Source organism: Robiginitalea sp. SC105 (assembly GCF_014243345.1).
Taxonomy (GTDB): Bacteria; Bacteroidota; Bacteroidia; order Flavobacteriales; family Flavobacteriaceae; genus Robiginitalea.
Genome location: NZ_JACLZF010000001.1, coordinates 1550268 through 1662582 on the forward strand (window position 1 = coordinate 1550268; position 112315 = coordinate 1662582).

At 55.7% G+C, this 112315-nt stretch carries 101 protein-coding genes, 5 tRNA genes and 1 pseudogene; 60 read left to right on the forward strand and 47 right to left on the reverse strand.

The window, feature by feature from the left end; translation table 11 throughout:
• Positions 1-2356, reverse strand: a pseudogene (locus H7F20_RS06860) (hypothetical protein); the annotation flags it as partial.
• A 295-nt stretch (positions 2357-2651) separates the two neighbouring features.
• On the opposite strand from H7F20_RS06860, the gene H7F20_RS06865 reads away from it, so the two are divergent.
• The 6 genes from H7F20_RS06865 (at position 2652) to H7F20_RS06890 (ending at position 8102) form a co-directional block, all read left to right on the forward strand.
• On the forward strand, positions 2652-3401 hold the full coding sequence (locus tag H7F20_RS06865; protein ID WP_185785367.1) for a carboxypeptidase-like regulatory domain-containing protein: 750 nt from the start codon (positions 2652-2654) through the stop codon (positions 3399-3401).
• A 40-nt stretch (positions 3402-3441) separates the two neighbouring features.
• On the forward strand, positions 3442-4188 hold the full coding sequence (locus H7F20_RS06870; protein WP_370588486.1) for a hypothetical protein: 747 nt from the start codon (positions 3442-3444) through the stop codon (positions 4186-4188).
• Positions 4189-4244: 56 nt separating this feature from the next.
• Positions 4245-4754 carry a DUF6702 family protein gene (locus H7F20_RS06875; protein WP_185785369.1) on the forward strand — a complete coding sequence of 170 codons (510 nt, stop codon included), beginning with the start codon at positions 4245-4247 and terminating at the stop codon, positions 4752-4754.
• Between the two features lie 62 nt (positions 4755-4816).
• The gene (locus tag H7F20_RS06880) at positions 4817-7126 is read left to right on the forward strand and encodes a M1 family metallopeptidase (RefSeq protein ID WP_185785370.1); all 2310 of its coding nucleotides are present in this window, start codon (positions 4817-4819) and stop codon (positions 7124-7126) included.
• A 125-nt stretch (positions 7127-7251) separates the two neighbouring features.
• A complete protein-coding gene (locus H7F20_RS06885) occupies positions 7252-7524 on the forward strand; it encodes a twin-arginine translocase TatA/TatE family subunit (protein ID WP_185785849.1) in 273 nt (90 codons plus the stop codon).
• Between the two features lie 5 nt (positions 7525-7529).
• A complete protein-coding gene (locus H7F20_RS06890) occupies positions 7530-8102 on the forward strand; it encodes a phosphatase PAP2 family protein (protein ID WP_185785371.1) in 573 nt (190 codons plus the stop codon).
• Here H7F20_RS06890 and H7F20_RS06895 read toward each other — a convergent pair.
• Positions 8065-8703, reverse strand: a complete 639-nt coding sequence (locus H7F20_RS06895) for an O-methyltransferase (RefSeq protein ID WP_185785372.1) — start codon at positions 8701-8703, stop codon at positions 8065-8067. The genes H7F20_RS06890 and H7F20_RS06895 overlap by 38 nt on opposite strands.
• A 222-nt stretch (positions 8704-8925) precedes the next feature.
• Between H7F20_RS06895 and H7F20_RS06900 the strand changes: the two genes are divergently transcribed.
• The 4 genes from H7F20_RS06900 (at position 8926) to H7F20_RS06915 (ending at position 12887) form a co-directional block, all read left to right on the forward strand.
• Entirely contained in the window at positions 8926-9663 is a 738-nt protein-coding gene (locus H7F20_RS06900; protein ID WP_185785373.1) for a hypothetical protein, read from the forward strand.
• A gap of 94 nt (positions 9664-9757) precedes the next feature.
• A complete protein-coding gene (locus H7F20_RS06905) occupies positions 9758-10228 on the forward strand; it encodes a GNAT family N-acetyltransferase (protein WP_185785374.1) in 471 nt (156 codons plus the stop codon).
• Positions 10229-10322: 94 nt separating this feature from the next.
• Positions 10323-11597: a kynureninase gene (kynU, locus tag H7F20_RS06910; RefSeq protein ID WP_185785375.1), complete on the forward strand. Its 1275-nt coding sequence runs from the start codon at positions 10323-10325 to the stop codon at positions 11595-11597.
• Positions 11598-11735: 138 nt separating this feature from the next.
• Complete coding sequence (locus H7F20_RS06915) at positions 11736-12887, forward strand: MFS transporter (protein ID WP_185785376.1); 1152 nt, start codon at positions 11736-11738, stop codon at positions 12885-12887.
• A 5-nt stretch (positions 12888-12892) separates the two neighbouring features.
• Here the strand turns inward: H7F20_RS06915 and H7F20_RS06920 are convergent, their stop codons facing one another.
• Entirely contained in the window at positions 12893-13573 is a 681-nt protein-coding gene (locus H7F20_RS06920; protein ID WP_185785377.1) for a hypothetical protein, read from the reverse strand.
• 114 nt (positions 13574-13687) lie between these two features.
• On the opposite strand from H7F20_RS06920, the gene H7F20_RS06925 reads away from it, so the two are divergent.
• Positions 13688-14236 (forward strand): ClpP family protease, encoded by a 549-nt coding sequence (locus tag H7F20_RS06925; RefSeq protein ID WP_185785378.1) that lies wholly within the window; start codon positions 13688-13690, stop codon positions 14234-14236.
• 180 nt (positions 14237-14416) lie between these two features.
• Here H7F20_RS06925 and H7F20_RS06930 read toward each other — a convergent pair whose 3' ends face one another.
• From H7F20_RS06930 to H7F20_RS06940, 3 genes are read right to left on the reverse strand one after another with little or no spacing between them, the layout of a single operon-like run.
• Positions 14417-15949 carry a cryptochrome/photolyase family protein gene (locus H7F20_RS06930; RefSeq protein ID WP_185785379.1) on the reverse strand — a complete coding sequence of 511 codons (1533 nt, stop codon included), beginning with the start codon at positions 15947-15949 and terminating at the stop codon, positions 14417-14419.
• Positions 15946-17262, reverse strand: coding sequence for a DASH family cryptochrome (locus H7F20_RS06935; protein WP_370588487.1), 1317 nt, complete (start codon positions 17260-17262; stop codon positions 15946-15948). The genes H7F20_RS06930 and H7F20_RS06935 overlap by 4 nt, the downstream gene beginning before the upstream one ends.
• Before the next feature lie 40 nt (positions 17263-17302).
• Positions 17303-17458 (reverse strand): DUF2256 domain-containing protein, encoded by a 156-nt coding sequence (locus H7F20_RS06940; protein ID WP_185785381.1) that lies wholly within the window; start codon positions 17456-17458, stop codon positions 17303-17305.
• 129 nt (positions 17459-17587) lie between these two features.
• On the opposite strand from H7F20_RS06940, the gene H7F20_RS06945 reads away from it, so the two are divergent.
• Complete coding sequence (locus H7F20_RS06945) at positions 17588-18955, forward strand: NAD(P)/FAD-dependent oxidoreductase (RefSeq protein WP_185785382.1); 1368 nt, start codon at positions 17588-17590, stop codon at positions 18953-18955.
• Positions 18956-19043: 88 nt separating this feature from the next.
• Here the strand turns inward: H7F20_RS06945 and H7F20_RS06950 are convergent, their stop codons facing one another.
• Positions 19044-19826, reverse strand: coding sequence for a zinc ribbon domain-containing protein (locus H7F20_RS06950; protein WP_185785383.1), 783 nt, complete (start codon positions 19824-19826; stop codon positions 19044-19046).
• Positions 19827-19831: 5 nt separating this feature from the next.
• Positions 19832-20926 (reverse strand): Nif3-like dinuclear metal center hexameric protein, encoded by a 1095-nt coding sequence (locus H7F20_RS06955; protein ID WP_185785384.1) that lies wholly within the window; start codon positions 20924-20926, stop codon positions 19832-19834.
• 53 nt (positions 20927-20979) lie between these two features.
• On the opposite strand from H7F20_RS06955, the gene lpxK reads away from it, so the two are divergent.
• Entirely contained in the window at positions 20980-21969 is a 990-nt protein-coding gene (gene lpxK / locus H7F20_RS06960) for a tetraacyldisaccharide 4'-kinase (RefSeq protein WP_185785385.1), read from the forward strand.
• Positions 21970-21994: 25 nt separating this feature from the next.
• Here the strand turns inward: lpxK and H7F20_RS06965 are convergent, their stop codons facing one another.
• The 9 genes from H7F20_RS06965 to H7F20_RS07005 all read right to left on the reverse strand — a co-directional run bounded on the left by H7F20_RS06965 (position 21995) and on the right by H7F20_RS07005 (position 31052).
• A complete protein-coding gene (locus H7F20_RS06965) occupies positions 21995-24211 on the reverse strand; it encodes a response regulator (protein ID WP_255443999.1) in 2217 nt (738 codons plus the stop codon).
• Complete coding sequence (locus H7F20_RS06970) at positions 24208-25218, reverse strand: type I glyceraldehyde-3-phosphate dehydrogenase (RefSeq protein WP_185785386.1); 1011 nt, start codon at positions 25216-25218, stop codon at positions 24208-24210. Before H7F20_RS06970 ends, H7F20_RS06965 begins: the two co-directional genes overlap by 4 nt.
• Before the next feature lie 29 nt (positions 25219-25247).
• Entirely contained in the window at positions 25248-26126 is an 879-nt protein-coding gene (gene lipA / locus H7F20_RS06975) for a lipoyl synthase (RefSeq protein ID WP_185785387.1), read from the reverse strand.
• A 99-nt stretch (positions 26127-26225) separates the two neighbouring features.
• Positions 26226-26801, reverse strand: a complete 576-nt coding sequence (locus H7F20_RS06980) for an RNA polymerase sigma factor (protein WP_185785388.1) — start codon at positions 26799-26801, stop codon at positions 26226-26228.
• Positions 26802-26848: 47 nt separating this feature from the next.
• The gene (locus tag H7F20_RS06985) at positions 26849-27049 is read right to left on the reverse strand and encodes a membrane or secreted protein (RefSeq protein WP_185785389.1); all 201 of its coding nucleotides are present in this window, start codon (positions 27047-27049) and stop codon (positions 26849-26851) included.
• A 74-nt stretch (positions 27050-27123) separates the two neighbouring features.
• Positions 27124-27882 carry an anti-sigma factor domain-containing protein gene (locus H7F20_RS06990; RefSeq protein WP_185785390.1) on the reverse strand — a complete coding sequence of 253 codons (759 nt, stop codon included), beginning with the start codon at positions 27880-27882 and terminating at the stop codon, positions 27124-27126.
• 6 nt (positions 27883-27888) lie between these two features.
• Positions 27889-28446 carry an RNA polymerase sigma factor gene (locus tag H7F20_RS06995; protein WP_185785391.1) on the reverse strand — a complete coding sequence of 186 codons (558 nt, stop codon included), beginning with the start codon at positions 28444-28446 and terminating at the stop codon, positions 27889-27891.
• Positions 28447-28849: 403 nt separating this feature from the next.
• Positions 28850-29863 carry a UDP-N-acetylmuramate dehydrogenase gene (gene murB, locus H7F20_RS07000; RefSeq protein ID WP_185785392.1) on the reverse strand — a complete coding sequence of 338 codons (1014 nt, stop codon included), beginning with the start codon at positions 29861-29863 and terminating at the stop codon, positions 28850-28852.
• Positions 29853-31052, reverse strand: coding sequence for a pyridoxal phosphate-dependent aminotransferase (locus H7F20_RS07005; RefSeq protein WP_185785393.1), 1200 nt, complete (start codon positions 31050-31052; stop codon positions 29853-29855). Before H7F20_RS07005 ends, murB begins: the two co-directional genes overlap by 11 nt.
• A 165-nt stretch (positions 31053-31217) precedes the next feature.
• On the opposite strand from H7F20_RS07005, the gene H7F20_RS07010 reads away from it, so the two are divergent.
• On the forward strand, positions 31218-32567 hold the full coding sequence (locus tag H7F20_RS07010; RefSeq protein ID WP_185785394.1) for an aspartyl protease family protein: 1350 nt from the start codon (positions 31218-31220) through the stop codon (positions 32565-32567).
• 159 nt (positions 32568-32726) lie between these two features.
• Here H7F20_RS07010 and H7F20_RS07015 read toward each other — a convergent pair whose 3' ends face one another.
• Positions 32727-33113 (reverse strand): DUF1573 domain-containing protein, encoded by a 387-nt coding sequence (locus H7F20_RS07015; protein ID WP_185785395.1) that lies wholly within the window; start codon positions 33111-33113, stop codon positions 32727-32729.
• Positions 33114-33310: 197 nt separating this feature from the next.
• On the opposite strand from H7F20_RS07015, the gene H7F20_RS07020 reads away from it, so the two are divergent.
• Positions 33311-35941 carry a valine--tRNA ligase gene (locus tag H7F20_RS07020; RefSeq protein ID WP_185785396.1) on the forward strand — a complete coding sequence of 877 codons (2631 nt, stop codon included), beginning with the start codon at positions 33311-33313 and terminating at the stop codon, positions 35939-35941.
• Between the two features lie 65 nt (positions 35942-36006).
• On the opposite strand, the gene H7F20_RS07025 is transcribed toward H7F20_RS07020, so the two are convergent.
• Complete coding sequence (locus tag H7F20_RS07025; protein WP_185785397.1) at positions 36007-37155, reverse strand: hypothetical protein; 1149 nt, start codon at positions 37153-37155, stop codon at positions 36007-36009.
• Between the two features lie 218 nt (positions 37156-37373).
• Here H7F20_RS07025 and H7F20_RS07030 point away from each other — a divergent pair, with 218 nt between their 5' ends.
• From H7F20_RS07030 to H7F20_RS07040, 3 genes are all read left to right on the forward strand, one after another.
• Positions 37374-38660 carry a sensor histidine kinase KdpD gene (locus tag H7F20_RS07030; RefSeq protein WP_185785398.1) on the forward strand — a complete coding sequence of 429 codons (1287 nt, stop codon included), beginning with the start codon at positions 37374-37376 and terminating at the stop codon, positions 38658-38660.
• Positions 38641-39348, forward strand: coding sequence for a response regulator transcription factor (locus H7F20_RS07035; protein WP_185785399.1), 708 nt, complete (start codon positions 38641-38643; stop codon positions 39346-39348). The genes H7F20_RS07030 and H7F20_RS07035 overlap by 20 nt, the downstream gene beginning before the upstream one ends.
• Before the next feature lie 70 nt (positions 39349-39418).
• Positions 39419-40054 carry a hypothetical protein gene (locus tag H7F20_RS07040; RefSeq protein WP_185785400.1) on the forward strand — a complete coding sequence of 212 codons (636 nt, stop codon included), beginning with the start codon at positions 39419-39421 and terminating at the stop codon, positions 40052-40054.
• A 70-nt stretch (positions 40055-40124) separates the two neighbouring features.
• On the opposite strand, the gene H7F20_RS07045 is transcribed toward H7F20_RS07040, so the two are convergent.
• The gene (locus H7F20_RS07045; RefSeq protein WP_185785401.1) at positions 40125-42242 is read right to left on the reverse strand and encodes a glycoside hydrolase family 97 protein; all 2118 of its coding nucleotides are present in this window, start codon (positions 42240-42242) and stop codon (positions 40125-40127) included.
• A gap of 149 nt (positions 42243-42391) precedes the next feature.
• On the opposite strand from H7F20_RS07045, the gene H7F20_RS07050 reads away from it, so the two are divergent.
• Positions 42392-43660: a sterol desaturase family protein gene (locus tag H7F20_RS07050; RefSeq protein ID WP_185785402.1), complete on the forward strand. Its 1269-nt coding sequence runs from the start codon at positions 42392-42394 to the stop codon at positions 43658-43660.
• Positions 43661-43687: 27 nt separating this feature from the next.
• The gene (locus H7F20_RS07055; protein ID WP_185785403.1) at positions 43688-44449 is read left to right on the forward strand and encodes a creatininase family protein; all 762 of its coding nucleotides are present in this window, start codon (positions 43688-43690) and stop codon (positions 44447-44449) included.
• A gap of 87 nt (positions 44450-44536) precedes the next feature.
• Here H7F20_RS07055 and H7F20_RS07060 read toward each other — a convergent pair whose 3' ends face one another.
• From H7F20_RS07060 to rsfS, 6 genes are read right to left on the reverse strand one after another with little or no spacing between them, the layout of a single operon-like run.
• Positions 44537-44800, reverse strand: a complete 264-nt coding sequence (locus H7F20_RS07060; protein ID WP_185785404.1) for an acyl-CoA-binding protein — start codon at positions 44798-44800, stop codon at positions 44537-44539.
• Complete coding sequence (locus H7F20_RS07065; protein ID WP_185785405.1) at positions 44790-45461, reverse strand: phosphatidylserine decarboxylase family protein; 672 nt, start codon at positions 45459-45461, stop codon at positions 44790-44792. The genes H7F20_RS07060 and H7F20_RS07065 overlap by 11 nt, the downstream gene beginning before the upstream one ends.
• Positions 45451-46254, reverse strand: coding sequence for a phosphatidate cytidylyltransferase (locus tag H7F20_RS07070; protein WP_185785406.1), 804 nt, complete (start codon positions 46252-46254; stop codon positions 45451-45453). Before H7F20_RS07070 ends, H7F20_RS07065 begins: the two co-directional genes overlap by 11 nt.
• 2 nt (positions 46255-46256) lie before the next feature.
• Positions 46257-46871, reverse strand: a complete 615-nt coding sequence (locus H7F20_RS07075) for an LUD domain-containing protein (protein ID WP_185785407.1) — start codon at positions 46869-46871, stop codon at positions 46257-46259.
• A 48-nt stretch (positions 46872-46919) separates the two neighbouring features.
• Positions 46920-48977 (reverse strand): ATP-dependent zinc metalloprotease FtsH, encoded by a 2058-nt coding sequence (gene ftsH / locus H7F20_RS07080; RefSeq protein ID WP_185785408.1) that lies wholly within the window; start codon positions 48975-48977, stop codon positions 46920-46922.
• 6 nt (positions 48978-48983) lie between these two features.
• Entirely contained in the window at positions 48984-49358 is a 375-nt protein-coding gene (gene rsfS, locus H7F20_RS07085) for a ribosome silencing factor (RefSeq protein WP_185785409.1), read from the reverse strand.
• A gap of 88 nt (positions 49359-49446) precedes the next feature.
• Between rsfS and H7F20_RS07090 the strand changes: the two genes are divergently transcribed.
• Positions 49447-50178 (forward strand): biotin--[acetyl-CoA-carboxylase] ligase, encoded by a 732-nt coding sequence (locus H7F20_RS07090; RefSeq protein ID WP_185785410.1) that lies wholly within the window; start codon positions 49447-49449, stop codon positions 50176-50178.
• Positions 50179-50230: 52 nt separating this feature from the next.
• Here H7F20_RS07090 and H7F20_RS07095 read toward each other — a convergent pair whose 3' ends face one another.
• Together H7F20_RS07095 and pyrE are read right to left on the reverse strand one after the other, a co-directional pair.
• A complete protein-coding gene (locus H7F20_RS07095) occupies positions 50231-50623 on the reverse strand; it encodes an SRPBCC family protein (protein ID WP_185785411.1) in 393 nt (130 codons plus the stop codon).
• Between the two features lies 1 nt (position 50624).
• Complete coding sequence (pyrE, locus tag H7F20_RS07100) at positions 50625-51266, reverse strand: orotate phosphoribosyltransferase (protein WP_185785412.1); 642 nt, start codon at positions 51264-51266, stop codon at positions 50625-50627.
• 7 nt (positions 51267-51273) lie between these two features.
• Between pyrE and H7F20_RS07105 the strand changes: the two genes are divergently transcribed.
• Positions 51274-51876, forward strand: a complete 603-nt coding sequence (locus H7F20_RS07105) for an NUDIX domain-containing protein (RefSeq protein WP_185785413.1) — start codon at positions 51274-51276, stop codon at positions 51874-51876.
• A gap of 4 nt (positions 51877-51880) precedes the next feature.
• Here the strand turns inward: H7F20_RS07105 and H7F20_RS07110 are convergent, their stop codons facing one another.
• From H7F20_RS07110 to H7F20_RS07130, 5 genes are all read right to left on the reverse strand, one after another.
• The gene (locus tag H7F20_RS07110; protein WP_255444000.1) at positions 51881-53599 is read right to left on the reverse strand and encodes a M14 family metallopeptidase; all 1719 of its coding nucleotides are present in this window, start codon (positions 53597-53599) and stop codon (positions 51881-51883) included.
• A gap of 77 nt (positions 53600-53676) precedes the next feature.
• A complete protein-coding gene (locus tag H7F20_RS07115; protein ID WP_185785415.1) occupies positions 53677-54081 on the reverse strand; it encodes a response regulator in 405 nt (134 codons plus the stop codon).
• Positions 54068-55915 carry a PAS domain-containing protein gene (locus tag H7F20_RS07120; RefSeq protein ID WP_221898700.1) on the reverse strand — a complete coding sequence of 616 codons (1848 nt, stop codon included), beginning with the start codon at positions 55913-55915 and terminating at the stop codon, positions 54068-54070. The genes H7F20_RS07115 and H7F20_RS07120 overlap by 14 nt, the downstream gene beginning before the upstream one ends.
• 186 nt (positions 55916-56101) lie before the next feature.
• On the reverse strand, positions 56102-56554 hold the full coding sequence (gene coaD / locus H7F20_RS07125; RefSeq protein WP_185785416.1) for a pantetheine-phosphate adenylyltransferase: 453 nt from the start codon (positions 56552-56554) through the stop codon (positions 56102-56104).
• Positions 56555-56578: 24 nt separating this feature from the next.
• Entirely contained in the window at positions 56579-57568 is a 990-nt protein-coding gene (locus H7F20_RS07130) for a D-alanine--D-alanine ligase (RefSeq protein WP_185785417.1), read from the reverse strand.
• A gap of 92 nt (positions 57569-57660) precedes the next feature.
• On the opposite strand from H7F20_RS07130, the gene H7F20_RS07135 reads away from it, so the two are divergent.
• The 3 genes from H7F20_RS07135 to yaaA all read left to right on the forward strand — a co-directional run bounded on the left by H7F20_RS07135 (position 57661) and on the right by yaaA (position 60152).
• Positions 57661-58248 carry a PASTA domain-containing protein gene (locus tag H7F20_RS07135; RefSeq protein WP_185785418.1) on the forward strand — a complete coding sequence of 196 codons (588 nt, stop codon included), beginning with the start codon at positions 57661-57663 and terminating at the stop codon, positions 58246-58248.
• 2 nt (positions 58249-58250) lie between these two features.
• Positions 58251-59285 carry an RluA family pseudouridine synthase gene (locus tag H7F20_RS07140; RefSeq protein WP_185785419.1) on the forward strand — a complete coding sequence of 345 codons (1035 nt, stop codon included), beginning with the start codon at positions 58251-58253 and terminating at the stop codon, positions 59283-59285.
• A gap of 105 nt (positions 59286-59390) precedes the next feature.
• Positions 59391-60152, forward strand: a complete 762-nt coding sequence (yaaA, locus tag H7F20_RS07145) for a peroxide stress protein YaaA (protein ID WP_185785420.1) — start codon at positions 59391-59393, stop codon at positions 60150-60152.
• Between the two features lie 57 nt (positions 60153-60209).
• Here yaaA and H7F20_RS07150 read toward each other — a convergent pair whose 3' ends face one another.
• Complete coding sequence (locus tag H7F20_RS07150) at positions 60210-60338, reverse strand: 30S ribosomal protein THX (RefSeq protein WP_185785421.1); 129 nt, start codon at positions 60336-60338, stop codon at positions 60210-60212.
• Positions 60339-60527: 189 nt separating this feature from the next.
• Here H7F20_RS07150 and H7F20_RS07155 point away from each other — a divergent pair, with 189 nt between their 5' ends.
• Entirely contained in the window at positions 60528-61196 is a 669-nt protein-coding gene (locus H7F20_RS07155) for a uracil-DNA glycosylase family protein (protein ID WP_185785422.1), read from the forward strand.
• A gap of 150 nt (positions 61197-61346) precedes the next feature.
• Positions 61347-63893, forward strand: a complete 2547-nt coding sequence (locus tag H7F20_RS07160; RefSeq protein ID WP_185785423.1) for a phosphoenolpyruvate carboxylase — start codon at positions 61347-61349, stop codon at positions 63891-63893.
• 85 nt (positions 63894-63978) lie between these two features.
• Here H7F20_RS07160 and H7F20_RS15960 read toward each other — a convergent pair whose 3' ends face one another.
• The 12 genes from H7F20_RS15960 to H7F20_RS07215 form a co-directional block, all read right to left on the reverse strand.
• The gene (locus H7F20_RS15960) at positions 63979-64113 is read right to left on the reverse strand and encodes a hypothetical protein (protein WP_255444002.1); all 135 of its coding nucleotides are present in this window, start codon (positions 64111-64113) and stop codon (positions 63979-63981) included.
• An 81-nt stretch (positions 64114-64194) separates the two neighbouring features.
• Complete coding sequence (locus H7F20_RS07165; RefSeq protein ID WP_185785424.1) at positions 64195-65697, reverse strand: M20/M25/M40 family metallo-hydrolase; 1503 nt, start codon at positions 65695-65697, stop codon at positions 64195-64197.
• A 147-nt stretch (positions 65698-65844) separates the two neighbouring features.
• Positions 65845-66651 (reverse strand): tryptophan synthase subunit alpha, encoded by an 807-nt coding sequence (gene trpA, locus H7F20_RS07170; RefSeq protein WP_185785425.1) that lies wholly within the window; start codon positions 66649-66651, stop codon positions 65845-65847.
• 9 nt (positions 66652-66660) lie between these two features.
• Positions 66661-67848: a tryptophan synthase subunit beta gene (gene trpB, locus H7F20_RS07175; protein WP_185785426.1), complete on the reverse strand. Its 1188-nt coding sequence runs from the start codon at positions 67846-67848 to the stop codon at positions 66661-66663.
• A gap of 20 nt (positions 67849-67868) precedes the next feature.
• Positions 67869-68528, reverse strand: coding sequence for a phosphoribosylanthranilate isomerase (locus H7F20_RS07180; RefSeq protein WP_185785427.1), 660 nt, complete (start codon positions 68526-68528; stop codon positions 67869-67871).
• Positions 68525-69310, reverse strand: coding sequence for an indole-3-glycerol phosphate synthase TrpC (gene trpC, locus H7F20_RS07185; protein WP_185785428.1), 786 nt, complete (start codon positions 69308-69310; stop codon positions 68525-68527). The genes H7F20_RS07180 and trpC overlap by 4 nt, the downstream gene beginning before the upstream one ends.
• Before the next feature lie 123 nt (positions 69311-69433).
• Positions 69434-70432, reverse strand: a complete 999-nt coding sequence (gene trpD, locus H7F20_RS07190) for an anthranilate phosphoribosyltransferase (RefSeq protein ID WP_185785429.1) — start codon at positions 70430-70432, stop codon at positions 69434-69436.
• Complete coding sequence (locus H7F20_RS07195) at positions 70429-70998, reverse strand: aminodeoxychorismate/anthranilate synthase component II (RefSeq protein ID WP_185785430.1); 570 nt, start codon at positions 70996-70998, stop codon at positions 70429-70431. Before H7F20_RS07195 ends, trpD begins: the two co-directional genes overlap by 4 nt.
• A 1-nt stretch (position 70999) precedes the next feature.
• On the reverse strand, positions 71000-72397 hold the full coding sequence (locus H7F20_RS07200) for an anthranilate synthase component I family protein (RefSeq protein ID WP_185785431.1): 1398 nt from the start codon (positions 72395-72397) through the stop codon (positions 71000-71002).
• Between the two features lie 240 nt (positions 72398-72637).
• The gene (locus tag H7F20_RS07205) at positions 72638-73228 is read right to left on the reverse strand and encodes a YceI family protein (RefSeq protein ID WP_185785432.1); all 591 of its coding nucleotides are present in this window, start codon (positions 73226-73228) and stop codon (positions 72638-72640) included.
• A 44-nt stretch (positions 73229-73272) separates the two neighbouring features.
• A complete protein-coding gene (locus H7F20_RS07210) occupies positions 73273-73929 on the reverse strand; it encodes an NAD(P)H-dependent oxidoreductase (RefSeq protein ID WP_221898701.1) in 657 nt (218 codons plus the stop codon).
• A 6-nt stretch (positions 73930-73935) separates the two neighbouring features.
• Positions 73936-74385 carry a MarR family winged helix-turn-helix transcriptional regulator gene (locus H7F20_RS07215; protein WP_185785433.1) on the reverse strand — a complete coding sequence of 150 codons (450 nt, stop codon included), beginning with the start codon at positions 74383-74385 and terminating at the stop codon, positions 73936-73938.
• A 136-nt stretch (positions 74386-74521) separates the two neighbouring features.
• Between H7F20_RS07215 and H7F20_RS07220 the strand changes: the two genes are divergently transcribed.
• The 28 genes from H7F20_RS07220 to H7F20_RS07355 all read left to right on the forward strand — a co-directional run bounded on the left by H7F20_RS07220 (position 74522) and on the right by H7F20_RS07355 (position 99143).
• Positions 74522-75064 (forward strand): TlpA family protein disulfide reductase, encoded by a 543-nt coding sequence (locus H7F20_RS07220; protein WP_185785434.1) that lies wholly within the window; start codon positions 74522-74524, stop codon positions 75062-75064.
• Positions 75065-75074: 10 nt separating this feature from the next.
• The gene (locus H7F20_RS07225) at positions 75075-75680 is read left to right on the forward strand and encodes a thioredoxin family protein (RefSeq protein WP_185785435.1); all 606 of its coding nucleotides are present in this window, start codon (positions 75075-75077) and stop codon (positions 75678-75680) included.
• Between the two features lie 61 nt (positions 75681-75741).
• A complete protein-coding gene (locus H7F20_RS07230) occupies positions 75742-76053 on the forward strand; it encodes a rhodanese-like domain-containing protein (RefSeq protein WP_185785436.1) in 312 nt (103 codons plus the stop codon).
• A gap of 97 nt (positions 76054-76150) precedes the next feature.
• On the forward strand, positions 76151-76378 hold the full coding sequence (locus H7F20_RS07235) for a PspC domain-containing protein (RefSeq protein ID WP_185785437.1): 228 nt from the start codon (positions 76151-76153) through the stop codon (positions 76376-76378).
• Between the two features lie 2 nt (positions 76379-76380).
• Complete coding sequence (locus tag H7F20_RS07240) at positions 76381-77388, forward strand: TrkA family potassium uptake protein (RefSeq protein WP_185785438.1); 1008 nt, start codon at positions 76381-76383, stop codon at positions 77386-77388.
• Between the two features lie 91 nt (positions 77389-77479).
• Positions 77480-79546 (forward strand): amino acid carrier protein, encoded by a 2067-nt coding sequence (locus H7F20_RS07245; RefSeq protein WP_185785439.1) that lies wholly within the window; start codon positions 77480-77482, stop codon positions 79544-79546.
• Positions 79547-79574: 28 nt separating this feature from the next.
• Complete coding sequence (locus tag H7F20_RS07250) at positions 79575-80447, forward strand: helix-hairpin-helix domain-containing protein (RefSeq protein ID WP_185785440.1); 873 nt, start codon at positions 79575-79577, stop codon at positions 80445-80447.
• 29 nt (positions 80448-80476) lie between these two features.
• On the forward strand, positions 80477-81616 hold the full coding sequence (locus H7F20_RS07255; RefSeq protein WP_185785853.1) for an acyl-CoA dehydrogenase family protein: 1140 nt from the start codon (positions 80477-80479) through the stop codon (positions 81614-81616).
• A 68-nt stretch (positions 81617-81684) separates the two neighbouring features.
• Positions 81685-81879 (forward strand): 30S ribosomal protein S21, encoded by a 195-nt coding sequence (gene rpsU / locus H7F20_RS07260; protein ID WP_185785441.1) that lies wholly within the window; start codon positions 81685-81687, stop codon positions 81877-81879.
• Positions 81880-81961: 82 nt separating this feature from the next.
• A complete protein-coding gene (locus H7F20_RS07265) occupies positions 81962-82855 on the forward strand; it encodes a tyrosine-type recombinase/integrase (protein ID WP_185785442.1) in 894 nt (297 codons plus the stop codon).
• Between the two features lie 21 nt (positions 82856-82876).
• Positions 82877-83194 carry a ribosome hibernation-promoting factor, HPF/YfiA family gene (gene hpf, locus H7F20_RS07270; protein WP_185785443.1) on the forward strand — a complete coding sequence of 106 codons (318 nt, stop codon included), beginning with the start codon at positions 82877-82879 and terminating at the stop codon, positions 83192-83194.
• A gap of 87 nt (positions 83195-83281) precedes the next feature.
• Positions 83282-83355 (forward strand) — tRNA-Thr (locus H7F20_RS07275).
• 25 nt (positions 83356-83380) lie between these two features.
• Positions 83381-83463: transfer RNA gene (locus H7F20_RS07280), tRNA-Tyr, on the forward strand.
• An 80-nt stretch (positions 83464-83543) separates the two neighbouring features.
• Positions 83544-83616, forward strand: a tRNA-Gly gene (locus H7F20_RS07285).
• Between the two features lie 88 nt (positions 83617-83704).
• Positions 83705-83776: transfer RNA gene (locus H7F20_RS07290), tRNA-Thr, on the forward strand.
• A 152-nt stretch (positions 83777-83928) separates the two neighbouring features.
• Positions 83929-85116 (forward strand): elongation factor Tu, encoded by a 1188-nt coding sequence (gene tuf / locus H7F20_RS07295; protein ID WP_185785444.1) that lies wholly within the window; start codon positions 83929-83931, stop codon positions 85114-85116.
• Between the two features lie 78 nt (positions 85117-85194).
• A tRNA-Trp gene (locus tag H7F20_RS07300) sits at positions 85195-85267 on the forward strand.
• Between the two features lie 57 nt (positions 85268-85324).
• A complete protein-coding gene (gene secE / locus H7F20_RS07305; RefSeq protein ID WP_185785445.1) occupies positions 85325-85513 on the forward strand; it encodes a preprotein translocase subunit SecE in 189 nt (62 codons plus the stop codon).
• A 10-nt stretch (positions 85514-85523) separates the two neighbouring features.
• Complete coding sequence (gene nusG / locus H7F20_RS07310) at positions 85524-86075, forward strand: transcription termination/antitermination protein NusG (RefSeq protein WP_185785446.1); 552 nt, start codon at positions 85524-85526, stop codon at positions 86073-86075.
• 129 nt (positions 86076-86204) lie between these two features.
• Complete coding sequence (gene rplK, locus H7F20_RS07315; protein WP_185785447.1) at positions 86205-86642, forward strand: 50S ribosomal protein L11; 438 nt, start codon at positions 86205-86207, stop codon at positions 86640-86642.
• 21 nt (positions 86643-86663) lie between these two features.
• Entirely contained in the window at positions 86664-87359 is a 696-nt protein-coding gene (rplA, locus tag H7F20_RS07320) for a 50S ribosomal protein L1 (protein WP_185785448.1), read from the forward strand.
• Between the two features lie 11 nt (positions 87360-87370).
• Positions 87371-87889 (forward strand): 50S ribosomal protein L10, encoded by a 519-nt coding sequence (gene rplJ / locus H7F20_RS07325; RefSeq protein WP_185785449.1) that lies wholly within the window; start codon positions 87371-87373, stop codon positions 87887-87889.
• 51 nt (positions 87890-87940) lie between these two features.
• The gene (rplL, locus tag H7F20_RS07330; RefSeq protein WP_185785450.1) at positions 87941-88324 is read left to right on the forward strand and encodes a 50S ribosomal protein L7/L12; all 384 of its coding nucleotides are present in this window, start codon (positions 87941-87943) and stop codon (positions 88322-88324) included.
• Between the two features lie 129 nt (positions 88325-88453).
• Positions 88454-92263, forward strand: coding sequence for a DNA-directed RNA polymerase subunit beta (gene rpoB, locus H7F20_RS07335; protein ID WP_185785451.1), 3810 nt, complete (start codon positions 88454-88456; stop codon positions 92261-92263).
• A gap of 41 nt (positions 92264-92304) precedes the next feature.
• Positions 92305-96603, forward strand: a complete 4299-nt coding sequence (rpoC, locus tag H7F20_RS07340; RefSeq protein WP_185785452.1) for a DNA-directed RNA polymerase subunit beta' — start codon at positions 92305-92307, stop codon at positions 96601-96603.
• A gap of 58 nt (positions 96604-96661) precedes the next feature.
• Entirely contained in the window at positions 96662-96979 is a 318-nt protein-coding gene (locus H7F20_RS07345) for a DUF3467 domain-containing protein (protein WP_185785453.1), read from the forward strand.
• A gap of 202 nt (positions 96980-97181) precedes the next feature.
• Positions 97182-98093 (forward strand): CPBP family intramembrane glutamic endopeptidase, encoded by a 912-nt coding sequence (locus H7F20_RS07350; RefSeq protein WP_185785454.1) that lies wholly within the window; start codon positions 97182-97184, stop codon positions 98091-98093.
• Positions 98094-98321: 228 nt separating this feature from the next.
• Positions 98322-99143 carry a hypothetical protein gene (locus H7F20_RS07355; protein WP_185785455.1) on the forward strand — a complete coding sequence of 274 codons (822 nt, stop codon included), beginning with the start codon at positions 98322-98324 and terminating at the stop codon, positions 99141-99143.
• 178 nt (positions 99144-99321) lie between these two features.
• Here H7F20_RS07355 and H7F20_RS07360 read toward each other — a convergent pair whose 3' ends face one another.
• Positions 99322-100923 (reverse strand): peptide chain release factor 3, encoded by a 1602-nt coding sequence (locus H7F20_RS07360; protein WP_185785456.1) that lies wholly within the window; start codon positions 100921-100923, stop codon positions 99322-99324.
• Between the two features lie 375 nt (positions 100924-101298).
• Between H7F20_RS07360 and H7F20_RS07365 the strand changes: the two genes are divergently transcribed.
• From H7F20_RS07365 to H7F20_RS07385, 5 genes are all read left to right on the forward strand, one after another.
• Complete coding sequence (locus H7F20_RS07365; protein WP_185785457.1) at positions 101299-104787, forward strand: gliding motility-associated C-terminal domain-containing protein; 3489 nt, start codon at positions 101299-101301, stop codon at positions 104785-104787.
• Between the two features lie 5 nt (positions 104788-104792).
• Entirely contained in the window at positions 104793-105743 is a 951-nt protein-coding gene (locus tag H7F20_RS07370) for a type IX secretion system membrane protein PorP/SprF (RefSeq protein WP_185785458.1), read from the forward strand.
• 13 nt (positions 105744-105756) lie between these two features.
• Positions 105757-107715 (forward strand): OmpA family protein, encoded by a 1959-nt coding sequence (locus H7F20_RS07375; RefSeq protein WP_185785459.1) that lies wholly within the window; start codon positions 105757-105759, stop codon positions 107713-107715.
• A 283-nt stretch (positions 107716-107998) separates the two neighbouring features.
• The gene (locus H7F20_RS07380; protein ID WP_185785460.1) at positions 107999-110497 is read left to right on the forward strand and encodes an Ig-like domain-containing protein; all 2499 of its coding nucleotides are present in this window, start codon (positions 107999-108001) and stop codon (positions 110495-110497) included.
• 564 nt (positions 110498-111061) lie between these two features.
• Positions 111062-112315, forward strand: a 1254-nt coding sequence (locus tag H7F20_RS07385) for a hypothetical protein (protein WP_185785461.1), incomplete at its 3' end; no start/stop codon positions are given.

Sequence of the window (112315 nt, forward strand, 5' to 3'; positions counted from 1 at the left end):
AATTTCCAGCCCCGTCCGTTTCAAGAAATTGACCAGCAACTCCACCAGTTGGAAGTTCAATTTCATTAGTGTCGTCTAAATCCAGATCGGCAGCTATGTGATTGTTGATCAGGGTGGTGTTGGTCGCAATGTCTGCAGACTCTTCGAAAGGGGACAAGTCAACTGTATATGGTACGGCACCATCATCTTCAAGCGAAAGATTTAGAAGATTAGACCCATCGATATTGAATAGGTCCACGGTCTGGTCATCGGTATTTGCCCCATCAGCCCATGAATAATTTCCAGCCCCGTCCGTTTCAAGAAATTGACCAGTAACTCCACCAGTTGGAAGTTCAATTTCATTAGTGTCGTCTAAATCCAGATCGGCAGCTATGTGATTGTTGATCAGGGTGGTGTTGGCCGCAATGTCTGCAGACTCTTCGAAAGGGGACAAGTCAACTGTATATGGCACGGCACCATCATCTTCAAGCGAAAGATTTAGAAGATTGGACCCATCGATATTGAATAAGTCCACGGTCTGGTCATCGGTATTTGCCCCATCAGCCCATGAATAATTTCCAGCCCCGTCCGTTTCAAGAAATTGACCAGCAACTCCACCAGTTGGAAGTTCAATTTCATTAGTGTCGTCTAAATCCAGATCGGCAGCTATGTGATTGTTGATCAGGGTGGTGTTGGCCGCAATGTCTGCAGACTCTTCGAAAGGGGACAAGTCAACTGTATATGGCACGGCACCATCATCTTGAAGGGAAAGGTTTAACTGATTGGAAACATCAATTTCAAATAAATCAACGGCCTGATCGTCTGTACCGCCTCCCGTAAAGGGTATCCATGCATAATTTCCGGCTCCGTCAGTTGATAAGATATCACCATTATTGCCACCTATGGGTAACTCGATCTCATTGGTGATGCTGAGATCTTCATCGGCCGCAATATGATTGCTTATAAGCGTAGTATTGGCAAGAATATCGGCACTTTCTTCATAAGGGGATAGGTTAACAGATACAGGTACTGTACCATCATCTTCTAAGGATAGTAACAATTGATCAGAACCATCGATGAAAAATTGGTCAACAGTTTGATTATCAGTGTCTACTCCGGCAGCATCTACCCAATTATAAATCCCAGTGCCATCTGTCGAAAGCACTTGGCCCGGATTACCTCCTCCCGGAATTTCGATCTCATTGGTAGCGCTTAAGTCTTCATCATTGGTTATGTGGTCGGTAATGAGGGTTGCATTTGCCGAAATATCTGCTGATTCTTCCAAAGTAGCAAGGCTAATGCTATTCCCATTCAGTATGTCCAGATTTACGCCATCAAAGGCAAGCGTTTGCTCATCCGTATTTACTCCACTGGTCAGGCCTGAAAGGTCCACCGTGTTACCGCCCGTAATTGTAAGATCGTTCCCGTCCAGGCCAAGTGTTTGATTATCCGTCCCGGGATTGTCGAGCGAACTGAGGTTCACGGTTTGAACGCCTCCGTCCTCGAGCGTAATAGTGAGGTTGTTGGCAGGATCCAGGTTCAGGCCCGTGAGTTGCTGGTCATCCGAACCCGGATCATTGAATACGCTCAGGTCCACGGAATTCCCATTGGCAATGCTTAGGGTGTTATCGGAAAGGGTCAGGTCCTGGAGCTCATTGGTGTCATCCGTATCCCCGTCTGCCGCAATGGCAGCCGCATTCGCCGCAACCCCGTCCGCATTGTCAAAGATCAGGACCTCCAGGGCTTCCGCATCAAAATACGCCCCGCCGTCGGATCCGGCGGTGAGGTCATTGCCCGGGTCCCCGCTGATGAGTTCCCCGGTGGTGAGATAGCCGGCGTCGTTGTTGAAATCCGACACGGTGACCTGGGAATAGTCGATTTCCGCGTCCGTGATGGTATTGTCCTGCAGCTCGTCCGTACCTACCGAGTTGGTCGCAAGCTTGTCCGAATTGATGGAATTGTTCTGGATGTCCTGGCTGCCGATGGTGAAATCCAGGATGTTTTCGCTGCGGATCTCGCTGACCTCGAAATTGACCACGTCCCCGTTCTGGGTGATCACGATGGTCGGGGCCGTGTTGACGATAGCCTCGGTGGCGAATTCGATGGGCAGGGATTCGCAGATATTGATCCACTCGGCCCCGTTGTAGTAGTAGAGGCAGCTGAAGTCCGTGTTGTAGACGATGGCCCCGGTACTGGCGTTCAGGGCGTTCATCTGGGCATCGCTGACCCGGGTGATCACCAGGGCCCTGTCGGTGCTCTCCAGCTCCAGGAGGGACCCGGGGTTGATGGTCTGGGGGTTGTCGCCAATCTTTACTTGGGCGCTGAGGCCCGCGCTGCTGAGCAGGAAGCTCAGCAACAGGTTGCGGTTCATTTTCATCGGTAGCGGTTTTTCGCGTCTGGGCAGGCGTTCTCGTTGGCGCAAACCCAAGCAAACAAAAATACTACTCTGCTGGTAATGCGCACAGATTTTAGCTGCAAGTGATGCTTTTTGCGTTGAAATGGGGGTGTTAAAATAATCAACAGGGAAATGTGGCATCCGGGTCTGCAATCAGAAAGCGGCAAACAGCCCGGACAGGCTCGCCTTACGGCGGATTAACATAAGTTTATGGCTTCCGGGTTTTTTTTTAACCCCTCATGCACTTTCTTTATCTTTATTAGACAGAAAGATTGCCATGAGAAGATCCTCCCTGCTTGTTTTATTAATGCTTTCACTGTTGCCCCTGGGGGTGGCCGCCCAGGACGACGACCGTCCCCTGCTCCGGGGTACGGTCCTCTACCGCAATACACCGGTACCCGGGGAAAATGTGCTCAATGCAGGTGCCGGTACCGCTACCACCACGGATGATGACGGTCGGTTTACAATCCCGGCCAAGCTGGGGGATACACTCTATTTTATAGCCCTGGCCTACGAATTCAAAAAAGTGGCCGTGGACGAGGAGGTGATCCGTCGTAACCGGATGGTCGTGGAGGTCAACGAGAAGGTGACCGAGTTGGAGGAGGTAACCGTGAGCCCGGAGGAGCAACAGGAATTCCTGCGTTTGCGCAACGAGGATTTCAAGGGGTACAACTACGATACGGACGAGACTACGGAAATTGAGAATATCGCCCTGGACCCGACCGTCCGCGGGATGAAGTACGGGCTTAATTTTGTGAACATCTTCAAATTGCTGACGGGCAGCGGCAACCGGGAAAGTGCCCAGAACCCTTCCTTGCAGGCCAGTTCGGTAATCCGGCAGATATACGACGACGCCTTTTTCGTGCGGGACCTGGGCATCCCCCAGGAGCAGATACCGGATTTCCTCGATTATGTGGATGCCGAATTGCCTTCCCGCACGCTGTTGCGCAAAGACCATGAATTTGAACTGATTGATTTCCTGGTTACCACGAGTGAGACCTTCCGCAAGACCATTATACAGGATTAGGGGATGGCTCCTGCTGCCAGTCCTTTGCCTGTGGCTGCACGTGGGGTCCATCACTGCCCAGGAAGCACCCGCCGGCCGCTCCGAGCTGGTAGGCGTGGTTTCGGAAGAGGGGGTGGGGATAGCCGATGTGCACGTACTGAACCTGACCGCGACATCGGCGGTCATCACTGACGAAAACGGCTATTTCCGCATCGATACCGCCCCCGGGGACACCCTGATGTTTTCGGCCGTCCGGTATAAGCGCAGGACGCTGGTGGTGCGCCCTGAAATGCTCCGGGCCCTTCGCCTGGAAGTACCCCTGGAGCCCTTTGTGAACGAACTGGATGAGGTGGTGGTGAGCCCCTACAACCTGAGCGGCGACCTGGATGCAGACCTGGGACGGCTTCCCGAGGACCGCACGGTGACCTCTTTTTCCCTGGGGTTGCCCAATGCAGCCCGGCGCCAGTGGACCAATACCGAAAAAAAATTCAACGAGGCCACCACCGGCGGGGGTATCGTCCCGCTAAACCCCATCCTGAATTACTTCTCCGGCCGTACCAGGAGGCTCAAAAAGCAAATGGCCTATGAAAGCAGGTACCGAAAATCTGTGGAAATGCGGGAGCAGTTCGCCGACAGTGTCCTGACCCGTGAGCTGGGCGTGCCCCGGGAGCGCCTCCCGGATTTCATGTACTTTTGCGAGGTGGACTCCCTTTTTGAGGCCGTGGCGGATTCCGGGGACCAGTTGCGCGTATGGGCTTTTTTGCGCAGAAAAAGCGAAGAGTACCGGAAAAACAATAATTTGGACTGATCCCTTGCCGGAGGACTGGCATGGGATTTGCACATGAAACGATCAATGACGTTCCAATGAAAAAAACAATCGCTTTTTTCCTGTTGATATCGGTTCCCCTGCTTTGTGCCTTTGACACCGCCCACAAATTCTATTTGAGCGTCACCAACGTGGAGTACTCCGAAAAGGATGAGGCCCTGCAAATCACCAGCCGGATCTTCATCGACGACCTGGAGGACCTGCTGGAGACCCGCTACGACCTGCAGGCAGGCCTGGGTACGGAAAACGAGGCCGAAACTGCCCGGCAGACCATCGAACGTTACTTCAACAGCAAGTTCCGGATCTTTGTCAATGGGGAGGAACGGGCGTACACTTTCCTCGGCAGCAAGTACGACAAGGATCTGATTATCTGCTTCCTGGAGGTCCGGGGAGTCCGGAAGGACACCCTGGAATCCGTGGGTCTGCAGAATGAAATCCTAACAGACCTGTTTATTGAGCAGAAGAACCTGGTCCACTTTAAAGTGCTCGGAAAAAAAAGGAGTGTGGTGCTGATCCGGGAGAATAATAAAGGAATGTTAAATTTATAGCCATAATTATCGTATCGCGTTAAAAAAGTTAATTTTCGCGAATCAAATAATCACAGCAATCCATGATGAAATACAAACGTATTCTAACTGCCGTTTGCTTCCTTTTCGGGGCCGTTTTATTTGCCCAACAGGAAGAGCAGGCAGCCGAAAGGGAACCCGGCCATACCAACCAGAGCAAATTCCGCCAGATGTACCAGGAGTTTGCCACCCCGAACACCTACCGCTCCGCTTCCGGGGCGCCCGGGCCAGATTACTACCAGCAACAGGCCGACTATAAAATGGACATCCGCCTGGACGATGAAAATGCCAGGATCTACGGGGAGGAAACCATTACCTACCACAACAATTCCCCGGATGAACTGGAGTACCTCTGGGTGCAACTGGACCAGAACGTACGCGCCAAGGATTCCAAGTCCCCACTGCGGGACGGGAACGGCGTGCCCCTAGCCTACCGGACTTCTTCCTTTACCGGCGAATACCTGGGCGAGCCTTTTGATGGCGGCTTCAACATAGAATACGTCCGCGATGCCTCCGGACAGCCCATACCGTACACCATCAACCAGACGATGATGCGGGTGAATATCCCGAAGCCGCTGGCGAGCGGGGAGCAAATTTCCTTCTCTGTCAAATGGTGGTACAACATCCCGGACCACACGGTGAACCGCGCACGCTCCGGCTATGAATACTTTCCCGCCGATGGCAACCGCGCTTATGTGATTGCGCAGTTCTTCCCGCGCATGGCTGTTTACAGCGATGTGGAAGGCTGGCAGAACCACCAGTTCTGGGGCAGCGGGGAGTTTGCCCTGCCCTTCGGGAATTACGAGGTGAATATTACCGTACCGGCCGACCACGTACTGGATGGCACCGGCGAATTGCAGAACCGCAAGGAGGTATTCTCCAAGGAAATGATGCGCCGTTACGAGCAGGCAAAAAAGTCCTATGACGAGCCCGTGATGATTGTCACCCAGGCGGAGGCCGAAGCTGCCGAGAAAGGCTTTGCCACCGATACCAAGACATGGCGCCTGAAGGCAGAGAACGTCCGCGACTTTGGCTTTGCCACCTCCCGGAAGTTTATCTGGGACATGATGGCGGTGAAGATCGGCAACAAAGACGTCATGGCCGTTTCCCTCTACCCCAAGGAAGGCAACCCGCTCTGGGAAGAACTTTCCACCAAGGTGGTGGCCAGCACCCTGAAGAGCTATTCGGCCCATACCTTTGACTACCCCTACCACAAGGCCATTTCCGTGCACGCCAAGAACCAGGGCATGGAGTATCCGATGATCTGCTGGAACTACGGCCGCCCCAACGAGGACGGTACCTATTCCGACCGCGTGAAATACGGGATGATCTCGGTGATTATCCACGAGGTGGGCCACAACTTCTTCCCGATGATCGTCAATTCGGACGAACGCCAGTGGGGTTGGATGGATGAAGGCCTGGACACGTTTATGCAGTACATGGCCGAACAGGAATTCGGGGAGGAGTTCCCCCAGGTGATCGCGCCGAACGAAAACTACCCGTCCCGCCGCGGGGCCCCTGCCGCCATTGTTCCTTACATGGCCGGGGACCAGAGCACGATCTCGCCGATCATGTCCAACCCGGAAAACGTCTACCAGCTAGGCCCGAACGCCTATGCCAAGCCGGCAACTGCCCTGAACATCCTGAGGGAAACCGTGATGGGCCGCGAGCTGTTTGACCATGCGTTCAAAACCTATGCGCAGCGCTGGAAATTCAAGCACCCCACCCCGGAGGATTTCTTCCGGACCATGGAGGATGCCTCGGCCGTTGACCTGGACTGGTACTGGAGGTCCTGGTTCTACACCACCGACTATGTGGATATCGGCGTGAAGGGGGTCAAGAAATACTATGTGTCCGACAAGCCCACCGCCCAGATGCGGGAATACATGGCCAACAACGGGGTGACCGAAGATGATCTTCCCCCGCTGGTGTACCTGGCCGAGGAGGACAGCGAAGACTTTGACCCGGACCTCAAGGGTCGCAAGCCTACTGAAATCTCCCAGCCGCTGTCGGAATTCCTGATGGACAACATGACGCCCGAGCAACGCGCCCAGGTAAAGGAACCCAAGTACTTCTACGAGGTGACTTTCAACAAGCCGGGGGGGATCCCCATGCCGCTTATCGTGGAGTATACCTATGCAGACGGTACTACCGAGCGGGTGACCTACCCGCCGGAGATCTGGCGAAAAAGCGATAATGAGGTGAGTCGGGTGATTTCTTCCGAGCACGAACTCGTGGGGATTGTAGTGGACCCGGACGCTGAAACTGCGGATATCGATACGGAGAACAACAGCTGGCCCAAGGACGAGTCGCCCTCTGAATTCGAGCAGTTCAAAGAAGAGATCAAAGGGTAAATCCCGGAGGGTCCAATCCCTGCTTTGGTTTGGAACCCCTGTAAAATAAGAAGAAAAGTCCCGGCGAGATGACCGGGACTTTTTTTATGCGGGGTGCGAAACTTGCGTATATTTGTGGTATGGCAATGCTATTTTTATTCATAAGCGGGGCGGAGATATTCTTCATCCTCTTTATTGTGGTGATGGTTTTTGGAGCGGATAAAATACCGGGAATTGCCAAAGGCCTTGGCAAAGGAATGCGGCAGCTCAAAGATGCTACCGAAGACATCAAACGCGAGATCCATAAAAGTGCCGAAAAGCAGGGCATCGATACCTCCTTTACCAAGGAGATCGAGAAAGACCTGAAAGACGTCAAGAAGAACATCGAAGACGTGGGCGGCACCATCCGCCGTAAATAACCCCCATGCTGGACCGCATCTTGCAATGGGACCGGGAAGCCTTTATCTACCTGAACGGACTTGGAATTGAACAATTCGACGCCTTTTGGGCTGCAGTGACGGATATCAGTACCTGGATTCCCCTTTTTCTGCTTTTTTTCCTGCTGATCCTCCGGTTGTTCCCGATACGGCAGGGGTTGGTCATGGGGGCCACCACCGTCCTGCTGGTGCTTTTCATCCTCTGGTTTACCGAATTTACCAAGGAATTTGTGGCCCGGCTCAGGCCCAACAACGATGCAGAGATCAACACGCTCATCCGGATACTCCGGAGCCCCACCAACTACAGCTTTTTTTCCGGCCATGCCTCCAGTTCCTTTTCGGTGACTACCCTGATGGTGTTGTTTCTAAGGAACAGGCTCCGGTGGGCCTACCTGTTTTACCTCTGGCCCCTGTTGTTCGCCTTGAGCCGTATCTATGTGGGCGTTCACTATCCGGTGGATATCCTGGTGGGGGCCATCGTGGGCCTGCTCACCGGATGGGGGTTCTACCGGCTTTACCTGCTTATCGCACCCTACACGCCGTCAGGCCGTCCCGTATAGGCAGCAGGACCACCTGGAATCGGGGGTCCTTCGGTAGGTCTGCATTCAGTTTTTTCAGGGATTCGGTCACCGGGTCGCTGGCCTCGGGGTCGAGGACCTTGCCGGACCAGAGCACATTGTCGAGGAGGATCAGAGTGCCGCTCCGGGTCAGGGGCAGCACGGCTTCCAGGTACTGGGCATACTCCTGCTTTTCCGCATCGATAAAAACCAGGTCAAAGGTCTCCCGCATTTGCGGAAGGAGATCCAGGGCCAGGCCGGTGTGTTGGATGATCTTTTTTCCATAGGGGCTCCGGTCGAAATACTTCCGTTGGATGGAAAGGAGTTCCTCGTTTTTGTCGATGGTGTGCAATTCCCCGTCCTTGGAGAGCCCCTCCGCAAGGCATAGGGCCGAATAGCCGGTATAGGTCCCGATTTCCAGGATCCGACCGGGGCGCAGCAGCTGGGAGATCAGGCTGAGTACCCGCCCCTGGTGGTGCCCGGTAAGCATCCGGGGCCTCAGGACCTTCAGGTGGGTTTCCCGGGTGAGCTCCGCCAAGAGTTCGGGTTCGGGTTCGCTGGAGGCTTCGATGTACTGTTCCAGTTCGTGCGAAAGGAAGTGCATAGGGCGTTTTTCACAAAAGTAGAAAAACCAACCACTCCGGTTGGTGTGTTTCCCAATCCAATTGATTCCCACCCGGCGGATACAGACTCGATTTTGCCGTCTCCGCCCCGGGTTATTCATCGACAGAAACCAATCGTCTGTCCTTTGAAGCGGGCCTTTGGTCTTTATTCGTGTCAGTGGATACAAAGCCGGACTACTTTTAGGGGAAACAATTGGTTTGCCATGAAAACAAAAAAAGTCGTTCTGTTTTTGGTAGGGATGGTCTCGGCAATAAGCATCCATTGTTCCCGGGAAGATGATGCAACCGACGAATTTTCTTTGCCACCTGCCCAACCTTCAGAGGAAAGCCCGGAGGCCCCACCGGAGTCTGTGCCCCCCGATTCAATCCCCGGACCCGACCCCGAAAGCTCAGTTGCCGAACCTGCTATCTACTATAATGGATACGCCAATTACACCAATGCCCGGCTGATTGTCAACAGCGAGACCGTGTCTGTGGCCCCCGAATTTCAGTATGTGGTTGGATGTATGAACGGTAGTGACAACGCCTGGGGCTACGGCACAAATATTTCTGGGCTTCTGCTGCAAAACGATGGCGCCGTTTATGTTGGGACACAACAGGTTGGTTCCTGCTCACTGATGTACGTTTCCGGCGGGTTTATAGAATTCGAGCAATGGATTTACCGTTGGAACTTGGAATACACCATTGTCATAAACGATGGCAAACCCGACGAAATCGCGATTACCGGTACGGGGAGGGGGTCGCATATCTGGGAAATTCCTTACGATGCGTGGGTACAATCGGATATCACTTTCGAGTACCATGGGGTACAAATCGAGGGGACCAGTAACTATGAAGGCAGTTTCAAATTGGAGGAGCGTTCTCCCAACCAAAAATACAACCTGTCCGTTTCCGGAACGGCCACTCTGGAACGGGAACTGGAAATTCCGCTACCCCGCTGATTTGTCCGAATGCCATTCCCGTGACACCAAATCTGCGAAGGGCCTCCCGGGAAATTTGCGCCCGGATTCCTACCTTGCCGGAAAATCATCCGCTATGGAGATACAAATCCGACCCGCAACCAGGGAAGACCTGCCCGCATTGCTGGAACTGGAGCAGGCGCTTATCCGCGACGAGCGGCCGTTTGACCCGACCATCCGACCGGACCCGGTCCATTATTACAACCTCCCCGCACTCCTGGGCGACCCGGACACCCGGGTGGTGGTGGCAACTGCCGGGGGGCAGGTGGTAGCGACCGGTTATGCGACCAAAAAGGAACCCCGCCATTACCTGGACCACCAGGCGTATGCCTATTTTGGTTTTATGTATACCCGCCCGGCCTTCCGGGGCCGGGGCATTAACGGCCGCATCATGGATGACCTCAGGCAATGGGCGGTTTCCAGGGGACTCACCGAAATCCGCCTCACCGTGTACAAGGGAAACGAACCCGCCATCCGGGCCTACGAGAAGGTGGGGTTCTCCGGGCATATCCTGGAAATGCGGCTCCGGGCGGAAAAGGACCGGTAACGGGCAAGCTTCTGCCCCCCGGCTCTGGGATATCGGTCGCTTCATCGTATTTTTACCTAAAATTTCCGACAGCCTGCAAAATACCCGAAAGCCCATGACATTTGAGAATACGGAAGCCTTTGCCCGGGAACTGGATGCCCGGGACCCCCTGGCGCCCTATAGAAAAGAGTTCCTGTTTCCCCAGCACAACGGGGAGGACGTTATCTACTTCACCGGGAACTCCCTGGGGTTGCAGCCCAAAAGGGCGGCGGCACGTGTTGAACAAATCATGAAGGACTGGAAAGAGCTCGCCGTGGAAGGGCATTTCCGGGCCGAAAACCCCTGGTGGGAATACCATGAACAACTGGCACCCTACCTGGAAAAGATCGTGGGGGCGCGGGCAGGGGAAGTAACGGTCATGAATACCCTGACCGTGAACCTGCACCTGCTCATGGTTTCCTTCTACCGGCCCAGCGGGAAGCGCTATAAAATCCTGTGCGAGGAAAAGGCCTTTCCCTCCGACCAGTACATGCTGCAAAGCCAGCTCCGGTTCCACGGGTACGACCCGGAGGACGCCCTCATCGAGGTGCCCAAGCGGCCGGACGAACACCATTGGCGGACAGAGGATATCCTCGGTGTTATCGGGGAACACGCGGATTCCATCGCCCTGGTCCTGATGGGAGGGGTAAATTACTACAACGGTCAGGTGCTGGACATGGCCGCCATTACCCGAGCTGGGCATGCAGCTGGCGCCCTGGTTGGCTGGGACCTCGCCCATGCCGCTGGCAATGTGCGCCTGGAGCTACACGACTGGGACGTGGATTTTGCGGCCTGGTGCAGCTATAAATACATGAACAGCGGCCCCGGGAACCTTTCCGGCGCCTTTATCCACGAGCGCCATATAGCGGACCAGACCCTGCAGCGGTTCGAGGGCTGGTGGGGCACCAAGAAGGAAACGCGTTTCCAGATGCGGCCGCAATTCGACCCCCTGCCTACCGCCGATGCCTGGCAACTCAGCAACCCCCCAGTCCTGGCCCTGGCGCCGTACCTGGCCTCCCTGGAGCTTTTTGACCAGGTGGGCATGGATGCCCTTATCGAGAAGCGGGAACGCCTTACGGCTTACCTGGAGTTCATCCTGGGGGAGGTGGACAAACAGGTCGAAAGCCGCTTCGAAATCATCACCCCGGCCGACCGGGGCTGCCAGTTATCGGTTTTCCTGCACGGGGAGGGCCGGCCGTTGTTCGATTACCTGATGGAGCACGGGGTGGTCCCCGACTGGCGGGAGCCCAATGTGATCCGCCTGGCGCCGGCACCATTCTACTGTTCTTACCTGGATATGTACCGCTTTGGCCGGATCCTCCGGGAGGGCATTGAATCGGGGAGGGCCTGAACCCTGCGGGCATCCGGACCCGGCCCTTGGTATGCACGTCGCCACGGGGACCCTGGCAGGACGCAGTGGCCTTGCAGCTGTGTAGCTCGTATTTCGGATTTTAGTACTATTTTGGCCCGTTGATTTAACCGACCAGGCATGAAATCCCTGCGACTGATCCTGACCCACCCCCGCTATTTTGCCCCTGCCTGGGTTTTCGCCAGCCTGAACATCTGGTTTGGTACCTGGGCCATCTATATCCCCACCGTACAGGCCCGCCTGGGGATCGACAAGGCCAAACTCGGGCTCGCCATCTTTTTCCTGAGCCTTGGGGTGTTCACCGTTTTCCCGGTAGCCTCCCGCATCATCAACCGGCTGGGGGTGGGCCGCGCCACCTGGCTGGGGGTCCTCGCCTGCAGCCTTTTTGCTTTTTTCCCCCTTATCGCCCCGAATTATTATGCGCTGGTGGCCTCCCTCTTCTTTTTCGGCCTGTCCAACGGCTTTACGGACATTGCGATGAACACGCTGGTTACCGAGATCGAAAAGGAGGACCGGCAGAATTTCATGTCCGCCGCCCACGGGTTTTTCAGCCTGGGCGGGGTGCTGGCGGGATTGGGGAGTTTCCTCATTCCGCTAATCGGGAGCCCTGCCATCCACATGACCGGGGTGATCCTGGGCGTGCTGGTGGTCAACGCCCTGTTGCGAAAACACTATTACCACCTGATTGCCGCCCCGGTCGAAAAGGAGGGGTTCAGCCTGAAGCTGTTCCGCCCGCTGCTGATCCTGGGCATCATCTCCTTTGTGGTCATGGGGGGCGAGGGCGCCGTGGTGGACTGGAGCGGGCTCTACCTGAAGGAGGTGGTCGGCAGTCCGGAATTCCTCTGGGGGTCCGGGTTCCTGGCTTTTTCGGTTACGATGACCCTGGGGCGGTTTCTGGGGGATGGCATCAGCGCTCGCATCGGGTCGGTCCGCATCGTGGCCGCCGGTAGTTTTATCGCCGTGCTGGGGTACCTGTCCGTACTTTGGGCACACCCGGTGGCGGCCATTGCCGGCTTTGCCCTGGTCGGGCTGGGCTTTTCGGTAATCATCCCGGAACTCTTCCGCATCGGGGGGAATGTAAGGGGTGTAGAGTCCTCCAAAGGGGTCGCCTTTATAGCCGGGACGGGCTATACCGGCTTCCTGGCCGCCCCGCCCGTGCTGGGCTACCTGGCCGAGGCCTTTGGCCTGCGCATCAGTTTCTGGGTATTGCTGGCCTGTGCTGCCCTCGTACTACTGGCCACCGGTGTCCTGAAAAAACGCGAATCCCGGTAATCCCATTATTCCACCTCGACGTTCGTAAAGTAGAGTTTAAACCCCTGGGGGTTCTGGTGCATGGTGGAAATCTTCAGGCCGTTTTTGGTCTGGTATCCTTCCCAGGTAGCGGCGAGGTTGGGCTCCGGCTGGTTGCCGCGGCGGAACACCCATTCGGCCACCAGGGAATCCTCCCCGATATAGAAGTCGTATGCGTCCCCGGGGGTATACCCGCCTTCATTCCCATAGACAATGGTGAGTTTCGGCATGATCTTGCCCGAGATGGGTGCCTGGGCCCCTTCTTCCATTTCCCACTCAAAACTGTTGCGGTCCCACATCCACTGATAGGGTGCCAGCAACCAGTATTTGTCATTGACAAAACCCGCATCCGCGTCCATGAGGGTGGAATCGACCGCTGAACGGAGGAAGGTGAGGGTATCGGTGGCGGTGATCCGGGTAACGCGGTTTTCGGCAGGGTTCCAGATCCAGGACCGCTCGTAGTGGGAGGTGTCCCGGTCCACATTGAAAGTGAACCTGATTTCGCTAACATCCTTCCAGTTGCCGTAGCCGTGGGCCGCTGCCAGCCGGTCCAGGTCATCCATGGGGGGCTGCTGGGCCGCCTCGGCCGGCATTTCATCCTGTTTGGGGGCTTCTTTGCAGGCTCCGGCGAGAACCAGGAGGCAAACAATAAAAATTCGGGTGTGCATAGTTTTTGGTTTGTTTCAAATATACAGTGTTTTCAATTGAGTTATGTGCCGGGAGATCCGCCTGCAGGTATTCTGATAATTTGATTATTTTTGCCCCTAAACCCACAACGGTCTATGAGCGCTAAAAAAGGAAAGATACAGGAACAAATCGATGCCAGGATGCTGGAGGAACGCAAGGTGTTCCTCTGGGGCCAGGTAGACGACGATTCGGCCAAACACGTAATTGACCGGTTATTATACCTGGACCTTCAGAACAACAAGGAAATCCAATTATATATCAACAGTCCCGGCGGATACGTCACCTCCGGTTTTTCCATTTACGACACCATGAAGTCGCTGAAGAGCCCAGTGTCCACCATCTGTTCCGGACTTGCGGCCTCCATGGGTTCCATCCTGCTGTCGGCCGGCAAAAAAGGCCGGCGTTTTGTCCAGCCCCATGCCCGGGTGATGATCCACCAGCCCAGCGGCGGGGCCAGAGGACAGGCTTCAAATATAGAGATACAGGCAAAGGAGATCCTCAAGACCCGGGAGATCGGGGCACGGATCCTTGCGGAGAATTGCGGGCAGCCCTTTGAGAAGATCATGAAGGATTTCAACCGGGACTACTGGATGGATGCCCAGGAATCTGTCAAATACGGCATCGTGGACGGCATTCTGGAATAGCGGCCTGCCGGAACAGGCATGGACTGAAATCGAAAAGACCTTCCGGGCTTGGGCCGGGAAGGTCTTTTCTTGCATATATAGCGTCGCCGTGGCGTTGTTTTCTATTGTATATACGACCCAGTAGCGGGTCCCGGTTCGCGGGGCTGTGTTAAGAATTTGTGAAAACCGCCCTTGCTGCGCTCAAAAGCGCTCCGGATGCGCGATAACCGATTGCGCCCGCTTTTTCAGGGCTTCCAGTTCCCCTGCATCCATCTTCTCCAACAGCCGGTACATCATCCCCATCCTCGGGTTGCTTTTGAGCAGTTCCTTTTTCGAATCCAGGAAGTTCCAGTAGAGGGCGTTGAAGGGGCAGGCTTTTTCACCGGTTTTCTCCGAAGCGCTGTAGTGGCACCCGCTGCAGTAGTTGCTCATTTTCCGGATGTAGTTGGCACTGCTCACATAGGGTTTGGTCGCTACCAGGCCCCCGTCTGCAAACTGGCTCATGCCCCGGGTGTTGGGGAGTTCCACCCACTGCACCGCGTCGATGTAGATGCCCAGGTACCAGGCGTCCACCTGTTCCGGGTCCGTCTGGGTGAGCAGCGCGTAATTGCCGGTGACCATCAGTCGCTGGATGTGGTGGGCATAGGCGGTTTCCAGGCTCTGGCCAATGGCGTGGCTCAGGCAGTTCATCCGGGTGTCCCCTGTCCAGAAAAACCCTGGTAGCGGGTTTGTGTTATCCAGTTTGTTCAGCGAAGCATAGCCGGGCATCTCCTTCCAGTACATACCCCGCATGTATTCCCTCCAGCCCAGTATCTGGCGGATAAACCCCTCGGTATCCGACAGGTCCAGTGTATCGGAATTTTCCCTGTAATGCGCCTCCACCCGGTCTACCACCTCCCTGGGGGAGAGCATCTTGGTGTTGAGCGCAAAGGACAGGCGCGAATGGAACAGGTAGGACTGCTGCGTATCCATGGCATCCTGGAAATCCCCGAAGTGTACCAGCAAGGAATCGCAGAAGTGCCTGAGCACAGCCAGGCTGTCTGCCCGGGAGGTAGGCCAGTTGAAGCTGGCGGCATCGGCGGTCCCCAGGGTTTTGATGCCCGCATCACGGATTTCTTTTTCAAGGTCGGTCAGGTCTTTCCGGAAACCGCGTTCATGGGGGATCTCAGGATCGCCCTTCCATTTTTTCCGGTTTTCCTTGTCGTAATTCCACTGCCCGCCCAGGGGTTGGTCCCCGTCCATCAGCACGCTGTGTTTCCGCCGCATCCTCCGGTAAAATGGCTCCATCACGCATTGCTTGCGGCCCTTGAAGAAGTTGGCCAGTTCTTCCCGGTGGGTATAAAAATGTTCCGTATCCACGGCGTCCGTCTCGCAATCCAGGGAGTTGCAGAGTTCCCGCAACTGCTGGTCCAGGCGGAATTCATCCGGCAGCTGGTATTCGAAGCGGCCGGCGGCTTCCTCCCCGAGGACCTTGCGGATCAGGGCGGGCAGTTCCTGGGGGTTCTCCGGGTCGGAGATTTTAAAATAGCGAACCCTGTAACCCCTTTCTTCCAGATAGGTTGCAAAATTGCGCATGGAGGCAAAAAAGCCCAGTACTTTCTGGATATGGTGCCTCACGTAATCCGTTTCCTGACGCATCTCGGCCATCAGGTAAACGACCTCCCGGTCCTTTTCGGAAAACCAGCTATGGGAGTGGTTCAGCTGGTCTCCCAGGAGTAGGCGAAGTGTTTTCATGGTTCGGGTCCGTCATTAAAGAGTGTGGGTTGCAGCCAGAGCCGCCGGAATTTCCCGCTGGCGTCATACCGGTTCGCCTGCAGGTCGGGGTTGAAGCTCCTGTTGCGGGGGTCATTTCCCACCGTACTGTTGTACATCCAGTTGCCCCAGTTGCTGTGTACGTCGTAATCCAGCAACAGGTACTGGAACCAGGCTGCGCCAACCCGCCAGTCCTGGCCGAGGTTCTGGGACCAGTAGCTTGCCACGTTCTGGCGGCCCCGGTTGCTCATCCACCCGGTTTGTGCCAGTTCGAGCATGTTGGCATTGATAAAGTCGTTTCCGGTTTCCCCCCGGGACCACTGGTCAAAGGCGGCCTGGGAAGACTCCCAGCGGACCTCTTTCTCCTGTAGGCCCCCGCTGTAAAAGATTTTAGGCCCGTGTTTCAGGGATACGTATTTGAAATAATCCCGCCAGATGAGCTCAAATACCAGCCAGTAGGTATCCTGGTTCCGCTCCACCTCCCGCTCATAGTTGCGGACCTGATGGTAAATTTCCCGGGCGGAAATCGATCCATTGGCCAGCCAGGGCGAAAACTTGCTGCTGTAGCGGGTACCCACCAGGCCGTTCCGGGTGTGTTTGTAGGTGCTCAGGTAGCGGTTTTCCCAGAAATAGTCGTTCAGTCGATCCCAGGCAGCCGACGCCCCACCCCGGAAGGGGAAGGCGGTCCGGGAATCCCGGACCGGTGCGGGGATGCCAAAGGCTTCCCATCCGGGTATGCCGGAATCCGTTTCCCCGCCAAAGCAATCGGCCCTTTTTTCGGGAGGCCCCAGCGGCTCCCGCACCCTGGACTGTTTTTCGCATTTTTTCCGGAACCCGGTAAAAACCTCCGGGACCTCTTCAAACGACTCGTAGGGGAGGTCTTCGGGCAGGAACAGGAATTGTCCGTAATGTTCCCGCAGGGGGACCCCCGCCGGCAACTGCGCCCGTACCGCATCCCGGACTGCACATTCATCCCGTGTCCATTCCCGCTGCAGGTGGACTTCATCCACGCCGTATTGCCGTACGAGCCCGGGGAGGCAGTCCTCCGGTCGTCCGAAAAACAGGTGCAGGGCAATGTTTTTACTGCCAAGGGCTTCCTGCAGGTCCCTGACTGATTCCCTGAGGAAGGCCGTCCGGTAGGGCCCCTGCCGGACGATCCCGAAATCTCCGGGCTCCAATTCCCGGGGGTCGAAGCAGTAGGCAGCCAGCACCTGCGGGGCCCTGCAGGCCTGCAGGAGGCCCGGGTTATCCGTTATCCGCAGGTCATTGCGGAACCAGTAGAGTGCTGTTTTCACGGGCGTATCATTTTCAATGGGGGGGCTGCTTTCATGGGTTTCATGGGTCTTTGGCATTGACGGGGGACCGGTTCCGCCGGCATTTTTCACTGCAATAGACTACCGAATCCCAGTTCAGCTTCCATTTCTTCCGCCAGGAAAAGGTGCGCTGGCATACCGGGCAGGTTTTTTGGGGCAGGTGGGGCTTGGCGTGCATATTGTTTATTAAAAGTAGTTATTATTTAAACAAAAAATTGTTAGCAAATCCCTAAAACACCTGGGACGGGCAACCCGGGACCCAATAAGCCATCTGGTTTTAGTAACTTTACCTATCTAACCGGCATTTATGTCCCAAAAAACGAAACAGGTTGCAGTGGTCGGATCCGGCCTGGTCGGTTCCCTGCTTGCGATCTTCCTCCGAAAGGCCGGCCACGCCGTGACGGTATTTGACCGCCGTCCGGATATCCGGACCGTGGAGTTTTCCGGCAGGTCCATCAACCTGGCCATGAGCAACCGGGGTTGGAATGCCCTCCGGCTGGCCGGGATTGAAGACGAGGTGCGGAAGCTGGCCATACCTTTGTACCAGCGCGCCATGCACGTGGTGGATTCCCCCGTTTACTACCAGAAATACGGCAAGGAAGGAGAGGCTATCTGGTCCATTTCGAGGGGGGTGCTGAACCGCCGGATGATCGACCTGGCCGAACAGGCCGGGGTCGAGTTCCGCTTTAACGAAAAAGTATGGGACGTGGACCTGCCGACAGCCCGGCTCTTTACGGGGGCTACAGAAAAAGGGGAGTGGGAGGAATACGCCTTTGACCACATTTTCGGATGCGACGGGGCTTTCTCCCGGATCCGGCACAAGATGCAGCGCCGCAGCCGTTTTGACTATTCCCAGGAATTTATCGATGTGGGCTACAAGGAGTTGACGATCCCGCCAAACCCGGACGGGACCCACAAACTCGATAAACATTCCTTCCATATCTGGCCAAGGGGCCGGTTTATGTTTATCGCCATGCCCAACCTGGACGGGAGCTTTACCTGTACCCTTTTCCTGCCTTTCGAAGGCGATATCTCCTTTGAAAACATCCGGACCCAGGAACAGGCGAGGAAATTTTTCCGGGAACACTTCCCCACGGTCACCCCGGACATCGAAAATCTGACCGGGGACTTTTTCCGCAACCCCACCTCGGCACTGGTAACCATCAAATGCTATCCCTGGACCTATTGGGACAAGGTGGCGCTGGTTGGTGATTCCGCCCATGCGATCGTCCCGTTTTACGGGCAGGGGATGAACGCAGGCTTTGAAGACATCACGGTCCTGACGGAACTTATGCAACGCCACGGGGATGACTGGGAGCAGGTCTTTGCGGCCTACCAGGAGCGGCGCAAGCCGAACGCCGATGCCATTGCCGAGCTCAGCTACCGGAATTACCTGGAAATGAGTTCCCGTACGGCCGACCCGGATTTCCTGCTGCAGAAAAAAATAGAACGGCATTTTGCGGAGGCCCACCCCGACAAATGGGTACCGGCCTATTCCCGGGTCACTTTTTCGGATCGGCCCTATACGGAAGCCCTGCGCCTGGGCGACCGGCAGGAGTCCATCATGCGGGAGGTGATGCAGCTGCCCGATCTGGAAAAGCGATGGGACAGCCCGGAGGTGACCCGCAGGATCCTCGAATTGCTGGAACAGCAACCCGTGACCTTGGCCCAATAAAAAACCACCCGGGTGGGGTGGTTGATTCATTTAGGGAAGTGCCGCTGCTACTCAAGGCTGTCCGGCCCTGTAATCTGGGCGGGAATCCCTACTTGATCTTGTCGAACAGCTTGTGCATCTTTTCCTGCTCCTCCTCCGCCAGTGCGGGGTCTACCAGGATGCGGCCACTGTGTTCATCCGTGATGATCTTTTTTCGGGAGGCGATTTCGACCTGTACCTGGGGGGGGATCGTAAAGAAGGATCCGCCCGAGGCGCCCCGCTCAATCGGAACCACGGCCAGGCCGTTCTTCACGCTGGTGCGGATGCGCTTGTAAGCATTCACCAGGCGCTCCTCGATTTGCTTCTCGAATTCCTGGGATTTGGCAAGCAGGGCCTGCTCCTCCTTCTCGGTTTCCGCCAGGATGGCGTCGAGTTCACTTTTCTTGTGCTTCAGGTGGGTTTCGCGCTCGGTGAGCTTTTCCTTGGTTTCCGTGATTACTTCTTTCTTTTGCTCGATCTGGGCCTTAAACTCCCGGATGTGTTTCTCGGCCAGCTGGATTTCCAGTTCCTGGTATTCCACCTCCTTGGAAAGGGAATTGAACTCCCTGTTGTTCCGAACATTCTTCTGTTGCTCGGCGTATTTCTTGATGAGGGTTTTGGACTCCTCGATCATGTTCTTTTTGGCAGTGATCTCGTAGTTGACAGTTTCGACGTCCGTTTTGAGTTTGTCCACGCGGGTCTTCAGCCCGAGCACCTCGTCTTCCAGGTCTTCAACCTCGAGCGGCAACTCCCCGCGGACATTGCGGATTTCGTCTATCCGGGAGTCGATGAGCTGGAGGTCGTAAAGAGCTCTCAGTTTGTCTTCTACCGTCACTTCTGTCTTTGTAGCCATATCTTCTAATAATAATTGATGGGATTCGTTCGGGTCCCCGATAAAGAGATCGCAAAATTAGGGATTTTTTCTGTAAGATAATCGTACAGCAGGTTTTTTGTAAACTGCTCAGTTTCATAGTGCCCGACATCTGCAAGCAACAGCTCCCCGGCTGCCTGGTAGAACTCGTGGTATTTGATGTCCGAGGTTACAAAGGCATCGGCCCCCGCGGCTTTGGCTGCGCCGATTGCAAAGGCCCCGCTGCCCCCCAGTACGGCTACCCGCCGAATCGTATTTCCCATAAGCTCACTGTGGCGGATACAGGGCGTCCCGAATCGTACTTTGAGCAATTCCAGGAAGTCTTTTTCGCCCAGGGCCTCCTGCAGAGTGCCGACCATCCCCATCCCCACCTGCTGGTAGCTGTTTTCAAGGGAGGTTACCTCATAGGCGACTTCTTCATAGGGGTGGTTCTCCCACAGGGCGCGGAGGATGCGCTTCTCCCGGTCGGCGGTAAAGGTCAGGTGCAGCTGGGATTCGGGCTCCCGTTGCAGCTGCCCCCTTGCACCCAGGGTGGGGTTGGCTTCCTCTCCGGGCAGGAAGGTCCCTTCCCCGGTGTTGCTGAAGCTGCAGCTCGAGTAGTTGCCCACTTCCCCGGCCCCGGCGGCAAAGAGCGCCTCCAGCAAGGCCTGCCGCCCCGATTCGGGTACGTAGGTGGTCAGTTTCCGGAGGAGCCCTTTCCGGGGGATCAGGATGCGCCTGTCCGAAAGGCCGATTTCATCGCATATCCGGCCATTGACCCCTCGCATGACATTGTCCAGGGCGGTGTGGATGCTGTAGATGGCCACCCGGTTTTCGATGGCCCGGGCCACCACGCGCTCCACATAGGTGCCCCCGGTAATCTTTTTCAGGCCCTTGAATACGATGGGGTGGAAGCTGACGATCAGGTTGCAGCCCTTTTCAATGGCCTCCTCCACGACTGCTTCCAGGGTATCCAGGGTGATAAGGATACCGTTTACCTCCATGCCGGGGTCCCCCACGAGCAGGCCAACATTGTCGAAATCCTCGGCAAAGTCAAGGGGTGCCAGTTCCTCGAGCCTGGCGGCTATATCATTTACGGTCATCCCAGGGCGGTTTTTTGGATTCCTTCAAAGATAAATAAACTATTTTCGCTCCTATGGAGGTCCTGAGAAAACTGCTTTGGCCCGTGTCGCTGGTTTATGCTGCCGTAGTATGGCTGCGGAACCTGGGCTATGACCGGGGCTGGTTCCCTTCTAAGCATTTCAGTACCCCGGTGCTCTGCATTGGCAACCTGAGTGTTGGGGGGACCGGCAAAACGCCCATGGTGGAGTGGATTCTTTCCCGCATGCCCGGTCAGGGGGTGGCCGTGCTCAGCCGGGGCTACCGCCGAAAGAGCAGGGGGTTTGTCCTGGCAGGCCCGGACCCTTCGGCCGATATCCTCGGGGATGAACCGGCCCAGATTTCCCGGAAATTCCCAGGCGTGGCCGTGGCGGTAGATGCCAACCGGCAGCGGGGCATCCGCAGGCTCCAGCAATTGGTGAACCCTGCGCTGATCCTGCTGGATGACGGCTTCCAGCATCGGAGGGTCCGCCCGGACGGGTCCATCCTGCTCACCGCCTGGGATGCGCTGTACACCGATCAGGGATACCTGCCCAGCGGCGACCTGCGCGACCACAAATCCCAGGCCCGGCGTGCCGATATCATTGCAGTGACCAAATGCCCCGAATTACCCGGGACGGAGGCCCGCAAACGCATCCGCCGCAAGTTGCGCCCGGACCCGGGTCAGCAGGTAGTCTTTGCCAGCCTAGCCTATTCCCACATCCGGGATCAATCCGGTCAGGTCGTTCAGAAAGAAGCCCTGGTCCGGGGGCCGGTAACACTGGTGACGGGGATCGCCCGTCCCGGGCCCCTGTTGCGGCACCTGGAAAAACTCGGAATCCGTTTTGAACACCTGGATTACCCGGACCACCACCGCTTCACCGAAAAGGAAATCGAATGGCTGAGGGGCCGGCCGCAAATCCTGACCACGGAAAAGGATGCGGCGAGGCTGCAGGGGCGGCTTTCCGATTACTGGGTAATCGGGGTTTCCCATCGCTTCGGGCGGGAAGACGAGCAGTTGCTCATGGATTTCATTACCTCCCTTTGAGAGGCAGGATCGCCAATGTCCTGTTTCAGGAAAGTGTTTTGCGAAGTTTCGGCTCCAGGAAATTCTCGCCGATCTTCTGGTAGAAAACCTCGGGTTTGAAGGGTTTGGTCACCACGTCATTGCAACCGGCCGCATAGAAAGCCTCCAGGCTGTCGTCCAGGGAAATGGCCGTCAGCGCGATAATCGGGGTTTCCGGGTCAAACTTCCGGATCTCCCGGGTGGCTTCAACCCCGCTGATACCCGGCATATGGATGTCCATCAGGACACCGTCATAGTTGTTGGAACTCGCCATTTCAATGGCCTCGGTCCCATTGCTGGCTATATCGGAGGTGATTTCCTTCTTGGCCAGCATTTTCCGGGTAATCACCTGGTTGATCTTGTTGTCTTCCACAATTAGGACATGGAGGCCCTTGAAATCGTACTCCTTTTGGGTGACCTCAAACGGTACGTCATCAATCAGGTCGTCCTTGCATTTGAAATCCATCTCAAAAAAGAAGGAGCTTCCCTGCCCCAGGGTACTCTCCAGTTTGATTTCGCTGCCAAAGAGCCCCAGCAGGCTCTTGACGATGGTCAGCCCGAGCCCGGTACCACCGTATTCCCGGTTGATCTGTATGGAGCCCTGTTCAAAACTGTCGAAGATGGTGCGTTGCTGCTCCTCGCTGATGCCGATCCCGGTATCCCGGACTTCAAAATATACCCGGGCCCGGTCGTCTTCCTTGCCTACCAGGCGCGCCAGGACGAATACCTCACCGTTTTTGGTGAATTTCAGCGCATTCCCCATCAGGTTCATAAATATCTGGGAGAGTTTCACGGGGTCGCTCATCAGGTGGGAGGGGATGTCCGGGTCGAAGTCCAGGATCATCTCCGTTTTGCTTTCCTTGGCGGTTTGCTGGAGGGAATTCATCACCTCCGCAATGATTTTCTGTAAATTGAATTCCACCTCCAGCATGTCCAGTTTTTCCGCGTCGATCTTGTTGATCTGCAAAATATCGTTGATAAAATTCAGGAGGTAGTCCCCCGAAAACTTCAGGGCCTTGAGGTGTTCTTTTTGTTCCTGGCTCGGGTTTTCTTCCAGCAGCAGGTGGGTCAGGCCCGTAACGGCATACAGGGGGGTCCGGAGTTCGTGGCTTACGGTCGACAGGAAGTTGGTCTTGGCCTCCATGGCCTGAACGGCCGCATCCCGTGCCGCGTGCAATTCCCGGTTCTTGGTCTGTAGCAGGTCGTTGGTCTTGAGCTTGATCTGGTTGTTCCTGTACAGGGACACCGCCAGCAGCGAGATGATGATCAGGAAGGCGGAAGAAAGGATGGCCGTGAGCTCCGAGCGGTTGGCGGATTCACTCAGGTCCCTGATCTGCTCGTCCTGCCGATCGATTTCTTTTTGCATATACTCCGTCTGTATACGGTCTGCGGTTTCCAGTTCCGCCTTTTCCCTGGCGATGTTCCGTACGGAATCCTTGTAATGCATCAGGCCCCGGTTATACATAAGCGCCTCTTCGAAGCGGTTGGCAGCTGTGAACATTTCGGTGAGCAATGCGTGAGACTCGATGTACTCCGTGGTAAACCCGTTGGCCCGGGACACCTCCAGGGCGTTCCGTGCATTTTCGATGGCCTCCGGAAACAGGTCCTGTTCCCTGTCCAGCAGCGCCAGGCCCAGGTAGGCGCGCGCCCGCAGGAAGTCCCGTTCAAAAGGGTCGTTGTTTACAAGCAGGGAATTGTAATTGGTCTCCGCCTGGGCGTATTTTGCAATACTGCGGTAGCTGTCGCCCTCAAAAAGCGTGATGCGGTTCAGCAGGTTCCTGTCGTTGGTGCGGGACTTTGCCTCGCCCAGCATGTAGATGGCCTGGAAATAATTCCCTTCCGAGAAGAGGATCTTGGCATTGATGTAATAGTGGACTGCCGTGCCGTACGGATATTCGTTGGTTTCCAGGAAAACGGCAGCCCGGCCGTTATGGAACTGGGCGGATTCCTCTTTCCCCATATCCAGGTTTATCAGTGCAAAGTAGTGGTAGCAATCAATCAGGCCTTTGTCGTCCTGCTGCTGCTCTGCCCAGGTAGCCGCTTTATCGAGTTCCTCCAGGGCCAGGTCAAAGGTGTCCTTGTTCCAGTAGGAGCGTGCCTGGTTGATATACGCCTCGAATTGCAGCTGGTTTTGCGTTGGTTGCTGGGCATACAGGGGGTGCCCCGACCAGAGACCGGAAAACAGGATAAGCAGGCAAACCGTATGTCGTAACAGGCGTCTCAAATAAAGTTTCGCTCTATCAGTAATTCGATCGTATCCCTGACCCGGCTGCTGTAGCCGGTTTCATTGTCGTACCAACCAATGACCTTCACCAGGTTCCCCACCACGGAAGTCATCTGAGAATCAAACGTACAGGAGTAGCAACTATTGTTTATATCAATCGAAACTATCGGATCTTTCGTACAAAAAAGAACGTTTTTCAGTTCTTTTTGGGAAACCTCCATAAATGTAGCATTAATTTCGGCAATGCTGGCCGGCCTGCGGACGTGAGCGGTAATGTCGGTCAGGGAGCCGTTTGGCACGGGCACACGGATGCCGCAACCCCCGATTACCTCCGATAAATGCGGAAATATGCGGGTAAGCGCCTTGGCAGCCCCGGTCGTGGTGGGGACGATGGAAAGCGCAGCGGCACGGGCACGGCGCAGGTCCCGGTGGGGCCGGTCGTGGAGGCTCTGGTCGGAGGTATAGGAATGCACGGTGGTGATGTAGGCCTGTTCAATCCCGCAGAGATCATCCAGGACCCGGATCATGGGCGCCGCATTGTGGGTGGTGCAGGAGGCGCAGCTGATGATATCCATGTCCGCATCGAGGAGTTCGTCGTTGATGCCATACACCACCATGGGGATGTCCTGGGAGTCGGATGGCGATGATAAAAGCACCTTCCGGGCCCCCTGCCGGAGGTGGCCCTCCAGGTCCGGGCGGGATTTGAAGCGCCCGGTGGCTTCCACCACCAGGTCCACGCCGTGTTCCCCCCATGGGATGAGCCCCGGTTCCTGGAAATTGGTCAGGCGGCTCCGGGCCGATCCCATCCGGAATCCGTCGTCCAGGGCTTCAACCCCTGCAGCCGGGATACCGTGGATGCTGTCGTATTGCAAGAGGTGGGCCAGGGTGCGGCTGTCGGCCAGGTCGTTGACCAGGACCACCTCCATGTATGGGACGGGTTCCAGCAACCGGTACAACGTACGCCCGATCCGGCCAAAACCGTTGATTCCGATGGTGATCTTTTTCAAATCGTATTGAAATAGGCCCAATGGGCCGCTTAGTGAATGTGTTTATGCGCTTTGTAGGAAGAGCGGACCAGGGCGCCGCTTTCCACATGCCGGAATCCCATGGCGAGCCCCGCTTCCCGATAGCGGTCAAATTGCTCGGGCGTAACGAATTCCTTCACCGGCAGGTGGCGCTTGGAGGGCTGCAGATACTGTCCGATGGTCACCACATCCACCCCTGCGCCCCGGAGGTCCTCCAGGGTCTGGAGTACTTCGGGTTCCGTCTCCCCCAGGCCCAGCATGATGCCCGACTTGGTCCGGTTCGCCCCGTTTTCCCTGAGATACTGCAGTACGCCCAGGCTCCTGTCGTATTTGGCCTGTATGCGCACTTCCCGGGTGAGCCTGCGCACGGTTTCCATATTGTGTGAGATGACTTCGGGGGCTACCTGCAGGATCCGGTCAAGGTGCTGTTCCACCCCCTGGAAATCGGGGATAAGCGTTTCCAGGGTGGTTTCCGGGTTCATCCTGCGGATGGCCTTGACCGTCTCCGCCCAGAGGATGGATCCCATGTCCTTCAGGTCGTCCCGGTCCACGGAGGTAACCACTGCGTGCCGGATGCCCATGATTTTGATGGAGCGCGCCACTTTTTCGGGTTCTGCCCAGTCCACGGAAGTCGGCCGGCCGGTTTTTACCCCGCAGAAACCGCAGGAACGGGTGCAGACATTGCCGAGGATCATAAAGGTGGCCGTGCCTTCCCCCCAGCATTCACCCATGTTGGGGCAACTGCCGGAAGTACAGATGGTATGCAGGTCGTAGGTGTCGACCAGCTTTCGCAATTGGGTGTATTTCTTCCCTGTGGGCAGCTTGACCCGGAGCCATTTGGGCTTGCCTTTGGCAGGCTCGGCGGTTGCTGGTACTGCGGTAGTGCTCATAGCGAAATTTTAGGCAAATATACGAACTAATTCGGGGGTTGGCGCATGTTGCGGCCGGGGGTTCAGGTACCGCGCCGGCCGCCCGGCCGCGTGGCGGTCTCAGTTGGCATCCTTGTCCCTGGCAATCAGGCTGGCCAGCAGCTTTTTGGCCCGGAGCAGCCGGACCTTGACGTTCCCGATGGGTTCCCCGATTTCCGCAGCGATTTCCGCATAGCTCATCTCCCTGAAAAACCTTAGGTCGATAACGCTCCGGTACCCCGGCTTGAGTTTTTTGATATGCTGCAGGAGGGTTTTCAGGTCCTGTTCAATGATCAGCTGGTCTTCGGCAGAGGGCGCGTCATCCAGTACTTTTTTCACCGCCTCCCCGTGGCTTTTGTCGCTGCCCTCCAACACATTGCGCTTGCGCTTTCGCAAAAGGTCCGTATGCAGGTTCTTGGAGATGGTGATCAGCCAGGTATTGAATCCGAACGCGGGATCGTAGGTATGTATTTTATCGAAAGCCCTGGCAAAGGTCTGTATGGCGATGTCCTCGGCATCATTTTCGTTCTGGGTGCGGCCCAACTGGAAATGGTAAACCTCCGGCCAGAAGGCGTCCAGAAGTTGGCTGAAGGCTACCTGGCTTCCGGCCCGGGCCTTTTCGATGGTTTCCAGCAATATGTCCTTGTCTGATGGCAATTGGGGGTGGGGGATATGGGGCTTTCCGCGGCCATGCGGCCTCCGGTTCAGGCCTGCATTTCCTGGCGGCACTCCTGCTCTGCGGGCATCTTGCCGCACATGCCACAGGCTTGTCCGTCTTTGTTGAGGTGGGGGTTCTGACTGGCACAGGTACCGGCAAAGGCACCGTCTTTCCTAGCCCATATCTTGATGGCGATCCCCGCAAAGGCCAGTGCCAGCAATCCGATAGTGAGAAGGATGAGTTTCATGTAAAGCGATTTGGGGCAAAGATACAAAAAAAGCCCCTCTTCCAAGGGGCTGTTCGTATTCGGTACGCAGCGGGTCAGTAGGAGAAGTCCGCTACAATGTTCTGGACGGTTGGCGTGGTATTCCCGCCTTTGGGTTCGATGGTGATATAGCTCAGGCTTTTCTCTCCATAGGGGAGGGCCATGAGTTTTTCCTTGTCCTCGAAGTTCCGGATAACCCCCAGGTTCACCATTTCTCCGTTTACCTCTGCCCACATCTGATAGTCCTTGTCCTCCGGGAGGTTCGGCAGGTTCCTCACATTGATGTAGGATAGCTTTTTGACCGGGTTCACGTAGGCAATGGCCTTGAGTTCCCGTGCTTTCTGGTTCCCGTTGACCATGAACTTCCGGGTGCCGGGGTTGTTCAGTACGATAAACTGGTTGCGCACATCTTCCAGCTGCTCTTTCATGTCGGCTTCCAGCACCCTGATTTTGTTGTTGACCAGGTCGTTTTCCTGCCGCAGGTTCATGTTCTGGTTGTAGAACCAGAAAGAGGCACCGACGGCAAAAATCGCGGCGATGCTGGCGGCAACGGCGTATTGCAGGAACCGCCTGCGGCCTGCCCGTTCCTTTCTGACGCGGTGCAGGATGCGTTCCCTGAGGCCATCAGGGGCCTTTACGGCATGCAATTTGGCATAGGCTTCCAGGTTTTCCTGCAATTCGAGGTAGGTATCCCGTACTTCCGGATACATGGCGATGTATTGCTCGACGCGGGCGCTATCCTCCGCAGAGGTGGCATCCAGCAGATACTGCTCCAACAGGTCGGACTCCAGGAACTGTCGTATCTTATCTTTCATGGCATATCATAATAAGCTTAATACTATAATTACGGCCGGAGCGTAGATCTTCTTGAGTTCCCTCAGGCCGATCTTGAGCCGGGATTTGATGGTCCCCAGAGGGATGTCCAGCTCCTCGCTGGCTTCCTGTTGGGTCATTCCCTGGAAAAACAGGGCTTCAAGTACCACCTGATACTTCGGCTCTATTGTCCCGAGGTGCTTCTGCATGTCCATCAATTCGGGGCTTACGCCCTCCACACCTATCGTATATACGTCCGAAACATCGATTTGGATTTCCTTGTCGGATTTTGTGCTCAGACTGCGCAGCTTGTCGATGGCCGCATTGCGGGTAATCCGGAAGAGCCACGTAAACAATTTGGCCTTTGAGGCATCGTAGGTATGCGATTTTTTCCAGATTTTGACAAAACTCTCCTGTACGACGTCCTGGGCGAGTTCCTCGTTCTTCACCACCTTGAGGGCCACCCCGTAGAGGGTGTTCCCATAGTGTTCATACAACAGGCTGATGGCTTTTTCATCCCCCTCCCGGAGCAATTCAACAATATGTTTTTCGAGTAGTGTGCTCATGATTCGGGGCGATGGCCGGAAAAAGTATTCCACCCGGCATCCAAACCCTATGGTCTTGACGTATATAGGGAAACGCTAAGTTAAGAATTTTTGTTCTGCAGCGTTTTATACTTTGAATTAGTTCGACGCACAGCGTCTTCTGTTTGTGCGTTTAGTTTGGTTAGTTTGGTTTGGTATAACCCCCGCAGGAATAATCCCTGCGGGGGTTAATTTTTACCGCCCTTCCCGGTTGCCTTTTGTTCCCCCGACGGTTTGCTGCTTCCTCCCGTATGACACTGGTTTTCAACCGGATGACCTCTGCTACCACCCACCAGGTCCTGTCATCCGGCAGGGCTGGGGGCTGCCCGCTGCCCGGGCTGCGCCTTTGGGTAAAATACCGGCCCCGGGGCCGGGGATTCACGACTTAGAGGATGTTCACCTCCGGTTCAATCCGGATATCAAAAGCCTCCAGTACCCGTTGTTGAATTTCCCGGGCCAGCTGCAGGATTTCCTCCCCGGTTGCAGCCCCGTGGTTGACCAGGACCAGGGCCTGCTTTTCGTGTACCCCGGCATCCCCGCGCCGCATTCCCTTCAGACCGAGGGAGTCGATCAGCCAACCCGCAGGCACTTTTATCCCGTCGCCTTCCTGTGGGTAGCCCGGCATGCCGGGGTGTGTGCGGAGCAATTCCTCGTACTGCGTTTTCGGGACCACCGGGTTTTTGAAAAAACTACCGCTATTGCCCAATACCGCGGGGTCCGGCAGCTTGCTCTTACGGATGGCGATTACGGCCCGGGCTACATCGGCCGGTTCCGGATGGCGGATGCCTTCCCGTTCCAGCCAGCCCGCAATATCCCCATAACCCGTCCGGATTTCATGGCCTTTCCTGGTAAGCCCGAGGGTTACCGACCAGATGACATACCGGCCCCTGGCACCCCGTTTAAAAACCGAATCCCGGTAGCCGAATCCGCATGCTTCCCTGCTGAAACTCACCAGTTCGCCTGTCTGCATATCCACTGCCTCCAGGCTTTGGAGTACGTCCTTGATCTCCACGCCGTAGGCGCCGATATTCTGAATGGGGGCGGTCCCGGTCTTTCCCGGGATCAGTGCCAGGTTCTCCAATCCCCCAAAGCCCTGGTCCAGTGTCCACATGACCAGTTCGTGCCAGTTTTCACCGGCCATCACCCGCAGGTTGATCCGGCCCGCATCCTCCGCCACCACTTCCCGGCCACGCGTATCCATGTAGAGCACCCGGGCTTCCAGGGGTCCCGTCAGCAGCAGGTTGCTCCCCCCGCTGAGGATAAAGGGGGGCGGCAGGCCCGGTTCGGCCAGCGCTTCCCGCAGGGTTTCCAGGCTGTCTATCCGTATAAAATGACTCGCCGGGACATCAATGCCGAAGGTGTTGTATTTTTTGAGGGAAACCCTGTGCTCAATATCCATCTTCCCTGTATTTCTCAAGGGCGGCCCTGAGGATATTCACGGCTTTGCGCAGTAATTTTTCCTCAAGGACATAGGCAATCCGAACCTGGTTTTCCCCCAGGCCCGGCGTGGCGTAAAAACCAGCGGCCGGCGCCAGCATCACGGTGGCCCCGTCGAGGCGGAAGTCCTCCAGCAACCACTGGGCGAAATGGTCGGCATCCCGGATGGGCAGCTCCACCATGCAGTAAAATGCGCCTCGGGGCCGTGCCACGATGATCCCCGGTATTTTCCGGAGTTCCTCCACCAGGAGGTCCCGCCTCCGGGTATATTCGGCAATGACCCCCTCAAAGTAGGAGGGGGGGGTATCCAGGGCGGCTTCACTGGCCACCTGCGCAAAAGTCGGGGGGGAGAGCCGTGCCTGTGCAAATTTGAGGGCGGTCTGCATCAGGGCGGCGTTCCGCGTGATGATGCAACCGATACGTGCGCCGCACATGCTGTAGCGCTTGGAGACCGAATCGACCACCACGGCATGCTCCCTGAGCCCTTCTTCCTGTAAGATCGAATAGTGCTCCGCTCCGTCGTATGCGAATTCCCGATAGACCTCGTCTGCGATGAGGAACAGGTCATGCCTGCGCACGAGTTCCGCCAGGGACCTTATTTCTTCCCGGGAATAGAGGTAGCCGGTTGGGTTACCGGGATTGCAGAGGAGGATGGCTCGGGTCCGCGGTCCGATATAGGATTCAAAATCGGCAATGGGTGGGAGTGCAAAATTGTTTTCAATGCCGGATGCTATGGGAACCACTGTGACCCCTGTGGCCGTGGCAAAACCATTGTAATTGGCGTAAAAAGGTTCCGGGATGATAATTTCGTCCCCCAGGTCGGCCACACAATTCATCACGAAGGAGAGGGCTTCCGAACCCCCGGTGGTCACCAGGATTTCTTCTTTCCCTACATCTATGCCCACTTTGCGATAGTATTCCGCCAATTTGGCCCGGTAGGACTCGTTGCCTTCGGAACGGCTGTATTCCAGCACGTCGATGTGGAAATTCCGGACTGCTTCCAGTGCCTGGGGCGGTGTTTTGATATCTGGCTGCCCGATATTCAGGTGGATCACCTCCACCCCGCTTTTCTTTGCCGCTTCGGCATAGGGCACTAATTTTCGTATCGGGGAGGCGGGCATGGCCTGGCCTTTTTTGGAGAGGGTGGGCATAGGAATGGTTTCTACCGCAAAAATGAGAAAAGGAATCGGTCCCCGCAACCGAAATCCCGGCTCCGATTCATTTTGCACGGGGTCTTCCGGGCCTGACCCAAGGGGATGTTAAAAATGCGCTTTGTATCGCAAAAAACAGTAACTTTAGTAGATACGACCTTGGTAATGAACGGCATACACTTCTTAAAAACTGTATTCCTCTTGCTGCTGCTCCTGATTTGCCCACGGGGGGAAGCGCAGCATTACCAACTGCTGGACGGGGCGGAAAAGAGCCCCAAGATCCGTTTTGAGCTTGTCAACAACCTGATGATTATCCCGGTGGAGGTAAACGGGACCCCCTTGCGGTTTATCCTGGATACAGGCGTCAGCAAACCGATCCTATTCAACCTGTCCGATACGGATTCGGTCGAATTGCGGAATGTTGCAAAGATCCAGATCCAGGGGCTGGGCACTGGCGACCCAATAGACGCCCTAAGCTCTGCCGGAAATATCTTCAAGGTCCGCGGGATGGTAAACCCGGGACAACTGGTTTATGTGGTCCTCGACAGGGACATGAATTTTTCCCCTTCCCTTGGCGTGACCATTCACGGGATCATCGGGTACGACCTTTTCAGGGACCATGTGGTGGAAATCAATTACGGCCGGCGTTATTTGCGATTCCACAACCCGGCCACCTACAGGCAGCGTAAACGGTCCCGGGAGGTGACCATCCCGATCACCGTGGACCGGAACAAGGCGTATGTGGAAGGCGGGGTAACCCTCGAAGGCGGGGAGGAACTCGCAGTCAAACTCCTCATGGACACCGGCAGCAGCGATGCCCTCTGGTTGTTCCGGGATGAACAGGAAGGCCTGCAAATACCGGAGAAAAACTACGAAGACTACCTGGGGAAGGGCCTCAGCGGTACCATATATGGCAAAAGGACCAAGGTAAAACAGATACGCATCGGGGACTTTGTGTTGCGGGATGCCAAGGCGGCCTTCCCCTACCTGGAATCCTTTAAAGCCCTGCCGAACCTGGGCGACCGGGATGGCAGCGTTGGGGGGGAATTGCTGAAGCGCTTCAACATGGTCATCAACTATCCCAGTGGGGAACTTACCCTGCGGACCAACAATCTTTTCGGGGAACCCTTCCATTTCAACCTGGCGGGGATCGAACTGGAACATGCCGGGATGCGGTATATCGCCGAACGCATTACGGATACGCGCGGGGTGGTGCAGCGGGATGAAGAAGACACTTTTGGGACCGTCCAGATCCTTACCGCCCAGCGGACGCGCCTGAGCCTGGTACCCGAAATCATCGTATCTGCCATACGCGCCGGCAGCCCGGCAGAAGAGGTAGGCCTGCAGGAGGGGGATGTTATCCTGGCTGTCAATGGCAAATCGGTCCACCGGTATAAATTGCAGGAGGTGATGAAGATGATCAACGACAAGAAAGGCAAGCGCATCCGCCTGCTGATTGAACGCTATAACAAAGACCTGCTGTTCTCCTTCGTACTCCGGGAATTGTTCGAATAGGCACCCCGGCGAGCCCGCTGCCAGGGATGCGGCCCCCACCAGCATACAAATTCAACTTCCCCGGATCCGGCAAGGGCTGCCCCGGATGGAGTCAGGGGTCCTAAAAAACAAAAACCCCCGGGAATGCCGGGGGTTTGATGTTTCTTGAAGGTTCTTTCCTTATTTCCCTTCCACACCCTTCACGGTACCTTTGATCTTGAGGATCTTGGTAGGGGTGTCCGCATTGGAGATGACCGTAATTGCCTTGCGGATCGGTCCCACGCGGTTTGTATCGTATTTTACCTGGATTTCTCCGGTTTTGCCCGGCATGATGGGGGCCTCGGGTTTTTTCGGGATGGTACACCCGCAACTGGAACTCACCTTGCTGATGACCAGGGGCGCATCGCCGGTATTCGTGAATTCAAAGACACGAACCCCGTCGCTTCCCTTATCAATTTCACCGTAATCGACCGTTTCTGATTTGAATTCGATCTTGGCTGTTTTTTCCTGGGCGGAAACACTCCATGTCAGTAGGCCGACAAACAACAGAATTGCTACTTTTTTCATTTTAGATCATTTTGGGTGAACTTCAAATGTAGCCATTGAGGCAGGAACATCCAAAATTCTTTTGTTATGTTCTAACGTTAGTTATTTTTGTTTCGTATTAATTTTGCAGACAAATTGCGGGCGGGCAGCCCTGAATCAGGCACAAGCCCCGTTCCCGTAACCGTCAGCCCCTCTACTTCAAAAACCATACCAAGATAATGGAAATCCCTTCCAAATACGACCCCCAAAGGGTTGAAAAGCAGTGGTATACCTATTGGATGCAGCACGGCTATTTCCGTTCCGTCCCCGATAACCGGGAACCCTATACCATCGTGATCCCCCCTCCGAATGTCACGGGGGTGCTACACATGGGGCATATGCTGAACAATACCATACAGGATGTGCTTATCCGTAGGGCCCGCATGCTGGGTAAAAATGCCTGCTGGGTACCGGGTACCGACCACGCTTCCATTGCCACGGAGGCAAAGGTGGTGGCAAAACTGAAGGCAGCGGGCATTTCCAAATCCTCGATCAGCCGGGAGGAATTCCTGGAACACGCATGGGACTGGACCCACAACTACGGCGGGGTGATCCTCGAACAGCTCAAGAAGCTGGGGTGTTCCTGCGACTGGGACCGCACCAAATTCACCATGGACCCGGATATGGAGGCCTCCGTCCTTAAAGTATTCGTGGACCTGTACAACAAGGGGCTCATCTACCGCGGTTACCGTATGGTGAACTGGGACCCGGAAGCGAAAACGACCCTGTCCGACGAAGAAGTCAATTACGAGGAGCGTCAGAGTTTCCTCTACCATATTGCCTACCCCGTGGTGGGGACCGACCAAAAGGTGGTGATTGCCACTACCCGTCCGGAAACCCTCCTGGGTGATACGGCCGTGTGCATCCATCCGGAGGACGAGCGGTACCTGGACCTGCACGGGAAGACGGTGCGCGTGCCTATATGCGACCGGGAAGTGCCGGTAATCCCCGACGAATATGTGACCATGGAATTCGGGACGGGTTGCCTGAAGGTTACCCCGGCCCACGATGAAAACGACTACGTCCTGGGCGAGAAGCACGGGTTGGAACTGGTGGATATCTTTAACCCGGATGCCACGCTGAACGCCTATGGGCTGCACTACCAGGGGATGGACCGGTTTGAGGCCCGCAAGGCGATCGTCGCCGAGCTGGAGGAGAAGGGCTACCTGGTCCGGAAGGAGCCCTATACCAACAAGGTGGGGACCTCGGAACGCACCCGGGCCGTGATCGAACCCCGCCTGTCGGACCAGTGGTTCCTGAAGATGGAGGACCTGGCCAAACCCGCCCTGGAAGCCGTATTGGAATCCCGGGAGGTCCGCCTGGTACCGGCCAAGTTCGAAAATACCTACCGCCACTGGATGGAACATATCCGGGACTGGAATATCTCGCGGCAGCTCTGGTGGGGACAGCGCATCCCGGCCTGGTATTACGGGCCCGGCAAATCGGAATTCGTTGTCGCCGAATCGGCCGAATCCGCCCTGGATCTGGCACGTGAGAAGTCCGGGAATACCTCCCTTGAGGCCGGGGACCTGCGGCAGGACGAAGATGTGCTGGATACCTGGTTCTCTTCCTGGCTCTGGCCGATCAGCGTCTTCGGGGGCATCCTGGACCCGGACAACGAGGAAGTCAATTATTACTATCCCACCACCGACCTGGTGACCGGGCCGGACATCCTCTTTTTCTGGGTGGCCCGGATGATTATTGCCGGGTATGAATTGCGCGGGGAGCGCCCTTTTGAAACCGTGTACCTCACCGGCCTGGTCCGGGACAAACAGCGGAGGAAGATGTCCAAATCCCTTGGGAATTCCCCGGACGCCCTGGAACTGATTGAACAGTATGGTGCCGATGGCGTCCGGGTGGGCCTGCTGCTCAGTGCAGCCGCGGGGAATGACCTCCTGTTCGATGAAAGCCTGTGCCAGCAGGGCAAGAACTTTGCCAACAAAATCTGGAATGCCTTCCGGTTGGTACAGGGTTGGGAGGTGGCCGATGGCGATCAGCCCGAAGCAGCATCCCTGGGGATTGCCTGGTACCGGGCCAAATTCGAGGCGGTGCGGGCCGAGATCGAGGACCACTTCTCCAAATACCGGATCTCGGATGCCCTGATGGCTACCTATAAGCTCCTGTGGGAGGATTTTTGTTCCTGGCTGCTGGAGATCGTCAAGCCGGCCTATGGGGAACCCATGGATCAAAAGACATTCCGGGAAGTAACCGGCCTTTTCGAAGACAACCTGCGGTTGCTGCACCCCTTTATGCCCTTCCTTTCCGAGGAGGTCTGGCAACATATGGCCACCCGGTCCCCGGAGGAGGCCCTGGTGGTGGCTGCCTGGCCTTCACCAGCTACCGCGGATGCGGACCTCCTTGGGGAATTTACAATGGCCAGCGAAGTCATTTCAGGCATCCGGACCATCCGCAAGGACAAAAACATCCCTTTTAAGGAGACCCTTGAGCTACTGGTCCTTGATGAGGAACACCTTCCCAGGAAGTGGGATGTGCTGGTAGGTAAGCTGGCCAACGTAGCGCCTCCGGTATACACCAAAGAAGCCCCCGAGGGCGCCCTGTCGTTCCGGGTACGCAGCAACGAATACTTTATTCCGATGGAAGGGGCCGTGGATATCGGGGAGGAAATCCGGAAGATCCGGGAAGAACTCGAGTATACCCGGGGCTTCCTGGCGTCAGTACGGAAAAAGCTCTCCAATGAACGGTTTGTCGGGAACGCACCGGAATCGGTGGTCGCCCTGGAGCGGAAGAAGGCATCAGACGCCGAATCCAAGATCGAGACCCTGGAAAAAAGCCTGGCCAACCTCCAGTAGGCAGGCAGGCAAGCAAGCAAGGGGGGCGGTCCTGGTAGCCCCCCCGATTGCTTATTGTGCCCGTGTTACCGGTTAAATGGGTCCTGTTTCTCCGGGTCCAGGGCTACACTGTTTCCGCCAAGCCGATAAATGACACCCACGTTGATCACGTAATCGGCAAAGGCAGCATCCCCGTTGCGGGGGTTCCCGGTTGCCTGCTCCGTTTCCAGGTCGGTAAGGCTCTGGGGCCGTTCGCGCCGAACGGCAAAGGGCACGCTGAGGTTCAGGGCAAGGGGACCCTTGGTGTAGCTGATCCCCGGGTCTATGGCCAGTACGTTCCCCGGCCTGCGGAAGCCCCCGCTGCCCCCGATCACATCCTCCACGGGCACCCCGTCGAAGCGGGCCCCGATCGATCCTGTGAATTCAGGGGAAAACGGGTGGCTCAATCCCAGCCGGAGGGAAAACTGGTCCGGTACGGACATGATCGCCTCGTTCTGCAGGATCGGGCTGAGGGTCTCCCGGAAGGTGCGCACCCCATTGGTCTCCCTGGGGTTGAACAGGTAGAAACCCCCTCCGTATAAGAAATACGACGGGCTGAGTTCCCGGTAAAACTGGAATTCCGCAGTAATGCCGAACCCGCCGTCCCCGGGCTGGATGGACTGGTCCACCGGCCGCACTTCCGGGCTTCCGTCCACCCCGACGTTATAAAAGATATCCGTTGCCTGGTAGTTGCCGGTAGGCAGTTTCATCCCCAGGGCGACGGCGATGTTGCCCTTGGGTAGGGCCGCGGGATCCAGCAGCCAGTATCCCACATTCCAGCGGATATCGGCCAGCCCCCTGGAAAAGGTGGTGTTCCGCTCTTCCCGGCCGTGTTCGTAAAGGGAGGACCGGGTATTGATTACCGTAGGCACTACCACACTGGCATACCACCGGTCCGTGATCCCATAGGTAAGGAAAAAGTCCCAGGCATGGGAATGGTTGATCACCTCCGTCTGGTTGGCAACCCGGTCCGGCTCCTCCTCCGTACCCCGGAAATGTCGGAAGGATTTGAAGTAGCGGTAGTTGGTGCCCAGCAAAACCGACCCGGCCGCCAGTACATTGCTTTCGGGATGGGCCCCGGAACAGCTCGAAAAATGCCGTATGGCCACGCACCCCTGGCTGGTACCCAGGGCAGGGAGCGTCAGGGAAATAAAAAACAGAACAGGAAAAAGGTATTTTGAATGGTCTTTACGCATGCTGGTTTGTTTTAAGTTGGAATTCGAAGGATGTGGTTGGTACATCCAATGGGTTGAACGTGGATAAAGTGCTAACTTTAACCGGGTCAAATCTAGGTGATGCAGGAGCTGCCGGCGGCTAGTAGCCGGTTAATGCGGTTAACGAAAGGTTAATGAAGTTAAACCCGGGTTAACGGTTTTTCCCGTAAAGATTAATTCATCTTTTTTGTAACGTCATTTTGAACAGGAAGGTTCTCTTTATTGCGCTTTTTGTGATATCCATTGGCGGACTTGCCTTTGTCCAGTACCGCTACCTCAGGATAGGCCTGAGCCTGGCCCGCCTGCAATTTGGACAGCACATCGCGGATGCCGGGGGGGATATCCGCAGCGGCCTGTACGGGAACAACCAGCTGACGTATTTGCTGGGGAGCGTCCTGGAGCGCGACAGCACCCGTTTTAACACGGGCCTCGACCATATGACGGACGCCTCGCGGCATTTCCTGGAGGACTACCTCCGGGAGAAACTGATCGACAATGAAATTGATGCGGACTTCACTTTTGAACTGATGACACGGGATAGCAGCTATTACCTGACTTCTGCTGTCAATTCCAGTCGTCCCACGGACCGCCGGTTCGCCTATCCCATTGAACTGGAGGGATACCTTCCCATGCGGATAGGCCAGCGCCTGATCCTGCAGTTGCAGTTTGCGGACCTGACGACCTACTTCCTGTTGCAGCTCAACGGGCTTACCTTTCCCAGTCTGTTATTCCTGGCGGGTATCCTGGTGGCGGTCCTTTGGGTCCTGCGGACCTATTACTGGCAGCAGCGCACCATCTCCACCACCCATGAGTTCATCAACAACCTCACTCACGAATTGCGCACCCCGGTATTCTCCATCAGCCTGGCCGCCAAAATCCTGAAGGAAAAGGTGCCGGAAGAGCAAAAGGCCCTCACCGAGACCATCCTCCAGCAGACCGCACGCGTTTCCGGGCATATCGATCAGGTACTTGAACTCGGCAGCCTGGAACGCGCCTCGGCATCCATCCCCCTGGAACCTATCGACTTTGCACCTGCCCTGGGGGTGCTTTGCGAGCAATTCCGGTCCCTTTGCGAGCTGGAAGGAATCCCTTTTGAATTTGAGTTGCCCGATGGCCCGATTTTGCTGGACGGGTCGGTATTCCATCTGGAAAATACCGTGAACAACCTGCTGGATAATGCCCGCAAATATGGGAAGGGGAGCCCGGTGCACCTGTCGGCCCGGCGGCAATCCGGCCGCCTCCTGATTTCGGTGAGCGACCAGGGTCCGGGCATGGCGGCGGAGGAAAAATCGAGGATTTTCAAAAAATACTACCGGATCACGGAAGGCGACCGGCAGGACGTCCGGGGGTATGGCCTGGGCCTGAGCTATGTCAAAACCGTAATCGACCGGCACCGGGGCACTATCCGGGTAAAAAGCCAGCCGGGCAGGGGAACGGAAATAACAGTTGAATTACCACTACGCAATCATGGAGAACAATCAATATAAACTGCTGTTGGTGGAGGACGACACCTCCCTGGGCTACCTGCTGACGGAATACCTCGGGATGAAAGGTTTCGAGCTTCGCTGGATACAGGCCCCGGAGGAGGTAATGCCCTTGCTGGAACAACGTGCCTTTGACCTGCTGATCCTGGATGTAATGATGCCGGGGAAGGACGGTTTTACGCTGGGGAGGGAGATCCATGAGCGCTTTCCGGGCCTGCCGTTCATTTTCCTGACGGCCCGCTCCATGAAAATCGATGTGCTCAAGGGCTTTTCCGTGGGAGCGGTGGACTACCTGAAAAAACCCATTGACGAGGAAGAACTCGTGGTGCGGATCGAGGCACTCCTGTCCCGCCTGGAAACCACCTCCGGCCAGGAACCCCATACCGTGCAGCAGCTCGGACGGTATACCTTCGACAGCCTGAACCAGAAGCTGGAGTTTGAGGGGGAAGAGCTTTCCCTGACCAACCGGGAAAGCGAATTGCTGGCCTACCTGGCGCGGAACAGCAACCGTCTGTGCACCCACGGGGAAATCCTCAAGCGCATCTGGGGCCGCAACGATTATTTCAACCGGAAAAGCCTCAACGTATTCATCACCCGGCTGCGGAAATTGCTGGAACGGGACGCCTCACTGAAAATAGAGAATATCCACGGACAGGGATTTATCTTCCGGATGCCTGCCAACGGCGATTAATGTCGTATGCGCCCCTCCAATTCATCCCGGAGCCTGTCGGGATTCCGTATTTTTGAAAAAAAAAAATACGATGAAAAAGACATGGATATTCCTCCTGGCTGCGCTGGCGCTCGGCTGCAGCACGGACGAAAAGGAAACAGCAACGGAATCTGCGCCCGAGGCGCGCACCCAAATCCCGGATGCGAATTTTGAATCTGCGCTGGTGGACCTGGACCTGGACGACCAGGTGGATGGGAGCGTCGCTACGGCATCCATTGAATTTATCACCTTCCTGAACGTGGATAACCGCGGCATATCGGACCTGAGTGGAATATCCGGATTCCGGGACCTGGTGAACCTTTCGGTCCGGGGGAATTCCCTTACGGGCCTCGATGTCTCATCCAATACCTCCCTACTCTTTATCTGGGCAGAGGACAACGCGCTTACTTCCCTGACTATCGGGGTTAACCCGGAAATTGAAAAGGTCGGGCTCTCGGGGAACGACCTGGCGTCCCTGAACCTCGAAGCCTATACCCAGCTGCAATTGCTGACCCTCGCCGATAACCGGCTTGGGACCCTTGATGTATCCATGTGCCCGGATCTCATTACACTGTCCGCCGAGGGTAACCCCCTGGAATGTATCAGGGTCAGCCCCTCCCAGCTGGCCAGCATCCCGGCCGGCTGGACGAGCGACCCGGAGGATACCTACAGCGAAAACTGTCCGTAGGCGGGAGTAACTTTGCCCCTCCCGGGCCCCATTCGCCCCAGTCCCGGAGCTACGTGGTCTTGTCCGCGATTTAATCTGTCATCAGGCTGATCGCAAAACCGCCCCCCGGTGCCAGGTGGAATGTCCTGGTGGTTTCTGCGGTGATTTCCGCTTCCTCGATGGCGAGGGCTGTCGGGTTATCCCGGTAGTGGGCATCTGCCGCGTCCCGGTAGATCCGGGCCCTGTAGGTTTTACCCGGTTCCAGGAAACCGAAGTCCACCGTTAATTCCCGCTCGTTCTCATCCGTGATGCCGCCCACAAACCAGTTGCCGGTGCCGCGCTCCTCCCGGGCGATGGCCACAAAGTCCCCAACTTCCCCGTCGAGGACCCGGCTCTGTTCCCAATCCACACCCACATCGCGGATAAATTGCAGGGCCGGCTGGCCCGCGTAGTTTTCGGGCAGGTCACAGGCCATCTGTACCGGACTGTAGATCACTACGTACAGGGCGAGCTGCTGGGCCAGGGTCGTGTTGACCTGGTTGTTTGCACGGGTGGGCAGGGCAATATCAAAAACCCCCGGGGTAAAGTCGATGGGACCGGCGAGCATCCTCGTGAAAGCGACGATGGGCAGGTGCTCCGGGGGGTTGCCCCCGTCGGTCGCCCAGGCGTTGAATTCCTGGCCCCGCAGCCCTTCCCGGGCTATGGCATTCGGGTAGGTACGCCTCAGCCCGGTGGCCTTGATGGGCTCGTGGGCATTGATGGCTACCTGGTAACCGGCGGCGGTTTCCAGTACCTTGCGGTAGTGGTTCACCATCCACTGCCCGTGGTGGTATTCCCCTTTGGGGATGATTTTCCCCACATAGCCCGTTTTAACCGTATGCATACCGTACTCCTGCATCAGCTCGTAGGCTGCTTCCATCTGCTGCTCGTACGTCCTGGGGGCCGCGCTCGTCTCGTGGTGCATGATCATCTCCACCCCTTTTTCCCTGGCATACCGGTTTACTTCGGCGATATCAAAATCCGCATACGGGGTCACGAAATCGAAAACCCCTTCGCGGTCCTCAAACCCGATCCAGTGGTCCCAGCCGGTATTCCAGCCCTCGACCAGGACCCCCCCGAATCCGTTTTCGGCAGCAAAATCAATATACTTTTTCGTGTTTTCGGTAGTGGCCCCGTGCTTGGAGCTGGTCTGCTCGTTCCCCAGGGTGGAGAAAGTGTTCATGTCCTGGGTGGCCTCCATGTCCCAGGTAGACAGTCCCAGGTGCATTTCCCACCAGATCCCAACATATTTCATGGGTGTAAACCAGGGGATGTCACCGAGTTTGTTGGGTTCATTCAGGTTTTCGATCAGTCGGGATTCAATCAGGTCACCGGCCCGGTCACCGATCTGTACCGTCCGCCAGGGGGTGTGGAATGGCAGTTTCCTGCTAACCTTGTACCCGTGCCGGTCGGATCCCACCAGTCCGCTGGTCAGGGTCAGGGATTCCGGGTCCACTTTCAGGGTCATCCCTGCATAGTCCGTCAGGTCGGCTTCGTGGAAGGCCAGGTGCAGCCCCTCGTCCGTCCTGAGCGTCACTGGTGTATTGACCGCATTCACGGGGATATAGGTGGCAGCCAGGTCCTCGTTGTCCCTTTTTGAAATCGCGTCAATTCCGGAGACACGGGTGGTATTGTACCGGTGTTCGTAAATATCCCAGTCGCCCGGGATCCACCAGGCCGTGTGGTCTCCGGTAAGCCGGAACTCTGTCTGTTCGTCCTGTATTTTCAGGCTGTCTGTCCCTTCCCAGGCCGGGAACTCATACCGGAAGCCTATGCCGTCTTCGAAGGCGCGGAACCGGATTTTCAATTCCCGGCCGGGAGCCTTGGTTTCCTTCAAAGTAAACAGCATTTCGTTATAACGGTTTCGGACCTCGCGTTGTTCGCCCCAGGGCATCTCCCAGGTTTCGTCCTCTGAGCCGGTCTGCCAACCCGTGATTTCAAAACCGGAACGCAGGGGCGGCTGACCCACGAGTTCAAAGCCCAGGGCGGAGGTATCCAGGACCACTTCTCCGTTGTGCAGGACCCGGTAATAAGGCACACCCGCCTCCGTCAGCCCAAATTCGACCTGGTTGGTGAGCTCGGGGGAGCGGACAATGGCTTCCTGGTCCTTCTGGGAGCAGGATCCGAAAATCAGGGGCAGCGTTAGGAAAAGAAGGGAATATTTTTTCATGGATACAGGATTAAGACTTTGATGATGCATTTATGGGTAACCCACCCGCATAAGTTATAGAATTTAGTGGAGAATTGCAGCCAGCCATACCGGACAGGTATCGTCCGAGTCGGACGGATTTCCTATTTTTATGGCAAACCAGCAGACTGATGGAAGCATACGCCTCGGCCCTGTTATATGCCATCCCTTTTTTCCTGTTGCTCATGGCTGTGGAAATCGCCTACGGCGCCTGGACCCGGAAACAACACTACCGGGTGATGGATACGGTCAGCAGTATTTCCTCCGGCCTCACCAATGTGGTCAAGGATTCCCTGGGCCTGGTATTTGTCCTGATTTCCTACCCCTACCTGCTCGAACACCTTGCCCTGTTCCAGGTGGAAGCCGGGTGGGCCGTCTGGCTGATCGCCTTCCTGGCCATCGATTTTGCGGGCTACTGGAACCACCGGCTGAGCCATCGCGTAAACCTGTTCTGGAACCAGCATGTCATCCATCACAGCAGCGAGGAATTCAACCTTGCATGCGCCCTGCGGCAACCCATATCCAACCTGGTGGGGTACTTTTCCCTGTTGCTGCTGCCCGCCGCCCTGCTCGGGGTGCCCGAACAGGTAATTGCCATCCTGGCACCCCTCCACCTGTTCGCCCAGTTTTGGTACCACACCCAACATATCGGCAAAATGGGATGGCTGGAATACGTAATCGTCACCCCGTCCCAGCACCGGGTGCACCATGCGATCAACCCGGAATACATCGATAAAAACCTGGGGCAGATCCTCTGTGTCTGGGACCGGATGTTCGGCACCTTCCAGGAGGAACTGCCGGAGGTGCCCCCCCAGTACGGCGTACTGAAGCCGGCGGCCACCTGGAACCCCATCCTCATCAATTTCCAGCATTTATGGCGGCTTGTGCAGGATGCCTGGAGGACCCGCAGCCTTAGGGACAAACTGCGTATTTGGTTTATGCCAACCGGCTGGCGACCGGCGGATGTCGCAAGCCTGTATCCCCGGGAGGTGATTACCGACGTTTACCATTTCAGGCGCTATGATACGCCGGCCGGTCCGCTTTTCAGGGGGTATGTTATTTTTCAACTGGCCGTCACCCTGTTATTGCTCGTCTTTATGTTCTACAATTTCGGGCAGATCGGGACCGAGGGCCTGCTATATTGCGGTGCGATGCTCTTTGCCGGGATATACGGGTATACCTCCCTGATGGACGGAAAGCCCTTTGCCGCCTGGGTTGAGGTCGGGCGCGCCCTGGTGGGGGGGTGGCTCATCTTCCAAACCGGCGATTGGTTTGGCCTTGACGCCTTTTGGGAATACGGGAGCCTGGCCGTGGCGGCCTATTTTGGCATTACCCTGACAGGCGGGATCTATTTCGGAGGCCTGGCCGGCCATCGGAGGGACTCTCCCCTGGCGTACTGAAAAACTTAATCCTTTATACGAAACTTTATGCGACCTTATATCCTTGCGGAAACCAACTGGAAAGCCCTGCAGGAACACCGATTCGACGTGGCTGTGCTCCCATGGGGGGCCACGGAAGCCCACAATTACCACCTTCCCTATGGCACGGACAACTACGAGGCGGATGCCCTGGCTGCAGCTGCTGCGGAATATGCCTGGAATAAGGGGGGCAAGGTGGTGGTCCTGCCCACCATCCCTTTCGGGGTGAATACCGGACAGGCGGATATCTACCTGGATATGAACCTGAACCCGACCACCCAGCTGGCCATCCTCGACGATGTCGCTGCCACCCTCTGCCGCCACCAGGTGCGCAAACTGGTCGTTTTCAACAGCCATGGAGGCAATAATTTCAAGGCCCTCCTGCGGGAACTCGGGCTTCGGTACCCCCAACTGTTCGTCTGTATGACGAACTGGTTCCAGGCCATGGACCGGGAGGCGTATTTTGAAGCGGCTGGCGACCATGCCGATGAGGCGGAAACCAGCCTGATGCTGCACCTGCGGCCCGACCTGGTGCTTCCGGCGGATGCGTGGGGCAGCGGGGCTTCCCGCAGGTTTCGTATCGGGGGGTTGAACCAGGGATGGGCCTGGGCCGAGCGCAAGTGGTCGCAGGTAAGCGAAGACACGGGGGTAGGGGACCCGGCGGCTGCCACGGCGGAAAAGGGGGCGCGGTTTTTCAGGGATGTGTCGGAAAAGATCGGGGAGTTCCTGCTGGAATTATCCATGGCTGACCCGGCGGACCTGTATGAGTAATTCCGTGGTCCGGGGTATCCACCCCGGCTACAGGTAACTTTGTTGCGGGTAACATTCATGCGGCCCGGAGCGGTGTGCCGCCGCCGGTCATTCCAGGGGCAATTCCTTGTCGACCAGGTCGATGTACGCCTGCATGGCCTCTTCCGGTGTGACGTTCCTGGCCTGGATCAGTGCATTCGACTTAAAGGCATTTATAAGCGGCTTTTTACTTCCCGGATGGCTGAAATCCTTGTTGGCAATCCGGTAATAGGCGTAGAGCTTCAACAGGAAGTCCGCGGGCAGAGGGCGGGTATAGCTGTTGACCCTGGCAACGGCTTCCCGGAAGCGGGTATGGAGCGGATCACTGGTCATCGGTTGGTTTTGGAACGGTTGCAATACAAGTATGGGCTCCGCGGACCTTCTGGTTCAGCTGGGCGGTTACGACACTGCGCAGCGGCAGGATGACATCGACCCGCGACCCGAATTTGATAAAACCGGAATCCTCCCCCTGCTGGACGCTTTCATCCTCTTCCGCATAATTCACAATGCGGCGGGCCATGGCCCCGGCAATTTGCCGGTACATGATCTCCCCGAATTTCGGGGTCCGGATCACCACCGTGGTGCGTTCGTTTTCCTCGCTCGATTTCGGGTGCCAGGCCACCAGGTACTTGCCGGGGTGGTATTTGGAATAGGTGATTACCCCGCTGGCGGGATACCGGGTTACGTGGACATTCACCGGGGACATGAAGATAGAGATTTGTATCCGCCGGTCCCGGAAATACTCTTTTTCCTCGATCTCCTCGATAACGACCACCTTCCCGTCTACCGGTGCCAGGATCTCATCGAAATTTTTTGGGGCGACCCGTTTGGGGTTGCGGAAAAACTGGAGGATCAGCACCAGGCAGATGATGGCCGCCAGCTGCAACCCGATCCGCAGGGCCTCGCCGGGCACATAGTATTCTGCGGCAAAGACCAGCCCGGCACAGAGTGCGAAGGTGATCAGGATGATCCGTTGTCCTTCCTTATGAAACATAGCTCAGTATTATTAATGTCAAATATGCGAAAGGTGCGGCAAATACCAAACTGTCCAACCGGTCCAGCATGCCGCCGTGTCCCGGGAGGATGGCGCCGCTGTCCTTGATGCCGGCCACCCGCTTGAGCCGGGATTCGATCAGGTCCCCATAGGTCCCCATCCCTACCAGGACCATGCCGAGCAGCACCCATTCCCGGGTATGGAGGACCGGTGTCAGCCAACCCAGCAGGGCCGCGGCACCCAGCCCGAAGACCATCCCGCCGAGGGAGCCTTCGATGGTTTTTTTTGGGGAAACCGACGGAAACAGCTTGTTCCGCCCCAGGGTTTTCCCCACCAGGTAGGCAAAGGAATCATTGACCCAGATAATGATAAAGATCCCCATGATGAGGTATTTGGCAAACACGTCGTCCTTGTAGGGGATCATCGTCAGGAAGATACAACCTCCCCCGATATAAAACAGGCCTACCAGGAATTTCTGGAGGCTGGTGAAGGGTTTTTTCCGGTTGCTGTAAAGCCAGGCGATAAGCGTCATATTGACTGCCAGTGTCAGCAGGAGCAGCATCTGGATGAGCATGGGGTCGCGGGTGAGGTAGATAAAGACCCACCAGAGCCCCAGGTAGGCGATAAAGATGTAATAGCCGTGAAGCAATACCAGCCGCTTGTATTCATAGAGGCAGGCCAGCCCGAAAACCATGAACAGGAAATCGAAGGCATCCGAGCTGAGGAAAATGGCCGAGAGCAGGAGCAACACGTAAAGGGCGCCTGTTATCAGGCGTCTGAATACTTCCCTCATGGCTACAGGTCCTCCAGTAATAGCAGGTACAGGTGTTTGGAACTGCTGCCGTATGTCAGGAAGTCCTTGGAGTTCTCAGTGGTCGGCTGAAAGTGTTTCAGGGTGGTGATGTTCGCCGGGATCCGGTCCTTGTACTTCTTCTTTATGATTTTAAGCCCTTCCCCGATAGATTCCACCAGCTGGCTGGTAGTCGCAAATACGATGATGTTTTCCGGGAGTTCGTTGAGCTTTTTCTCCATCAACTGGTTGGAGCATACCAGAATGGACCCGTTCTGGGCGACCAGGTGTTCGCAGGTGGTAAAAAAGACGCTGCTTTGCGAACTTTTCTGCGAGAAGCGCAGGTTTTCGCGATTGAACCGCTCTTCGAGGGCGGGGTTCATCACAAAAAAGGATTCCTGCTGCCACTGGTTTTCTGCGACGATGTTTTTCAGGGCTTCCCGGACCTCTTCGAAATTGTCGCAGTAGATGAACTTGCCACCGTTCTTTTTGAACTGGATGGTAAACTTTTCGTCTACGGGGATTTTCAGGTCGGGCATGTGCACACCACGGGTCTGAACCGTTTCCTTGGAACGCTTCTTTTTCTTTCCTCCGCCGAAAAGCTTGTCAAAAAGCCCCATATATTCTTATTGGTTACCAGGCATCGCGCCATTCACCAGGCACAACCGTCAATTTTCTTTCTCAACGGTCTTTTCTTCTTCCTCCGGTGAATCGGGCTTTTCCTCCCCTTTTACCGGATCCTGTGCCTTGGAGGTGTCCCCGTCTTTCGAGGGGGTTTCATCCAGGGTTTTTTCCTGGCCGAGTTTATCGAACTTTTCGAACGGGCGCTTGCCGAAGATTTTTTCCAAATCCTCCTTAAAGATAACTTCTTTGTCCAATAATCTTTCCGCCAGCTCAATTAATTTGTCCTTGTTTTCCCGGAGAACGATAATTGCCCGCTTGTATTGATCTTCTATGATCTTGGAAATCTCCTGGTCGATTTTCCGGGCGGTTTCCTCGCTGTAGGGCTTGGTGAAACCGTATTCGTTCTGTCCGGAGGAATCGTAGTACGTGAGGTTCCCAATGGCGTCGTTGAGCCCGTAGATGGTGACCATGGCCCGGGCCTGTTTGGTGACCTTTTCCAGGTCGCTCAGGGCACCGGTGGAGATCTTGTCAAAGATCACCTTTTCGGCGGCCCTGCCGCCCAGGGTGGCGCACATTTCGTCCAGCATCTGTTCCGGGCGGACCAGCAGGCGCTCCTCCGGCAGGTACCAGGCCGCTCCGAGCGACTGGCCCCTGGGGACAATGGTTACCTTGACAAGGGGGGCGGCGTGTTCGAGCATCCAGCTCACCGTGGCATGCCCGGCCTCGTGGTAGGCAATCGTCTTTTTCTCCTCGGGGGTAATGATCTTGTTTTTCTTCTCCAGGCCGCCTACAATCCGGTCAACCGCATCCAGGAAATCCTGTTTGGTAACCGCCTTGCGTTCCTTGCGCGCGGCAATCAGGGCTGCCTCGTTGCAGACATTCGCGATGTCCGCCCCTGAAAACCCGGGGGTCTGCCGGGCCAGGAAATCCAGGTCCAGGGTTTCCGCCGTTTTGATCGGGCGCAGGTGCACCTCGAAGATTTCCTTGCGTTCCCGGATGTCCGGGAGGTCCACGTAGATCTGCCGGTCAAACCGTCCGGCCCGCATCAGGGCCTTGTCCAGGACATCTGCCCGGTTGGTGGCAGCCAGCACGATGACGTTTGTATTAGTGCCAAAGCCGTCCATTTCCGTAAGGAGCTGGTTGAGGGTGTTTTCCCGCTCGTCGTTGGATCCCGTAAAATTGTTCTTCCCACGGGCACGGCCGATGGCATCGATCTCGTCGATGAAAATAATGGCCGGGGACTTGTCTTTTGCCTGCTTGAACAGGTCGCGTACCCGGGAGGCACCGACCCCGACAAACATCTCCACAAAATCCGATCCGGACAATGAGAAAAAGGGCACTTTTGCCTCTCCGGCAACGGCCTTCGCCAAAAGGGTTTTCCCGGTTCCGGGGGGGCCGACGAGCAGGGCGCCCTTCGGGATCTTACCACCCAGGGAGGTGTATTTATCCGGGTTCTTGAGGAACTCCACGATTTCCTCCACTTCCTCTTTGGCACCTTCCAGGCCGGCCACATCCTTGAAGGAGGTCCGGGTGTCCGTCTTTTCGTCGAAGAGCTTTGCCTTGGATTTGCCGATATTGAAGATCTGGCCGCCTGCCCCGCCGCCTGCCCCGCCGGACATGCGCCGCATCAGGTAGATCCAGATGCCGATAATCAGCACAAAGGGGAGGATGGTCAGCAGGAGTTCCATGAACACGTTGGACTCCGTGTCGTAGTCCACCACAGTATCCAGGTTGTTCTCCTGTTTGATCTTTTTGATGTCGTTCTCAAAATTCTGCAGGTCTCCGTAATCCAGCACATACTGGGGCACACTGCCCGAACTCAGGGAAAAGGGCTGGTCCGAAACGTCGCGGTGCACGTCCTTGGTCATGGCTTCCTCGGTAAGGAATACCTTGGCCTGTCGCGTGTTGGTGATGATCAGGATCTTATTTATATCCCCATTGCGGAGGAATTCCTGCAGTTCTGAAGTGGTGGTCTTGCTGGTAGGGGACAGGCTGTCGCTTCCGAAAAATTGGAAACCAATCAGGAATACGATAATCAGTCCGTATATCCACCAGGAGCTAAAACGCGGCTTCTTCTGGGGGGTTTTATTGTCTTTTGCCATTTTCTTTTAATTATAGCTGCTTTCGACGAGCGTCACTTCGGCATCTCCCCAAAGTCCCTCAATATCGTAATATTCCCGTACGTGTTTCTGAAATACGTGCACGACAACATTCACATAGTCGATCAGCACCCATTCGGCGTTCTCCGACCCCTCTACGTGCCAGGGCTTGTCATTAATAGCTTTGCTAACAGTTTTCTGGACGGAATTTACGATTGCATTGACATGGGTGTTGGAGGTCCCGTTGCAAATCACGAAGTAATCGCAAACGGTGTTGTCAATGGCCCGTAAATCAAGTAGGTTAATGTCTAATCCTTTTACTTCTTCTATTCCATGTAAAATTAAGGCAATCAATTCATCTGCACTTGCTTTCCTTTTCTGCATCCAAAAGTTTTAGGTTTCTACAAAGTTATTATTTTTTTGTTTTTTAGGGCACTGTTTTTAACATAAGCTTCACGGCCCAAACTGCCTCATGTACCGGATCAAACTTAGTGCCACAGATTCCACCAACGCCCATCTGAAACGATTGATGCAGGAAAGGGATTTGCCGGACGGCACCCTGGTTGCCGCTGCCGTCCAGACCCGGGGCCGGGGCCAGCCGGGGGCGGGATGGATATCGGAGCGGGATAAAAACTTAACCTTCAGCTTGTTAAAGCTATTCCAGGCCCTGCCTGCCCGGGAACACTTCCGGTTGAATATGTGCGTGTCCCTGGCCATTGCCCAGGTACTCGATGCCCTGGAAATCCCGGAAATTACTGTAAAATGGCCAAACGACATTCTGTCAGGCCGGTTCAAGGTCTGCGGTATCCTGATCGAGAATTCCCTGCAGGGGGATCGGATCGCCCACAGTATTATCGGGATCGGCCTGAATGTGAACCAGACGACCTTCCCGGGTTTGCCCTCGGCTTCGTCCCTATGTCTGAGGGCCGGGAAGCCCTTTGATACCGGGGACGTCCTGGATGCGCTGGAGGGGAAATTGCTGGAATCCCTGCGGGACCCGGCTTCCAGGCCACTTGAATCCATCCGCAGGCAGTATGAGTCACGGCTTTTCCTCAAGGACCAGCCCGGGATTTTCAGTTCAGGGGCGGAAAGGGAATTTGAAGGGATCATTCGCGGTGTCGGGCCACAAGGAAGGCTGCGCGTCGAACGCCGGGGCCTGGGGATCCGAACCTATGATTTCCGCGAAATCCGGATGCATTACTAGGAGCCCGCCGGGGGCTGGGCGGTACGGTGAACACAAAGAGGCAAAGAGGGACTCAGCTTTTCGAAAGGTTGGAACTGAGGGTGCCCAGGAAATTGGTGATGGGGCCTTTGACCATCATGGCCATCATCGCGTTGAACTGCCCCTGGAATGTCAGCTGCACCTCGCTTTTCCCGGATCCCAAATCGCGGATATCCGCTGTGAGCGTAAAGGGGAGCTTGTCGCTGGCAGCCCCCAGCACAATGCGCTCCGGGGGGGTTTCCTCCTTGCGTTTCAGCACGATTTCGGGCATCCCTTTCAGGGCAAACCGGAAGGTATCCGGATCCAGCAATTCAAAAGTCTGAATAGTATCCGGCATGAGCCGTTCGAAATTGGAAAGGTCGCTGAGGTAGGCAAAGGCTTCCTCCTGGCTTTTGCCGAGTGGTACGGCTGGTGATTCTAAGTGCATGTCAATGGTTCCATTCCTGCGGGTTTCCCCGCCATTTTTCAAGGGTTTCCAACTGGTCGGGCTGAATGTACCCCGATTGGGATGCCAGTTCGATCAGGTGTTCGTAATTGCTCAGGGTGTGGACCTCGATGCCCTGTGCCCTGAAATTTTCGGCAGCGATGTCAAAACCGTAGCTGAAGATCCCCAGCATCCCCAGCACTTCCAGCCCGGCCTGCTGCAGGGCGGAAATGGCGTTCAGGCTGCTTTTCCCGGTACTGATGAGGTCTTCGATGACCACGACCCGCTGTCCGGAGGCAGCCTGCCCCTCGATCTGGTTCTGACGCCCGTGGGACTTGGGTTCCGGCCTCACATAGGCAAAGGGGAGCCCGAGTTTTTCGGCAACCAGCATCCCGATGCCGATGGCACCGGTTGCCACGCCGATAACCAGGTCCGGCCTGCCGTAGCGATCGGTGAGCTGGCGGGCCAGCTGGTCGCGGATGTACCCCCGGATTTCCGGATGGGACAGCACAATCCTGTTATCGCAATAAATGGGGGATTTCCAACCTGAGGCCCAGGTAAAGGGATTTTCAGGTTTTAATTTAATTGCATTAATTTGCAGTAGCAGCTCCGCGGTTTTCCGAGCCGTTTCATTTTCTAAAACCATGCTGTAAATGTATAAAGTTTTTGTGAATGAAAGACCCCTGATTTTGACTGACAAAATCGTGGAGTCGGAGGAGGGCGAATACTTTATGATGAACGACGATGCCGTGCAGACAGCCGTGGAATCCCTTTCCAAGAAAAAACTGAGCAAGGCATTTATCTACCACCCCAACCTGGAGGAAATCCTGAATAAATTTGCTGCCAAGATCCCGCTCACCGTCGCCGCGGGGGGCGTGGTGACCAACCCGCAGGGAAAGGTGCTGTTTATCTACCGCAATAAAAAGTGGGACCTGCCCAAGGGAAAGATCAAGAAAAAAGAGTCCCTGGAAGAATGCGCACTGAGGGAAGTGAAGGAGGAGACGGGCGTGAAGGGGCTGAAGATCGAGAATTTCCTGCGCACCACCTACCATGTCTTCAAGCGAAAGGGGAAATACCACCTCAAGGAGGTACACTGGTATGCGATGAAGACGGACTATGACGGGAAGCTCAAGGGGCAGAAGAGCGAGGGGATTGTCAAGGTCAAGTGGAAAGGGCCGCAGAAAATCCAGAAAGCCCTCAAGAAATCCTACATCAACATCCGGATCCTGTTCGAACCGCCGCAACCCCAGGTTTAAGATACTATTCCATACGATACACCGGGTACTGCCGGTGGGCCGGTTCATAATTCGGGCTGTGCATATATAACCAGTCGAGTTGACGATAGCCCGAATCCGCGAAGCCGGGGACGGAATCCCTCATGCGCTGAAAGGCATGCCGCAGGGTGCTGTCCGATTCCAGCAACCGGGCTGCCGTCTCTTCAAACACATAAGGTGAAAACCCTTCCTTCTGTTGTAGGACCGTATCGAAAAAGTTCCAGTTGAAAAAGGAATCGGGGGCCGCGGGCTCGAGCGTTTCCAGGATGTACCGTATCCCCGGCTGGTCCGTGGGGACCAGCAGGTCACCTGCGGCAAAAGTCCTCAGGACGGTGTCCGCGCTGACCCGGGTGGCATAGTGGGGGTAATGTCCTTCATAGGCCCGGTCATAGGTGCTGTAGTCCTCTATCCGGTAGCCGGTCACCTGCAGGGCGGTATCCTTTTCCAGTTCCCGGTACCGGATGCCGTTCCAGTCCAGGCGCTCGGAAACGGACTGCCATTGCCGGGGCACGATATAGGCTTTCGGGATCCGGATGGAATCGGCGGGCCGGAATTCGTTGTAATAGGGCACCTCAAAAGCTACAGGTCGCTCCCTGTCGTATTTCAGGCGTGGCTGCCCCGTAACCTCGCTGGGGACCATTTCGGCCGTGTACCCTTTGAAATCCAGGGTTTGGTAGCGGGTGCTGTCTACGGACCAGCCAAGGGGATACTGCCTGCCGGCCAGCAGGGAGGAATCGGCCAGGCGGCGCTTTTCCCGCAACGCTTCCCGCTGGCGGGATACCAGACCGATCAGGCTTTCCATCACGGCATAGGTGCCTGAGACACGCTGGTCATAGGGTTTGAGCATATGCGTTTCCAGCATCATTCCCGGGGTATTCCAAAGTGCCGCATACCCCGTGGAGTAACGGGGGTAATCCATGAACTGGCTGAATCCGGTTTCCGGGGGGCGGTTGAAGACATTGACATAGGGGGTGATGTCCCACTGCCTTTCCGCCAGGGAAGCCTCCAGGCCCAGGCGGAGGCTGTCTTCCAGGAATTCCCCCAGGGGGCTTCCCAGCTTGTTGTGCTGGGTGAACAGGTGGGTAAGGGTGTAGCTGTAATCCGCGCCATTGCTCACATGGTTGTCCAGGAAAAAATCGGGCCGCACCAGGTGGAAGATCTGCGCAAAGGTCCGGGCGTTCCGCGTATCCATTTTAAGGAAATCCCGGTTCAGGTCATAATTCCGTGCATTGCCCCTGAACCCATAGGATTCCGGGCCGTTCTGGTTGGCACGGGTGGTGCTGTTCCGCTGCAGGGCGCCCCCGACGTTATAAACCGGAATGGTGGCGATCACAACGTTCTCAGGAGCCCTGAGGGCCCCGGTGGCAAGGTCCCGCAACAGGAGCATGCTCGCATCGATGCCGTCGCTTTCCCCGGGATGGATGCCGTTGAGGACCAGCAGTATGGCATGCTCCCTTCGAAGCCGCTCAAAGTTGAAATCCCCTTCCGGGCTGTAAGTTACCAGGTGGAGGGGCTTCCCGCTGTCGGTCATCCCCAGCGTCTGTATGTTTATTTCGGGGTATTCCCGCGCCAGGCGGATATAGAAATCAATGGTTTCGCCATAGGTCGCCGTGGTGTTTCCGTCGCCCTCCTCGAAAGGAGTGGGGTATTCGGCCTGCTGGTCGGCCACCTTTTTCTCGCAGCCGGTCAGATACAGGATACACATTGCCCAGAAACAAAAACGAACCAAACCCATTGCCGCCGAATTAGAAGAATTTCGGCAAAGGTATCAAAATTTATGGCCTAAGCGGCACGGGTCATCTCCTGCAGGTCGCTCATTTTGATGGGTTTGTTGCGGTATTCCAACAGGTGCCTGGTGCGCGATTTAAAGCCTTCAAAGCGCTGCAGGTCGTACGGGTCGATGGATGAGGTCACGATGTTGATCCGGATGGGCCGGGGGCAGAGCAGTTTGGTAAACGCCTCCAGAAATTGCCAGCCATCCATGATGGGCATGTTGATATCCAGGAAAATGACCTCCGGCAGGTGGCCGCCCGTTTCGATGAGCTGCTGGATCTTCTGGAAGGCCAGCTGGCCATTGGCAAAGGATTCGGTGTGTTCCGCAGCCTCCATGGCCATCAGCATTTTGCGGATGCCGAATACAGTGATCGGGTCGTCGTCAATGATGAATACGGTGTCAACTTTGTTCATCCAGGTATATTTTAAAGGTGGTTCCTTTCCCGACCTCACTGCAGGTCAGGATCCGGCCGTTCATGGCCTCGATCTGGTTTTTGGTGATATACAGGCCAATACCCCGGGCATCCGGGTGGTTGTGGAAGGTCTTATACATCCCGAACAGCTTATCCCCGTATTTTTTCAGGTCGATGCCAATCCCGTTATCCGAGATCACCAGCACGGCCTGGGAGCCGGTATGCTCATAACAGATCCGTACCTCGGGTCTGCGGTCCGGGTGCCGGTATTTGATCCCGTTGGTGATGAAATTGATCAGAATGCTGTCCAGATAGGCGGGCACGGCTTGCAGGGTGGCGTCGTGGGGGATTTCGTTGTGAATCACGCCCTCGTGGGTTTGCAGGAACCCGGACAGGTTCTGCTGAACGGCGTGTACCGCCCGGTGGATGCGTATTTGTTTTTTCTCCAGCCGGACATTCGTGTTGATGGCCACTACCTCGTTGAGGTTTTCCAGGGTTTCCAGCAGGTTTTCCGAAGCGTCGTTCAGCATACCCAGAATCCGGTCCCTTTCTTCCACGTCCTGCTCGTTAGCCAGGAAATCCAGCAACATCGAAAAGTTGGCGCTGTGCGAGCGCAGGTTGTGCGAGACGATATGCGCAAAGTTCACCAGTTTCTTGTTTTGCTGGGAGGATACATTGATCAACTCCCGCAATTCCCCTTCTTTTTGTTTCAGGTCGGAAATATCCATGCTCAGGCCGAGCAGCCCGTAGACTTCCTGCTCTTCGTCGAACAATGGTATCTTGGAGGTCAGGAAGTGGGTGACCTTCCCGTTCTTCTGTACGGAAATGGTCTCCTTTCCCAGTATGGGGGTGCCGTTGTTGAGTACAAACAGGTCCTCGTCCCTGGATTCCTGTGCTACCTTTTGGTCGTACAGGTCAAAATCGGATTTCCCGATCAGTTCAGAGGCATCCTGTACCCCGAGATAGGCACACTCTGATTTGTTTACCAGTATTTTCTTCGATTCCAGGTCTTTTATATAAACATTCAGGGGCAGGTTGTCCACCACCGTGTGCAGCAGGTTCTCGCTCTCAGTGGAGCGCTGGTTGGATACATTGACTTCGGTAACGTCCTGAATGGTGCCGATCAGCCCCACATAGATGCCGTCTTTGTAGAGGGGCTTGCCGGAGGCCACCACCCAGAGTTCCTTGCCGGAGGCGGTGATGATCTTCAGCTTTTCCTTCCAGTGCGTGCCGGACTCCATGGCCTTGTAGACCGCCATGGAAATGGTGTTGCGGGAATAGCCCTCCATGTAGAATTCGATGGCCGATTCGATGTTGGGCTCAAAATCTTCCGGGACTTCGTGGATCTTCCGGGTCATGTCGCACCAGGTGAGCTTCCCGGTAATGGCATTGTATTCCCAGCTGCCGATCCGCGCATTGACGGCCTTGGCCTCCAGGAGGATCTGGGCTTTTTCGTAATCGAGCTCCAATTTGATCCGGTCGGTGATATTGACGATCTGGAGGATGACGCCGATAATATTTTCCCCTTTGTCGTACCACGGGGTGTTGCTGTATTCATACCAGTACTCGGAATTGTCGGAGGAGATGAACCGGTCGATGCCTTTGTCTGTTTCCGCTCCCTCCAGGCAACGCCGCAGTACGCCGATCAGGTGTTCAGGGGCCTGTGGGAGGACTTCGTAAATTCGGCGGCCGAAAAGGTTTTTCCGATCAAAATGGAATGCCCGGATCAGGGAATCGGAGGCGTGTACCACTTCCAGCTCCGCGTTGAGGAATACGGTTGGATTGGGTAGTTGCGCAATCAGAAAACTCCGGGGTTGTACTTTTGCCTCCTTCAAAATACATAAGTAATTTCCTACGAATATATTTTGTTTAACCTTACATATGCAAGTATTGTTGTGAACTGCCCCTGTTCCGTGGTGAGCCTGCCGATTTTAGCGGTAGGAGGGGTGTCCCGGGTGATCTTTCACCGTTCCGGGACTTGCAGACCCCCGTTATCTGAGGGCTTCCGCAGCAGGCTAAGGTCAGAACCGGACCGTATCCGGGACCAGTACGGTGTAATCCCCCCCGTTGCGGATCACATCCCGGACGATGGAGGAACTGATATAGGATTTCCCGGATGAAGTAAGCAGGAAGACGGTTTCGATTTCGGAAAGTTTCCGGTTGGTATGGGCAATGGCCTTCTCGAACTCAAAATCGGCCGGGTTGCGCAACCCCCGGAGGATAAAGGATGCCCCGACTTCCCGGCAGAAATCCACGGTAAGCCCGCTGTAGGCGCTCACGCTGATCCGGGGTTCGTCCCGGAAGGCCTTGCGGATAAACTCCATGCGTTGCTCCATGCTGAACATATAGGACTTCTCGGAATTCTCCCCTATGGCGATCACCAATTCGTCAAAAAGGGAAATCCCCCGCTGGATGATGTCGTAATGCCCCAGGGTGATCGGGTCAAAGGATCCCGGAAAAACGGCGCGTTTCATGCCTGTCAGTTTGGTTTTTTAAAGCTAACCATTTTTAGCCAAAGCGTCCTCAATGGCACCGCCGAAGAGTTCCGCCAGCGATATGCCCGCTGCGGCTGCCTGCTGGGGGAGGATGCTTGCCTCGGTGAGCCCCGGGGTGGTATTGACCTCCAGCAGGTGCGGCTGATCGCCTACCAGGATGAATTCGGAGCGGCTGTAACCGGTCATCCGAAGGCGGTCGTAGATGGCTGCGGCGAGTTCCCGAACTTTGGCGGCAACGGGTTCCGGGATCTGTGCGGGAGTGACCTCCCGGGATTTACCCTCGTATTTGGCCTGGTAGTCGAAGAATTCGTTTTCCGAGATGATCTCGGTGATTGGGAGCACCAGCGTTTGCCCCTGGTGCCGGATGACCCCAACGGATACCTCCCTGCCTATCAAAGCCGCCTCAATCAGCACCTCGTCATCCTCCCGGAAAGCAGCTTCCACTGCCCCATGTAGCCCGGCGGCCTCCTTGACCAGGCTTACCCCGTAACTGCTGCCCGCCCGGTTGGCCTTGACAAAGCAGGGAAGCCCAACCGCCTGTATGATGGCCTTCTCATCCAGCTCCTGCCCCTTGTTCAGATGGTAGGAACGGGCGGCGGGGACCCCGGAGGCCTTCAGGATACTCAGCAGGTCGCGCTTGTTGAAGGTTATCGCTGCCTGGTAAAACCCGCAGGAAGTCTGGGGCATGCCGATCAGTTCGAAATAGGCCTGGAGCAGGCCATTTTCCCCAGGGGTGCCGTGGATGGCATTGAAGACGCAGTCGAATTTCAGGATTTCGCCCCCAAGGTCCACGCTGAAATCGTGGCGGTTTACCGGCAGTTCCCGGCCGTCCCCGGTGAGCAGGACCCAGCGGTCGCGGCGGATCAGGATGCGGTAAGGGTCGTACTGCCGCCGGTCCAGCCACTTGCAGACCACCTCCCCGCTCTTCAGGGAAATTTCGTATTCACTGGAATAGCCACCCATGATGATGGCGATTTTTTTGGTGGAGCCCATGCCTTGCTTTGCGTTAAATTGGTCGTAAGACCGGCTCAATTTAAATAAAAAACATGCGGGTTCCCTATATTTGTCTGGTTAATAAAAACGGTATGCGAAACTTCCTGAATTTTCTCCGTTCCCGGATATTCCTGATCAATCTGGCCCTGGCCCTGGTGGCCATTGTGGTGATCTCCTTCCTGACCCTGCAGTGGCTCGAAAGCTCAACCCGGCACGGTGAATTCGTACAGGTCCCCGACCTGGGGCGGATGTCGGTGCCCGAGATGCGGGAGGCCGTGGAGGAGGCCGGGCTGCGGTTTGAGGTGGTGGACTCCGCCAATTTTGACCCGGATTACCCGCGATTTTCCATTATTGAACAGAATCCGCCAGCGGGAAACCGCGTAAAGGAAAACCGGAAGATCTATGTGACCGTGAACCCATCGGGGTATAAGAAGGTAACCGTCCCGGATATCATTCAGGTCACCCAGCGAAATGCCGCCTCCATGCTCAGGGCTGTCGGCCTCGAGGTAGAGCGGGTCACCTATATCGATGAACTCGGCAAGGATATGGTGTACCGTATCCGCCATCAGGGCGAATACATCAACCCGGGCGACAAGCTCCCGAAAACGTCCAGCATCGAGTTGATATGCGGTAACGGGACCATCCCGGACGAGGCGCGGATTCAGTCCGAATCCCAGTAGCAATGGCAGTATTTCCCGACCAGGAGGATTCCGAGGAAGACGAATTATTCGAGCACTACAGCTTTACGGCGGATGCCGGCCAGAAGCCGCTCCGGGTGGACAAGTTCCTGATGACCCGCATCCGGAACGCCACGCGGAATAAAATTCAGCAGGCTGCCCGGGACGGGAATATCCGGGCCAACGAGCAGGTGGTCAAGCAGAACTACCGGGTGAAGCCGGGAGACACCGTCCGCGTCCTGTTCGAGCATCCCCCATATGAAAACCTCCTGCTACCCGAAGCGATCCCGCTGGATATCGTTTATGAGGACGACACCCTGCTGGTGGTGAACAAGCCCGCAAGGATGGTGGTACATCCCGGGCACGGCAACTATTCGGGTACCCTGGTCAATGCCCTGGTGCACCATTTTGACCAGCTTCCGGTAAACGCGGACAACCGTCCCGGCCTGGTCCACCGGATCGACAAGGATACCTCCGGGCTGCTGGTCATCGCCAAAACGGAGGTTGCCATGGCCCACCTGGCCAAACAGTTTTTCGACAAGACCACCCGCCGGGAATACCTTGCCCTGGTCTGGGGCAATGTGGAGGCAGACTCCGGCACGGTCGAAGGGGCCATAGGCAGGAACCCCAAGAACCGCTTGCAGATGCAGGTATTTCCCGACGAATCCCAGGGCAAAGCGGCCATTACCCATTACCGGGTAGTGGAACGCCTCGGGTATGTTACCCTGGTTTCCTGCCAGCTGGAAACCGGCCGGACCCACCAGATCCGCGTGCATATGAAGCATATCGGGCATACCCTGTTCAATGATGAGCGCTATGGGGGCGACCGCATCCTTAAAGGGACCTCCTTTACCAAATACAAGCAATTTGTGGAGAATGCCTTCAAACTGCTGCCGCGTCAGGCACTCCATGCGCGTACCCTGGGCTTTGTACACCCAGTAAGCGGGGAATCCATGGATTTTGAGGCCCCGGTGCCCGAAGACATGGCCTCCTGCATCGACAAATGGAGGGATTACGCCAAACACCGTGCCGATGAATAACGGTTCCGATAAATAGAAGCCGGCGATAGTGCCATAGGGAACAGCATTCGGAGGCTTCGCGACAATTGGCGGCAGCTTCGTATTTTTAGACCAAAGAATTGTACCATGAAAATTGTTATTTCCCCGGCTAAATCCCTGGACTATGAACGCGAGTTGCCCACGCAGCGCCACTCTCAGCCCCAGTTCCAGAAGGAGGCGGGGCAACTGAACAAGATCCTTGCCAAAAAGAAGCCGCGTTCCCTGGAAAAGCTGATGGACATCTCAACGGAGCTGGCGGAGCTGAACTGGACCCGGAACCAGGAATTTTCACTGCCCTTTACCCCGGAGAATGCACGCCCTGCGATTTTTGCCTTTAACGGGGATGTGTACCAGGGCCTGGATGCCTACAGCCTGGAACCCGGGCAGCTGGATGCCCTGCAGGAAAAGGTCCGGATTCTCTCGGGACTCTACGGCATGCTGCGGCCCCTTGACCTCATGCAGCCCTACCGGCTGGAGATGGGGACCCAACTGCGGGTGGGTCGGAAGAAGAACCTTTACGAATTCTGGAAGAAGACGCTTACGGCAAGGCTGAACGAGGAGCTGGCGGAAGGTGAAGCACTGGTCAACCTGGCCAGCAAAGAATACTTCAGCGCCCTGAATGCGAAAGAACTCAAGGCTCCTGTCATTACCCCGGTATTCAAGGACTGGAGCAAGGACAAGCTCCGGATCATCAGTTTCTTTGCCAAAAAGGCAAGGGGCTCCATGGTGCGGTATATCCTCGATAAGGGAATTGACCGGCCGGACGGCCTGCTCGGCTTTGATTACGATGATTACCAGTACAGCCGGGAACATACCCTGAGGGAAGACCAGCCCGTTTTTGTCAGGTAGCCGGAAACCCATGGGGCGACCCGTCGGAGAGCCGACGGGGCATTCCCGGGCCAACTATCAGGTTTTACCCTTGATGTTTATCTTTTCCTCTACCGGTGTTTTTTTTCGGATTTTCCGGGGGCGGCGTGCCCCGTAGGATTTGTTGGCTATTTTTCCCCGTTTCGTCTTTTTATCTCCTTTTCCCATGGCCTTGTTGCTTTAACCTTCTAATTTAGGCATTTCGGGAGGAACCATCAAGGCCGGGACCCATGAAAGCCCGGCGAACCCGAATGGGGACGTCGCCGTGTTTTGCGGTAGGCGCAGACCTATTCCAGTGGGTAAGATAGGTGCGAGCCTGCGGGTAGGAAAACCCTAAGAAAAAAGTGGAAAGCAACCATGTTCGAGCACTATCATCCATATGACCCTTTTTTATTTGATTCGGCGACCAAATGGATCGTAGGCACCCTGCCGCCCCCCCGATTTACTACCGGGGATTTGCTGCCGGGGGATGTGGATTTCTGCTACGGGAGCCGCGACGGCCAGCTCTGGACCATCCTGGACCGGATCTTCGGCCTGGACCTCGCCTTTGAAAACACGCATGCGGCCATTGCTGCGCGCAGGCACTTTTTAAAATCCCGGAAAATTGGGATATGCGATATCGTGCAACGGGCGTGGCGCGAAAAACCGGACGCTTCGGATACCGGCATGCGGGATATCGAGCTGCGCGACCTCCTGGGCCTGCTCCGTGAGTACCCCCGGGTTGAAAAGCTTTTGTTTACGGGGGGCAACAGCAAGAATGGCCCGGAATACCTGTTCAGGCAGCTCCTGGCTTCGGCAGGATTGAAGCTGGAGGTCGTTTCCGACAGCCTCCCCCGGGTCCACCGTTTTTACCTGCCCCTGGCCGGTGGAGCGCACCGGTACATCACCACGGTTTCCCTTACGGCACCCTCGGGTTCTGCAAACCGGGCGGTGGGCAGTCTTCCCGAATACAAGAAGCGAAAAGAAAAGGACCCCGGCTATACGGTGATGGATTTCCGGGTAGCGCAATACAGACCGTATTTCTGAGGGTTTTTGTTGGTTTTGTGTACGGCTTGCCATATTTTGTTAAGAGTGCCGGCAATGCCTTGAATATACCGGCTAATTCAGGAACTTTATGCCAACGACCCGGGGCGGGCAAACCCAGCCGCCCCCGGTAAAACAATTACATCAAAAACTATGAGTCAGGTCGAACGACTAAAGGAATTCAAGAAAACCGTACGGAACAAATTCAATATCTACAACAGCCTGTTCCTGAACCTGCCCTATACAGAAGGGGAAAACGTGGGCATTTACATCCCCCTGCTATTCCAGCAGTGCGACAGCGGGCTGAAGTCGGGCAAGAACCCCACGGAAATCCTCGACGGGTTCTTTGACAATTTCACCAGGGCCTCCAACGAAAAGGAACGCATCGACCTGATGTTCCGGATCATCCAGTATGTGGAACGGCAGGTGGTGCTCTACGACAGCGTGGAGGATGCGGCCTTCCCCAGGCTGCACGTACACACGGATTCCCTGTCCGTCCGGGATTACTTCCAACTCGCCAAAAAGAACAAGCGCTGGGACAAGGTTTCCAAGAAACTGGAATCCTTCAGTGCCCGGATCGTACTGACCGCCCACCCGACCCAGTTTTATACCCCCGCCGTGCTGGATATCATCGCCGAGCTCCGCACGCTCATCCTGGAGAACAAGATCGACGAAATCGATGTCACCCTGCAACAGCTCGGGCTGACGTCCCTGATCAACAGCAAGAAGCCCACCCCCCTGGATGAAGCCAAGAATATCATCTATACGTTGCGCCACGTCTACTACCAGGCGGTCGGGGACCTCTATCAGTATATCAAGGGCAGTATAGAAAACGACCAGTACAACAACCCGGATATCATCAAGCTCGGATTCTGGCCGGGGGGCGACCGGGACGGCAACCCTTTTGTGACCGCCGATATCACCATGGATGTGGCCGACGAACTTCGGACCACCCTGATGAAGTGCTATTACAACGACCTGAAGACCCTGCAAAAGCGGATCTCTTTCCGGGGGGTACAGGAAAGGATGCAGGCGCTCAGGAACAAGGCATATGTAGCCATGTTCGATACGAGCAAAACCCTCGGCTACGAAGAGATGATGGCCACCCTCGGGGAAGTGCGGGACATCCTGGTGGCCGATTATTACGGGCTTTACCTGAAGGAACTGGACCAGTTTATGGACAAGGTCCGGTTGTTCAAGACGCATTTTGCGACCCTGGATATCCGCCAGGACCACCGGATGCACTATCGCGTGGTGGAGACGGTATTGCAACGCCACGGCTATATCCGGGAGTCCCTGGAGGAGCTCTCCGGCGACCGCCTGGTGGAGATCCTGGTGCGGGAGGAACTGGAACTGGACCCTGGCGCCTATGAGGACGACATTGTCCGGGATACACTGGTCAATATGGCCCAGCTCGAAGAGATACAGCGCAAAAACGGCCAGGATGGCTGCAACCGGTATATCATCAGCAACTCCGAGGATATCTTCTCGGTCCTTTTCGTCTTTGGCCTGCTTCGCTGGTCCGGCTGGAAGGGTGCCGATATCACCTTCGACATCATCCCGCTTTTCGAGACCATGAAGGGCATGGAAGCAGCCGAAGAGGTAATGCAAACCCTGTTTGACCTGCCGGAATACCGGGCCCACGTGGCCCAGCGCCGGGACCTGCAGACCATCATGCTGGGCTTCTCCGACGGTACCAAGGACGGGGGCTACCTCAAGGCCAACTGGTCCATATTTAAAACCAAGGAAACGCTTTCCCGGGTGTGCCGCCGCAACAAGATCAAGGCGATTTTCTTCGATGGCCGTGGCGGGCCGCCCGCCCGGGGGGGAGGGAAGACGCACCGCTTTTACGCTGCACAGACCAAGGCGATTGCCAACCACGAAATTCAGCTGACCGTCCAGGGGCAAACCATTACCAGTACCTTCGGCACCAAGGAGCTGTTCATGCACAACAGCGAGCAGCTGCTTACCGCAGGCCTTTCCAATACGATCTTCGGCAAGGAAAACGTGATCGACAAACCACAGCGGGATTTACTCGAGGCCTTGTCGGAGTTGAGTTTTAAAAAGTACGATTCCCTGAAGCAGCACGAGTTGTTCCTGCCCTATCTGGAAAACCGCAGCACGCTGAAATACTACTCCAATGCCAATATCGGCAGCCGGCCCGGAAAACGCGGCAACAAGGCCAAACTGGAGTTTTCCGATCTGCGCGCCATCTCCTTTGTCGGCTCCTGGAGCCAGCTCAAGCAGAACGTGCCCGGGTATTACGGGATCGGGACCGCCCTGAAGCAGCTCAAGGAGCAGGGCCGCATGCCGGAACTGAAGAAAATGTACAAGGATGTAGCCTTTTTCCGCGCGCTGATGCTCAACAGCATGATGTCCCTGACCAAGTGTTATTTTGAGCTTACCAGCTATATGAAGGAGGACAAGAAGTACCGGGCTTTCTGGGAAATGCTCTACCGGGAATACAAACTTTCCAAACAGATGCTGTTGCAATTGTCGGGCTACAAGGTGCTGATGGAAAACGAATCCGTATCCCGCGAATCGATCAAGATCCGGGAAAACATCGTGCTGCCCCTGCTGGTGATCCAGCAATATGCCCTGCAGAAAATCGGAGAGGGGACTGACCGGAAAGAGCTGTATGAAAAAATCGTGACGCGGTCCCTGTACGGGAATATAAACGCCAGCCGTAACTCCGCCTGACGGGTGCCCCGAAGGGACCTGCTGCATAAAAAAACACCCGGGATTTCCCGGGTGTTTTTTTTATTGGTCTTAAGCGGTTCGCCGCTTAACTTTTGTTCTGCTGGTCCTTGATCGTCGGTTCGTCAATGTCGAAGGTGTTCGTGTCCACATTGGTGTTTGCCGTCGGATTCGTCGGATTGTGCTGTTCTTTCTTTCTCTTGAATTTTCTTGGGTTACTCATATCTTGTTCTTAACTGTTATCGAATTAACTATCTGAAATATAGGTAATTACATTCGTAATAACCGTTAAAAAATGCTAAAATCAGTTCCCTGCCGGGGTACTGAGTATTGCCTCCAGGGTGCGCAGGCCATAGGCAATCTGCCCGATCTTCAGGTTTTCATTGGGGCTGTGCTGGTTGTTGTCGGGATTCACCAGTGGCAGCAGGAAAGCCGGTATGTCCAGCGCATTGACAAAGGGGGCAATGGGCACGGTCCCCCCTGCGATCCGGATCTGTACCACCGGCTCCCCGAAGGTCGTGCCCAGGAGGGAAACCAGGTGCTGTCCGAAAGGGTTGTCCAGCGGGGTCCGGAACGCATCGGTCACCTCGCTTTCCGCAACGCGTACCCACCGGGGTTCGGCCCGCCTCATGGCGGCATCCGGTTCCTTGTCGGTCAGGCGGTATCCGAGCCCCCGGATATGATCTTTAACGAGCTCCTTCATGCGCTGCCCGTCGGTTTCCGGGACCAGGCGGATATCGATTTCTGCTGTGGCGCTTGCCGGTACGATGGTCCGCGCCTCCGGTCCAATCCACCCGGAGCCCATGCCGCGCACATTCAGAGACGGGTATTGTAGGGCCTCCTGGTAGAATGCCCCCACCCGGTCCGGTTCGGCGATTTGCAGGTCCCCGTCGATGCGGGATGCCTCGTCCGGGACAGAACGCAGCACCTCCATTTCATCCGCTGTAAGTTCAATGCCGTCGTAGTAACCCGGGATCAGTACGCGTCCCTGCCGATCCTTCATACTGGCCAGGATTTCGGCCAGCTGGAAATTCGGGTTGGGGGCATAGTTTCCGTAATGGCCGCTGTGCTGAGGTAGCACCGGCCCATAGGTGGTAAGGGAGAGGGTGGTGATGCCTCGGCACCCGTAGACCACGGTGGGCAGGCCCGAATAGTGCACCGGTCCGTCGGCAATCAGGAGGTAATCCGCTTCCAGCAATTCCCGGTACGTCTGCACTGCGCCGGGCAGGGGTTTGCTGCTGCGCTCTTCCTGCCCGTCCAGGATCACCTTCAGGTTGAAGGGGATTTCGACCCCTTTCTTCTTTAACAGGTCAAGGGTATTGAGAAACATGATGATCGGCCCCTTGTCGTCCGAAACGGAACGCCCGAAAAGACGCCAGTCATAGGGGATATCCTCACTGAGTTCACTCAGCGGCCGACTCGTCCAGCCCCCTTCTTCCGCAGGGGATTTCAGCACCACTTGGTAGGGGTTGGGCTGGTCCCATTTGGCGGGGTCCACGGACTGGCCGTCGAAGTGCATGTACCAGAGCAGGGTAGGCTTGCCCTCCTCCATGGGCAGCGCGGCAAAAAACAGGGACTCCTCCTCGGTCGGGAGGAGGCTCGTGTTGAAACCCCGCTCGGAAAAGGCCCGTGTCAGCCAGGTGAGGTTCCGGTTGATGTCCGCGTGTTGCAGGGCGTCGTTCGGAATGGCGACAAACTGGATCAGTTCGTCAATGGTATGGCGGACCTGTGCCTTCATTAGCGGGTCCTCCTGGGGGAACACTTGCAGTTGGAGTAAACTCAGCAAAAACAGCAGCCGGTATTTCATGGGTATGGTTTTAGTTGGAATCAGGCCGGGCGTTGGTACGAACCCGGGTGTTGGAATTTAAAGGGCCAATTTACCACTTGTCGGACAATTATCCTCAAATTACCACTGGTTACCGGAATCTTCCTGCCTGGTCGGGGAAATTCCCGGTTATGAACTGCGCAATCCTTCTACAAACCCCCGGATGCCGGCGACACCCTTTTCGGTAAGCAGCCGGATAAAGGCAGATCCGATGATGGCGCCTTTGGCGTTCCGGGTGGCCGCCCGGAAACTCTGCGCATCGCTGATGCCGAAACCCACGAGTTGCGGGTGTTCCAGGTCCATGGCCGCGATCCGGTCAAAATAGGCCTGCTGTCCCTGCCCGAAACCCTCCTGTACCCCGGTGGTACTGGCGGAGCTCACCATGTAGATAAAACTGTCGGAGGCCGCATCTATCCGGCGGATCCGGGTTTCGGAAGTCTGCGGGCTGATCAGGAAGATCATGCTCAGCCCCTGCGCCTTGAAATGATGCTGGTAGTCCCGCTCATAGATTTCCAGGGGGAGGTCCGGCAGGATCAAACCGTCGATCCCCACTTCCCGGCACTTGCGGCAGAAAGCTTCTACCCCGTATTGCAGGATGGGGTTGAAATAGCCCATCAGGATGAGGGGGATATCGATTTGGCTGCGGATGCCCCGGAGTTGTTCGAATAAGCGGGAGGTGGTCATGCCATTTTTCAGGGCAGCGGTGGAACTCTCCTGTATGGTCGGGCCGTCTGCCAGCGGGTCGCTGAAGGGCAGGCCGATTTCCACCATATCCGCCCCGGCCGCCTGCAGCTCCCGGATTATGGGAACGGTATCCCCTAGGCCGGGGTATCCGGCTGTAAAATAGATGGATACCAGTTTACCTGGTTTGCGCAGCGCAATGGCGAGCCGGTCCGATAGTTTATTTTCCGAAAGCTGTTTTTTTACTGATGCCATGGGTGTCTTTTATGCAAGCTTGAAATAGTCGATATACGTTTGCAGGTCCTTGTCGCCCCGCCCCGATACGTTGATCACCGTCAGGGATCCTTCGGGCACCGCACCTTTGGCGAGCACGGCCAGGGCATGGGAGGTTTCAATGGCCGGGATAATGCCTTCGAGGCGGGCCAGCTCCCTTCCGGCCTCCATGGCCTCCTCGTCCGTAACCGGGATAAAGCGGGCCCGGCCCGTGGCAAAGAGGTGGGCATGCAGGGGGCCTACCCCGGGGTAGTCCAACCCGGCCGAAATGGAATAGGGTTCAGTGATCTGCCCGTCATCGGTCTGCATGAGCAGCGTCTTGCTGGCATGGATGATGCCGACGCGCCCAAGGGCCGAGGTCGCCGCGCTCTCCCCTGTATCAACGCCTTTTCCGGCTGCCTCAGCCGCTATGATCTGTACGTGTTCCCTGTCCAGGTAGTGGTAATAGGTGCCCGCCGCGTTGCTGCCGCCCCCCACGCAGGCGATGAGGACGTCCGGGTCCGGCCGGCCCTCTTTTTCCTGGAGCTGGGCCTGGATTTCTTCCGAGATAACAGCCTGGAGGCGGGTGACCATATCGGGGTAGGGGTGGGGTCCTACCACGGACCCGATGATGTAATGGGTGTCGACCGGATTGTTGATCCAGTCCCGTATGGCTTCGTTGGTGGCATCTTTCAGGGTGCGGCTCCCGGACCGTGCAGGCCGTACCTCGGCGCCCAGGAGCTTCATCCGCGCGACATTCGGCGCCTGGCGCGCAATATCGACTTCCCCCATATAGACCACGCAGGGCAGGCCCATCAGGGCGCATACCGTGGCGGTTGCCACCCCGTGCTGGCCGGCTCCCGTTTCAGCGATGATCCGCTTTTTGCCCAGTTTTTTGGCCAGCAGGATCTGGCCGATGGTATTGTTTACCTTATGCGCACCGGTATGGCACAGATCTTCCCGTTTCAGGTAGATCCGGCAGTTGTACGCATCGGAGAGCCGATCCGCATAATACAGGGGGGTGGGCCGGCCTACATAGTCCCGCAGCAAGGCGCGGAACTCCTGCTGGAACTCCTCCGAGGCCAGGATCTCCCGGTAGTTTTCGCGAAGTTCCTCCACATTGGGGTAAAGCATTTCCGGGATGAAGGCGCCGCCGAATTCCCCGTAAAATCCATATTCATCTACACTGTACTGACTCATAGCTGTCTTTATAATTCCGCTTAATTCCGCGGTCCCGGTTGAAACCAGGGTGCCGCATCCATAAATTCCTTGAGCGTCCCGGCATCTTTTTGTCCGGGAGCGGTTTCGAACCGGCTGTTCACATCAATCGCATAACAAAAACGGCCTGCCGGTGAGGCCGAAAAGTCCTTTATCTCGTCCAGGGACCCGGGTCCAATCCCCCCGCTCAGGAAAAAAGGGGTCTCGTAGGGATAGTTTTCGAGTACCTTCCAGTCAAACCCGGTACCGTTTCCCCCGGGAAGCGGTCCCCTGCTGTCAAAGAGGAAAAAGTCGCAGGCTTCCCGGTATTCAGAAAGGGTCCCGAAATCGAATGAGCTGCCCACCGAAAAGGCTTTGATCAGCCTGGGTGGGGGTGCCAGGGTTTCCTCCAGCCGCCGTTTCAGACCGCGGCAGTAGGCAGCGGATTCCTGTCCGTGCAACTGGACCAGAGACAGGTCAAAGGCCCGGCATTTCTCCAGGATGTCTCCGGGGGCCGCATCCACAAAAACCCCTACGCGCAGGGGATATTCCGGGAATCCCTGCGGAAGTTCCCCTTCGAAATTCCGGGAGGAACCCTCCCAGAAAATAAAGCCAAGGTAATCCGGGCCGAGACGGGCGATCTCCACCGGATTGTGCTTCATGCCGCAGACTTTCAGCCTCATGTCCCCAGATCTTTTAGAAACGTCCTCAGTGCCTTCCCGGGGTCCTGCTGTTTCATGAAGGTTTCCCCCATCAGAAAACCCCGGTACCCCGACTCCCGGAGCGCCCGGAGTTCGCCGGGATTCCCCAGGCCGCTTTCGGTAATCCGCAGGGCGGTTTCAGGGATGTGCGGTGCCAGGTTATGGCTGGTGGCCAGGTCCACGTCGAAGGTTTTGAGGTTGCGGTTGTTGACGCCGATCATATCTGCGGCATCCGCGGGAGCAGCCCGGAGTTCATCCAGGTCGTGGACCTCCAGCAGAACCTCCAGCCCAAGGCGCCTGGCCGAATCCGAGAGCTGCCGGATTTCCGCAGGTTCCAGCAGGGCAGCGATGAGCAGGATGGCATCCGCCCCGTGGGCCCGGGCCTCCAGTACCTGGTAGGGATCCAGGATGAATTCCTTCCGCAATAGTGGCAGAGTGGTCGCAGCCCGAGCCAGTTGCAGGTCTTCCAGGGAACCCCCAAAATAGGTGGCATCCGTAAGCACGGATACCGCACCCGCGCCACCGGCTTCATAGCCCCGGACCACCTCCCCCACCGAGAGGCTCTGGTTGATCACCGATCGGGAAGGGGAACGGCGTTTGTGCTCCGCGATGATCCCGAAAGGCCGGCTCAAAAGCGAGGCCTTCATGGAAACCGGGACGCGGTCCATCAGCGCGCTCGCCCCCAGCTGGGACTCGGGTACGACCTTACGCTTCAGCGCAATTTCCTGCCTTTTGGTAGCCGCGATTCGCTCCAGGATGTTCATAGGTTTCGTTTTTCGCAATCTTTTATTGGGGGTCCCCCCGCCCCGGTCAGCAAGTTACTGCCGGTTGCTGAAGTTTCCTCGCATTCTTTTCTTTTGTGGCAACTTTCGAACCACCGGCCTCCTTTACGCCTGCCGGCTCAATTCCTGCAATTCCCTCAAAGCCTGAAGCGCCCTGCCGCTTTCAAGGGATTCCCGGGCCTTGCCAAAGGCTGCCTCCAGAGTACTGCCCTCTACCGTCGAAATGGCCACCGCGGCATTGGCGCAGACCACTCCCTGCTGTTCCGGGGTACCGCGTCCCTGCAGGACCTTCAGGAAAATACCCGCCGCTTCCTCGATACTCTCGCCCCCGTGGATTCTCTCCGCCTGCAGCGATTGCAGCCCGAAATCCTCCGGATTCAGGACAGATTCACTCTTGTTGCGGATCACCTTGGCAGGCCCGGTCAGGGAAATTTCATCATATCCGTCCAGGCCGTGCAGGATGCTGTATATCTTGTCCGTATTCTGGTACAGGTAACCATACATGCGTGCGAGTTCCAGGTTGAATACCCCGACCATCTGGTACTTCGGGAATGCAGGGTTAACCATGGGCCCGAGCATGTTAAAAAACGTTTTTACACCCAGTTCCCGGCGGATGGGGGCCACGTTCTTCATGGCCGGGTGGAACAGGGGGGCATGGAGGATGCAGATGCCGGCCCGCTCCATGCAGCGCCTGAGGTAGTCCTGGTCATTGCTGAACCGCACCCCCAGGAATTCGAGTACGTTGCTGCTGCCGCACTGGGAGGATACCCCGTAGTTGCCGTGCTTGGCTACCGGGATCCCCGCCCCGGCTGTGACGAAAGAGGCCAGGGTGGAGATATTGAAGGTGTTTTTCCCGTCCCCCCCGGTACCGCAAAGGTCAATGGGTTCATACCCGCCAAGGTCCACGGACTGGCAGAGTTCCAGCAGGGCATCCCGGAACCCCTCCAGTTCCTCGGTACGGATGCTCCGCATCATGAAAACGGTCAGGAAAGCGGCAATCTGGCTGGTGTTATAGCTTCCACGGGCTATTTCCACCAGTACCTGCCGGGCTTCCTCCCGTTCCAGCAGCTGGTGTTCGATCAGTTTGTTCAGTGTCTTTTTCATGCTTCTTCGTTTAGCCAGTTGGCGAGAATTTCTTTTCCCCTCGGGGTCAGCACGGATTCCGGGTGGTATTGCACCGCCCGCACATCGTATTGTTTGTGCCGGATGGACATCAGCTGCCCGTTCGCATCCCGGGCCGTTACCTCCAGGCAATCGGGTAATTCAGGGTCCACCACCCAGGAATGGTACCGGCCCACCTCGATCCGATCGGGCATCCCGCGATAAATCGTGTCTTCAGCGACAATATCGATAGTCGTGGCGACCCCGTGGTAGACCCGGTCCAGGTTGATGAGGCAGCCGCCGAATACCTCGGCAATGGCCTGTTGGCCCAGGCACACCCCGAATATCCTCTTGGTGGGGGCATACCGTTTGATCAGCGGTTTGAGCAGCCCTGCCTCATCGGGGATCCCGGGCCCGGGTGACAGCACGATGCGCTCATATGCGGCCACTTCGTCCAGGCTCAGCTTATCGTTCCTCCTGACATGTACCTCACAATCCAGGTCCTCGAAGTAATGGACCAGGTTGTAGGTGAAGCTGTCGTAGTTGTCTATGACCAGAACCTTTTTCATATCAGAGTGTTTCGGCTATTTCCAGTGCCTGGTTCAGGGCGCCGAGTTTGTTATAGGTTTCCTGTAATTCTGCCCGGGGGTCGGATGCCGCTACCAAACCGGCCCCGGCCTGGTAGTAAAGGATGTGGTTGTGGCTGAGGAAGGTGCGGATCATGATGGCGTGGTTGAAATCTCCGTCAAAAGCCATAAACCCGATGGCGCCCCCGTAATAGGTCCGGCTGGTTTTTTCGTACTGTTCGATCAGCTGCATGGCCCGGTGCTTGGGTGCCCCGCTGAGCGTCCCGGCCGGGAAGGTGTCCGCGACCACCTTCATGGTGGGGATATCCGGCTTTTTCATGCCGGTGACCTTGGATACCAGGTGGATCACATGCGAAAAATACTGGACCTCCCGGTAGGTCTCCACCTGCACGGTGTTGCCATTGCGGCTCAGGTCGTTCCGGGCGAGGTCCACCAGCATGACGTGTTCACTGTTCTCCTTGTCGTCGGCCGCGAGTTCCCGGGCCAGTTGGGCATCTTCTTCGTCATTGCCGGTCCGCTTGAAGGTGCCGGCGATCGGGTGTATTTCCGCCTTGCCGTCCCCGACCACGAGCTGGGCCTCCGGGGAGCTGCCGAAAATCTTGAAGTTCCCGTAGTCAAAATAGAAGAGGTAGGGGGAGGGGTTGATGGAACGGAGCGCCCTGTAAACGTTAAATTCGTCCCCCTTGAATCCCTGGGCGAACCTGCGGGACAACACCAGCTGGAACACATCGCCCCTGCCGCAGTGCTTGCGCGCCAGCTCCACGTGTTCCAGGTACTCGGAATCCTCCAGGTTGGACTGCCGCTGTCCGTCCCTCCGGAAGGAATACGAGGCGAAGGTCTGTACCGAGAGCAGTTGTTCGAGCTCGGGGATGTTGTTGACCCCGTCATAGGAATGCGCAAAAAGGTAGGCCTCGTTCTTGAAGTGGTCAAAAGCGATGATGTTCCGGTATACCGCGTAATAGATATCCGGGATATCCGGCGAATCCGGCTTCCGGGAAATCTGTATATCCTCGAAGTACCGCACGGCGTCGTAGGCCATGTAACCGAACAAGCCGTTGTTGATGAACTTGAACCCCCCGGAACGGGCCTGGAACCGGCCGGCAAAGGCATGGATTTCCATCGGAATATCGGTATCCGGCCCAATGGCCTGTTCTTCCCGTTTTCCGTCCGGGTATTCGGTGAAGATCCTTTCGCCCTGGACCCGGATAGAGGCAATGGGGTTGCAGCAGATGTAGGAAAAGGAATTGTCGTTGGCGTGGTAATCGCTGCTTTCCAGCAACAGGCTGCCCGGGAAGCAATCCCTTACTTTCAGGTAGACACTTACCGGGGTGAGGGTATCCGCAAGGATCTTTTTGTGGTGCGTTTGAAGCTTATATGCCATGAGAAACGGGTATTGTCAAAAATTAAAAAAGGCCTGTCGTGACAGACAAGCCTTTTAATATGGTGTACAAACACAGGGGGCTCAGGTCACGAGATTTCGCGATTTGCAGCCCACCACCAGTTTGTTGTATGTATTGTTTTCATCGGATCCAAATATAGAAAGGAAATTGGTTTCCGCCAACCAACTCCAAAAAAAAACGCCGGCATAACCGGCGTTCTAAGAATTAGCTGGAAATATTTTCTAGCTGGCTGATGCGAATTCCAGGTCAACCACGAGGTCAAACTCGTCGTAGATGGTCTTGTCCCCGAGGTTATCGAAGAAACTACCGGAACCATAGCGGATATCATAGGCGGTACGGTCAACTTTTACAGAAGCCGTGGCCTTGCTGCCATATACAGACAAATCAAACGTTACGGGTTTGGTGATCCCCTTGATGGTCAGGTTACCGGTTACTTCGTATGAATTTTTCCCGGTAGCCTTTACATTGGTAAAGACCAGTTTGGAAGTAGTGTGGGTAGCTACGGAGAAGAAATCCTCGGACTTCAGGTGGCCGACGAGCTTATCGCGGGATTCACCTTCCACATCTGTGGCCGTGAGGGTGGTCATATCCACCTGGAATTCCCCACCGGTCAGGTTGTCACCGTCAAAAATCAGGTTACCCGATTGCAGTGCCACGGTCCCGGTGTGGGAGCCGGTTACTTTATAGGCTTTCCAGGTAACTGTGCTGGCCTGGGCATTCACGGTTTTGGTTTCTTCTGCCACCGGCTCGGTTGCGTAGGTAGCGGACCCGGCAACTACAGCCAGGATAAGGGTAAATACATTCTTTTTCATGGTTTTGCTTTTGATTTTAGTTAAGAGATATTTGATTTTAAAAATTAAATGTGGGTAAAAATTTCTTCGTGGGGGCGGCGCACTTTTTCATTGTGCTGGGTGGCATCCTCCTGGGAGCGATGGCCCACAGCCACCAGAACGGCGGCACTCAGCCCTTTGGATGTAAGGCCCAGAATTTCGTTTACTTTCTCGGCCTCAAAGCCTTCCATCGGGCAGGCATCAATCCGTGCAGCAGCTGCCGCGGACAACAGGTTGCCAACGGCCAGATAAGCCTGGCGGGCAGTCCAGTTTGCTTTGGCAGACGCGGGCAGTTCCACCAGTTTTGATTTCATGAAGTCGGCATAACCGGACAATTTTTCCTTGGCCACGCCCCGTGTTTCGGAGACCGTGTCGATATAGCTGTCTACCAGTTCGGGCCCGAAATCCGTCTGGTGGGTAAAAACCAACAGGTGGGAGGCATCGGTGATCTGCGATTGGTCCCAGCAGGCGGGTCGCAGCGTTTTGCGCACTTCCGGATCGCTGATGACCAGGACCCTGTAGGGCTGCAGCCCATAAGAGGATGCGCTCAGGCGAATGGCGTCAACTAGGTTTTCGATTTCCTCCGCGGAAAGCTTTTTGTCCGCGTCGAATTTTTTCGTGGCATACCGCCAGTTAAGCGATTCGATATAATTTGAGATTTCGGTTTCCGAATTTGTTTGCATTGTTTTTTATTTTATGAGGTCCAGTAATTTGTTGAGTTCCTGAAGCTGGTCTCCCGAGAGTTGCTCCATGAGTTGCTTTTCTTCCGCATCGATGACCTGGTCCATGACCAGTAACTGCTCCCTGCCATCTGGGGTGAGGAAAATTTCTACTTTCCTGCGGTTATCCGGGCAGACATTCCTCCTTACGAGCCCCTTGGCGATCAACTTGTCAACCAGGCGTGTTGTATTGCTCATTTTGGTTACCATGCGTTCGTTGAGGGTGCTCATATTGGCAGGTTCCCCTTTCTGGCCGCGCAGGATCCGAAGCACATTGAACTGCTGCATGGATACTCCGAAGGGTTTCAGGGCATTGGCCATGGCTTCGTTGATGCGGTTGTGAACCAGCAGCAGGTGGATGATGGTCCTTCGCTGTGGGGGCAGGACCGCATCGGTTTTAATAATGGCTTCAACATTCATGTCAATACAACATTTGTATATACAAATATAAGACAATGTTTTTTCATTCTGCAAGTACCCACTCGCTAAATTTTTGTTAAACGTCTGCCGACAGGGGATGTCCTTCCCTAAATTTAAAAGGCTTACCAGAATGATTATGAACAGAATACCCCTGTTATTGTGCTGTTTCCTGTCTGCTACATCCCTGCTGCAGTCCCAGCAGAACCGGTATCCCTGGCTGGAGGTATCGCCCAAAACCATGGTATCCACACGGGTCGGTGACATCCCGGTGGTGGATTTCAGTGGACTCCAACCCCTGCTCGAGCAAGACGGACCCGGCATCCACGTGATCAACTTCTGGGCAACCTGGTGCGCCCCCTGCATCAAGGAACTGCCGCATTTCGAAAGCCTCCGGGAGGATTTTGCCGACCGGGGCGTCAAGGTAACCCTGGTAAGCCTGGACATGCCGGCCTTTTGGGAAAAGCGATTGCCCGCTTTTATTGAAAAGCGCGGGATTGAAAGCCCTGTAGTGGTCCTCGACGACCCCAGGCAGAACGATTGGATCCCACGGGTTTCCCCTCAGTGGTCCGGCGCAATCCCGGCTACCCTGATCTATGACCACGAACGCCGGGAATTTTATGAACAATCTTTCGACGGCCCGCAACTGGAGGCCGTCATCAATTCATTTTTAAACGATTAAAAGCACGACTATGAAAACGATCCCGCAAACACTCCTGCTATTGGCATTCCTGTCCCTTTCGGTATTCCCGGTTTTTTCTCAGGGATATGCCATCGGCGACAAGGCAGCGGATTTTGCTTTGCCTGCCGTTGACGGAAATACCGTTAGCCTATCCGACTTTCCTGACGCCAGGGGCTTCATTGTTGTATTTACCTGCAATACCTGCCCCTACGCCCAGGCCTATGAACAGCGGATCGAGGCCCTCAACCGGCAATACGCCTCCCGGGGATTCCCGGTTATTGCCATCAACCCCAACAACCCCTCCATACAGCCCGGGGACAGTTTTGAAAAAATGAAGGAACGGGCAGCCCAACGCGGCTTTACCTTCCCCTACCTGCTGGACGAGGGACAGGAAGTCTACCCCCGATACGGGGCAACCCGCACCCCGCATGTCTTTTTGCTGGAGCGATCCGGCGGCGATCTCCTGGTGCGTTACATCGGGGCGGTTGACGATAACTACCAGGATGCCAAGGCCGTGGAGACCCCCTATGTGGAGGCAGCCGTGGAGGCACTGCTGAGCGGCAGGCCCGTACCCATGGAAACCACGCGGGCCATCGGGTGCAGCATAAAGGCCTGAGCCCGTATCGGACATCGGGGCAAAATCCCTATTTTTGTGCTGATAAAATCTCTTAGGCATTATGGCAGACCTGAACCAAGAAGCGTGGCGCGAACAGATGCAGTCCGACCCGGATGCGGTTATACTGGACGTTCGCACCGATGAGGAAGTGGAGGATGGCTACATCCCCGGATCCATACAGATCGATTTTTACCGTGGGCAGGGATTTCTGGACGAACTCGACAAGCTGGACAAGAGCAAGAGCTATTACGTCTACTGCCGTTCGGGCAACCGCAGCGGACAAGCCTGTTCGCTGATGAACAGCAAAGGATTTGAGCGGACCTTCAACCTCAAGGGCGGCATGCTCGAATGGGACGGGGAAGTGGCCGATTGATCACCAGTACCCATTCCCAAAGGAGTTGCCATTGGGGATGACCAATACATGCCAAAACCCGGGGGAACATTCGGGCGGAATGTGCTAATTTTAACAGGTGAATCTTTTTTACACAGCACTCTATTATTTCCAGAAGCGGGGCTTTGAAGTCTGCCGCCGGATCGCTGAACGCCTTGGGATCAGGGCCAGGGTGGTGCGGACCTCCTTTATTTACCTTACATTCGTGACCCTTGGATTCGGTTTTGCCCTGTACCTGTTCCTGGCATTTTGGCTCAAGATCAAGGATCTGATCTATACCAAGCGAACCTCCGTTTTTGACCTCTGAATATGCTGAAGCTCTTCCGGTCTAAAATCTACCTGGCGCTTTTCCTGATGGCAATCGTGTTGCTCTTCGGGGTGTTCGGCTACCGGTTCGTGGCCGGCTTCAACTGGAGCGAGGCCTTGTATATGACCATTATCACGGTAACCACCGTCGGTTTCCAGGAGGTACGCCCCCTGGATACAGAAGCCCGGATATTCACCGTTATCCTGATTGTCTCCAGCGTGTTCATCTTTGCCTTTGGCCTTTCGGTGATTACCGAATACATCCTGAGCAAGAATTCCCTCCAAACCCTAAAAAAGAAGAAAGTGAAACAGCGTATCGATGCCCTCCAGCAACACGTCATCCTTTGCGGCCACGGGCGGAACGGGACCCAGGCCGCCCAGAAGCTGCGGGCCTACAATCGCCCGTTTGTCGTGATTGAGAAAGACCCCGCCATTATTGAAAAGTTTGAGGAAGACATCCTCTTCGTGGAAGGGGATGCGAATGAGGATGAAGCGCTGCTCGAGGCGGGTGTGGACCGGGCCCGGTACCTGATCGCCACCCTCCCGGACGATGCGGCCAACCTCTTTGTGGTGCTATCTGCCCGCCAACTGAATCCGAAGCTCTTTATCATCAGCCGGGCCTCCCAGCTTTCCTCCGTCAAAAAGTTGCAACTGGCAGGGGCCGACAAGGTGATCATGCCGGACAAGATCGGCGGGGATCACATGGCCTCGCTGGTGGTGCTGCCGGACCTGATCACATTCATGGACCAGCTTTCCATGGAAGGGGAGCACACCACCAACCTGGAGGAGGTGGGGATCGAGGATTTCCGCAACCAGGTAGACTGCAATACGCTGCGCGACCTGGACCTCCGCAGGAAAACAGGTTGTACGATCATCGGGTATATTGAACCCAACGGGAACTATATCATCAACCCGGAAGCCGACCTCCCATTGCTTCCCAAAAGCAAGGTCATTGTACTGGGCCGGCCCGAACAGATTCGCAAGCTCAACGAGATGTTCCATATTGACTGACCGCCGCCGGATATAATTTGGACGGCATCCTTATTTTTAGGATATTGCCGCGGTCTGAAAAAGCGAAACCAAACTAATTGACCCACCCCCTATGAAGTATCTATATACCCTCGTGATCTGTTGCCTGACCTTTGGGGCCTCGGCCCAGGACCTGCAGATCCGGGAGACTATCAGCAATCCGTCCACGAATATCAATGACGGTGTGATCCGGGTGAGCGTGACCGGGGGTACGGAGCCCTATTTGTATCGCTGGAGCAACCAGGAAACGCCCATTACCTCAAATCGCTCCACGGGCCTGACCGAGGGGGTTCCCTATGTGGTTATGGTCACCGATGCAACGGGCAAGACCGTAACCGGCGAATACAAGGTCCCCACCGAGGCGATCACCGAGGTGTTCAACGGGACCATGACTCCTGCTGTGAATGCCCTGGGCTCCGTACTCTTCTGGGACCCTTTTGCGGCCATTGGGATCTATGACCCCGCCGTATATGCAGATGTAAAGAATATCGGGATCCCGGACTGGTCCCCGGATGTGACCGACCGCTTCATCCTCAAGCAATGGCTGAAAGCCGAAGGTGAAAAAGTCCGTACCGGCGATCCGGTGGCCGTCATCAGCTCCGACAATGGGCCCGACCAGACCGTGCTGGCCAATGCAAACGGTACGCTGAAACACCTTGCCGGTGAAGGGGAGGTCATCTATAACCCGGAGAATGCGGAACACGTGATCGAGCAGGGGGCGCATTACCTGGCGCAGGTAGAATACGATGAGCCCGTGGTGATGACCCATCCCAATGGCGACCCGATTACCAACGGCATCCCGTTTATCGTTATCTGGCTGGTGCTGGGTGCTACTTTTTTCACCATCCGGATGGGCTTTATCAACATCCGCGGCTTCAAGCATTCCCTGGAGCTGGCACGTGGCAAGTACGACGACCCGGATGCCCCCGGGCAGGTCACTCACTTCCAGGCACTGGCCACAGCCGTATCCGGCACCGTGGGCCTCGGGAATATCGCCGGGGTGGCCGTGGCGGTTTCCCTGGGCGGGGCGGGGGCAACCTTCTGGATGATCGTATGCGGATTGCTCGGGATGTCATCCAAATTCGTGGAATGTACCCTGGGTGTCAAGTACCGGGATATCCTTCCCGATGGCCGGGTTTTCGGCGGGCCCATGAACTACCTCAGGTACGGCCTTGAAAAGAGGAACCTCAAGGGCCTCGGGCGCGTCCTGGCCGGGGTGTTCGCCGTACTGGCCGTGGGGGCTTCGTTTGGCGGCGGGAACATGTTCCAGGCCAACCAGTCCTTTGAGCAACTGGCGGGACAATTTACCATGCTGCAGGGCAATGGCTTTTGGTTTGGGGTGGTGACGGCCATCCTCGTCGGCGTCGTTATCATCGGCGGGATCAAGAGTATTGCAAAGGTTACCGGGAAGGTGGTGCCCCTGATGGCTACTATCTATGTGCTGGCCGCCCTTGCCGTAATCATCATGAACATACAGAATATCGGGCCCGCATTTTCCGCCATCGTGGAAGGCGCCTTCAACCCGGGTGCCCTCAAGGGGGGTATCATCGGCGTGTTGGTCGTAGGTTTCCAGCGTGCCGCCTTCTCCAACGAAGCAGGTGTGGGTTCCGCCGCGATCGCACACAGTACCGCCAAGACCAACAACCCGCCGTCGGAAGGTTTTGTGGCCCTGCTGGAACCCTTTATCGACACCGTGGTGGTCTGTACCCTTACCGCCCTGGTCCTCATCTTTACAGGGATGCATGAGGTGGAAGGCATGGCCGGTGCCCAGCTCACTTCGGATGCCTTTGGAAGCCAGATCAGCTGGTTCCCCTACGTGCTCGGCATTGCCGTTTTCCTGTTCGCCTTTTCGACCATGATTTCCTGGTCCTATTACGGCATGCGCGCCTGGACTTTCCTGTTTGGCAAAAGCAAGAAATCGGAGATGGTCTACAAATCCCTGTTCCTGGTTTTCGTGGTCATCGGGGCTTCCGTCAGCCTTGGTGCGGTGCTGGATTTTTCAGACATGATGATCCTGGCCATGTCCTTCCCGAATATCATCGGGTTGTACATCATGTCCGGGGAAGTAAAGAAAGATCTGGGGGATTATTTCACAAAACTCAAGGAAGGCAAGCTTTTCCACAAGCAGACTGCAAAATAAGGGCAGCCCCCATCCGTATTTTAGACGGATGAGGCGACCCGAATCCCACTTCAGAGGCAATCAGCGCGTCCGGAGTGGGATTTTTTATTTTCTCTGCCTGATGTTGCTGCTGGAGGGCTTCCGTCTGGCGCTGCCGCATTTGTCGCCTGCACCGCAGGCCTATGCGGGCCCGGATACGACCTACCGGCTTTACGCCGATACCACCCGCGCAATACCCCCGGAAAGGCCCGGGGCCAACCACCCCTTAGATCCCAACCGCCTGGACGATTTCACCGGATACCGGCTCGGTATCCCGGCAGCCTGCCTGGATTCCCTCTACCGGTATCTTGCCGGGGGAAACCGGATCAAAACCGAATCCGATTTCCGCCGGGCCACGGGACTCCCGGATACAGTCATGGAGCGGCTATTGCCCCTTTTGCGTTTTCCCGCGATCAAGCCCCGCCCCGGGTTGCCGGCGCAACCGGTTCCCGGCGGCCGAGGTGCTGCCCATGAGCCGGTTGCGGACCTGAATGAGGCAACAGCCCTGTCCCTGCAATCGGTCCGGGGAGTGGGCCCGGTGCTATCGGCACGCATCGTCCGCTTCCGGGAGGCCCTGGGTGGCTTCCTGGACACTTCCCAGCTCCGGGATGTCTACGGGTTGTCCCCGGAGGTAGCCGAACGAGTCGGCCGGCGTTTCCGGATACTCCGGCCACCGAAGATCCGGCGGGTGGACCTCAACAGCGCATCGGCCGCTGAACTGGCATCCCTGGTCTACCTGACCCGCGAGATGGCCGAGGATATCGTGGCCCGGAGGGAGGCAGCGGGACCCTACCGGTCCTTTGCCGAACTCGCGGGGGTCGAAAGTATTCCGGCGGAAAGAATTGGGAGAATAGCGTTATATTTGTCCCTTGAAAAAGAATGATTGCTATGATCGCAGAATCCACGAGTACTGTGAATTTTGAATATTCCGAAACCCAGCGTATGGTCGCCGAATCGGCGCGGGATTTCGCGGAACAATATATCCGTCCGCACGTATCCGAATGGGATGCCTCCCAGACCTTCCCGGTTGAAGTCCTCAAGAAGGCGGGCGAATTGGGCTTTATGGGGGTCCTGGTACCGGTTGCCCTAGGGGGCTCCGGCATGGGTTACCATGAATACATCGCCATTATCGAGGAGATCTCCAAGGTGGATCCCGCCATTGGCCTTTCGGTGGCCGCCCACAATTCGCTTTGTACAAACCATATCCTGATGTTCGGGGACGATGCCCAGAAGGAACGGTGGATCCCGAAACTCGCCAGCGCAGAATGGATCGGGGCCTGGGGACTTACCGAGCACAACACGGGCTCGGACGCCGGCGGGATGAATACCACGGCCCGGAGGGACGGGGACCACTGGGTGCTGAACGGCGCCAAGAACTTTATCACCCACGGGATCAGCGGGGATATCGCCGTGGTGGTTGTCCGCACGGGGAAGAAGGGCGACAGCAGGGGCATGACGGCCTTTGTGGTCGAAAAGGGAACCCCCGGGTTTTCCAGCGGGAAGAAGGAGGACAAGCTGGGCATGCGTGCCAGCGAAACCGCCGAGTTGATATTCGACGATTGCCGGATTCCGGATGCCAATCGGCTCGGCCCGGTCGGTGAGGGCTTCATCCAGTCCATGAAGGTACTCGACGGCGGCAGGATTTCCATCGGCGCCCTCTCCCTGGGGGTGGCCAAGGGTGCCTTTGAGGCGGCCCTGAAATACTCCAAGGAGCGCGTACAGTTCGGAAAGCCCATCAGTGCCTTCCAGGGCATCTCCTTCAAACTGGCAGACATGGCGACGGAGATCGAAGCAGCCGAATTGCTGGTCCACAAGGCGGGTTTCCTGAAAAATGCCGGCAAACCGGTAACCCAGCTGAGCGCCATGTCAAAAATGTACGCCTCCGAAATGTGCGTCCGCGTGGCCAACGAGGCAGTGCAGATACACGGCGGATACGGATACACGCGGGAATTCCCTGTGGAAAAGTTCTACCGGGACGCCAAGCTCTGTACCATTGGGGAAGGGACTACGGAGATCCAGAAAGTGGTCATCTCCAAGAATCTTTTGAAATAACTAGGAAGTTTTCCCGGAATCCCATTATATTTGCAGCCCGAATGCTTAAAGAAAGGAGGTTGTAGCCCATGTTAATTATACCAGTTAAAGAAGGAGAAAACATCGACCGAGCGCTCAAGCGTTTCAAGCGCAAGTTCGACAGGACCGGCACCATGCGCCAGCTGCGCAAGCGGCAGCAGTTTACCAAGCCGTCCGTGGAACGCCGCCAGCAAGTGCTCAAGGCAGAATATATCCAGCATCTGAGGGACCAGGAAGAATACTAGGTTCCCCAAAAGACGCAAAGCAACGACCCGCGCCCCACGGCACGGGTCGTTTTTTTTGCCCCACCTTTCGTATCTTTCGTTCATGTCCGCAGAGGCCTTCCGAAAATACCTGACCCTCGAGAAACAATATGCCAGCCATACGGTCAGGGCATACCTGACCGACCTGGAGGAGTTCTCGGAATTTGCCTGCGCCGGGGCCGGGGACATGAAACTCGAGGAATTGCCCTATCCCATCATCCGGAACTGGATCATCCACCTGATGGAATCCGGCCTCGGCAACCGTTCGGTGAACCGTAAAATCGCCTCGCTCAAGGCCTATTACAAATTCCAGTTGCGGGAGGGCCGGATCGAAGCGAGTCCCCTGGCAGGCCATAAGCCGCTTAAAACCCCCCGGCGGGTCGAGGTCCCCTTCAGCGAATCGGAGATGCGGGGGCTGCTCGAAGACTGGGATCCGGAGGGGGGGTACGAAGCGATGCGCGACAAGATGGTGGTGGAACTCCTGTATACCACTGGCATGCGGCGGGCCGAACTCATCGGCCTGAAGCTCTCCGACCTCGATTTGGCAGAAGGCGTGCTCCGGGTGACCGGCAAGCGGGACAAGGAACGCATCCTGCCCCTGCTGCCCGGAGTGGGCCGGGAACTGGAGGCCTATATCCGCCTCCGGGAAACCGAGTTCCCCGAGGCGGAGGAGCCCTACCTTTTCCTCTCACCCAGGGGCAATAAAATGTATGAAAACCTTGTTTATAGAATTATAAATAAATACCTTAGTAAGGTATCCGCGAAGTCCAAAAAGAGCCCGCACATTCTCAGGCATACCTTCGCAACTCACCTTCTAAACCAGGGAGCCGATATGAACTCCGTCAAGGAACTTTTAGGACATACCTCACTGGCCTCCACCCAGGTTTACACACACAACAGTATTGCCGAGTTGAAGCGGATCCATGGAACTTCGCACCCGAGGAACAAGAAAAAGTAACAACCCTAAAATCCTTAGCGTATGCACGTGACCACTCAATCCGTAAATTTCAATGCCGAAGGAAAACTGCTGGATTTTACCCAGAGGAGGCTCGACAAACTCGAGCAGTTCTACGACCGCGTCATCCGGGCCGAAGTGTTTTTGAAGGTCCAGAACATCAGTGAAAAGGAGAACAAGATCGCGGAGATAAAAGTACTGGTACCCAAGGAGACATTTGTCGTCAAAAAACAATGCAAATCATTCGAGGAAGCCGTCGACTCTGCCTGCAGTTCCCTGGAGCGGAAACTGGTGAAGAAAAAGAAGAAACCCAGGGTCTATACATCCCTAAAATTTTTATGAATATAGTTTTGAATAAATAAATAATTATCTACATTTGCAGTCCGTTAGAAATAGCGGACTTTTTTATGCGTAAAAAAGGCCCATTAAGCCGATGTAGCTCAGCTGGCTAGAGCACGTGATTTGTAATCTCGGGGTCGTGGGTTCGAGTCCCTCCATCGGCTCGTAAGTTCTTAAAAATTAGGGTCCGGGGAGATACTCAAGCGGCCAACGAGGACAGACTGTAAATCTGTTGGTTTTCACCTTCGCAGGTTCGAATCCTGCTCTCCCCACAAAGAAAATTTCTGAGTGGGCGCCGAAAGCTCGCTTTTGTAAGGCCACGAGAAGTTTGACATATTGAGATTTAAAGATTGCGGGAGTAGCTCAGTTGGTAGAGCGTCAGCCTTCCAAGCTGAATGTCGCCGGTTCGAACCCGGTCTCCCGCTCAAAGACCTTGGGCAAGCGTTTGTGGTGCTTGGGCCGGAATGCGGTAAGGCTTCGGCGGGGCCGCTCCAGAGAAACTTGCGCCAACAAGCCGACGTAGCTCAGGGGTAGAGCGTTTCCTTGGTAAGGAAGAGGTCACGGGTTCAATTCCCGTCGTTGGCTCAAAGAAAAGGCCCCGGTGGCCGGAATATCCGCCTTCGGAGCCCCGTTGGATCCGCAGCCTGAATCCCACAGGGGAGTCAGGGTCGGGAGCAGCGGGCCGGATGCGTTTAAAATTGATACACTAATATAAACTAAGATTAAATTCACTAACAATGGCTAAGGAAACATTTGACCGTTCCAAACCGCACTTAAATATCGGTACGATTGGACACGTCGACCACGGTAAAACTACGCTGACAGCTGCCATTACTACTGTACTGGCTAACGCGGGCTTGTCTGATGTTCGGAGCTTCGACTCCATCGACAACGCACCCGAAGAAAAGGAGCGTGGTATTACCATCAACACCTCTCACGTAGAATACCAGACTGAAAACCGTCACTACGCTCACGTTGACTGTCCTGGTCACGCGGATTACGTAAAGAACATGGTAACCGGTGCTGCCCAGATGGACGGTGCGATCCTGGTTGTGGCTGCGACAGATGGTCCGATGCCTCAAACCCGCGAGCACATCCTGCTCGGACGCCAGGTAGGTATCCCGCGCATCGTTGTCTTCCTGAACAAGGTTGACATGGTGGACGACGAGGAGCTGCTGGAACTGGTTGAAATGGAAGTTCGCGAGCTGCTGTCTTTCTACGAGTACGACGGGGACAACAGCCCGGTAATCGCCGGATCTGCTCTGGGCGCCCTCAACGGGGAGCAAAAATGGGTAGACACCGTCATGGAGCTGATGAAAGCCGTTGACGAGTGGATCGAGCTGCCTCAGCGCGATGTGGACAAGGAATTCCTGATGCCGGTTGAAGACGTCTTCACCATCACCGGACGGGGAACCGTAGCCACCGGCCGTATCGAAACCGGTGTCGCCAAAACAGGTGACGCTGTGGATATCATCGGTATGGGTGCCGAGAAACTGACTTCCACCATCACCGGGGTAGAGATGTTCCGCAAGATCCTCGACCGCGGGGAAGCAGGGGACAACGTAGGTATCCTGCTGCGCGGTATCGAGAAAAAAGATATCAAGCGCGGAATGGTTATCTGCAAGCCAGGATCTGTTAAACCGCACGCCAAGTTCGAGGCTGAGGTCTATATCCTGAAAAAAGAAGAAGGTGGACGCCACACGCCGTTCCACAACAACTACCGTCCCCAGTTCTACGTACGGACAACGGACGTTACCGGAACCATCAACCTGCCCAGCGGCGTGGAGATGGTGATGCCAGGGGACAACCTGACCATCACTGTGGACCTGCTCCAGCCGATCGCCCTGAACGTGGGACTGCGCTTCGCCATCCGCGAAGGAGGTCGTACCGTGGGTGCCGGACAGGTAACCAAGATTCTGGATTAAGCCTAGAAACAGGGTTTAAGAAGGCAGTGAGGGGTCCCGTCCTGATACCAATCGGGACGGAACCCTTTCACTGTAAATACGGGTGTAGCTCAGTTGGTAGAGCACCGGTCTCCAAAACCGGGTGTCGGGAGTTCGAGTCTCTCCTCCCGTGCAGAGCAACAGAAGGGACGCCTCGAGGGGTGCCTTCGTTAGAAAAATACAGCAAGCGATGTTGACATATTTCAAGGAATCCTATCATGAACTGAGGCATCAGGTAACCCTGCCTTCGCGGGCAGAAGCGTCTAACCTGATGGTGATCGTAGCGGTCTTTTCAATCATTTTTGCCCTGGCGACCTGGGGGGTTGATTCCCTGTTTTCAAACCTCATCCAGCTGTATTTCCAAACATTAATAGGATAAGGCGTAGAGGATGTCAGAAGTATTGGAGAAGAAATGGTATGTAGTTCGCGCCGTAAGTGGTCAGGAAAACAAGATCAAGGGGTATATCGAAAGCGAGGTGGAACGCCACGGTTTCGGGGAAAACCTTGAAGAAGTCCTGGTTCCGACCGAAAAGGTGGTTCAGATCCGCAACGGAAAAAAGATCAACAAGGAACGTGTCTATTTTCCGGGGTACATCATGGTGAAGGCCAACCTGACCGGGGAGATGATCCACATTATCCGCTCGATCACCAACGTGATCGGGTTCCTGGGTGAAACCAAAGGGGGCGACCCGGTGCCCCTCCGGAAATCGGAGGTCAATCGGATGCTCGGAAAAGTGGATGAACTGGCGATCAGCACGGATTCCGTGGCGATCCCGTTTGTACTCGGGGAAACCGTAAAGGTGATCGATGGTCCCTTTAACGGCTTCAACGGAACGGTCGAAAAGATCAACGAAGAGAAGCGGAAGCTCGAGGTGATGGTGAAGATTTTCGGAAGGAAGACGCCCCTGGAGCTGAGCTATATGCAGGTAGAAAAGGTTTAAAGATTAATTGTTACGCTTGAAAGTGGAGTCGCTTCCAATTTGACTCGCTTTTGGTTTCCGCGGCCTTCGGGCTGCGGGATTTAAGCCGGCCGGGGTGAAACGGCCGGGAGCTGTAAATTAAATAGAACAATGGCAAAAGAAGTAAGTAAAGTAGTTAAGCTACAAGTTAGGGGAGGTGCTGCGAATCCGTCGCCACCGGTTGGACCCGCTTTAGGTGCTGCCGGCGTTAACATCATGGAGTTCTGCAAGCAATTCAATGCGCGTACGCAGGACAAACCGGGTAAGGTATTACCTGTTGTTATCACCGTATATGGGGACAAGTCCTTTGACTTTGTCGTCAAGACACCGCCAGCGGCAGTTCAGCTCATGGAAGCGGCAAAGGTTAAAAAGGGATCCGGCGAACCGAACCGAGTGAAAGCAGGGAGTGTGAGCTGGGATCAGATCCGCACCATCGCAGAAGACAAGATGGTGGACCTGAATGCCTTCACCACCGAGTCGGCCATGATGATGGTCGCCGGTACGGCCCGTTCCATGGGCCTGAAGGTTGCAGGCAAACGTCCCTTTTAATCCGAAAAGCACTTTTACAAGATGGCAAAATTAACAAAGAAGCAAAAAGAGGCTCGGGCGAAGATCGAACGCGACAAGCTCTACTCCATCCAGGAGGCCTCCGAGCTTATCAAGGAAATCACCAACGTAAAGTTTGACGCAACCGTAGACCTGGCGGTCCGCCTCGGGGTAGACCCCCGGAAGGCGAACCAGATGGTGCGCGGGGTAGTGACCCTGCCCCACGGTACCGGTAAGGACGTCAAGGTACTCGCGCTGGTGACCCCGGATAAGGAAGCGGAAGCAACCGAAGCTGGAGCAGACTTCGTGGGTCTGGACGAATACCTCGAGAAGATCAAAGGAGGCTGGACGGATGTGGATGTAATCATCACCATGCCCAGCGTCATGGGGAAACTCGGACCACTCGGCCGCATACTGGGGCCGCGCGGATTGATGCCGAACCCCAAGACCGGTACGGTGACCATGGATGTCGCCAAGGCGGTTTCCGAGGTGAAGGCCGGTAAGATCGATTTCAAGGTCGACAAAACCGGGATCGTACATGCCGCAATCGGCAAGGTATCCTTCTCGGCCGACAAGATCGCAGGCAACGCCAAGGAACTCATCGAGACCCTCGTCAAGATGAAACCGGCGGCAGCCAAGGGTGTCTACATGAAGAGTATCTACATGTCCAGCACCATGAGTCCGAGTGTTCAACTGGATCCGAAAGTGGTCCAAATCTAAAAGAACCTAAGATGACCAGAGAAGAAAAAGCAACTGTAATCGAGGACCTGACCGCTCAGCTGGGCGGCTCCGGCATCATTTACCTGGCCGATATTTCCGGCCTGGATGCAGGCAGTACCTCAGACCTCAGACGCGCTTGCTTTAAAGCAAATATCAAGCTGGCGGTAGTGAAAAACACGCTGCTCGCCAAGGCTATGGAAGCCTCTGAAAAGGAATTCGGGGAATTGCCCGGGGTCCTGAAGGGGAACACATCGCTCATGCTTTCCGATACCGGGAACGCCCCCGCAAAGCTGATCAAGAACTTCCGCAAGAAGTCCGACCGGCCTTTGCTCAAGGGCGCTTTCATCGAGGAGGCGATCTATATAGGCGATGACAAACTGGACGCGCTGGTAAGCATCAAGTCCAAGGAAGAGGTAATCGGAGATATCATTGGCCTGCTGCAGTCACCGGCCAAGAACGTGATTTCAGGTCTGAAGTCCGGCGGCGGCAAACTGGCGGGTATCCTCAAAACCCTTTCCGAAAGAGAATAAGTACGCACTAAAACCTAAGTATAAATTTCAAACAGAGTAAACGATAGAAAAATGGCAGATTTAAAAGAATTCGCAGAACAGCTGGTCAACCTTACCGTAAAAGAGGTAAACGAATTGGCTGATATCCTGAAAGAGGAGTACGGTATCGAACCCGCCGCTGCTGCGGTTGCGGTTGCCGGAGGTGCTGCTGCTGGCGGAGACGCTGGTGAAGCCGCTGAAGAGCAAACCGAATTTGACGTAATCCTCAAAGCTGCAGGAGCTTCCAAGCTGGCTGTGGTTAAATTGGTAAAAGAACTGACCGGCCTGGGTCTGAAAGATGCGAAAGACATCGTTGACAGCGCACCGAAAGCTGTTAAGGAAGGAATTTCGAAAGACGAAGCCGAAGGTATCAAAAAATCACTGGAAGAAGCAGGAGCGGAAGTTGAGCTTAAATAATTGCGTCGACCATATGGTTTAGGTTTAGGTCTTCCGCCTTCTGGCGGCTAGGCCTAAACCCTTTTATACGATGTATATAAAGTCATATACAGCCCCCTCTCTCGTATTCACACTAAATGTTGTCCGTAGATGTTCACAAAACAGACTGAAAGAATAAGCTTTGCCTCGGCTAAGAACATACCGGAATACCCGGATTTCTTGGACATTCAGATTCAATCGTTTCAGGACTTTTTCCAGCTTGAGACCAAATCTGACCAGCGGGCCAATGAAGGTTTGTACAACACCTTCATGGAGAATTTCCCCATCACTGACACCCGGAACCAGTTTGTGCTGGAATTCCTGGATTACTTCATCGACCCGCCCCGGTATTCCATCCAGGAGTGCATCGAGCGCGGGCTCACCTACAGCGTGCCCCTGAAAGCACGACTGAAACTGTACTGCACCGACCCGGAGCACGAAGATTTTGAAACCATCGTACAGGACGTGTACCTGGGTACCATCCCCTACATGACCCCGAGCGGTACCTTCGTGATCAACGGGGCCGAACGCGTGGTGGTTTCCCAGCTGCACCGTTCGCCCGGCGTTTTCTTCGGACAGTCCTTCCACGCCAACGGCACCAAGCTGTACTCGGCCCGGGTCATCCCGTTCAAGGGGTCCTGGATCGAATTTGCGACCGACATCAACAGCGTGATGTACGCGTACATCGACCGGAAGAAAAAATTACCCGTGACCACCCTGTTCCGCGCCATCGGCTTCGAAAGGGACAAGGACATCCTGGAGATCTTTGACCTTTCGGAGGAAGTGAAGGTGTCCAAGACCGGCCTGAAGAAGGTACTGGGCCGCAAACTGGCTGCCCGTGTGCTGAACACCTGGCACGAGGACTTTGTGGACGAGGATACCGGAGAGGTGGTATCCATCGAACGGAACGAGATCATCCTGGACCGGGATACCGTCCTGGAAAAGGAACACATCGACCAGATCATCGATACGGATGTCAAGACCATCCTGCTGCACAAGGAAAACAACGCCCAGAGCGATTACGCCATCATCCACAATACGCTGCAGAAGGACCCGACCAACTCCGAGAAGGAAGCCGTAGAGCACATCTACCGCCAGCTCCGGAATGCCGAACCGCCGGATGAGGAAACCGCCCGGGGCATCATCGACAAGCTGTTCTTCTCCGACCAGCGCTACAACCTCGGCGAGGTAGGGCGTTACCGGATGAACAAGAAGCTTGGCCTGGACATCGGCATGGACAAGCAGGTGCTCACCAAGGAAGACATCATCACCATCATCAAATACCTGATCGAGCTGATCAACTCCAAAGCGGAGATCGACGATATCGACCACCTTTCCAACCGGAGGGTGCGGACGGTAGGGGAGCAGCTCTCCGCCCAGTTCGGCGTGGGTCTCGCCCGTATGGCCCGTACCATCCGCGAGCGGATGAACGTCCGGGACAACGAGGTGTTTACACCCATCGACCTGATCAACGCCAAGACGCTGTCTTCGGTGATCAACTCGTTTTTCGGCACCAACCAGCTGTCCCAGTTTATGGACCAGACCAACCCGCTGGCGGAGATTACGCACAAGCGGCGGCTGTCGGCCCTCGGGCCGGGAGGTCTTTCGCGGGAGCGGGCCGGTTTTGAGGTTCGTGACGTACACTACACACACTACGGAAGGCTTTGTCCGATCGAAACCCCGGAAGGGCCGAACATCGGCCTGATCTCCTCCCTGTCCGTGTTTGCCAAGGTAAACAGCATGGGCTTTTTGGAGACCCCTTACCGCAAGGTGGAAGACGGCAAGGTGGATACCGCCAACTATACCTTCCTCAGCGCAGAAGAGGAGGAAGGCAAGAAGATTGCCCAGGCCAACATCCCGCTCAAAAAGGATGGGGCCATCGATTCGGAGAAGGTTATTGCGCGTCTGGAGGCCGATTACCCGGTAGTGGATCCCAAGGAGATCAACTATACGGACGTCGCCCCGAACCAGATCGCTTCCATCTCCGCCTCCCTGATCCCCTTCCTTGAGCACGATGATGCAAACCGGGCACTGATGGGATCGAACATGATGCGGCAGGCCGTACCCCTGCTCAAGCCGGAATCCCCCATTGTGGGTACCGGACTGGAGCGGCAGGTTGCGACCGATTCGCGCGTGCTGATCAATGCAGAAGGAGACGGGGTGGTCGAAAGCGTGGATTCCAAGCGGATCACCATCAAATACGAGCGGTCCGACGAGGATCGCCTGGTGAGCTTCGACGAAGATTCCAAGACCTATGAACTGGTGAAGTTCCGCAAGACCAACCAGGGGACCAGCATCAACCTGAAGCCGATCGTCCGCAAAGGGCAGAAGGTGAAGAAGGGACAGGTGCTTTGTGAAGGATACGCCACTGAAAACGGCGAACTCGCCCTGGGCCAGAACCTGAAGGTGGCCTTTATGCCCTGGAAGGGATACAACTTTGAGGATGCGATCGTGATTTCCGAGAAGGTGGTCCGGGAGGATATCTTTACCTCCATCCACATCGACGAATACGCCCTGGAGGTCCGGGATACCAAGCTGGGGGCCGAGGAGCTCACCAATGACATCCCGAACGTTTCCGAGGAAGCTACCAAGGACCTGGACGAATACGGTATGATCCGTATCGGGGCCGAGGTGAAGCCCGGGGACATCCTGATCGGGAAGATCACCCCGAAAGGGGAATCCGACCCGACGCCGGAGGAAAAGCTCCTGCGTGCCATCTTCGGCGACAAGGCCGGGGACGTGAAGGACGCTTCCCTGAAGGCACCGCCTTCCCTGAACGGGGTCGTCATCGACAAGAAACTCTTTTCCCGTTCCATCAAGGACAAGCGCAAGCGCTCCGAGGACAAAGAGGCCATTGCGAAGCTCGAGCTTGAGTACGAAACCAAATTCGAGCAGCTCAAGGACGTACTGGTAGAGAAACTCTTCCAGCTGGTCAACGGGAAAACCTCCCAGGGCGTGATGAACGACCTGGGCGAGGAAGTCCTGCCGAAGGGCAAGAAATACACCCTGAAAATGCTGAATGCCGTGGACGATTTCGCCCACCTGGTAGGCGGCAGCTGGACCACGGATTCCAAGACCAACGATTTGGTTGCGGACCTGTTGCACAACTACAAGATCAAACTGAACGACCTGCAGGGGAACCTGAGGCGCGATAAATTCACCATCTCGGTCGGGGATGAGCTGCCCGCGGGCATCATGAAGCTGGCCAAGGTGTATATCGCCAAGAAGCGGAAGCTGAAGGTCGGGGATAAAATGGCCGGGCGCCACGGTAACAAAGGGATCGTTGCCCGGATCGTCCGCCAGGAGGATATGCCGTTCCTCGAGGACGGAACCCCTGTGGATATCGTCCTGAACCCGCTGGGGGTACCCTCGCGGATGAACATCGGCCAGATCTACGAAACGGTGCTCGGATGGGCCGGACAGAAGCTCGACAAGAAGTTCGCCACACCGATCTTCGACGGGGCTACCCTGGACGAGATCAACGAGCTGACCGACAAGGGGGAGATCCCCCGTTTCGGGCACACCTACCTCTACGACGGCGGAACCGGGGAGCGTTTCCACCAGGCTGCCACTGTCGGGGTGATCTACATGCTGAAACTCGGCCACATGGTGGACGACAAGATGCACGCCCGTTCCATTGGCCCGTACTCCCTTATCACCCAGCAGCCGCTGGGCGGGAAGGCGCAGTTCGGAGGCCAGCGTTTCGGGGAGATGGAAGTATGGGCCCTGGAGGCCTACGGTGCTTCTGCCACCCTGCGCGAGATACTGACGGTAAAGTCCGACGACGTGATCGGCCGGGCCAAAACCTACGAGTCCATCGTCAAGGGAGAAAGCATGCCGGAACCCGGCCTGCCGGAATCCTTCAACGTACTGATGCACGAACTCAAAGGTCTGGGTCTGGACATCCGCCTGGAGGAGTAAGCCTGTTAACACAACACATTTAATTTTAGTACCATAGCATAATGGCACGACTAAAGGACAATACACAAATCAAGAGGTTCAACAAGATTTCCATCGGCCTGGCTTCCCCGGAAGCCATCCTCGCCGAATCGAGGGGGGAAGTCCTGAAGCCTGAAACCATCAACTACCGTACGCACAAGCCGGAACGGGACGGGCTCTTCTGTGAGCGCATCTTCGGGCCGGTAAAGGATTATGAGTGCGCCTGCGGTAAATACAAGCGCATCCGGTACCGCGGTATCGTGTGCGACCGCTGCGGGGTGGAGGTGACCGAGAAAAAGGTACGCCGCGACCGGGTTGGGCATATCAACCTGGTGGTTCCCGTTGCACATATCTGGTACTTCCGTTCGCTCCCGAACAAGATCGGCTACCTGCTCGGGCTGCCGTCCAAGAAGCTGGATATGATCATCTATTACGAGCGTTACGTGGTAATCCAGCCGGGTATCGCCAAGGGCCCCGACGGGGAGGAGATCCAGCCACTGGACTTCCTCACCGAGGAGGAGTACCTGAATATCCTGGAGACCATCCCGCCGGAAAACCAGTACCTGGAAGACAGCGACCCGAACAAATTCATCGCGAAGATGGGGGCCGAGTGCCTGATCGACCTGCTCTCCCGCATCAACCTCAAGGAGCTTTCCTACGAGCTGCGCGACAAGGCGAACACGGAAACCTCCAAGCAACGGAAAACCGAGGCCCTGAAACGGCTGCAGGTAGTGGAGGCGCTCCGGGAGTCCCAGGACAACCGGGAAAACAACCCGGAGTGGATGATCATGAAGGTGATCCCGGTGATCCCGCCGGAACTCCGCCCGCTGGTACCGCTGGACGGGGGGCGTTTTGCCACTTCCGACCTGAACGACCTGTACCGCCGCGTGATCATCCGGAACAACCGGTTGAAGCGGCTCATGGAGATCAAGGCCCCGGAGGTGATCCTGCGGAACGAAAAGCGGATGCTGCAGGAAGCAGTGGACTCGCTCTTCGACAACACCCGCAAGGCCTCGGCCGTGAAAACCGAATCCAACCGCCCGCTGAAATCCCTTTCGGATTCCCTCAAAGGAAAGCAGGGGCGTTTCCGCCAGAACCTGCTCGGAAAACGGGTCGATTATTCCGCCCGTTCCGTGATCGTGGTCGGGCCGGAGATGAAGCTGTACGAATGTGGTCTGCCCAAGGACATGGCCGCCGAGCTGTACAAGCCCTTCGTGATCCGCAAGCTCATTGAGCGCGGCATCGTGAAAACGGTCAAATCGGCCAAGAAGATCATCGACAAGAAAGAGCCCGTGGTCTGGGATATCCTGGAGAACGTGCTCAAGGGCCACCCGGTCCTGCTGAACCGGGCCCCCACGCTCCACCGGTTGGGCATACAGGCTTTCCAGCCCCGCCTGATCGAAGGGAAGGCCATCCGCCTGCACCCGCTCGTATGTACCGCCTTTAACGCGGATTTCGACGGGGACCAGATGGCGGTGCACCTGCCACTGGGGCCGGAGGCCATCCTGGAAGCCCAGCTGCTGATGCTGGCCTCCCACAACATCCTCAATCCGGCCAACGGGTCGCCCATCACCGTACCTTCCCAGGACATGGTCCTCGGTCTGTACTACATGACCAAGGAGCGGAAATCGACCAAAGAGGTGCCCGTTATCGGGGAAGGCCTCACGTTCTACAGCCCGGAGGAGGTGGAAATCGCCTACAACGAAAAACGGGTGAACCTGAACGCGGCCATCAAGGTACGCGTGAAGGACCTGGACGAGGAAGGCGAACTCATTACCAAAATCATCGAAACCACAGTTGGACGGGTATTGTTCAATTCCGTGGTTCCCGCCAAAGCCGGCTATATCAACGAGGTACTGAACAAAAAGTCCCTCCGCGACATCATCGGCCGCATCCTCTCCGTGACGGATGTGCCGACCACGGCCGATTTCCTGGACAAGATCAAGACCATGGGGTACGACTTCGCCTTCCGGGGCGGACTCTCCTTCAGCCTCGGGGATATCATCATCCCCAAGGAGAAGCACGAGATGATTGCCGACGCCAACGAACAGGTAGACGGCATCATGATGAACTACAACATGGGTCTGATCACCAACAACGAACGTTACAACCAGGTGATCGACGTCTGGACCTCAACCAACGCCATGCTCACCGAGCTGGCCATGAAGCGGATCCGCGAAGACCAACAGGGCTTCAACTCCGTGTACATGATGCTGGACTCCGGAGCCCGGGGTTCCAAGGAACAGATCCGCCAGCTTACCGGTATGCGGGGGCTGATGGCGAAGCCCAAGAAATCGACCGCCGGAGGGGGCGAGATTATCGAAAACCCCATCCTGTCGAACTTTAAGGAGGGCCTCTCGATCCTGGAATACTTTATCTCCACGCACGGTGCGCGGAAAGGACTTGCGGATACGGCACTGAAAACGGCCGATGCCGGGTACCTGACCCGCCGGCTTGTGGATGTTTCCCAGGACGTGATCATCAATATCGAGGATTGCGGCACGCTCCGCGGCATCGAGGTGGAAGCCCTGCGCAAAAACGAAGAAGTGGTGGAAACCCTTGGGGAACGGATCCTGGGACGGGTATCCCTCCACGACGTGTACGACCCGCTTACCGAAGAGCAGCTGCTAACTGCCGGACAGGAAATCCTGGAGGCGGACCTGCAGAAGATTGCCGATTCCCCCATCGAACGCATCGAGGTGCGGTCGCCCCTCACCTGTGAGGCGGAAAAGGGGATCTGCTCCAAGTGTTACGGACGCAACCTGGCGACCAACAAAATGGTCCAGCGGGGCGAAGCCGTCGGTGTGGTGGCTGCCCAGTCCATCGGGGAGCCCGGTACCCAGCTGACGCTGCGTACCTTCCACGTGGGGGGTATTGCCGGGAACATTTCGGAAGACAACAAACTGGAAGCCAAATACAACGGGGTGGCCGAGATCGAAGACCTGCGGACCGTTACCGGGGAGGGTTCAGAGGGCAAGAAGGCGGAAATCGTCATCTCCCGTACCTCCGAGATCAAAATCGTAGATGGCAAAACCGGTATCACGCTGAGTACCAATAATATCCCATACGGATCCACGCTGCATATCAAGAACGGCGCCAAGGTGAAGAAAGGGGATGTCATCTGCCAGTGGGACCCCTACAACGGTGTAATCGTATCCGAATTCCCCGGGGAAATCGCCTATGAGAACATCGACCAGGGGGTTACCTACCAGGTGGAAATCGACGAACAAACCGGGTTCCAGGAGAAGGTGATCTCTGAATCCCGTAACAAGCGCCTGATCCCGACCCTGCATATCCGCGACAAGAAAGGGGAGACACTGCGTTCGTACAACCTGCCGGTTGGTTCCCACCTGATGGTGGACAACGGGGAGAAGATCAAAGAAGGCAAGATCCTGGTTAAAATCCCGAGAAAATCTGCCAAGGCAGGGGATATCACCGGGGGTCTGCCGCGTGTTACCGAGCTGTTCGAGGCGCGGAACCCCTCCAACCCGGCGGTGGTTTCGGAAATCGACGGGGTGGTATCCTTCGGCAAGATCAAGCGGGGGAACCGGGAGATCATCATCGAGTCCAAACTGGGCGAAGTGAAGAAATACCTGGTGAAACTCAGCAACCAGATCCTGGTACAGGAGAACGACTACGTCCGCGCCGGAATGCCGCTGTCCGACGGGTCCATTACCCCGGAAGACATCCTGGCCATCAAAGGCCCGTCTGCCGTACAGCAGTACCTTGTCAATGAGGTTCAGGAGGTCTACCGCCTCCAGGGTGTAAAGATCAATGACAAACACTTCGAGGTGGTGGTTCGCCAGATGATGCGTAAAGTCCAGATCCAGGATCCGGGCGATACGATCTTCCTGGAAAACCAGCTGGTCCACAAGGACGACTTCATCAAGGAAAACGACACCATCTTCGGGATGAAGGTCGTTACCGATGCCGGGGAATCCGAAAACCTGAAACGCGGCCAGATTGTTTCGGTCCGTGAACTCCGGGACGAGAATTCCCTGCTGAAGCGTGCCGACAAGGCCCTGGTAGAGGGACGAGATGCCGTAGCGGCAACCGCAACCCCGATCCTCCAGGGGATCACACGGGCTTCCCTCCAGACCAAATCGTTTATCTCGGCGGCTTCCTTCCAGGAAACCACCAAGGTGCTGAACGAAGCGGCGGTGAGCGGGAAGATCGACGACCTGGAAGGCCTCAAGGAGAACGTGATCGTGGGTCACAAGATCCCTGCCGGTACCGGCATGCGAGACTATGACAGCATCATCGTGGGCTCCAAGGAGGAATACGATGAGATCATGGCCCGCAAGGAGGAACTGAAATTCTGATAGTGCAAATACTACAAACCCCCGGCCTTAAACCCGGGGGTTTTTTAATATCCTACCCATGGCGGAAAAAGACGAGAAGCAACCACAGAAACAGATCAATATTGAGTTGGACGAACAGATGGCCGAAGGCGTCTATTCGAACTTGGCCATTATCAACCACTCGGTTTCCGAGTTTGTCGTGGATTTCATCAGCATGATGCCCGGCAGGCCCAAAGCCAAGGTAAAGAGCCGGATTGTGCTCACTCCACAGCACGCCAAAAAGTTCCTTAAGGCGCTGGATGAAAACGTGCGCCGCTTTGAACAGGCGCACGGGCCGATCAAGGACTACGAGCAGCCACCCATACCGCTTAATTTCGGGCCCACAGGGGAGGCCTGAATGATTTGCTTTTATAGTAAACCGCGCTGGGAAGCGCGGTTTTTTTATTTGAACAGGGTCCATTTGCAATCGGGTCCATTTGAAAATTCATAGATGGATCGGGTAGACTGCCAGTGGGTATTGCAGCTGCCCAAAACGGGATAGGTTGTAACGTTTTACCCCCTATACCGTCTCATAAGTAATCAATCAATAAACAACCATCATGTTTACCAACCCTGCTGAAGGGCGCCTGCGAGCTGGCTGGCGTATCCTGCTCTTCGTTCTTTTATTTTGGGTCTTTGCTGCCCTCATTTTCGTTCTGAAACCAGTGTTTGGCGATATCACCAAGCGGGAGTACCTGAGCCGGTACAGCCTGGTAATCGTTGCTGTACTTGCCTTTGCTGCCTCCGTGGCGGTTGCTATAGCCCGCAAGTATCTCGACAAAAAGAGTTTTCGATCCCTGGGCCTTGGGGGAATCCGACGGGCTCTACCGGATGTATTATTTGGTTTTTTCCTCAGCGCGGCCATGGCCGGCGGCTTTCTACTGGTGACCCTTGCCTTCGGGTTGGTGGAGATTACTGCTATTGGTATGCCTGATACCCCGGGCCCCGGCCTATGGGATTCCGGCTTTGGGGACTATATCCAGGTGATGAGTGGGGGAGTCCTGTTTTTTTTGTTAATGGAACATATCCTGGTGGGCTATTGGGAAGAACTCGTATTCCGGGGGTACCTATTTGACAACCTATCGGATGGGATGGGCCAAAATCTCGCCATCGGTATTTCCTGCGCCATATATGGCCTGATACATGCCACGAACCCCAATGCCGGGATTCTTTCCACCGGCATTATCATGTTTTTTGGTTTTCTGCGTATTTATGGCCTGCTCGCCACGGGATTCCTTTGGCTTTCCATCGGGATGCACATTGGCTGGAATTTTTTCCAGGGCCCGGTTTTTGGTTTTGGTGCCAGCGGGCACCAAATGGCCTCCTTGTTGGAGTTGGAGATCAGCGGCCCGGATTGGGCGAGTGGTGGTGAATTTGGACCTGAGGGGAGTTTGCTGATTCTCCCGATCCTGGCCCTGGCCTTACTGACAATGCGCTGGTGGGGTTCCCGGAATAAACCTTTGGGTAACTGAAATCCTGCGTATTCCGATTTGATAATGCACATGCAGTAAACAGACGGAAATTAAGTTTTCCACGTTTAATTGCCACTAACTCCTAAAAAGGAAACTCAGCGACCAACCCCTACATCAAGGAGCGGGTTTTTTATTTATCCGGCTCTGCCGGGGATTCAGGGACCGCTTCAGATGACCTTTGTCATACGCATTCTTCCTGTAAATCCCTAGTTTGCCTGAAATCGGGAGATGATGGCAAAAAAGCACCTGCGGCAAGGAAGCATTTGGCGGTCCCTGCTGGCGCATATTCAAGACGATTGGTACAAATATGTTTTTGAGGTAATCGTAGTTATCCTGGGTATCCTGATAGCTTTTGCCCTGGACAGCTGGTATGATAACGCTATCCGGAAGTCCCTCAGCCGGTCCTATGCCATTTCGCTGATTTCGGACCTTGAAGATGATATATCCGATGTAAATGAAGTCCGTACCGTGATGGCGGAATACATCGACCGGATTGACAGCCTGGCGGCGTATGTCCGGAGCGTGGATGCAGGACGCCTCGCCAACCTCGACTTATTTCCTTTGGTACTGAGCGCCAACAGACCCTATTCCTGGAACCGGGTAACCATAGACGACCTGAAACAATCCGGGATTCTGCGGAATACAGGCAACGAAAAACTCTCCCGTCTGATAGGCGAATACGAGGCATTTACCAAGCACATGGAGGAGGATTACAGGGTGGACCTCAACGCCCAGCAACACGTCCTCGCCCTGGCCGATGGCATTGTGGATCTGAATTATCCGAATTTCGTCGATTTGGCCACGGAATACTGGAACCCGAACACCTACCGTATCCATACCGGTGATTTCAGCCATTCGGAAGCCTATCTGGCGGCCAGGGAATATCCGAATGAATGGGTGATATCCGACACCGCCAGGGTCAGGGAAATGGTAAACGGCTACCTGAGATTGCGGTTTTTCCTGAATGTCCGGACGAATCTGGAGCTGCCAAAACTGATATCCCAGGCCGAGGAAATCATTGCGCTGCTGGAGTCCGATTACCTGGATTGAAAGGGGGCGACCGGTTTTTGCGACCGGCAGGATTCCCGACAACCCCCGGTGTTTTTAGGGCCTATCTTGTTTTCAAACCAGATGGCAAGCGTTATGACCAGGTATCCGTTTATTGTTTTATTATTCACACTTTTGTTCCCAATCACCTGTGGCTACGCCCAGGTCACTGCACCCGCAATCAGGCCTCCTGCGGCTCGAATTCCGAGGTAAAGTGCAACTTTACATCAGGGTATTTCTGCTGGGTCATTTGAAGGGAAAAGGCCGAATCGGCCAGGAAGACCAGTTGCCCACGCTTGTCGCGAGCCAGGAATTTCTGTTTGACACGGAGGAACTCCTGATAGGATTCGCTTTCGGGATCCTTTGCCTCCACCCAGCAGGCCTTGTGCGCCGGAAAGTTCTCATAGGTACACCGCGCGCCGTATTCGTGTTCCAGACGGTATTGGATCACCTCGTACTGCAGGGCCCCGACCGTCCCAATTACCTTCCGGCCGTTCATTTCAAGGGTAAAGAGCTGGGCAACCCCTTCGTCCATCAGCTGGTCGATGCCTTTTGCGAGTTGCTTGGATTTCATGGGGTCTGCATTGTTGATATAGCGGAAATGCTCGGGGGAAAACGATGGGATCCCCTTATAATGCAGTTCCTCCCCTTCGGTAAGCGTATCCCCGATCTTGAAATTCCCGGTATCGTGGAGCCCCACGATATCCCCCGGGTAGGACGCGTCCACGATTTCTTTTTTCTCCGCAAAGAAGGCATTGGGGCTGGAGAATTTCAGCTGTTTCCCGAGGCGGACATGGAGGTAGGGTTTGTTCCTCTCAAAGGTGCCGGAAACGACTTTGACAAAAGCCAGTCGGTCCCGGTGTTTCGGATCCATGTTGGCGTGGATTTTGAACACGAAGCCGCTCATCTGCTCCTCCGAGGGCTGAACCAGCCGCTCCTCGGATTTTTTGGGTCGCGGGGGCGGTGCAATCTCTATAAAACAATCCAGCAATTCGCGGACGCCGAAATTGTTCAGTGCCGACCCGAAGAATACAGGTTGCTGGATCCCGGAAAGGTAGGCCTGCCGGTCAAAGGGCGGGTATACCCCCTGTGCGAGCTCGAGGTTTTCCCGTAGTTCCGCGGCGGCATTCGTGCCGATCAGTTTTTCGAGCTCCGGGTTATCCAGGTCATCGAAAGCGATGGATTGTGCCACTTTCTTCTTGCTGCTGCCCTGGAAAAGGTTGAGGTTTCGCTCGTAGATGTTGTAAATGCCCTTGAAGTCATAACCCATGCCAATGGGAAAGCTCAATGGCGTGACGCTGAGGCTGAGCTTTTGTTCCACCTCATCCAGCAGGTCGAAAGCGTCTTTTCCCTCGCGGTCCAGCTTGTTGATAAAAACGATCATCGGGATGTTGCGCATGCGGCAAACCTCCACCAGTTTTTCGGTTTGTTCCTCCACGCCCTTGGCCACATCGATCACTACAATAACGCTGTCCACCGCCGTTAACGTCCGGAAGGTGTCCTCTGCAAAGTCCTTGTGGCCGGGGGTATCGAGGATATTTATCTTCTTGTCCCTGTAGATAAAAGCCAGGACGGAAGTGGCTACGGAGATCCCCCGCTGCCGCTCGATTTCCATAAAATCACTGGTGGCCCCTTTTTTGATCTTATTGCTTTTTACAGCCCCTGCTTCCTGTATGGCACCCCCGAAAAGCAAGAGTTTTTCGGTAAGGGTGGTTTTACCTGCATCCGGGTGGGATATAATGCCAAATGTGCGGCGTTTTTCAATTTCGCTCTTAAAACTCACGTGTCGGAAAATTTGCGCAAAAATACCAAAAAGGAAATGAACACGGCTATGGGTTGGGGATTCTACTTCACATGGGATCGTTTACAGGAATTTTCGGTCAAAATGGCAACCAGAAGAGCTTTTGATTGTTAATATCAGACCCCCTGCTACTTCGATGAAATGTGGATATCTTCCTATAAATGAAATGGATAAATTCCCGCCAAAAACCGTTTATCGATAAATGCGGCAGTTGGCGGATATTGTGGATTATATCCGTTTAAAACAATTTGGTTCCGGGCTATTTAGCACTATCTTGCATCGTACTTTTGGCACCCCAATCTGCCAGTAGAACCTAACCACAATTGCCATGGTGCTCGTTACTCTAAACGACCATCTATGGAACAACTTTACCCCAACCTTTTTTCCAAATTCCGTTCCGGTATCCTGGCACTTTCCGTAGTGTTGATACTTTCCTCTTCCTTTTTCATGCTTTCCTTTTCCGAAGCCGGCCTCACTTTAACAACAGACCCGGTTGCGCTCGATTCGGACGGAGACGGGGTTCAAAACCAGGATGATATTGACGATGACGGGGACGGCATCCCGGATGCCATTGAAGATTTGAATGCGGATGGCGACAATAACCCCGCAACCCAGCCAACAGATACCGATGGGGATCAGGTTCCGGATTACCTCGATCTCGATTCGGATAATGACGGCATTTCAGACCTGATTGAGGCGCAATCCCCTCTCAGTCTGGTGCAACCGTCGGGTAACGATATTGATGGAAACGGGCTCGATGATGCCTTTGAATCTTTCCCGGGAGCCGGGGAGGGACTCAACCCGGTTGACACCGAATCGGATGGGGTTGCTGATTTCCGGGATCCGGATTCGGACAATGATGGCATCCTTGACAGTGTAGAGTCGAGTGTGCTCAGCACCGATTTTAATTGTGATGAAATACCAACCCTAAGTTTTGACCAGGAACCCGTCCAAGTATCCGGCAACGGCTTTGAAAAAAATGCCGTCTTCCGCTTCCCTGGTATTGCAATGGGGCTGGATGGGTTGATAACCATTGAGTCGCTCGAGGGAGCTGAAATCAAAACCCTGGACCAGAATGCCACCGACCCGGGGTATCTCAAGCCTGAAATATTCTTCACTACTTCCGAAGGACAGCGTCGCCCATATGCAGATTTAAGGATTACCCTGGTTGCCGCAGGGACTACCACTCCTGTAGTTCAGGAAGAGCTCATCGCCAATTTCCTGGATGTGGATGGCAACGAGCGCTATCAGGAATTCAACCGGTTCGATACCCCGGCCCGTTACACATTTGACAATCCAACGGAAATCCTTGTCAACAATACAATTGGCGGGTTACTCATCAACGGAGGCCTTATGGAATACGACGGCATTTCGAACCAGAATCCAAGCGTTAACCTGGCGGTCGAATTTGTCAACATTTCCACTTTTGTATTCCGCTTAGGTATACAGGCCTCTGTGGATGAAAATTTTACCACCTCTGTGGCCCGTCAGTCGGGGATACAATTTTCCTGCCTTGATAACTTTCTGGATCCGCAAACTGTAAATTTCAGCCAGGATGTAGATAGTGACGGGGATGGCTATCCGGATCGCGTGGACATCGACTCGGACAACGACGGCATCCCGGACAACGTGGAAGGACAGCCCACCGACGGCTATGTGCCCCCGAGCGGCACGGACAGCGACAACGACGGCCTGGACGACGCCTATGAGGGTACCGGCAATTCAGGTGTGACCCCCGAGGACACGGACGGGGACGGGACACCGGACTACCTGGACGGCGATTCGGACAACGATTTGGTGCCGGACAACAACGAGGGGAACGACTTTAACTTCGACGGGGTACCCGACCAGACTTTTACCGGTACGGATACGGACGGGGACGGCCTGGACGACGGCTATGAAGGCTCAGACGTCAATGACGGCTTTGACGTGAACGACGAGATCGACAACCCGGCGGAGGACCTGCCGGATACCGATGGGACGGAAGATGTGAACTACCGGGACCCGGACGATGACGGGGACGGCATCGATACCATTGATGAGGACGCCGACGAAGATGGCGACCCGACCAATGACGACACGGATGGGGACGGCACCCCGGATTATTTGGATCCCACTGGCGGAGCAGGAGATGACGAAGGGGGTGATGACGATGATAATGACGGAGTCCCCAATACCATCGACCTGGACGGCGACAATGACGGGTTGCTCAATACGACCGAAGACGCCAATACCGACGGGGATAACAACCCGGCTACCAATCCTACGGACTCCGATGGGGACGGCTACCCGGATTACCTGGACATCGACTCGGACAACGACGGCATCCCGGACAACGTGGAAGGACAGCCCACCGACGGCTATGTGCCCCCGAGCGGCACGGACAGTGACAATGACGGCCTGGACGACGCCTATGAGGGCGCCGGCAATGCGGGCATTACCCCCGAGGACACGGACGGGGACGGTACACCGGACTACCTGGACGGCGATTCGGACAATGATTTGGTGCCGGACAACAACGAGGGGAACGACTTTAACTTTGACGGGGTGCCCGACCAGACTTTTACCGGTACCGATACGGACGGGGACGGCCTGGACGACGGCTATGAAGGCTCCGACGTCAATGACGGCTTTGACGTGAACGACGAGATCGACAACCCGGCGGAGGACCTGCCGGATACCGATGGGACGGAGGATGTGAACTACCGGGACCCGGACGATGACGGGGACGGCATCGACACCATTGATGAGGACGCCGACGAAGATGGCGACCCGACCAATGACGACACGGACGAAGACGGCACCCCGGATTACCTGGATCCCGACGGGCCACCGACAGGACCGGATACGGATGGGGACGGTGTACCGGACGCCATCGACCTGGATGACGACAACGACGGTGTCCTGGATACCCGTGAGGACCCGAACACGGACGGGGACGACGACCCGCTGACCAACTTTGCCGACGGGGACGGTGACCTGTTCCCGGACCACCTGGACATTGACTCGGACAATGATGGCATCCCGGACAACGTGGAGGCCCAGACAACGGCTGGCTATATCCCTCCCAATAACGACGATGCTGCCACCTATGCGGCCAACAGCGGGGTAAATTCGGCCTACCTTGACGGGCTGGACCCTGTAGACACGGACGGGGACGGGACACCCGACTACCTTGACGGCGATTCGGACAATGATTTGGTGCCGGACAACAACGAAGGGAACGACTTTAACTTCGACGGGGTGCCCGACCAGGCATTTACCGGCGTGGACACTGATTTTGATGGCCTGGACGACGGCTACGAGGGCCTGGATGCGGACGACGGCTTCGACGTGAACGACGAGATCGACAACCCCGCCCTGGACCTGCCAGATACCGACGGCACGGAGGATGTCAACTATCGCGACTTCGACGACGACGGGGACGGTATCGATACGCCGGACGAAGACCTGGACGGCAACGGGGACCCTACCAATGACGATTCGGATTCGGACGGGACGCCGGAATACCTGGACCCGGACCCGACCATCGACCCGGACGGGGAGATCATCGTATTCCAGCTGGTCACGCCCAATAACGACGGCCAGAATGACTTCCTCTTTATCGAAAACGTGCAGCTGGCGCGGAACAACTCCCTGAAAATTTTCAACCGCTGGGGCGTTTCAGTCTACGAGGGTACTAATTACAACAACCAGAACAATGTATTCGACGGACGCTCCAAAGGCCGCTCCACTGTTAATTCAGAAGGGTACCTGCCTTCGGGGGTATATTTCTATATCTTTGAATACGATTTGAACCAACGACGGATCACGGACAGCGGCTACCTGTACGTCGGGAATAAATAATGAACATGCGCAAGATTGCACGCCCGATTTCCCTGCTGTTGCTAGCCCTGGCGGCAACCCTGGGCCATGCCCAGCAGGATGCCCAGTATACGCAGTACATGTACAATACCATGACGGTGAACCCGGCTTATGCGGGATCCCGGGGGCAGTTGAGCGTGGCTGCGCTCTACAGGTCCCAGTGGGTGGGCCTGGAAGGCGCCCCCAAAACCTTTACGCTCAATATGCATTCCCCCATCCGGAATTCGCGCCTGGGGTACGGGATATCTGTGGTCAATGACAACATTGGCGATGGGGTAGTACAGGAAACCTACGTGGATGGGGTCATTTCCTATACCATTGATGTTTCCCGGGATGCCAAGCTCTCCTTTGGCCTGAAGGTGGGTGGAAACCTGCTGAGCCTGGATTTTACAGGATTGGCACGTTACCAGGAGGAAACCGTGGATGCGGACAATATCGACAACCGGTTTACGCCCAACTTTGGCCTGGGGATCTATTACCATACGGACCGTTTCTATGCGGGGGTTTCCGCCCCAAACCTTTTGCAATCCGAGCATTTTGACAACTCGGACCAGCAAGGGGAGTCCGACCAGTTCCTCTCGGTGGACCGGGTGAACTTCTACATGATTACCGGGTATGTGTTTGACCTGAACCCCAATATGAAATTCAAACCGGCACTTCTGACCAAGGTGGTAAGCGGTGCGCCGCTGCAACTGGACCTGTCCGGGACCTTCCTGTTCAACGAGAAATTTTCCTTCGGAGCAGCCTACCGGTGGGATGCGGCGGTCAGCGGTCTCATCGGCTTCCAGCTCAACGAGCAACTGATGATCGGGCTGGCCTATGACCGGGAAACAACGGAACTGGGCGGTACGCAGTTCAACGACGGGTCTTTCGAACTGTTTGTCCGCTGGGAACTCATCCGGTCGTTCCAGCGGATGATTTCACCTCGTTTCTTCTAAATATCAAAGAAACATGAAGCATTTTTGTTCCATCCTTCTGATCTCCCTGCTGGGAAGTGGCATCCTGAATGCCCAGCAGCGGCTTGTTGAGCGTGCGGACCGGCAATACACCGACTATTCCTTCAAACCGGCCCAGGACATCTATCAGAAAGTGGTGGACCGCGGGTACGTAACGGCAGAACTGTTGCAACGACTCGGAAACACTTACTATTTCAACGCGGATTACGAAAAGGCAGCCGAATCCTACGGCCGGCTGCTCGAGGAATTTGAAGCGGAGGCCACCCCGGATTATTATTTCCGCTACGCCCAGGCGCTTCGCAGCACCGGGAAGCTGGACCGTGCCGATTCGATCATGCAGCGGTTTACGGAAATCACGCGGGCCTCGTCCGATGCCCGGGCGGAACTTTTTGAAGCCAACCGGGATTACCGGGCAGAGATTGAAGCAAATTCGGGCCGCTACGACATGACCCCCTTTGTGTTCAATTCCCGCTACTCAGATTTTGCCCCGTCCCTGACCGGAGAGGGGCTGTTATTCTCGTCGGACCGGGATACGGGTAACCTGGCCCGGTACCGCCACACCTGGAATTCACAGGATTTCCTGGACCTGTACGAAGTATCCCCGGATAGCGCCCGGGGCCATCGGGTCACCAAGGTGGAAGGGGTGAATTCCCGTTTCCACGAATCGACCTCCGCCCTGAGCCCGGATGGGAATACGCTTTATTTTACCCGGAACAATGTCCGGGAGGGCAAGTTCGCGCGCGACCAGGAAGGCTTTGTGCGCCTGAAGATCTACCGGGCCGAAAAAATTGACGGGGTATGGTCAACCATCGAGGAACTTCCGTTCAACAGCGACAGCTATTCGGTAGCACACCCGGCCCTCAGCGCGGACGGCAAGGTGCTGTATTTTGCCTCGGATATGCCCGGGTCCCGCGTGGGTAACGGGGATTCCCCGGCGCAGTCCGACCTATGGCGGGTTATCATAAAAGAGGACGGTACCTTTAGCCAGCCTGAAAACCTCGGGCCGAAAATCAACACGGAAGCCCGGGAAACCTTTCCCTTTGTCAGCTCGGAAGGCATCCTCTATTTTTCCTCTGACGGGCATCCGGGCCTTGGGGGGCTGGATATCTTTGCGACTAAACTGGATTACCTGCCCTGGAAGGGATCTGTCCAAAACGTGGGCAAACCCGTTAATTCGGCCTGGGACGACTTTACCTATGTGATTTCAGATGAGACGCGGGAGGGCTATTTTGCATCCAACCGTCCGGAAGGTATGGGCGGGGACGATATCTACGGCTTCATCGAGACGCGTCCCCTGCAGTTTGAGTGCATCCAATCCATTACCGGTACGGTACGGGACAAGATCACCAATGAAGTGCTTGCTGGCGCAACCGTCCGGATCATCGACGAGCAAAACAACGAAGTGTCTTCCGCCATTACAGATACAAACGGCAACTACGAGATTACCCTGGATTGCAACCAGGCGAATTTTGTCCGGGCGTCCCGGGAAGGCTACATACCGGCCGAGGAGTACCTCTCCCCATCCGACGGGAAGCCCCGGGTGGTGGATTTCTACCTGGAGCCTGAATCTGTCACGGCTGGATACGGAGATGACCTGGCCAAGCTCCTGCAGCTGAGTACCATCTATTTTGATTTCGACAAGGCGGTCATCCGCCCGGATGCAGAGATCGAGATACAGAAGGTGATCGCGGCCATGGAGAAGTACCCCAGCCTGAAGATCAAGGCGAATTCCCATACGGACAGCCGCGGACCGGCAGCCTATAACCTGAACCTGTCCCAGCGGCGGGCAGATGCCACCGTGCGGTATATGATCTCCAAGGGGATCGCACCCGAGCGGCTGCAGGGGGAAGGTTTCGGAGAAAGCCGCCTGATCAACCGCTGTGTGGACGGGGTGCGTTGCTCCGACGAGGAACACCAGCTCAACCGCCGTTCGGAGTTCATCATCTTTGAATAGGAGCCTGCTGATTTTCTGCCCTTGGCTTGGGATGTCGCGCGATATCCTGATAAATCGGGCGCTTCCGGAGCCCCATTTCATGGCGCCTGATCGATGAAATACGCATATCTGCTTGCGGAATTTTCTGTCACACTACATCTTTTCGTATTCCGACCCGGTTTTATCGCCGTTTCACAACATAAAAAAGGCGTTGCCTCAGGCATGGTCTATATTTGAAACCATCACGGAAAACAAGGTTCATTGCCTTTGGTTCGCGCAATCAAGGTCTGCCAAACATCCACAAATGGTTTTTTATATCCATAGAATTCGTTCCAGGAGCCATGCCTCAGGCATACCGGCCCTTATCCCTTTATTTTTCCTTTTCATATTCACCACACCCGTCCTGGGCCAATCCGGAGTCGGTGCCCAATTTGGCATTGAGGCGGATGCGTATTCCGGGGACGTGCTTTCCGGACCCACCACAGATGACTGGTTTTTCGGAGGACTAAGCGGATCTGGGGTAGTGGATGAAGCCAGTGCAACCGCTATGGGGTATGCGGCTCAGCTTGCCGCCGGCAATAATATCGCTTTTGACCTGGACCAGAGCATCCCGAATTATGCCACAAACAATGGCTATATCTGGTACTCCACCCGGTTTGGGAGAGATCATATTTCCTCAACGAGTAATGACCAATCGGTTTTTATAGCTGGAAAAAATGGGGATAACCCCATGCTTGCCTGGACTAATGGTAACGGGACCGTCCCAGACAAAACGGATATTGTGGATATGGGGGTTCATATGCGGCGAGACGGGGTGGATGTCACTGACGACCTCTGGGTGAATATGATGATATCTACCCTGTCTTCAAACGGAAACCATTTTATCGATTTTGAATTATTTGTATCCGAGTTGCAAACTTCGGGAGGCGGTTTCCAGAATTCGGGACCGGACGAAGGCCATACGGCCTGGCGCTTTGACGCATTCGGCAACGTAACGACCATTGGCGACATGATCGTGGGATTCTCCTATAGCGGGGGAGGTGTTACAGGGGTTGAAGTCCGCCTTTGGGTGGAGCGTACCGAGTTTGCCCCCGGGACGTCTCCCGGAGGCACTTCCACGTTTACCTGGGGTACCAATATTGATGGTGGCAGTACCTACGGATACGGACAGATCGTGGTTCCGGCTGGTTCACTCCTGAGCAATGTAAATACATTAGCTACCGCCGCACCCCCCTGGGGCACCACAAACACCTCGGGATACGATACCAGTTACCAGGCGGGTTACATGGCCGAGGTGGGAATAAACTTTACCCAACTGGGATTCGATCCCCGGGCCTTATTTGGTAGCGGGGCAGCCTGTGATTCACCATTCAGCGCTATTCTGAGTAAGTCCAGGACTTCCTCCTCATTTACTTCCTCCCTAAAGGATTTTGCCGGGCCGTATGTCTTCCTGGGGAGTGCCGCGGATACACAGGTCAATACCGCGATTGCAGATCCCGGGGATTTTGATACTTGTACCTCGGGCGAAACAAGGACCCTCCAGGCGGAATTTTTATCTGCCTCCGCAGAATACGTATGGTACTCCCTCACGCCTGGGGTAGTGTTTCCGGACAATGGCTTGTCCGAAATCCGCGGGGTAGGCATGGATAATGTAACTATCGATGCGGCCGGGGATTACCAGTTGGGAATCGCACCGCTTGAGGATTGCTCGCCAACCACCGATCCTTTGGATATTATCCAGGTGCGCAACATTCCCTGTGCTTTCCCGGACAATTATACCTCCACCGAAGGTGCAAACCTCAATATCGCTGCCGCCGGCCTTCTAGGAAACGACCTGGATGACGATTCCGGGGATGTTCTGTCTGTGAGTACGACACCCGTCAGCAATGTATCCAATGGCACCCTGGTGCTGGCTGCCGATGGCGGATTTACCTATTCGCCGGACCCGGGGTTCACAGGAACGGACAACTTTACATATCAGGTTTGCGATTCCTTTGGTTTATGCGATACGGCTGCTGTAACGATCACGTTGTCAGATGATAATGATTTGGATGGGGTGGGGGATACACAGGACGAAGATGACGATAACGATGGGATTACGGACCTGGTCGAATCGGGCGGGGTGGACCCAAGTGCTGATAACGATTCGGACGGGATCCCGAATTACCGCGACCCGGACTTCTGCACCCTCAATGGGTTTGGTATATGCGCCAACCTGGACCCGGACGGTGACGGACTTGCCAACCACATGGACCTGGACAGCGACGGGGACGGGTGTCCCGACGTCCTCGAAGCCGGTTTTTCAGACGGGGATTCGGACGGCATCCTGGCAGATGCGCCTACCTCGGTAAACGCTGCCGGCCGGGTGACAGGGACCAATCAGACAGACGGCTACACGGCTCCAGCCGACCGGGATTCGGACCTGACGGATGATTTCCTGCAGGCCGAAAGCGCTGCCAGTGTAACGGGTCAACCAACCAACCAGGTTTTACTGGCCGGGCAGAACGGTGCATTCAGTGCCATAACCGATCAGGCAGATACCTATCAGTGGCAGGTCAGCACAAACGGGGGGGGCTCCTTTACAGACCTGGTCGATGACGGCACGTATTCCGGTACACAGACAGGGACGCTGACACTGAACGCTGTGCAGCTAACCATGAATGGATACCTCTACCGTGTTCGCGTTGATAACCCTTCCTATGTGTGCGGTACGGAGGCCATCTCCAATACCGGGACGCTCAGCGTCCGGGTGGGCTCCGTAATTACCAACCGGCGGATTACCTATAGGGTCAACCGGGATTAGCCCGGTTTCCTCAGCCGGATTTCCCGATGGGTACTTCCCATGCCTCACGCACTTGATTTATCGCTGTTAATCGCGTTGAACGCCGAAGATATTACCCCGTTGGTCCAGAGGGTTTTTGAATCCTTTTTCTTACAAAATCAGGCTTTGGAAATGCCCGTCAATACGAGGCTTATCGATTAACGACCTGCTAAAAACGACAGGGTTTCGGGGGTCCTGACTTCAGGAATAAAGCCCTTTACTGTGGAATATGCTCCCTTCACAACATTTATTTCCCGCCCCCCCTGGGTCAGGCTATTATTGTAAGGTTATAAAATACTGTGTTCCAAGCAACACCAACCGAATCAAACCAATGACGAACCAAAATCCGAATAGAGAGATCATTGCAGCCATGACAAAAATCGTGGTATTTCCCCCCAATGTCTTGAACGCTTTAAAACAATCCCTTTTTGACCCCAAAACGGGTTTTTATCAAAAAGGAAAACCTTCGGGAATCCAATCCATTTAGGCTTCCATAAGCGCTCTGCCATGACTTTCAACAAGCTTTTTACCGATAATCCAGGTATCATGAAAAAATTCAGCTTATTGCTCTTCCTGTTGCTTCTGTCCGCCACAGGGTTTGCCCAAACCACGGTAAATCTTGCAGATCAGTGCAACTGTGAGGTGCTGAGTGGTACTGCCGTGACCGCTCCGGGCCTGACAACTCCATCAGGTGCGGATACCGGAGACATCTACGTCAACACGAATACCGGGACCATCTATTTCTGGGACGGGAATTCCTGGGAACTGACATCCAGCGATTCCAACACCAGGAATGCGTCCATGGGGGTTGTCGGAACGAACCTGGTGCTGACTGACAGTGATGGGAATACCCTTAGCGTGCCGGTTGCGGATATCGTGGCCTCGGTTACGGATACCAATACGACAAATACTTCGGTTGCCGTTTCGGGCACGGACCTGGTGATCACCGACAGCGATGGGAACGCCGTGAGTGTTCCGGTAGCCGATATCGCGGCCCTCACAGATACGAATACCACCAACGCCAGCCTGACGGAGGACGGCACCAACCTTAATCTTACGGACAGCGATGGCAATACGGTGAGCATCCTCCTGTCCGACCTGGCATCCGTCCTGGACACGAATACCACGAATGTAAGCTTTTCGGTGGCCGGCACCGACCTCGTAATTACCGACAGCGATGGGAACATCGTCAGCGTGCCCCTTGCCGACATTGCAGCCTTGGTGGATACGGACGACCAAACCGCGGCGGAGGTCAGTTATGACAATACCACCTCGGGGCTGGCCGGTACCACCGTACAGGATGCGATTGACGAAATCAACGCAGCTACAGGAAATGTATCCCTCACCGATAACGGTGACGGGACATATGACTTTACTGACGCCGCTGGCAATGTCACCACCATTACGGACACCTCGGTATCCACCCTGGTAGACAGCGGGGGCGGGACGTATACCTATACGGACGAAGCCGGGAATGTCCAGCAGATATTTACGGAAGCCGCCACCAACCCGTATGACAATAGTGCATCTGGTCTTACGGCGAACAATGTTCAGGATGCGATCGACGAGATCAATGCGGCCGCAAGCAATGTGTCCCTCACCGATAACGGCGATGGGACGTACGATTTTACAGACGCTGCAGGGAACGTAACCACTATCAGCGATACATCCCTTTCCACCCTTACGGACAACGGGGACGGCACCTTCACTTACACGGATGAGAACGGGGCCACCACGATCTTCGATGCGAAGATCGCCACGGTACTGGACAACGCCGACGGCACCTATACGCTTACGGAT

Coding starts and splice junctions, on each gene's coding strand:
- H7F20_RS07060 (WP_185785404.1), bottom strand. CDS start 44,800: ATGACCAGTGATCCGCTCCATACCCGCTTCCGGGAAGCCGTTGCCAGG.
- hpf (WP_185785443.1), top strand. CDS start 82,877: ATGCACGTGACCACTCAATCCGTAAATTTCAATGCCGAAGGAAAACTG.
- H7F20_RS07245 (WP_185785439.1), top strand. CDS start 77,480: ATGAAGTATCTATATACCCTCGTGATCTGTTGCCTGACCTTTGGGGCC.
- H7F20_RS15960 (WP_255444002.1), bottom strand. CDS start 64,113: ATGAGTAACCCAAGAAAATTCAAGAGAAAGAAAGAACAGCACAATCCG.
- H7F20_RS07250 (WP_185785440.1), top strand. CDS start 79,575: ATGAGGCGACCCGAATCCCACTTCAGAGGCAATCAGCGCGTCCGGAGT.
- H7F20_RS07215 (WP_185785433.1), bottom strand. CDS start 74,385: ATGAATGTTGAAGCCATTATTAAAACCGATGCGGTCCTGCCCCCACAG.
- H7F20_RS06915 (WP_185785376.1), top strand. CDS start 11,736: ATGAAATCCCTGCGACTGATCCTGACCCACCCCCGCTATTTTGCCCCT.
- rpsU (WP_185785441.1), top strand. CDS start 81,685: ATGTTAATTATACCAGTTAAAGAAGGAGAAAACATCGACCGAGCGCTC.
- ftsH (WP_185785408.1), bottom strand. CDS start 48,977: ATGGCAAAAGACAATAAAACCCCCCAGAAGAAGCCGCGTTTTAGCTCC.
- lpxK (WP_185785385.1), top strand. CDS start 20,980: ATGGAGGTCCTGAGAAAACTGCTTTGGCCCGTGTCGCTGGTTTATGCT.
- H7F20_RS07225 (WP_185785435.1), top strand. CDS start 75,075: ATGAAAACGATCCCGCAAACACTCCTGCTATTGGCATTCCTGTCCCTT.
- yaaA (WP_185785420.1), top strand. CDS start 59,391: ATGAAAATTGTTATTTCCCCGGCTAAATCCCTGGACTATGAACGCGAG.
- H7F20_RS07265 (WP_185785442.1), top strand. CDS start 81,962: ATGTCCGCAGAGGCCTTCCGAAAATACCTGACCCTCGAGAAACAATAT.
- secE (WP_185785445.1), top strand. CDS start 85,325: ATGTTGACATATTTCAAGGAATCCTATCATGAACTGAGGCATCAGGTA.
- trpB (WP_185785426.1), bottom strand. CDS start 67,848: ATGAGTCAGTACAGTGTAGATGAATATGGATTTTACGGGGAATTCGGC.
- H7F20_RS07155 (WP_185785422.1), top strand. CDS start 60,528: ATGTTCGAGCACTATCATCCATATGACCCTTTTTTATTTGATTCGGCG.
- H7F20_RS06905 (WP_185785374.1), top strand. CDS start 9,758: ATGGAGATACAAATCCGACCCGCAACCAGGGAAGACCTGCCCGCATTG.
- H7F20_RS07010 (WP_185785394.1), top strand. CDS start 31,218: ATGAACGGCATACACTTCTTAAAAACTGTATTCCTCTTGCTGCTGCTC.
- H7F20_RS07200 (WP_185785431.1), bottom strand. CDS start 72,397: ATGGCATATAAGCTTCAAACGCACCACAAAAAGATCCTTGCGGATACC.
- H7F20_RS07365 (WP_185785457.1), top strand. CDS start 101,299: ATGGAACAACTTTACCCCAACCTTTTTTCCAAATTCCGTTCCGGTATC.
- H7F20_RS07090 (WP_185785410.1), top strand. CDS start 49,447: ATGTACCGGATCAAACTTAGTGCCACAGATTCCACCAACGCCCATCTG.
- H7F20_RS07065 (WP_185785405.1), bottom strand. CDS start 45,461: ATGTTTCATAAGGAAGGACAACGGATCATCCTGATCACCTTCGCACTC.
- H7F20_RS07165 (WP_185785424.1), bottom strand. CDS start 65,697: ATGAAATACCGGCTGCTGTTTTTGCTGAGTTTACTCCAACTGCAAGTG.
- H7F20_RS06875 (WP_185785369.1), top strand. CDS start 4,245: ATGAAAAAAACAATCGCTTTTTTCCTGTTGATATCGGTTCCCCTGCTT.
- H7F20_RS07070 (WP_185785406.1), bottom strand. CDS start 46,254: ATGAGGGAAGTATTCAGACGCCTGATAACAGGCGCCCTTTACGTGTTG.
- H7F20_RS07110 (WP_255444000.1), bottom strand. CDS start 53,599: ATGTGTATCCTGTATCTGACCGGCTGCGAGAAAAAGGTGGCCGACCAG.
- H7F20_RS06940 (WP_185785381.1), bottom strand. CDS start 17,458: ATGCACGCCAAGCCCCACCTGCCCCAAAAAACCTGCCCGGTATGCCAG.
- H7F20_RS07105 (WP_185785413.1), top strand. CDS start 51,274: ATGTATAAAGTTTTTGTGAATGAAAGACCCCTGATTTTGACTGACAAA.
- rplA (WP_185785448.1), top strand. CDS start 86,664: ATGGCAAAATTAACAAAGAAGCAAAAAGAGGCTCGGGCGAAGATCGAA.
- H7F20_RS06900 (WP_185785373.1), top strand. CDS start 8,926: ATGAAAACAAAAAAAGTCGTTCTGTTTTTGGTAGGGATGGTCTCGGCA.
- rpoB (WP_185785451.1), top strand. CDS start 88,454: ATGTTCACAAAACAGACTGAAAGAATAAGCTTTGCCTCGGCTAAGAAC.
- H7F20_RS07230 (WP_185785436.1), top strand. CDS start 75,742: ATGGCAGACCTGAACCAAGAAGCGTGGCGCGAACAGATGCAGTCCGAC.
- H7F20_RS06925 (WP_185785378.1), top strand. CDS start 13,688: ATGAGCGCTAAAAAAGGAAAGATACAGGAACAAATCGATGCCAGGATG.
- H7F20_RS06990 (WP_185785390.1), bottom strand. CDS start 27,882: ATGAAAGATAAGATACGACAGTTCCTGGAGTCCGACCTGTTGGAGCAG.
- H7F20_RS07025 (WP_185785397.1), bottom strand. CDS start 37,155: ATGCGTAAAGACCATTCAAAATACCTTTTTCCTGTTCTGTTTTTTATT.
- coaD (WP_185785416.1), bottom strand. CDS start 56,554: ATGAAACGCGCCGTTTTTCCGGGATCCTTTGACCCGATCACCCTGGGG.
- H7F20_RS07045 (WP_185785401.1), bottom strand. CDS start 42,242: ATGAAAAAATATTCCCTTCTTTTCCTAACGCTGCCCCTGATTTTCGGA.
- H7F20_RS07005 (WP_185785393.1), bottom strand. CDS start 31,052: ATGCCCACCCTCTCCAAAAAAGGCCAGGCCATGCCCGCCTCCCCGATA.
- H7F20_RS06930 (WP_185785379.1), bottom strand. CDS start 15,949: ATGAAAACACTTCGCCTACTCCTGGGAGACCAGCTGAACCACTCCCAT.
- H7F20_RS07370 (WP_185785458.1), top strand. CDS start 104,793: ATGCGCAAGATTGCACGCCCGATTTCCCTGCTGTTGCTAGCCCTGGCG.
- H7F20_RS07355 (WP_185785455.1), top strand. CDS start 98,322: ATGATGGCAAAAAAGCACCTGCGGCAAGGAAGCATTTGGCGGTCCCTG.
- H7F20_RS07040 (WP_185785400.1), top strand. CDS start 39,419: ATGAAAAAGACATGGATATTCCTCCTGGCTGCGCTGGCGCTCGGCTGC.
- H7F20_RS07035 (WP_185785399.1), top strand. CDS start 38,641: ATGGAGAACAATCAATATAAACTGCTGTTGGTGGAGGACGACACCTCC.
- H7F20_RS07135 (WP_185785418.1), top strand. CDS start 57,661: ATGCGAAACTTCCTGAATTTTCTCCGTTCCCGGATATTCCTGATCAAT.
- rsfS (WP_185785409.1), bottom strand. CDS start 49,358: ATGCAGAAAAGGAAAGCAAGTGCAGATGAATTGATTGCCTTAATTTTA.
- H7F20_RS07350 (WP_185785454.1), top strand. CDS start 97,182: ATGTTTACCAACCCTGCTGAAGGGCGCCTGCGAGCTGGCTGGCGTATC.
- H7F20_RS07345 (WP_185785453.1), top strand. CDS start 96,662: ATGGCGGAAAAAGACGAGAAGCAACCACAGAAACAGATCAATATTGAG.
- H7F20_RS06995 (WP_185785391.1), bottom strand. CDS start 28,446: ATGAGCACACTACTCGAAAAACATATTGTTGAATTGCTCCGGGAGGGG.
- H7F20_RS07180 (WP_185785427.1), bottom strand. CDS start 68,528: ATGAGGCTGAAAGTCTGCGGCATGAAGCACAATCCGGTGGAGATCGCC.
- rplJ (WP_185785449.1), top strand. CDS start 87,371: ATGACCAGAGAAGAAAAAGCAACTGTAATCGAGGACCTGACCGCTCAG.
- H7F20_RS07095 (WP_185785411.1), bottom strand. CDS start 50,623: ATGCACTTAGAATCACCAGCCGTACCACTCGGCAAAAGCCAGGAGGAA.
- lipA (WP_185785387.1), bottom strand. CDS start 26,126: ATGAGCACTACCGCAGTACCAGCAACCGCCGAGCCTGCCAAAGGCAAG.
- H7F20_RS07195 (WP_185785430.1), bottom strand. CDS start 70,998: ATGAAAAAGGTTCTGGTCATAGACAACTACGACAGCTTCACCTACAAC.
- pyrE (WP_185785412.1), bottom strand. CDS start 51,266: ATGGTTTTAGAAAATGAAACGGCTCGGAAAACCGCGGAGCTGCTACTG.
- H7F20_RS07075 (WP_185785407.1), bottom strand. CDS start 46,871: ATGGGGCTTTTTGACAAGCTTTTCGGCGGAGGAAAGAAAAAGAAGCGT.
- H7F20_RS06945 (WP_185785382.1), top strand. CDS start 17,588: ATGTCCCAAAAAACGAAACAGGTTGCAGTGGTCGGATCCGGCCTGGTC.
- H7F20_RS07115 (WP_185785415.1), bottom strand. CDS start 54,081: ATGAACAAAGTTGACACCGTATTCATCATTGACGACGACCCGATCACT.
- H7F20_RS07375 (WP_185785459.1), top strand. CDS start 105,757: ATGAAGCATTTTTGTTCCATCCTTCTGATCTCCCTGCTGGGAAGTGGC.
- H7F20_RS07150 (WP_185785421.1), bottom strand. CDS start 60,338: ATGGGAAAAGGAGATAAAAAGACGAAACGGGGAAAAATAGCCAACAAA.
- trpA (WP_185785425.1), bottom strand. CDS start 66,651: ATGGCATCAGTAAAAAAACAGCTTTCGGAAAATAAACTATCGGACCGG.
- trpD (WP_185785429.1), bottom strand. CDS start 70,432: ATGAAAAAGACACTGAACAAACTGATCGAACACCAGCTGCTGGAACGG.
- H7F20_RS06955 (WP_185785384.1), bottom strand. CDS start 20,926: ATGACCGTAAATGATATAGCCGCCAGGCTCGAGGAACTGGCACCCCTT.
- H7F20_RS07130 (WP_185785417.1), bottom strand. CDS start 57,568: ATGGGCTCCACCAAAAAAATCGCCATCATCATGGGTGGCTATTCCAGT.
- H7F20_RS06890 (WP_185785371.1), top strand. CDS start 7,530: ATGCTGGACCGCATCTTGCAATGGGACCGGGAAGCCTTTATCTACCTG.
- H7F20_RS06865 (WP_185785367.1), top strand. CDS start 2,652: ATGAGAAGATCCTCCCTGCTTGTTTTATTAATGCTTTCACTGTTGCCC.
- H7F20_RS06950 (WP_185785383.1), bottom strand. CDS start 19,826: ATGGCTACAAAGACAGAAGTGACGGTAGAAGACAAACTGAGAGCTCTT.
- rplK (WP_185785447.1), top strand. CDS start 86,205: ATGGCAAAAGAAGTAAGTAAAGTAGTTAAGCTACAAGTTAGGGGAGGT.
- H7F20_RS07210 (WP_221898701.1), bottom strand. CDS start 73,929: ATGCAAACAAATTCGGAAACCGAAATCTCAAATTATATCGAATCGCTT.
- H7F20_RS06920 (WP_185785377.1), bottom strand. CDS start 13,573: ATGCACACCCGAATTTTTATTGTTTGCCTCCTGGTTCTCGCCGGAGCC.
- H7F20_RS06985 (WP_185785389.1), bottom strand. CDS start 27,049: ATGAAACTCATCCTTCTCACTATCGGATTGCTGGCACTGGCCTTTGCG.
- H7F20_RS07160 (WP_185785423.1), top strand. CDS start 61,347: ATGAGTCAGGTCGAACGACTAAAGGAATTCAAGAAAACCGTACGGAAC.
- nusG (WP_185785446.1), top strand. CDS start 85,524: ATGTCAGAAGTATTGGAGAAGAAATGGTATGTAGTTCGCGCCGTAAGT.
- H7F20_RS07205 (WP_185785432.1), bottom strand. CDS start 73,228: ATGAAAAAGAATGTATTTACCCTTATCCTGGCTGTAGTTGCCGGGTCC.
- H7F20_RS07240 (WP_185785438.1), top strand. CDS start 76,381: ATGCTGAAGCTCTTCCGGTCTAAAATCTACCTGGCGCTTTTCCTGATG.
- murB (WP_185785392.1), bottom strand. CDS start 29,863: ATGGATATTGAGCACAGGGTTTCCCTCAAAAAATACAACACCTTCGGC.
- rpoC (WP_185785452.1), top strand. CDS start 92,305: ATGGCACGACTAAAGGACAATACACAAATCAAGAGGTTCAACAAGATT.
- H7F20_RS07050 (WP_185785402.1), top strand. CDS start 42,392: ATGGAAGCATACGCCTCGGCCCTGTTATATGCCATCCCTTTTTTCCTG.
- H7F20_RS07380 (WP_185785460.1), top strand. CDS start 107,999: ATGGTTTTTTATATCCATAGAATTCGTTCCAGGAGCCATGCCTCAGGC.
- trpC (WP_185785428.1), bottom strand. CDS start 69,310: ATGAACATCCTGGAGCGAATCGCGGCTACCAAAAGGCAGGAAATTGCG.
- tuf (WP_185785444.1), top strand. CDS start 83,929: ATGGCTAAGGAAACATTTGACCGTTCCAAACCGCACTTAAATATCGGT.
- H7F20_RS06885 (WP_185785849.1), top strand. CDS start 7,252: ATGCTATTTTTATTCATAAGCGGGGCGGAGATATTCTTCATCCTCTTT.
- H7F20_RS07055 (WP_185785403.1), top strand. CDS start 43,688: ATGCGACCTTATATCCTTGCGGAAACCAACTGGAAAGCCCTGCAGGAA.
- H7F20_RS07140 (WP_185785419.1), top strand. CDS start 58,251: ATGGCAGTATTTCCCGACCAGGAGGATTCCGAGGAAGACGAATTATTC.
- H7F20_RS07220 (WP_185785434.1), top strand. CDS start 74,522: ATGAACAGAATACCCCTGTTATTGTGCTGTTTCCTGTCTGCTACATCC.
- H7F20_RS07020 (WP_185785396.1), top strand. CDS start 33,311: ATGGAAATCCCTTCCAAATACGACCCCCAAAGGGTTGAAAAGCAGTGG.
- kynU (WP_185785375.1), top strand. CDS start 10,323: ATGACATTTGAGAATACGGAAGCCTTTGCCCGGGAACTGGATGCCCGG.
- rplL (WP_185785450.1), top strand. CDS start 87,941: ATGGCAGATTTAAAAGAATTCGCAGAACAGCTGGTCAACCTTACCGTA.
- H7F20_RS06895 (WP_185785372.1), bottom strand. CDS start 8,703: ATGCACTTCCTTTCGCACGAACTGGAACAGTACATCGAAGCCTCCAGC.
- H7F20_RS07015 (WP_185785395.1), bottom strand. CDS start 33,113: ATGAAAAAAGTAGCAATTCTGTTGTTTGTCGGCCTACTGACATGGAGT.
- H7F20_RS06880 (WP_185785370.1), top strand. CDS start 4,817: ATGATGAAATACAAACGTATTCTAACTGCCGTTTGCTTCCTTTTCGGG.